General features: G+C 71.5%; 80 protein-coding genes and 3 pseudogenes (1 of these 83 only partly in view). 30 read left to right on the top strand and 53 right to left on the bottom strand.

What is annotated here, in order from left to right; all coding sequences use genetic code 11:
* Positions 1 to 357: 357 nt before the first annotated feature.
* Together ACZ62B_RS30600 and ACZ62B_RS30595 are read left to right on the top strand one after the other, a co-directional pair.
* A complete protein-coding gene (locus ACZ62B_RS30600) occupies positions 358 to 1,365 on the top strand; it encodes an SAM-dependent methyltransferase (RefSeq protein WP_344561183.1) in 1,008 nt (335 codons plus the stop codon).
* A gap of 18 nt (positions 1,366 to 1,383) precedes the next feature.
* A complete protein-coding gene (locus tag ACZ62B_RS30595; protein ID WP_469692859.1) occupies positions 1,384 to 3,039 on the top strand; it encodes a thiamine pyrophosphate-binding protein in 1,656 nt (551 codons plus the stop codon).
* 108 nt (positions 3,040 to 3,147) lie between these two features.
* On the opposite strand, the gene ACZ62B_RS30590 is transcribed toward ACZ62B_RS30595, so the two are convergent.
* A complete protein-coding gene (locus tag ACZ62B_RS30590) occupies positions 3,148 to 3,825 on the bottom strand; it encodes a DUF6461 domain-containing protein (RefSeq protein ID WP_469692857.1) in 678 nt (225 codons plus the stop codon).
* A gap of 73 nt (positions 3,826 to 3,898) precedes the next feature.
* On the opposite strand from ACZ62B_RS30590, the gene ACZ62B_RS30585 reads away from it, so the two are divergent.
* Together ACZ62B_RS30585 and ACZ62B_RS30580 are read left to right on the top strand one after the other, a co-directional pair.
* Positions 3,899 to 4,183, top strand: a complete 285-nt coding sequence (locus tag ACZ62B_RS30585) for a hypothetical protein (protein WP_469692855.1) — start codon at positions 3,899 to 3,901, stop codon at positions 4,181 to 4,183.
* 52 nt (positions 4,184 to 4,235) lie between these two features.
* Complete coding sequence (locus tag ACZ62B_RS30580) at positions 4,236 to 4,478, top strand: hypothetical protein (RefSeq protein WP_469692854.1); 243 nt, start codon at positions 4,236 to 4,238, stop codon at positions 4,476 to 4,478.
* A gap of 337 nt (positions 4,479 to 4,815) precedes the next feature.
* Here the strand turns inward: ACZ62B_RS30580 and ACZ62B_RS30575 are convergent, their stop codons facing one another.
* The 6 genes and pseudogenes from ACZ62B_RS30575 to ACZ62B_RS30550 form a co-directional block, all read right to left on the bottom strand.
* Positions 4,816 to 5,232 (bottom strand): PIN domain-containing protein, encoded by a 417-nt coding sequence (locus tag ACZ62B_RS30575; RefSeq protein ID WP_469692852.1) that lies wholly within the window; start codon positions 5,230 to 5,232, stop codon positions 4,816 to 4,818.
* Positions 5,229 to 5,480: a type II toxin-antitoxin system VapB family antitoxin gene (locus ACZ62B_RS30570; protein WP_085576340.1), complete on the bottom strand. Its 252-nt coding sequence runs from the start codon at positions 5,478 to 5,480 to the stop codon at positions 5,229 to 5,231. Before ACZ62B_RS30570 ends, ACZ62B_RS30575 begins: the two co-directional genes overlap by 4 nt.
* 203 nt (positions 5,481 to 5,683) lie before the next feature.
* A pseudogene (locus ACZ62B_RS30565) lies at positions 5,684 to 6,274 on the bottom strand (HD domain-containing protein).
* A 238-nt stretch (positions 6,275 to 6,512) separates the two neighbouring features.
* A complete protein-coding gene (locus ACZ62B_RS30560) occupies positions 6,513 to 6,992 on the bottom strand; it encodes a GNAT family N-acetyltransferase (RefSeq protein WP_469692851.1) in 480 nt (159 codons plus the stop codon).
* A gap of 140 nt (positions 6,993 to 7,132) precedes the next feature.
* Positions 7,133 to 8,047 (bottom strand): SUMF1/EgtB/PvdO family nonheme iron enzyme, encoded by a 915-nt coding sequence (locus ACZ62B_RS30555; protein WP_469692849.1) that lies wholly within the window; start codon positions 8,045 to 8,047, stop codon positions 7,133 to 7,135.
* A 10-nt stretch (positions 8,048 to 8,057) separates the two neighbouring features.
* Positions 8,058 to 8,834 carry an aminotransferase class IV family protein gene (locus ACZ62B_RS30550; RefSeq protein ID WP_344561192.1) on the bottom strand — a complete coding sequence of 259 codons (777 nt, stop codon included), beginning with the start codon at positions 8,832 to 8,834 and terminating at the stop codon, positions 8,058 to 8,060.
* A gap of 241 nt (positions 8,835 to 9,075) precedes the next feature.
* Here ACZ62B_RS30550 and ACZ62B_RS30545 point away from each other — a divergent pair, with 241 nt between their 5' ends.
* The 6 genes from ACZ62B_RS30545 (at position 9,076) to ACZ62B_RS30520 (ending at position 13,036) form a co-directional block, all read left to right on the top strand.
* Positions 9,076 to 9,546, top strand: coding sequence for an ATP-binding protein (locus tag ACZ62B_RS30545; protein WP_344561194.1), 471 nt, complete (start codon positions 9,076 to 9,078; stop codon positions 9,544 to 9,546).
* 83 nt (positions 9,547 to 9,629) lie between these two features.
* Positions 9,630 to 9,968, top strand: a complete 339-nt coding sequence (locus ACZ62B_RS30540) for a DUF6415 family natural product biosynthesis protein (RefSeq protein ID WP_344561196.1) — start codon at positions 9,630 to 9,632, stop codon at positions 9,966 to 9,968.
* Positions 9,965 to 10,675: a hypothetical protein gene (locus ACZ62B_RS30535; RefSeq protein WP_344561198.1), complete on the top strand. Its 711-nt coding sequence runs from the start codon at positions 9,965 to 9,967 to the stop codon at positions 10,673 to 10,675. Before ACZ62B_RS30540 ends, ACZ62B_RS30535 begins: the two co-directional genes overlap by 4 nt.
* A gap of 159 nt (positions 10,676 to 10,834) precedes the next feature.
* Positions 10,835 to 11,695 (top strand): radical SAM protein, encoded by an 861-nt coding sequence (locus ACZ62B_RS30530; protein WP_469692848.1) that lies wholly within the window; start codon positions 10,835 to 10,837, stop codon positions 11,693 to 11,695.
* Between the two features lie 21 nt (positions 11,696 to 11,716).
* Positions 11,717 to 12,847, top strand: a complete 1,131-nt coding sequence (locus tag ACZ62B_RS30525; protein ID WP_344561202.1) for a methyltransferase domain-containing protein — start codon at positions 11,717 to 11,719, stop codon at positions 12,845 to 12,847.
* 24 nt (positions 12,848 to 12,871) lie between these two features.
* Positions 12,872 to 13,036, top strand: coding sequence for a hypothetical protein (locus ACZ62B_RS30520; RefSeq protein ID WP_468726876.1), 165 nt, complete (start codon positions 12,872 to 12,874; stop codon positions 13,034 to 13,036).
* A gap of 74 nt (positions 13,037 to 13,110) precedes the next feature.
* Here ACZ62B_RS30520 and ACZ62B_RS30515 read toward each other — a convergent pair whose 3' ends face one another.
* Entirely contained in the window at positions 13,111 to 14,694 is a 1,584-nt protein-coding gene (locus ACZ62B_RS30515) for a 4-hydroxyphenylacetate 3-hydroxylase family protein (protein WP_344561204.1), read from the bottom strand.
* A 200-nt stretch (positions 14,695 to 14,894) separates the two neighbouring features.
* On the opposite strand from ACZ62B_RS30515, the gene ACZ62B_RS30510 reads away from it, so the two are divergent.
* The 4 genes from ACZ62B_RS30510 to ACZ62B_RS30495 all read left to right on the top strand — a co-directional run bounded on the left by ACZ62B_RS30510 (position 14,895) and on the right by ACZ62B_RS30495 (position 20,076).
* Entirely contained in the window at positions 14,895 to 16,076 is a 1,182-nt protein-coding gene (locus ACZ62B_RS30510; protein WP_344561206.1) for an acyl-CoA dehydrogenase family protein, read from the top strand.
* A 45-nt stretch (positions 16,077 to 16,121) separates the two neighbouring features.
* Entirely contained in the window at positions 16,122 to 16,553 is a 432-nt protein-coding gene (locus ACZ62B_RS30505; RefSeq protein ID WP_344561208.1) for an SgcJ/EcaC family oxidoreductase, read from the top strand.
* Positions 16,554 to 16,598: 45 nt separating this feature from the next.
* Positions 16,599 to 17,942 (top strand): FAD-dependent oxidoreductase, encoded by a 1,344-nt coding sequence (locus ACZ62B_RS30500; RefSeq protein WP_344561210.1) that lies wholly within the window; start codon positions 16,599 to 16,601, stop codon positions 17,940 to 17,942.
* A 595-nt stretch (positions 17,943 to 18,537) separates the two neighbouring features.
* The gene (locus tag ACZ62B_RS30495; RefSeq protein WP_425578065.1) at positions 18,538 to 20,076 is read left to right on the top strand and encodes an ISL3 family transposase; all 1,539 of its coding nucleotides are present in this window, start codon (positions 18,538 to 18,540) and stop codon (positions 20,074 to 20,076) included.
* 51 nt (positions 20,077 to 20,127) lie between these two features.
* Here ACZ62B_RS30495 and ACZ62B_RS30490 read toward each other — a convergent pair.
* A protein-coding gene (locus ACZ62B_RS30490; RefSeq protein ID WP_344561212.1) for an IS5 family transposase occupies positions 20,128 to 20,945 on the bottom strand; the annotation gives its coding sequence in 2 pieces (ribosomal slippage) (positions 20,128 to 20,603 and positions 20,603 to 20,945; 819 coding nt in all).
* A 309-nt stretch (positions 20,946 to 21,254) separates the two neighbouring features.
* Between ACZ62B_RS30490 and ACZ62B_RS30485 the strand changes: the two genes are divergently transcribed.
* On the top strand, positions 21,255 to 21,608 hold the full coding sequence (locus ACZ62B_RS30485) for a lactococcin 972 family bacteriocin (RefSeq protein ID WP_344561214.1): 354 nt from the start codon (positions 21,255 to 21,257) through the stop codon (positions 21,606 to 21,608).
* Positions 21,609 to 22,622: 1,014 nt separating this feature from the next.
* Here ACZ62B_RS30485 and ACZ62B_RS30480 read toward each other — a convergent pair.
* The 9 genes and pseudogenes from ACZ62B_RS30480 to ACZ62B_RS30440 form a co-directional block, all read right to left on the bottom strand.
* Positions 22,623 to 23,546: an IS3 family transposase gene (locus ACZ62B_RS30480; protein ID WP_344561219.1), complete on the bottom strand. Its 924-nt coding sequence runs from the start codon at positions 23,544 to 23,546 to the stop codon at positions 22,623 to 22,625.
* 118 nt (positions 23,547 to 23,664) lie between these two features.
* A pseudogene (locus tag ACZ62B_RS30475) lies at positions 23,665 to 23,799 on the bottom strand (transposase); the annotation flags it as partial.
* 117 nt (positions 23,800 to 23,916) lie between these two features.
* Entirely contained in the window at positions 23,917 to 24,972 is a 1,056-nt protein-coding gene (locus ACZ62B_RS30470; RefSeq protein ID WP_344561221.1) for an MFS transporter, read from the bottom strand.
* A gap of 234 nt (positions 24,973 to 25,206) precedes the next feature.
* Positions 25,207 to 25,560 (bottom strand): annotated as a pseudogene (locus tag ACZ62B_RS30465) (hypothetical protein); the annotation flags it as partial.
* The gene (locus ACZ62B_RS30460; RefSeq protein WP_344561225.1) at positions 25,509 to 26,096 is read right to left on the bottom strand and encodes a hypothetical protein; all 588 of its coding nucleotides are present in this window, start codon (positions 26,094 to 26,096) and stop codon (positions 25,509 to 25,511) included. The gene ACZ62B_RS30460 and the pseudogene ACZ62B_RS30465, both read right to left, overlap by 52 nt.
* 133 nt (positions 26,097 to 26,229) lie before the next feature.
* Complete coding sequence (locus tag ACZ62B_RS30455) at positions 26,230 to 26,970, bottom strand: alpha/beta hydrolase (protein WP_344561227.1); 741 nt, start codon at positions 26,968 to 26,970, stop codon at positions 26,230 to 26,232.
* 207 nt (positions 26,971 to 27,177) lie between these two features.
* A complete protein-coding gene (locus tag ACZ62B_RS30450) occupies positions 27,178 to 27,441 on the bottom strand; it encodes a hypothetical protein (RefSeq protein ID WP_344561229.1) in 264 nt (87 codons plus the stop codon).
* Positions 27,442 to 27,580: 139 nt separating this feature from the next.
* Positions 27,581 to 27,709, bottom strand: coding sequence for a hypothetical protein (locus tag ACZ62B_RS30445; RefSeq protein WP_344561231.1), 129 nt, complete (start codon positions 27,707 to 27,709; stop codon positions 27,581 to 27,583).
* Between the two features lie 90 nt (positions 27,710 to 27,799).
* A complete protein-coding gene (locus tag ACZ62B_RS30440) occupies positions 27,800 to 29,044 on the bottom strand; it encodes an RNA-guided endonuclease InsQ/TnpB family protein (RefSeq protein ID WP_344561233.1) in 1,245 nt (414 codons plus the stop codon).
* Between the two features lie 39 nt (positions 29,045 to 29,083).
* Here ACZ62B_RS30440 and ACZ62B_RS30435 point away from each other — a divergent pair, with 39 nt between their 5' ends.
* Positions 29,084 to 29,242, top strand: coding sequence for a toxin-antitoxin system HicB family antitoxin (locus ACZ62B_RS30435; protein WP_344561235.1), 159 nt, complete (start codon positions 29,084 to 29,086; stop codon positions 29,240 to 29,242).
* Here ACZ62B_RS30435 and ACZ62B_RS30430 read toward each other — a convergent pair.
* Positions 29,188 to 29,703 carry a GNAT family N-acetyltransferase gene (locus ACZ62B_RS30430; RefSeq protein WP_344561237.1) on the bottom strand — a complete coding sequence of 172 codons (516 nt, stop codon included), beginning with the start codon at positions 29,701 to 29,703 and terminating at the stop codon, positions 29,188 to 29,190. The two genes, ACZ62B_RS30435 and ACZ62B_RS30430, sit on opposite strands and share 55 nt — an antisense overlap.
* A 342-nt stretch (positions 29,704 to 30,045) precedes the next feature.
* Between ACZ62B_RS30430 and ACZ62B_RS30425 the strand changes: the two genes are divergently transcribed.
* The 3 genes from ACZ62B_RS30425 to ACZ62B_RS30415 all read left to right on the top strand — a co-directional run bounded on the left by ACZ62B_RS30425 (position 30,046) and on the right by ACZ62B_RS30415 (position 31,224).
* The gene (locus ACZ62B_RS30425; RefSeq protein WP_468883991.1) at positions 30,046 to 30,384 is read left to right on the top strand and encodes a hypothetical protein; all 339 of its coding nucleotides are present in this window, start codon (positions 30,046 to 30,048) and stop codon (positions 30,382 to 30,384) included.
* Between the two features lie 217 nt (positions 30,385 to 30,601).
* The gene (locus ACZ62B_RS30420) at positions 30,602 to 30,847 is read left to right on the top strand and encodes a hypothetical protein (protein WP_344561242.1); all 246 of its coding nucleotides are present in this window, start codon (positions 30,602 to 30,604) and stop codon (positions 30,845 to 30,847) included.
* Positions 30,847 to 31,224, top strand: a complete 378-nt coding sequence (locus ACZ62B_RS30415; RefSeq protein WP_344561244.1) for a fic family toxin-antitoxin system, toxin component — start codon at positions 30,847 to 30,849, stop codon at positions 31,222 to 31,224. Before ACZ62B_RS30420 ends, ACZ62B_RS30415 begins: the two co-directional genes overlap by 1 nt.
* Positions 31,225 to 31,355: 131 nt before the next feature.
* Here the strand turns inward: ACZ62B_RS30415 and ACZ62B_RS30410 are convergent, their stop codons facing one another.
* The 16 genes from ACZ62B_RS30410 to ACZ62B_RS30335 form a co-directional block, all read right to left on the bottom strand.
* Positions 31,356 to 32,891: a hypothetical protein gene (locus ACZ62B_RS30410; protein ID WP_468889692.1), complete on the bottom strand. Its 1,536-nt coding sequence runs from the start codon at positions 32,889 to 32,891 to the stop codon at positions 31,356 to 31,358.
* A gap of 213 nt (positions 32,892 to 33,104) precedes the next feature.
* The gene (locus ACZ62B_RS30405; protein WP_344561248.1) at positions 33,105 to 34,352 is read right to left on the bottom strand and encodes a cytochrome P450 family protein; all 1,248 of its coding nucleotides are present in this window, start codon (positions 34,350 to 34,352) and stop codon (positions 33,105 to 33,107) included.
* Between the two features lie 29 nt (positions 34,353 to 34,381).
* Positions 34,382 to 35,620, bottom strand: coding sequence for an acyl-CoA dehydrogenase family protein (locus ACZ62B_RS30400; protein WP_344561250.1), 1,239 nt, complete (start codon positions 35,618 to 35,620; stop codon positions 34,382 to 34,384).
* A gap of 79 nt (positions 35,621 to 35,699) precedes the next feature.
* Positions 35,700 to 37,100 (bottom strand): condensation domain-containing protein, encoded by a 1,401-nt coding sequence (locus ACZ62B_RS30395; protein WP_469692840.1) that lies wholly within the window; start codon positions 37,098 to 37,100, stop codon positions 35,700 to 35,702.
* A gap of 51 nt (positions 37,101 to 37,151) precedes the next feature.
* Complete coding sequence (locus ACZ62B_RS30390) at positions 37,152 to 38,879, bottom strand: non-ribosomal peptide synthetase (protein WP_469692839.1); 1,728 nt, start codon at positions 38,877 to 38,879, stop codon at positions 37,152 to 37,154.
* Positions 38,880 to 39,074: 195 nt separating this feature from the next.
* On the bottom strand, positions 39,075 to 40,307 hold the full coding sequence (locus tag ACZ62B_RS30385; protein WP_344561256.1) for an ATP-binding protein: 1,233 nt from the start codon (positions 40,305 to 40,307) through the stop codon (positions 39,075 to 39,077).
* A complete protein-coding gene (gene cysK, locus ACZ62B_RS30380) occupies positions 40,304 to 41,257 on the bottom strand; it encodes a cysteine synthase A (protein WP_344561258.1) in 954 nt (317 codons plus the stop codon). Before cysK ends, ACZ62B_RS30385 begins: the two co-directional genes overlap by 4 nt.
* 355 nt (positions 41,258 to 41,612) lie before the next feature.
* Positions 41,613 to 42,251: a serine O-acetyltransferase EpsC gene (gene epsC / locus ACZ62B_RS30375; protein WP_344561260.1), complete on the bottom strand. Its 639-nt coding sequence runs from the start codon at positions 42,249 to 42,251 to the stop codon at positions 41,613 to 41,615.
* A gap of 24 nt (positions 42,252 to 42,275) precedes the next feature.
* A complete protein-coding gene (locus tag ACZ62B_RS30370) occupies positions 42,276 to 43,541 on the bottom strand; it encodes an ATP-grasp domain-containing protein (protein WP_469692836.1) in 1,266 nt (421 codons plus the stop codon).
* Complete coding sequence (locus ACZ62B_RS30365) at positions 43,538 to 44,782, bottom strand: ATP-grasp domain-containing protein (RefSeq protein ID WP_344561264.1); 1,245 nt, start codon at positions 44,780 to 44,782, stop codon at positions 43,538 to 43,540. Before ACZ62B_RS30365 ends, ACZ62B_RS30370 begins: the two co-directional genes overlap by 4 nt.
* Before the next feature lie 228 nt (positions 44,783 to 45,010).
* On the bottom strand, positions 45,011 to 45,208 hold the full coding sequence (locus tag ACZ62B_RS30360; RefSeq protein WP_344561266.1) for a DUF6059 family protein: 198 nt from the start codon (positions 45,206 to 45,208) through the stop codon (positions 45,011 to 45,013).
* A 41-nt stretch (positions 45,209 to 45,249) separates the two neighbouring features.
* Complete coding sequence (locus tag ACZ62B_RS30355; protein ID WP_344561268.1) at positions 45,250 to 46,140, bottom strand: prephenate dehydrogenase/arogenate dehydrogenase family protein; 891 nt, start codon at positions 46,138 to 46,140, stop codon at positions 45,250 to 45,252.
* 250 nt (positions 46,141 to 46,390) lie between these two features.
* On the bottom strand, positions 46,391 to 47,200 hold the full coding sequence (locus ACZ62B_RS30350) for a TIGR03084 family metal-binding protein (RefSeq protein ID WP_344561270.1): 810 nt from the start codon (positions 47,198 to 47,200) through the stop codon (positions 46,391 to 46,393).
* A gap of 87 nt (positions 47,201 to 47,287) precedes the next feature.
* The gene (locus tag ACZ62B_RS30345; protein ID WP_469692833.1) at positions 47,288 to 48,346 is read right to left on the bottom strand and encodes a carboxymuconolactone decarboxylase family protein; all 1,059 of its coding nucleotides are present in this window, start codon (positions 48,344 to 48,346) and stop codon (positions 47,288 to 47,290) included.
* Positions 48,347 to 48,482: 136 nt separating this feature from the next.
* On the bottom strand, positions 48,483 to 50,156 hold the full coding sequence (locus tag ACZ62B_RS30340) for an FAD-dependent oxidoreductase (RefSeq protein WP_468724069.1): 1,674 nt from the start codon (positions 50,154 to 50,156) through the stop codon (positions 48,483 to 48,485).
* Positions 50,153 to 50,740 (bottom strand): DUF5987 family protein, encoded by a 588-nt coding sequence (locus ACZ62B_RS30335; RefSeq protein WP_469692831.1) that lies wholly within the window; start codon positions 50,738 to 50,740, stop codon positions 50,153 to 50,155. The genes ACZ62B_RS30340 and ACZ62B_RS30335 overlap by 4 nt, the downstream gene beginning before the upstream one ends.
* A 308-nt stretch (positions 50,741 to 51,048) precedes the next feature.
* Between ACZ62B_RS30335 and ACZ62B_RS30330 the strand changes: the two genes are divergently transcribed.
* From ACZ62B_RS30330 to ACZ62B_RS30320, 3 genes are all read left to right on the top strand, one after another.
* A complete protein-coding gene (locus ACZ62B_RS30330) occupies positions 51,049 to 52,116 on the top strand; it encodes a ParB/RepB/Spo0J family partition protein (RefSeq protein ID WP_469692861.1) in 1,068 nt (355 codons plus the stop codon).
* Positions 52,117 to 52,204: 88 nt separating this feature from the next.
* Entirely contained in the window at positions 52,205 to 52,927 is a 723-nt protein-coding gene (locus ACZ62B_RS30325) for a helix-turn-helix transcriptional regulator (RefSeq protein ID WP_382051927.1), read from the top strand.
* Between the two features lie 274 nt (positions 52,928 to 53,201).
* Complete coding sequence (locus ACZ62B_RS30320; protein WP_469692830.1) at positions 53,202 to 53,852, top strand: SMI1/KNR4 family protein; 651 nt, start codon at positions 53,202 to 53,204, stop codon at positions 53,850 to 53,852.
* On the opposite strand, the gene ACZ62B_RS30315 is transcribed toward ACZ62B_RS30320, so the two are convergent.
* The 11 genes from ACZ62B_RS30315 to ACZ62B_RS30265 all read right to left on the bottom strand — a co-directional run bounded on the left by ACZ62B_RS30315 (position 53,849) and on the right by ACZ62B_RS30265 (position 69,813).
* Positions 53,849 to 54,394 (bottom strand): MOSC domain-containing protein, encoded by a 546-nt coding sequence (locus ACZ62B_RS30315; protein ID WP_344561303.1) that lies wholly within the window; start codon positions 54,392 to 54,394, stop codon positions 53,849 to 53,851. The two genes, ACZ62B_RS30320 and ACZ62B_RS30315, sit on opposite strands and share 4 nt — an antisense overlap.
* 237 nt (positions 54,395 to 54,631) lie before the next feature.
* Positions 54,632 to 55,981 (bottom strand): cytochrome P450, encoded by a 1,350-nt coding sequence (locus ACZ62B_RS30310; protein WP_469692828.1) that lies wholly within the window; start codon positions 55,979 to 55,981, stop codon positions 54,632 to 54,634.
* 1 nt (position 55,982) lies between these two features.
* Positions 55,983 to 56,522 (bottom strand): flavin reductase family protein, encoded by a 540-nt coding sequence (locus ACZ62B_RS30305; RefSeq protein ID WP_344561307.1) that lies wholly within the window; start codon positions 56,520 to 56,522, stop codon positions 55,983 to 55,985.
* Positions 56,519 to 56,977, bottom strand: a complete 459-nt coding sequence (locus ACZ62B_RS30300) for an acyl-CoA thioesterase (RefSeq protein WP_344561309.1) — start codon at positions 56,975 to 56,977, stop codon at positions 56,519 to 56,521. Before ACZ62B_RS30300 ends, ACZ62B_RS30305 begins: the two co-directional genes overlap by 4 nt.
* A gap of 3 nt (positions 56,978 to 56,980) precedes the next feature.
* Complete coding sequence (locus tag ACZ62B_RS30295) at positions 56,981 to 62,926, bottom strand: SDR family NAD(P)-dependent oxidoreductase (protein ID WP_468889681.1); 5,946 nt, start codon at positions 62,924 to 62,926, stop codon at positions 56,981 to 56,983.
* Entirely contained in the window at positions 62,923 to 64,002 is a 1,080-nt protein-coding gene (locus ACZ62B_RS30290) for an enediyne biosynthesis protein (protein ID WP_344561313.1), read from the bottom strand. The genes ACZ62B_RS30295 and ACZ62B_RS30290 overlap by 4 nt, the downstream gene beginning before the upstream one ends.
* A 2-nt stretch (positions 64,003 to 64,004) precedes the next feature.
* Positions 64,005 to 65,855 (bottom strand): CRTAC1 family protein, encoded by a 1,851-nt coding sequence (locus ACZ62B_RS30285; RefSeq protein ID WP_344561480.1) that lies wholly within the window; start codon positions 65,853 to 65,855, stop codon positions 64,005 to 64,007.
* Positions 65,856 to 65,911: 56 nt separating this feature from the next.
* Positions 65,912 to 66,901: a DUF1702 family protein gene (locus ACZ62B_RS30280; protein ID WP_469692826.1), complete on the bottom strand. Its 990-nt coding sequence runs from the start codon at positions 66,899 to 66,901 to the stop codon at positions 65,912 to 65,914.
* A gap of 81 nt (positions 66,902 to 66,982) precedes the next feature.
* Positions 66,983 to 67,972, bottom strand: a complete 990-nt coding sequence (locus ACZ62B_RS30275; RefSeq protein WP_344561317.1) for a DUF1702 family protein — start codon at positions 67,970 to 67,972, stop codon at positions 66,983 to 66,985.
* Between the two features lie 101 nt (positions 67,973 to 68,073).
* Entirely contained in the window at positions 68,074 to 68,517 is a 444-nt protein-coding gene (locus ACZ62B_RS30270) for a winged helix-turn-helix transcriptional regulator (protein ID WP_344561319.1), read from the bottom strand.
* 87 nt (positions 68,518 to 68,604) lie between these two features.
* Entirely contained in the window at positions 68,605 to 69,813 is a 1,209-nt protein-coding gene (locus ACZ62B_RS30265) for an IS701 family transposase (protein WP_344561321.1), read from the bottom strand.
* 307 nt (positions 69,814 to 70,120) lie between these two features.
* On the opposite strand from ACZ62B_RS30265, the gene ACZ62B_RS30260 reads away from it, so the two are divergent.
* Complete coding sequence (locus tag ACZ62B_RS30260; protein ID WP_344561323.1) at positions 70,121 to 70,756, top strand: helix-turn-helix domain-containing protein; 636 nt, start codon at positions 70,121 to 70,123, stop codon at positions 70,754 to 70,756.
* A 183-nt stretch (positions 70,757 to 70,939) separates the two neighbouring features.
* On the opposite strand, the gene ACZ62B_RS30255 is transcribed toward ACZ62B_RS30260, so the two are convergent.
* Together ACZ62B_RS30255 and ACZ62B_RS30250 are read right to left on the bottom strand one after the other, a co-directional pair.
* A complete protein-coding gene (locus ACZ62B_RS30255; protein WP_469692822.1) occupies positions 70,940 to 71,920 on the bottom strand; it encodes an NAD-dependent epimerase/dehydratase family protein in 981 nt (326 codons plus the stop codon).
* Positions 71,917 to 72,543: a ScbR family autoregulator-binding transcription factor gene (locus ACZ62B_RS30250; protein ID WP_344561328.1), complete on the bottom strand. Its 627-nt coding sequence runs from the start codon at positions 72,541 to 72,543 to the stop codon at positions 71,917 to 71,919. Before ACZ62B_RS30250 ends, ACZ62B_RS30255 begins: the two co-directional genes overlap by 4 nt.
* 112 nt (positions 72,544 to 72,655) lie before the next feature.
* Between ACZ62B_RS30250 and ACZ62B_RS30245 the strand changes: the two genes are divergently transcribed.
* On the top strand, positions 72,656 to 73,606 hold the full coding sequence (locus tag ACZ62B_RS30245; protein WP_344561330.1) for a ScbA/BarX family gamma-butyrolactone biosynthesis protein: 951 nt from the start codon (positions 72,656 to 72,658) through the stop codon (positions 73,604 to 73,606).
* A 305-nt stretch (positions 73,607 to 73,911) separates the two neighbouring features.
* On the opposite strand, the gene ACZ62B_RS30240 is transcribed toward ACZ62B_RS30245, so the two are convergent.
* Positions 73,912 to 75,120, bottom strand: a complete 1,209-nt coding sequence (locus ACZ62B_RS30240; RefSeq protein WP_469692820.1) for an RNA-guided endonuclease InsQ/TnpB family protein — start codon at positions 75,118 to 75,120, stop codon at positions 73,912 to 73,914.
* A 324-nt stretch (positions 75,121 to 75,444) separates the two neighbouring features.
* Between ACZ62B_RS30240 and ACZ62B_RS30235 the strand changes: the two genes are divergently transcribed.
* Positions 75,445 to 76,857, top strand: a complete 1,413-nt coding sequence (locus ACZ62B_RS30235) for a hypothetical protein (RefSeq protein WP_468724102.1) — start codon at positions 75,445 to 75,447, stop codon at positions 76,855 to 76,857.
* A gap of 4 nt (positions 76,858 to 76,861) precedes the next feature.
* Here ACZ62B_RS30235 and ACZ62B_RS30230 read toward each other — a convergent pair whose 3' ends face one another.
* Both ACZ62B_RS30230 and ACZ62B_RS30225 read right to left on the bottom strand, forming a co-directional pair.
* Positions 76,862 to 77,650: a DUF6008 family protein gene (locus ACZ62B_RS30230; protein WP_468724104.1), complete on the bottom strand. Its 789-nt coding sequence runs from the start codon at positions 77,648 to 77,650 to the stop codon at positions 76,862 to 76,864.
* A gap of 218 nt (positions 77,651 to 77,868) precedes the next feature.
* Complete coding sequence (locus tag ACZ62B_RS30225; protein ID WP_468724106.1) at positions 77,869 to 78,468, bottom strand: hypothetical protein; 600 nt, start codon at positions 78,466 to 78,468, stop codon at positions 77,869 to 77,871.
* Positions 78,469 to 79,008: 540 nt separating this feature from the next.
* Between ACZ62B_RS30225 and ACZ62B_RS30220 the strand changes: the two genes are divergently transcribed.
* Positions 79,009 to 79,665, top strand: coding sequence for a hypothetical protein (locus tag ACZ62B_RS30220; protein WP_468724108.1), 657 nt, complete (start codon positions 79,009 to 79,011; stop codon positions 79,663 to 79,665).
* A 2-nt stretch (positions 79,666 to 79,667) separates the two neighbouring features.
* Positions 79,668 to 80,210, top strand: a complete 543-nt coding sequence (locus ACZ62B_RS30215; RefSeq protein ID WP_469692817.1) for a hypothetical protein — start codon at positions 79,668 to 79,670, stop codon at positions 80,208 to 80,210.
* A 194-nt stretch (positions 80,211 to 80,404) separates the two neighbouring features.
* Here the strand turns inward: ACZ62B_RS30215 and ACZ62B_RS30210 are convergent, their stop codons facing one another.
* Entirely contained in the window at positions 80,405 to 81,307 is a 903-nt protein-coding gene (locus tag ACZ62B_RS30210; protein WP_469692816.1) for an NAD(P)-dependent oxidoreductase, read from the bottom strand.
* 96 nt (positions 81,308 to 81,403) lie between these two features.
* Between ACZ62B_RS30210 and ACZ62B_RS30205 the strand changes: the two genes are divergently transcribed.
* Entirely contained in the window at positions 81,404 to 81,778 is a 375-nt protein-coding gene (locus ACZ62B_RS30205; RefSeq protein ID WP_468724112.1) for a winged helix-turn-helix transcriptional regulator, read from the top strand.
* 10 nt (positions 81,779 to 81,788) lie between these two features.
* Here ACZ62B_RS30205 and ACZ62B_RS30200 read toward each other — a convergent pair whose 3' ends face one another.
* A complete protein-coding gene (locus ACZ62B_RS30200; RefSeq protein ID WP_469692813.1) occupies positions 81,789 to 82,595 on the bottom strand; it encodes a hypothetical protein in 807 nt (268 codons plus the stop codon).
* 177 nt (positions 82,596 to 82,772) lie between these two features.
* Between ACZ62B_RS30200 and ACZ62B_RS30195 the strand changes: the two genes are divergently transcribed.
* Both ACZ62B_RS30195 and ACZ62B_RS30190 read left to right on the top strand, forming a co-directional pair.
* Entirely contained in the window at positions 82,773 to 84,272 is a 1,500-nt protein-coding gene (locus ACZ62B_RS30195; RefSeq protein ID WP_468884035.1) for a VCBS repeat-containing protein, read from the top strand.
* Positions 84,273 to 84,462: 190 nt separating this feature from the next.
* Positions 84,463 to 85,156, top strand: the 5' portion of a protein-coding gene (locus ACZ62B_RS30190; protein ID WP_344561349.1) for a ParA family protein. Its footprint extends 470 nt past the window's final position; only the first 694 of its 1,164 coding nucleotides appear in the window; the start codon lies at positions 84,463 to 84,465; its stop codon lies beyond the right edge, outside the window.

Below are 85,156 nucleotides of genomic sequence, written 5' to 3'. Positions count from 1 at the left end.
GTGCCTCCCCCAGTGCCTCAAGGGCCTGGGAGGTACCCCCAGGGCGATGGGGGTCCCCCCGCTCGAGCGAAGCCGAGAGTGGGGGAGGGTGGGCGATGGGGGCACCTCCCGCTCATGGGGGTACCTCCCGCTCGAGCGAAGCCGAGAGTGGGGGAGGCACCCCGCAAGCGCCGGGCAGCGCGAACACCCCCGGCCCACACCAACGCAGGGCACCCCACAAACAGGGCCCCGGCCCACCACCCCCGCACCCGCGCCAACGGCTGAGCAGCCTCAGAGATGCCCCCGCCCACCCCCGCCACAGAGCATGGTCGCCGCGGGCAAGGCGCCCGAACCTTCTCCCGGATGAGGTGCTGAGCAGTGACGGTGGACATCGCACAGAGCAACACGCGCGGCATTGCCTCGCTCTTCAACTCGGCCGTGGCCGCCTGGGCCATCGCCGCGGCGTGGGAGATCGGCGCACTCGACGAACTGCACCGCGCCCGCACCCTGGACACCGCGGACTTCGCGGACCGCGGCGGCCTGGACCCCGCGTCGACCACGGGCCTGTTCCGCGCACTGTCCTCGGTGGGCCTGGTACGACGCGAGGGCACGGTCGTCACCGCGCTGGACGGCTTCGACGAGATGTACCGCAACAAGTCCTTCTTCCACTGGCTGGCCCGGGGCAGCGCGGAACTCTTCCAGCAGATCCCGGCCGTGCTGCGCAACGAGAACCGCACCGGCTCCTTCTACCGGCGCGACTCCGCCGCCATCGCCTTCGCCTGCCGCGAGATCGACCAGGTCACCTACGCCCCCGCGTTCTGGGCGGCGATGGGCCGGGTGGAGTTCCCCTTCACCCGGGTCGCCGACCTCGGCTGCGGCAGCGGGGCCCGGCTGATGCAGATCCTCGACCGCCACCCCGGCACCACCGGCACGGGCATCGACATCGCCCGCCCCGCGCTGGAGGTGGCGCGCGCGGAGGCGGACGCGGCGGGCCTGGCCGACCGCACCGCGTTCCTGCACGGCGACGTCCTGAGCCTCGAACCGCGGCCCGAGTACGCCGACGTGGAGCTGCTGACGTGCTTCATGATGGGCCACGACTTCTGGCGCGACGGCCGGCGCGAGAACGCGATCGCCACCCTGCGGCGGCTGCGCGAGGCCTTCCCGTCCGCCCGCCGGCTGCTGATCGGCGACGCCACCCGCACCGACCTTCCCGACACCGAACTGCCCGTCTTCACCCTCGGTTTCGAGCTCGGCCACGACCTGATGGGCACGTTCCTGCCCACCGTCGCCGACTGGGAGTCCGTCTTCGCCGAGGGCGGCTGGGAGCTGGTGCGCACCAACCGCATCGAGATGACCGTGGGAGAGGTCATCTTCGAACTGGCCTGACCCGGAAGAGGCCCAGTGATGACGACATTCGCGACCGCGGTCGCCCAGACCCTGGCCGGCTGCGGCATCGACCACGCCTTCGGCCTGGTCGGCGGCGGCAACATCCTGGCCACCGCCGCGCTGACGCGGGCCGGTGTGCACTACACGGCGGCCCGGCACGAGGGCGGCGCGATGGCCATGGCCGACGCCTGCTTCCGGGCCACCGGGCGGGTCGCCGTGTGCACGACCACGCACGGGCCGGGGCTGGCCAACACGGCGACCGCGCTGGCCGAGGCCGCCAAGAACCGCAGCGCCGTCGTCCTGCTGTGCGGCGACGCCCCGGTGGCGGGCCCGCGCGCCCACGACATCGACCAGAGCGCGCTGGCCGCCTCCCTGGGGGTGCCCGTCGTACGTCCGACGGACCCGGACACGGCGGTGGAGGACACCGTACGGGCCGTGCGCACCGCGACCGCCGCCCAGTGCCCGGTGGCGCTGTTCCTGCCCGGCGACCTGACGAACCGTAAAGTCTCCGCCCCGTCCGCGCCCCCGTCCGTGGCGCCGGCCGCCGCACCCCGACCCGCGCGTGCCCGCGCCGAGGAGACCGACGAGATCCTCACCCTCCTGTCCGGCGCCCGCCGCCCGCTGCTCCTGGCCGGGCTGGGCGCCTGGCGTTCGGGCGCGGCGAAGATCCTCGCCGACCTCGGCGACCGGCTCGGCGCGCTGCTGGCCACCACGGTCATGGCGAACGGCATGTTCGCCGCGCACCCCGCCGCGCTCGGCCTGTGCGGGGGGTTCGCCTCCCCGCCGGCGGCCGCCCTGATGGGCGAGGCGGACGTGGTGCTGGCGTTCGGCACCAGCCTGGACGACTTCACGCTGCACGGCGGCCGGATCCTCGACCCGGCCGCCCGCGTCGTCCAGATCACCCTGGAAGGGGCCCGCGCGCCCCGCGCGGACCTCGCCGTACGCGGTGACGCGGCGGCCGTGGCCACCCGGCTGCTGGACGCGGCCGACGCGCACGGCATCGCCCGTTCCCCGTGGCGCGAGCGGGCCGCCGCCTCCGGTGCGCTCCGGCGCGCCGCCGGCGGCTGGGCCGCCCTGCCCCACACGGACGCCTCCGGCGACGGCCGGATCGACCCGCGCACCCTGACCCGGGAGCTGGCCCCGCTGCTGCCCGCCGAACGCACGGTCGTCCTGGACGGCGGCCACTTCATCGGCTGGCCGGCCATGTACTGGCCGGTGCCGGACCCGGCGGGGCTGGTGTTCACCGGCGCCGCCTTCCAGAGCATCGGGCTGGGCCTGGCGGGCGCGGTCGGCGCGGCCGTGGGCCGGCCCGACCGCACCACGGTGGCCGCCGTCGGCGACGGCGGCGCGCTGATGGGCCTGCCCGAACTGGAGACCCTGGTGCGCTCGGGCCGGTCGGCGCTGGTGGTGATCTACGACGACGCCTCCTACGGCTTCGAGGAGCACATGTACGTCCCCCAGGGGGCGGACGCGGCCACCCTGCGCTTCGGCGACACCGACTTCGCCGCCGTGGCGCGGGCGCTCGGGGCACGGGCCGTCACCGTCCGCGGCACCGGCGACCTGAGCGCCGTACCGGAGTGGACCGCCCGGGGGGCGAAGGGCACGCTGCTGCTGGACTGCAAGGTCTCCCGGGGCGTGCTGGCGCCGTTCCTGTCCGACCTGCTCGGCCGCTGACCACGAAGAAGGAGCCAGCCAAGGCGAACCGTTCCGGCCGAGCAGGCATGGACAATGACGGCTTCTGGCTGAGGGTGACCCTCTAACCAACGGGCCGCTGCCGGCTGGTCAGTCGGCCCGTACGGGAACGACGACCGTCGGCAGCGGCCCCGCCACTTCCTGCGGGTCCACCGCCAAGCCGAACTCGCTCTCCACCGCCTCCAGAGCGGCAGCCGGGTCGGAAAAGTCGTCATCCGGCTCGTCCAGGAAGAAGCCGGCCCGTTCCAGAGCCCGGTTGAGCCGGTCCGGCTCCTTCCCGGAGGCCGGGTCGAACCTCCACGAGTCGAACAGGGCGAGAATTTCCCCGTCACGGGCGTGCGCCACACGAACGGAACTGGCGAGGGTCTGCCACACGGACACCGCTTCCGCGCCCCTGGAAAGCTCCTTGAGCACCGGCTCCCTGAACGCGACACCCATCTCCGGGAGCGCATCGAACACATACGCCCAACCCGACCCCGCCGGGCAGTAGACCCGCACCACCCAGCTGTCCAGGCTGAAGTGCTCAGCCACACCGTCGATGGGATACCGGGGCAGCGGATCCGGGCCGACGGCACCCAGCCGGGCCAATACGTCCGCCTCCCCCAGACCCCGGACCGCGGTCACACAGAACCACTCGTCCCCCAGCACATCGAACAACGTGGAAGCCATTACGATCCGCGCCTTCCCAGTCAGCATCCGCCTGGCGGCCGCCAACGCTACGACATACACCTGAACCCACTGCCCCGTACGTACGAGGACGCCGGTCACCCGCTGGTCCCCCGGGACCGGGCCGAAGGACCACGACCCGACGTCCCCCACGATCGTCACCAACCAGCCGCCCGTGTGCGTCAAGCACGCCCGCGCCGCTGCCGCGCTCTGCCCTCACCTCGCGAAGAACCCCATGGTCTTCCTCGCCCGGAGCGCACCCCTGTACGGGGTGCACGGCGTGGTCTACGGCCCCGATACACGTCACGGGACGCGCGTCGTCGCGCAGCCGGACTCCCCCCTGCCCTTCGGCCACCCGAACATGCCCACAGTCCTGGCGTCGCAGCTCGTCCGCCGGCTCAGCTCCTTCCGCACCGTCGACATGGGCGAACTGCTGCGGGAGCTGTCGCCGACCGCATAGACCCCTGTTCGGCGGCCCGGATGTCCCCCGGCCGGGCCGCATTGTCGCCGGTGTGACCAGCGAGCGTGCCGAAGCCGCCGTTCGCGAGGTGTACACGGCGATCCTCGCCGATGAGGTGCCGTTGATCGTGACCAGCCCGGAGACCGCCGAGCTGATCAAGGGCGCAGCGAACACCTTCCTCGGGCTGAAGCTGTCGTACATCAACGCCGTAGCGGACATGTGCAGTGCGGCGGGTGCCGACGTGATGACGCTCTCGTGGTCGCGGTGGCGCTTCGCCTCCCGGCACCCGTGCTGATGTCGGCCTCGGATCGCGACAACTGGTCGAAACCGTGCGGTGACCGCGTACAGATCAAGGACGTCTGAAGCTGGTGTTCCGTTCGTCGCGCGTGGTGGTGATCACCTGCGGGCCAGTCCGGTTGGTCGCCAAAGGGCTGGGCATCCGGCAGATCGCCTCCCGACCGCACATCTCGCCGAGCACGGCGGCGTGCGCGTCTCTCCCGTCTTGACGAGACCGGGCGCGGCGACGCGCACCAAGACCGCGGCCATCGCCTTCCGTGAAGGACTGGCCGGGGCCCGCCACGGCGGCAGGTTTTCCCTGTATGAGAACACCGACCGCACCGGCACACGTCGGCTCAGTCGGCCGTACCGGGCTCCACGACCCACTCGGCCTTCAGCCCGCTCACCGAAGCAATCATGTCGAAGTCGCCGTCGTAGTGCAGGACCGTGGCCCGGTGCCGTTCGGCGGTTGCCGCGATGAGGACGTCGGCCAGCGACAGTGCGCGGTGAAAGCCGGCGTTCAGCGCCAGGCCCTGGATCTCGAGTGCCCGCTCGAACTCCTGATCGTTGCAGGGCAGGTAGTCGAAGCCGCGGAGCAGGGTACGCAGTCGCAGCGCTTCGGGCTTGCCGCGTGCCGAGTACAGAACCTCGTACTCCGTCGGGGCGCAGACCGCGAGAAGCCCGTCGCGGTCCAGCACATCCAGCCGCGCCCGCACCGCCGCCTTGCCCCGGCGGGCCAGCGCCGACTTGTCGATGAGATATCGCCCCTTCACGCCGCCGAGGCCCCACCCTCACGCTTGAGCGTGCCGTCCGGGTTACGTGGCCCGGTCTGCGAGCGGATCTCCGCGAACGCGTCCTCGAACTCCCCCTCGTCGATGGCGTCGAACAGCTCCCGGCGCAGCCTCAGCTTCACCCCCTCCTCCATGGCCGCCCGTACCGCGGCAGCCTTGGTCTTCACGCCGTACACCCGCATCGCCTGCTCGACGATCTCGTCGTCCAGATCGATCACAGTCCTGGCCATCAGTCATCCCTCCACAGCCTGACAACACACCAACGATATCAATTTGAGCTAATGAATGGTATCGAGGTGCCGACGCGGACGCCCCTCTCCGGTGGCAGCCGACTTCCCGCTGCTCTCGCTGTTCGACCTGCTCGGCCGCTGACCACGAAGGAGGATCCAGCCAAGGCGAACCGTTCCGGCCGAGCAGGCGTGGGCGGTGTCGATCAGTCGCGTGGCTGCTTCTCACCGAGGGCGGCGCGGAGCCAGTCGAGCGATTCCGTTCCGAGGACCGCGTCCGCCAGGGCCTGACCGCTCTCGGTGACGATCCGGCCCCGGCTGTTGTCGATCCAGCGCTGGGCGTTGGCGTAGCCCTGGTCCCGGTACTCGACGCCCTGGATCATGCACTCCAGTTTGTCGGCGTCACGTGCGCAGACGGCTTCCGGGGACCCCTTCCCCTCGTACTCGGCGATCAGGTCGCGCAGGGCACCGGCGAGGATCTCCGGCATGTCGGCGACCTGGTCCGCGGTGATGTCCCGGGCGTCGGCCTAGCCGTTGGTGTACTTCTTCCCGAGGTGGTTGATGTCACCGGTGCGGGTTTCTCCGGTGTCGTGCCAGACGGCGAGGAACGCGGCCCGTGCGGGGTCGGCGCCTTCGAGTTCGGCGATGATCGTGGCGATGAGGGCGGTGCGCCACGAGTGATCGGCGACCGACTCCGGATCCTTGACGCCGGCCATCCACCATCCGGTGCGCTTGGTGTGCTTGAGCGTTCCGGCCTCGAACAGGAAACGCGCCACAGCGGTCAGATCCTCGGACACCGTCGGACTCCTCTCACGCCTCGGCGAGGCGGATTGCGTACCGGATGCTCTCCTGCTCCCGCCGTGCGCGTGAGGAGAGCTCCCGGCTGTCCAACATCACGGGGAGCCGGTCGCGCAGGGCGCGGGTGGCGGTACCAGTCGACCCATTCAGCAGCGGCCAACTCGACCTCGGAGAGCCCGTTCCAGGGCCGACGGGACTTGATCAACTCAGTTTCGAACAGGCCGATGACTCGGCGGTCTACGGGCGCAGGATCATGGCGTCGTAGACAGGAGACTCCTCGGCATGCTTGATGCGGCCGATCACCTCGTACCCCCAGCGCGGGTAGGCGCTGCGGGCGGACTCGTTGTCGACGATGCACGTGAGCGCCGTCCAGGGCTCCGGCCGTGCCTGCACCATCAGGTCGTGCAGTCGTCGGCCGATGCCCTGGTTCTGGTAGGCGGGCAGCGTCATCAGCTCCCGCAGCCAGAACACCTCACTGGCCTCGGCGGCCTGGACGGCTTCGGCGGGCCGGGCGGCGCCGAGCGACGTCCACCAGGCCCGTTCGGGGTCGAGGTTGACGCCGTGGACGTAGCCGAGGAGGGTGCCGTCCTCGGCACGTCCGGTAAGTACTGAGAAGCCCGGCATCTCGAACGCGGCGTGCAGTCGGTTGATGTAGGTCGGCACTGAGAAGAACGGGTCGCCGTTGTAGGGCTCGACGTTGTAGACGTCGGCGTACACGGCGATCAGCTCGTCCGCGATCTCCTGCGCCTCCTCGCGACCTGTGGGCTACCCGGCCAGCGGCATCAAGGAGCTGATGAACCGGGACGACGTCCTTGGCTCCGCCCATGATCTGTCGGACTGGCTCGACGCGCACCCGATCAAGTAGCAAGGCCGACGCAGCGGAACCCGGTGTCGTTGTCGCGCATCGTGGCGTTGGCGTCGTTCGCCAGGGAAGGGGCAGCGCGGGTGAAGGGGCTCGTGAACGCGCTGCCCTTCAGCTCGTGGCGTCCGGGCTCCGGCTCGGTGGCGCACCACTCCCAGGTGTTCCCGCACATGTCGAACACGCCGTAGGGACTCACTCCGGACTGGTAGCGGGTGACGGGGGTGGTGCGCCCTATGCCGGAGTCGAGGACGTTGCACTTGGCTGCTGTCGGTGCGTCGCCCCACGGGTATGAGCGGCCTTTGGAGCCGCGGGCCGCTTTCTCCCACTGCTTGCTCGTCGGCAGTGCCTTACCGGCCCATGCCGCGTAGGCGGCTGCATCGTGCCAGGTCACCCAGACCACAGGGTGGTCGAAGATGCTGTCCGGGCACTTCCCCTCCGGCCAGTGCTGCGGGGCCCTGTGCCCCGTGGCGCGAACGAACCTTGCATAGTCCGCGTTCGTGGTCGGGTAAACGTCGATGAGGTAGGCGCCTGCCCAGGTCGGTGTGTTGTTCAGGCCGGCGAGGAAAATGCCTTCTTCCACGGACACCATGAGCTTTCCGTCGATGGGGCTCTTGGAGTACTGAGTCTCGCGGCGTAACAGTTGCTCTGCGCGGGCGTCATGCTCGGCCGCGGCCTGCTTGGTGATCAGCGCTGCGAACCGCTCCTGCACTGCGGGGCCGGCGGTAGCGAGCATGGTGTCCAGAGCGGCCTGGTTCGCAGCCCGTGGGGTGATGTCCGCTCCCTGGGTCTCCCACTTGACCAGCATCCGGTGGCTGACGCCGACTTCGGCGGCAAAGTCGCGGCCGGTCTTCCGCAGCGCGGAGCGGAAGGCTAAGACCTCCAACCCCGTCCATCGCACGACCCCCGTCACTGTGCGCCACCTACAGCCGCTCGCCCGGGATGGCGAGGTAGTTGTCTCGAAGCTGGGTGAGCAGGGGGTGCTCCGTGGCCATCGGTACGTCATCGATGCTGGACAGCGCACGCACACCGATCGTCGTGTTGGTGGCGAAAGCGGCCTGCATGCCCTGCGCCTCGGCGAGAGTGACCGGAGCCGTGAGGTGGTGCCCGGACTGCTGCAGAAGCGCCATGGTGACACCGGGCAGGACGTCGGCCTTCGGCCACACGACGCCGTCTTCGCCAATGAAGCCGACGTTCCAGGTACCGCCCTCCGACACGAGGTCCTCCGGGCCGACGAACAGGGCGTCGTCAGCGCCGTCGAGAAGCGCGGTACGCCGTGCGTGCAGGGCACCGAAGAGACCGGCGTGCTTGACCGCCGGGACGTCCCGCTCGTAGCGGACCGACTTCACGCGCAGGGGCGGCATGGGCAGATCAGCGGCCGGCCGAACGGTCACGAGGACGTGAGGGGTGTTCGCCTTGTCGGGGCGCCCCATGTTCACGGCCGGGTCGAAGATGGTGACCCGTACGACGAAGGAGCCGCTCAGGTCCCCTGCGGCCTGGCGGACGTACCTGCGGACCCTGTCCGGGTCCAGTTCCGCGCCCATCACGGTCCGGCAGTCCCTGACCAGGCGCTCCATGTGCAGGTCGAGGCCGCGAACGCGCTGGTTGTCGACGCGCATGGAGGTGAAGTGGCCGTAGTTGGTCAGCGCCAGGGTCAGCAGGGCATCGGGGGTCACGGGTCGTCCGTTCAATTCCGCCATGTTCATCAGGATGGCAGCAACCCCGTAAACGCCGAAGCTCGTCCAGGACTTGACGTCACCTAAGTTCGCCAAAAGTTCCTTCCCTTGCCGTCCCTGCACGGTGTTCTCTGGTCACCCTGCGAACACTCACTGTGACCGATAGCGGGTGTGAGGCGTGCTGGCCCCACCGGCCGCGCGCACCTCCCGGAGCCCAGTGAGTGCCCTGACCGAGCACAACGACGTGGACCGGGGAGAACCATCCATGCCACCCAGCGAAGCCGGATCGACCAGCCTGCTAGAGGCTTCCCAGGCACAAGCCGGTTCCGTTCCTCTACCGGCCTTCGGCATGGCGATGCGCGCAGCCCCGGAGAGTGTCCAGATCGCCCGCCGCGTAACCCGGGCATGGGTTCGCTGCTACAGCCGGATGACGCAGGCCAAGGTCGACGCCCTCCTGATCGTGGTGTCCGAACTGTGCTCCAACGCGGTCGTCCACGGCCATGGGCCCACCGTGGAAGTCCGCGGCTGTATGCAGACCGCGGGCCGGTTCCACCTGGAAGTGCACGACGGCTCACCATCGGCCATCCCCTCACCGCAGCACGTCGGACCCGAGTCAGAAAACGGCCGCGGTCTGCTCCTGGTCGATGTCCTCGTGTCGGAACTCGGCGGGTGCTGGGGATTCAGCCCAGACGGCTCCTACGCCTGGTTCCGCCTCCTCACCAGGGAGGAACAGTGACCGCCCCCGGCGCCGTCCAGTGCTTCACCCGCCCCGTGCCGCAGTGGACACCGCCCTTATCCAGCGGGGAACTCGCCACTGTCTTGGACAGGCTCCACGGCTGGACCGCGTTCGACGGCGGCGCCCTCCTCGACGACGCTGCCACGGTCCTGGACGACGTGCCACCGGCCGAAGAGGACACCGAGGAACTCGCCGAGCGGCTCCGCAGGCACCTCATGCGGCTGGTGCACATCGCCGTCGCCGCCGAAACCGACCAGATCCCCGCCGCGGCACGGCTCATCGAGCAGGCCCGCACGCTGCGTGCCGAAGATCTGCCCGGGGGTCGCTGGAAGGCCGTAGGGCACCTGCGCCGGATGGGCTGGACCGCCAGTGAACTCCTTGACCGGCTCGTCGCCACGCGCTGCCTGCGGGAGGTGGCATGACCCACGCCGCATGTACCGCCCTGACCTGCACGAGAGAGAAGAACGTGCGTACCTCGACCGAGCCGGGCCTGGTCCCCTTCATCACTCAGCGGAAAGGGGAGGACGCCGCCCCGGACAACCTGATCGTCTACCGGCACCCGTCCGGGGCCCGGCTGTACTACGCCGACGAGGACCCCAGGGACCGGCCGATCCGGGGCATCCTGTGGGCGCGGTGCGGGTTCAACCCAGTGGATGACCGCCATATGCCGACGGGTCAGCCGCAGTGGAAGCTCATGCACCCCTATCGGCAAATGGTCACGATGACGAAACTGCACTGCCAGGTGTGCTCAGGGCCCGCGCGGACCCCGCTGGGCTTCATCTTCCTGACCGGGCCGAAGGACCACGACCTGACGTCCCCCACGATCGTCACCAACCAGCCGCCCGTGTGCGTCAAGCACGCCCGCGCCGCTGCCGCGCTCTGCCCTCACCTCGCGAAGAACCCCATGGTCTTCCTCGCCCGGAGCGCACCCCTGTACGGGGTGCACGGCGTGGTCTACGGCCCCGATACACGTCACGGGACGCGCGTCGTCGCGCGGCCGGACTCCCCCCTGCCCTTCGGCCACCCGAACATGCCCACGGTCCTGGCGTCGCAGCTCGTCCGCCGGCTCAGCTCCTTCCGCACCGTCGACATGGGCGAACTGCTGCGGGAGCTGTCGCCGACCGCATAGACCCCTGTTCGGCGGCCCGGATGTCCCCCGGCCGGGCCGCCGAACAGGCACAGCTCCCGGCGCGGAGGACGAACTGCCCGACTTGTGTTCCCCCCACGACAGGTCACTCGCCCCGCGCCGGGCCCACACAGGTAAGTCACCGACACCGAGGAGACGCCCATGACGATCGCCCCCGAAGCTCCCGCGCGCCCGGCCGTGCCGGATTTCCTCGAACTGGAGATCACCGGCAGGTGCCAACTGACCTGCCCATCCCTGTGCTATGCCAAGGCAGGCCCCACCGAGAGCCACGGCAGCATGACCGCCGACGACTGGAAGCGCATCATCAGTGAGGCCGCTGAGATCGGCGTGAAGAAGGTGCAGTTCATCGGTGGAGAGCCGACCATGCACCCGGAGTTCGAGGCCCTGGTGCACCGCGCCTTGGCCCTCGGCCTCAGTGTGCAGGTCTACAGCAACCTCTACCGCGTGAAGCCGGAGCACTGGCGCCTGTTCACGCACCCGGAGGTGTCCCTGGCCACGTCGTACTACAGCGACGTGGCGGAGGAACACGAGCGGGTGACCGGCCGGAAGGGCTCGCACGCGGCGACCCGCGAGAACATCGTCAAGGCCGTCAGCCGGCGTATCCCGCTGCAAGTGGGCATCGTCGAGGTGTTCGAGGGACAACGCACCGCCGAGGCCCGCCAGGAGCTGTACGACCTCGGCGTCCGCACGGTGAACATCGACCGTGTCCGCAGCGTCGGCCGCGGGGAGGTGCACGTCCCCAGCACCAAGGACCTGTGCGGCCGCTGCGCGGACGGGCGGGCCGCGGTCATGACCGACGGCACGGTCACTCCGTGCGTCCTGGGACGCTTCCTGCACACGGGGAACGCGAAGGCCGACGGGCTTGCCGCAGTGTTCAACGGGCAGCAGTGGGCGGACACCGCGACGAGCATCCCCCGGCGCTCTCCGTCGATGGCCTGCACGCTGGACGACTCCAGCGACTGCGACCCCTCGAACACCGAAGCCTGCGACCCCGCCTACTAGAAACCGGAGGACAGTGAAGCGATGAAGTGGCTACCGCAGGCCCGGCGCCTGGCGCACGAGGTCGTACGGCCGGAATCCCGCTGGCACTCGGCCGTGGCCAACGTGCCCCGGCACCAGTTCGTCCCCCGCTGGTGGGAGGCGGACGGGGAGGTGTGGCACCTGCGCACCGGCCCCGACGACCCCGAAGCGTGGCTGAAGGCGGCATACAGTGACCGGACACTCGTGACCCGGGTCGACGCCTGCCACGCCGACACCGCTGACGCGGGCGACTTCCTGGACTGCGGTACGCCGACCTCCTCATCGACGCTGCCCAGCCTCGTCGTACGGATGTACCGGCACGCGATGATCGCCGACGACAACCAGGTACTTGTCACCACCGGCTCGGGTTACGGCACCGCACTCGCGTGCGCGCGGCTCGGCGACACCCAGGTGACGAGCATCGACGTCGACGAGCACTTGGTACAGGCCGCCGAGGAGCGGCTTGGCGTGCTCGGCGAGCACCCGCAGATGGGAGTCTGCGACATCACCGGGCTGCTGCCCGGCGAGTACGACCGGATCGTCTCCACGGTGTCCGTACGGCCCGTGCCCGTCTCCTGGTTGCCGGCGCTGCGGCCGGGCGGCCGGCTCGTCACGACGATCGCCGGCACGGGCCTGATCCTCACCGCGGACAAGACCGCGGACGGCGGCGCCGTGGGCCGCATCGAGTGGGACCGGGCAGGGTTCATGCGCATCCGCCACGGCGACATCTACGAACAGATCGCAGACGACCTCTGGAAGGGCGCCGCGCGGGACGACGGAGAGGAGGTTTCCCAGAGCCGGTACCCGCTGCTGTACCCGCCGGACGCATGGGACGTCATGTCGATGCTGGAGCTGAAACTCCCCGGCATCGAGTACCGGCAGAAGGAGGACGGCGAGACCCGCACGGTGTGGCTGCTGTACCCCGACGGCTCATGGGCCCGCGCCACCGCGACCGGGTTCCTCGAATCGCCCGTCGTCCACGAGAGCGGCCCCCGACGGCTGTGGGCGGAACTGGACCGCATTCGCAACCGCCTCAACCGTAGCGGCGCCCTCCCCGCCTACGGCGCCCAGGTCACCATCACCCCGGACGGCATGACCACCCTCACTCGCGGTTCCTGGGAAGCCGTGCTGTAGGTCGACGACACCGACTTCGCCGCGGTGGCGCGGGCGCTCGGGGCACGGGCCGTCACCGTCCGCGGCACCGGCGACCTGAGCGCCGTACCGGAGTGGACCGCCCGGGGGGCGAAGGGCACGCTGCTGCTCGACTGCAAGGTCTCCCGGGACGTGCTGGCGCCGTTCCTGTCCGACCTGCTCGGCCGCTGACGGCGTCCGACCACGAAGGAGCGGCCGGGACCCCTTTCCGGGGTCCCGGCCGCCCGCTCGGCGCCGCGGGGGATTCAGCCGCCGAGCAGTCCGGGGAGGGATCCGCGCAGGTGGTCGAAGGAGACGAGGTCGGGCGCGGTCCAGCCGTCCAGGTCGTACTCGGAAAGGCACTGGTCGGCGAACGCCTTGTAGTCGTCGAGCTGCCCGGAGGCGGTCTGGGCGAACAGCAGCTCGGCCCGGGTCGCCTCGTGGTTGCCGGCGTAGTTGCGCTCGTACAGCTCGTGCCGGCCGCCGAACTCGGTGCCCACCGCGTCCCACAGCAGTTTCAGCACCTTGACCCGCTCCTCGGCCCCGATGCCGCCGGAGCCGCGCAGATAGGTGTCGAGGTAGGGGCGGATCTCCGGGTTCTTGAAGTCCTCGGCGCTGGAGTTGAGGTAGATCAGCCCGCTGGCCACGTCCTGCTGGACGATCTCCTTGACGCGCGGGTAGCCGACCTGCATGAACCACCGGTACGCCATGCCGTACTGCGGATTGGGCAGCACCGCGCCGCCCCGCCACTTCACCGGGTTGCGGGCGGCCGCGTCGGACAGCCCCCAGAACAGGTTGCGCCAGGCGAGCACCTCGCCCAGCCGGGTCTGGACGCCGCGGAAGTCCTGGGTGCCGGTGATCTCCAGGGCCTTGGCGAGGAGCCCGGCGATGAACTCCAGCTTCACCGCGAGACGGACGCAGCCGTGGAAGGTGAAGCGCTCCATGAAGCCGGACTGCCCGGAGAACATCTGGACCTTGGCCGTGTCGCCGTAGACGAACACGTTCTCCCAGGGGACGAGGACCTTGTCCAGGACGAGGATGGTGTCGTTCTCGTCGAGCCGGGAGGAGAGCGGGTAGTCGAAGGGGCTGCCCATCACCGCGGACGTCGCGGTGTAGGAGGGCCGGCAGATCAGCTTCACGCCCTTGTCGCCGGTGGGCACGGTGGCGATGAGGGCGAACCTCTTCTCCTTCACCGGCAGTCCGTGGTGGGCGATGAAGTTCGCGTGGGTCAGCGCCGAACCGGTGGCGACCACCTTGGCCCCGCTGACCACCAGGCCCGCGTCGGTCTCCTTCTCCACGTGCACGAACACGTCGGAGACCTTGTCGGGCGGCAGGTTGCGGTCCACGGGCGGGTGCACGATCGCGTGGTTCCAGTACAGGACCTTCTCCTGCGACTCGCGGTACCAGCGGCGCGCGTTGTCGTCGAAGGGCGCGTAGAAGTCGGCGTTGGCGCCCAGGGTGCCGAGGAACGCCGCCTTGTAGTCCGGGCTGCGGCCCATCCAGCCGTAGCTCATCCGGGACCAGGCCGCGATGGCCCGCTGGTCGGCGACCAGGTCCTCGGCGGAGCGCGGGGTGGTGAAGAAGCGGTGCGTGTAGCCCGCCGCCGCTCCGCCGTCCGTGCGCGTGGTCAGCACGTCCCGGTGGGCGGGATCGTGCAGGGCGTCGTAGAGACGGGCCGTCATCCGTGCCGGGTTGGCGAACGCCGGGTGCGCGGTGACGTCCTTGACCCGGTCGCCGTAGAGGAAGACCTCGCGGTCGTCGCGCAGGCTCTCGAGGTACTCCTCGCCCGTCAGCGGCCGCGTCCGGGGTCCGTCCGCCGGGTGAGCGGCGGCATCCTGCTGATCGGTCATGCGTCTCATCGTGGCAGCCGGGACACCCCCCGGGCTTCTTCCCCCGTGCGGCACTGGGACCGGTCCGCGGGCGAGATGGCGAAGTCGCGGCCAGGGCGCGGCAGCGCAATCCGGAAGGTGCCCCGGCGGCCCGCCGCGGTGTGAGGTCGGGTCAGCACCGCCTGGTGGTACGACCTGTCACGTCCCGGGAGGACTACACGATGCTCACCGCCGACATCCCCACGCGTGCGCAGCTTGTCCGGCGCGCGGCCGAAGTCGCGCCGCTGCTGCGCGAGAACGCCCCGAAGGCCGAGGACGCCGGCCGGCTCCAGGACGAGACGATCGAGGCGCTGGCCGGGGCCGGCGTCTTCAGGCTGCGGGTGCCCAAGCGGTACGGCGGCTACGAGGCCGACACCCGCACCCTGGTCGACGTGGCCACCGAGCTGGCCCGCGGCGACGGGGCCGCCGCCTGGACGGCGTCGGTGTACTGGATCCCCACGTTCATGACGTGCCTGTTCCCCGACAGCGTCCAGGACGAGGTCTTCGCCACCCCCGACGTGCGCGTCTGCGGCACGCTCAGCCCGTCCGCGCGGGCCACCCCCGTGGAGGGCGGCATCGTCGTCAACGGCAGGTGGAGCTTCGTCAGCGGCGCCCCGCACGCCCACTGGCAGGAGGTCATCGCCGCGCAGGAGATGGCGCACGGCCAGCACCTGCCGCTGATGGCGCTCGTGCCGATGGACCAGCTCGAGATCGTCGACGACTGGGACACCTCCGGACTGCGCGGCACCGGCAGCGTCTCCACCGTCGCCAAGGACGTGTTCATCCCCCAGGAGCGCGTGCTGCCGCTGCCGGCCGTCCTGACCGGCCAGTACGCCTCGCAGCTCAACGCGGACTCCCCCGTCTACCGGGCCCCGCTGCTGCCGGTCGCCGCCGCCTCCTCGGTCGGCACCGCGGTGGGCCTGGCCCGCGCCGCCCAGGACGTCTTCTTCGAGCGGCTCCCGGACCGCACCCTGACCTACACCTGGTACGCCAAGCAGGCCGAGGCCCCCCTGACGCACCTCCAGGCGTCCGAGGCGGTGCTCAAGGCCGACCAGGCCGAGTTCCACGCGCACCGTCTGGCCGACCTCGTCGACTCCAAGGGCCTCTCGGGCGAGGAGTGGACGGTGCTGGAGCGGGCCCGCGCCCGCGCCGACATGGGCGCCGCGGTCCGCCTGGCCAAGGAGGCCGTCGACATCTTCGCCTCCGCCTCCGGCGGTTCGTCCGTCTACCGGGACGTGCCGATCCAGCGGATCACCCGTGACATCCAGGCCATGAGCCTGCACGCCCTGATGAACCCGAACACCAACGCCGAGCTGTACGGCCGCGTCCTGTGCGGCCAGCAGCCCAACACCCTCTACATCTGAGCCCGTTCCGCCGCCGTTCCGCGACAGAGAGCAGAGAGCAGACTCATGACCACGCAGACCGCCACCGCCCCCGCCGTCGAGATCTCCGACGAGGACAAGGCCGCCGTCGCCTCCATCCCCCAGCGCGTCGTCGAGGCGTGGGCCGCCTACGACGCCGACGCCTTCGCCGAGGTGTTCACCCCCGACGGGACCCTGATCCTGCCGGGCGTGTACGAGAAGGGCCGCGACGCCATCCGCGCCTTCGCCGCCGCCGCCTTCGCGGGCCCCTACAAGGGCACCCGCGTCACCGGCACCCCGATCGACATCCGCTTCGCCAACGAGGGCGCCGGCGTGCTGATCACGCGCGGCGGCATCCTGGCGCCGGGCGAGACCGAGCCGGCGCCCGAGCGTGCCGTCCACGCCTCCTGGGTCGTCGTCAAGCGGGACGGCAAGTGGTTCCTCGGCGCCTACCAGAACAGCCCGCGGCACGCCGCGTGAGCGCGACGGTCCCCTTCACGCGAGAGGAAGAGAGAGGTGACAGCGATGGCCGGCGCACGGGGTGACCGCGCGGTGGTGCTCGGCGGCAGCATGGCGGGGCTCCTGGCCGCACGGGTGCTCGCCGATTCCCACGGCGAGGTCCTGGTCGTCGAGCGCGACGACATCGGCGGGTCCACCACGGCGCGCAGGGGCGTGCCGCAGGGCCGGCACGTCCACGGGCTGCTCGCCCGCGGACAGCAGATCCTCGACGAGCTCTTCCCGGACTTCACCGACGAGGCCGTCGCCGCGGGCATCCCGACCGGCGACCTCGGCGAACTGCGCTGGTTCTTCGGCGGCCGGCGGCTCAGCCCCCGCGCCACCGGGCTGGTCTGCGTCTCGGCCACCCGCCCGCTGCTGGAGAGCCGGGTGCGCGCACGCGTCGCCGCTCTCGGGAACGTCACCTTCCTGGAGCGCCACGACATCACCGGCCTCGTCACCGACGAGGCCGGCGCGAACGTGACCGGCGTGCGGGTGCAGGGCCACGACGCGGACTCGACGGAGCGCACGCTCACCGCCGACCTGGTCGTCGACGCCACCGGCCGCGCCTCCCGCACCCCGGTGTGGCTGGAGGAGCTGGGCTACGGGCGCCCCGAGGAGGACCGGATCCGGATCGACCTGAGCTACACGACCCGCCTGTTCCGGCTGCGCGACGAGTCGGTCCTGGACGGCGACCTGTCGATCAACCCGGTCACCTCGCCGAGCCACCGGCGCGGGGCGTTCCTGTCCCGCATCGAGGACGGTCTGGTCGTGGTCTCACTGACCGGCGTACTGGGCGACAGCGCGCCCGCCGACCTCGACGGCTTCCTGCGGTGGACCCGGACCCTGCCGGTGACCGACATCCACGACGCGATCCACGACGCCGAGCCGGTCGGCGACGGCACGGTCTTCCGGTACCCGGCCAGTGTGCGGCGCCGGTTCGAGCGGCTGTCCCGCTTCCCGGGCCGCTACCTGGTGCTCGGCGACGCCGCGTGCAGCTTCAACCCGGTCTACGGCCAGGGCATGACGGTCTCCGCCCTGGAGGCCCTGGTCCTGCGCGACCACCTGTCCCGGGGCGAGGTGGACCCGCTCGCCTTCTTCCAGGACATCGCCGGCGTCATCGAGGTGCCGTGGCAGTTCTCCGCGGGCGCCGACCTGGGCTACCCGGAGGTGGAGGGCGTACGCACCCCCGAGTGGGAGCAGTCCGGGATGTACATGGCCAGGCTGCACACCGCCGCCGCGGTGGACGGCGAGGTGACGGCCACCTTCATGCGCGTGGCCGGCCTGGTCGACCCGCCCACCGCCCTGATGACCCCCCAGATGCAGGAACGCGTCGAACGGGGCTTCGAGCGGGCACAGCCGCTGCCCGCCTGAACCGGCCGGACACAACGAGTCCGCCGCACGGGTCATCCCCTGCGGCGGACTCGCCACGCCCCCAGGCGGTCGGCCTCCCACATCGCCGGGATTTGGTCATGCCGACCATCCTGCCGCTGGGAAGACTCAGAGCCTGTCGGAACATCGACCACCGACAGTCAGCCACGGCGATACGGGCAGCCGAGCACCCAGGCGCGCGTGTGCCTCCAGCAACCACGACCGGGCGTCAGCCACGCTTCCCGTTGCTGATCGTCCCGCGCCCCGGATCACAGTCCGATCGGAATCGAGCGGTACGACCACCCCGAGGACCGGAGCGCTTGCGCGAGGACCGCAGGGCCTCCCGCACGGCGCCGCACGCGCCCTCCGGACCCCCGCCCTTTCTTTAAAGATAGCGGCGACGCTCTGACCTGCGAAAACGTCGGCATTTTATGCACCCTGGGTGCATGACTTGAGCCTCCGGAGCCCGGGATTTATGCAGCTACACGCATAACTTGGTCGCGGCGAGGACGGCGCTCCGATCCTCGGGGTCTGTCAATCGAGCGGCTCTGTCCCGTAATCGGTGGTAACGAAGGGTGACGGTCGTCGTTGTTCTGGTGTGCGTGATGTCAACGAGCCTGTGAGCGTGGTGTTTTCGGGGCTGTCGGCCCTCGTCATCGAGGGTGTGGCGGACGAGGGCGGCCTGATCCGGGTGACGGCGCGGACCCGGGACGATCCGGTGCCGTGCCCCGAGTGCGGCACGCCGACAGGGCGGGTGCACGGGTTCCACGGGCGGAGAGTCGCGGACGTGCCCATGGACGGACGGCGGGTCGTCGTCTCGGTGAGGTTGCGGCGGCTGGTGTGCCCGGTGCTCGGCTGCTCGCGGCAGACGTTCCGCGAGCAGGTTCCCGGCGTCGTGGAGCGCTACCAGCGTCGGACCAACCGTCTGGCCGACCAACTCGGCTCTGTGGTCAAGGAGTTAGCAGGCCGGGCGGGTGAACGCCTCTCACGCGTGCTGGCCTGCTGGATCTCTCGCTCGACCGCCCTGCGCATACTCATGCGCAGGGCGGTCCCGCCGCTGCGCGTCCCGCGCGTGCTCGGCGTCGACGATTTCGCCCTCAAGCGCCGGCACCGCTACGCCACCGTGATCATTGACGCCGAGACCGGCGAGCGGATCGACGTCCTGCCCGATCGCACCGCCGAGACCCTGGCGGCGTGGCTGCGCGAGCATCCCGGGGTCGAGTACGTCTGCCGGGACGGCTCCACCACCTATGGCGAGGCGATACGCCAGGCCCTGCCCGAAGCGGTGCAGGTCAGCGACAGGTGGCATCTGTGGAGCAACCTGTGCGGCAAGGTCCTGGCCGAGGTCCGCTCCCACGCCGCGTGCTGGGCGACCGCCGTGAACCCCGCCCGGCCCGGGGGCGTCCGCGAGCAGACCACCCGCGAACGCTGGCAGCAGGTCCACGACCTGCTCGAAAAGGGTGTCGGCCTGCTCGAATGCGCCCGCCGCCTCGACGTCGCACTGAACACCGTCAAGCGGTACGCCCGCATGAAGGAGCCCACTGCCGAGCGTCACGCACCCCGGTACCGGCCCACGCTCGTCGACCCTTACCGCGACCACCTCCGCGCCCGTCGCGCTGCCGACCCGGCCGTCCCCGTCAAGCAACTGTTCCGGGAGATCAAGGAACTGGGATACACGGGCAGCCTCAACCTGCTCTACCGCTACATCACCCAGGGCCGGGCCGAGGGCGACAAGCCCGTCACCACCCCGCAGCGCTTCGCCCGCCTCCTCCTGACCCGCCCCGAGAACCTGCGCGACAAGGACGCCGCACTGCTGCGGGAACTCACCAAAGCCTGCCCCGAGATGAATGAACTCGCCTGGCTGACCGGCGAGTTCGCGCAGCTGCTGACCCCTGTCGAGGGCAACGACGCCAAGCTCACCGTCTGGATCACCGCAGTTCGCTCCACCGACCTGCCCCACCTGCACTCCTTCGCGAACGGCCTTGAGATCGACCGCACAGCCGTCGACGCCGGACTCACCACCCCGTACCACAACGGCCGCACCGAAGGCGTCAACACACGAACCAAGAAGATCATGAGGCAGATGCACGGCCGAGCCGGGTTCTCCCTGCTCCGCCACCGCATCCTCCTCCAGTGATCACCACACAGCGCTACCACCGATTACGGGACAGAGCGTTAAGGCGGTGTCCTATGTGGTGAGGCGGACGAGTCGTTTGTAGCAGCAGAGGGCGGCTGCGAGGCCGAGAAAGGCCAGGTAGTTGCGGGGGTCGCGTTCGTAGCGAGGGCTCAAGCGTCGGTAGCCGGTCAGCCAGGACATCGTGCGCTCGATGACCCAGCGGCGGCGGCCCAGTCGTTCGCTGGACTCGATGCCTTTGCGGGCGATACGCACGCCGATGCGCTTGCCTCGCAGCCATTTCCGCAGGTGGGGGATGTCGTACGCCTTGTCCGCATGCAGCCGTTGGGGCTTGAAGTGGCGGCCGCGGTGGGGATCGTGTCTCGTTTGGTGACCGGCCACCATGGCCTTCAGGCCCTCGCTGTCGTGGACGTTCGCGGCGGACACGCCGACGACCAGGGGCAGTCCGTTCGCGTCCGACAGGACGTGCATCTTGGAACCCGGCTTGCCCCGGTCCACGGGGCTCGGACCTGTGTGTTCGCCCCCTTTTTAGCCCGGACGTGGGCGGTGTCCAGCACGACGCGAGAGACGTCGATGAGGCCGGCGTCGTCGAGCCGGTGCAGCACCGCCTCGTGCAGGCGGCCCCAGACACCGGCTCTCGACCAGATCAGGAACCTGCGGTGAGCCGTCGACTTCGATATCCCGAAGCAAGGCGGCAATTGGCGCCAGGCGCAGCCGGACACCAGCACGTAGATGATCGCGGCGAACAGCGTCTCATCAGGGATATCCTGTGTTCCACCGCCCTGCGGCCGCACCTTCGACGGCGGGATCAGCGGCTTCGCGATTTCCCACAGCCCGTCCGGAACAATCCAACTCCATGTACCCCGCCCCATGTCGAGGTCAACGACGCCTCACCACGTAGGACACGGTCTAAATTGACACACCCACCAGGGGGTGCTTTTTCGGACAGTCCTTGTCAGGGCTGTTGACTGCCACCATTCCTTCAATGAAGATCACTACGCAACTCCCACTAGGGGGGTTGGGGAAGGAATACCGTGAGAATATCTGGTAGATCGTTAGCTCTTGGCTTTGCGAGCGTAGTACTCGCAGTATTTGGCTTCGCTGCCCCGGCTGCTGCAGACGGCTCCCAGTCTGCGACTGTTACGGCACACGGCACTGTCGTCGCCGCAGATGGCTCCGAGGTGGGCCAGGTCACCCTCCATAAGCGTGGTGACGGCACGAAGCCGCCCGCAGAACTGGGTAACCCCTCTGAATGGGGTGTGGCGGCGATCAAGGTGGGCGATTCGGCGGGCTCCTTCACAGCGCTGGGTTGCATCGGTGCCAGTGGCGGAACGTGGTGCTACGGCAGCGAACTGACCACGGACGGTAAGTACTGCTACTCGAACTACTACCACGCCAGTAAGAGCCACAAGTCCACGGTGAAGATTGGCGGCACGACGTTCTCCAGTGGTTGGGTGGAAGCCGGCAGGTACGCCTACGCCCAATGGACGGGGGGCGGCGCCCAGGTCTGCTACACCTACTACAGCATCGACTAGGTCCTGATCCCTGCATCAAGCGGTGACATCCCCGGTAGGTTGGTAATTTGTTGGTGCGCCACTCAGGTCTGTTCGGTCACCCGTGCAGTCTCCGAGTGGCGCCACCTCCTACTTTTGACGGAAAAGGGAATAGAAATCGCACACTTTCCGTGTAATCGCGCCGTGCCGCTCGCGGCATCCCTCGGGGCGGGTTTGTTACTTGGGCTAATAGGCCCCCTTAGTGGAAAATGGGACAATCCTGCTTGCGTCACTCTGAACGTTGTTTTTTCCGGCGGATGGTCGTGGGCCTGTTACGCATTCTTGGTAGGCTATTTCTGTCGATCAAAAATTGAGGCAGCATCACTGTCGTCTTTGGGTTTGACTCTCGGTGTGATCGCGTACTATCTATTCAAGGACTTGAGCCCCGCCATCCCGGGCGGACTGGAATCCGGTGCCGCCGGTGAGGGGATTTCCTCTAAGGCGATTTGGTGGGGAGTAGCAGCTTTCACCCTCGGCGCACCTGTCGGACTCTTCGGTAACCTGGCACGAAGTTCAAGTGTTGGCAGCCTCCCATTCCGGCTGATTATTCCACTTGTTGCCTTTTTTGAGACCTCCATGCGACTGGCTACAGAGATGGATGGGCAACGTGCGATTGTTGGAATTACTTGGAATGTGATTCAGTTTGTCGCGGTTGCTGTTGCCTTGGCTCTGGTGAGTCACACCACCCGGAATTTGTGGCATGCTCGGCGCACTCGTTCCTCGGAGTCGGATGAGTGCCGAGCCAGAGGAGACATTTCGTCCGTGTGACCGTCTGGAGTCGTTCCCTATTCGCACTGCGTGATTCACGTGGAATACCCAGGGCGCGCAGACGCCGCAGGCCCCGGCACGAACACGTCGGGGCCTGCGCTGACAACGTCTTCCGCGACGCTCAGTACGGGAGGCGTCTGAACTCCCACGCGGTAGTCGAAGCGTGGCATGGCAAGGGCGTTACCTGGCTCACCAGGTGAGGTTCCCCCGTTGCTGGGTAGGGGATGATCAGCTGGTCAGAGCAGGTTGGCGGGGTTTCAGGTTCGCTCGTTCGGTCGCTGCCTGCTCGGCGTAGTGCTGCTCTTCGAACTCGACCGGGCTGAGGTGTCCAAGGCGTCTCTGGATGCGCCGGCTGTTGTAGAACCCGTCGATGTACTCGAAGAGAGCGAGGTTCGCCTCGGCCCGGGTGGCGAAGGTGCGGCCGCGCAGGCCCTCGGTCTTGATGAGCATCCAGAGGTTCTCCGCGAGGGCGTTGTCGTACGAGTCCCCAACGGAGCCCATGGATGCCTCAATTCCTGCTCTCATCAAGCGTGTTGTCAGCTTCACGGATGTGTACTGGCAGCCGTGGTCCGCATGGTGGATCAACTGACCGGGTTCGACCTCGCGGGACGCGAGGGCGTACTCGAGTGTGGTCAGTACGAGGTCGGCGTCCGCGTGGGCGGCAGTCTCCCAGGACACCACCCGGCGGGAGAACGCGTCTCTGATCGCCGACAGCCACAAGGGTCCCTCGCCGGTGGGGATCATGGTGAGGTCGGTGACCCACAGCCGGTTCGGTCCGTCGGCGGTGAAGTCGCGCCTGACCAGGTCGGGGGCGAGTTCGGCGTCCCGGTCGCGGCAGGTGAAGCCCTTGCCTGTCCGGCGGGGGCTGATCCCGGCGAGGCCGGCTTCGCGCATGAGCCGTTCGACTCGTTTGCGGCCGACGTGGACGCCTTCGCGCTTCAGGACGGCATGCACGCGGGGTGAGCCGTAGATGCCGCCGGAGTCGGTGTGGATCCGCTGGATCTGCCCGGTCAGCCTGGTGTCCCGGCGGCGCCGTTCGCACGGCTCCTTCTCCGCCTGGCGCCAGCGGTAGTAGGTGGAGGAAGGGATGTGCAGTTCCCGGAGGGTGGGCTCGACCTCCAGGTGAGGGTGCTCGTCGAAGAGCGCCGTCACCTGGACCGGGTCGGGTCGAGCTGTGCCGCGAAAAAGCCGAGGCCGTCCGCAGGATCTCGTTCGACCGCTTGAGCTGGGTGTTCTCCTTGCGCAGCGCGGCCAGCCCGGCGCGTTCGTCGCTGGTCAGCAGATCGTCGCGTTCGCCGGCGTCGGCCTCGGCCTGGCGGATCCAGCCGCGCAGGGCCTCGTGATGGACACCGATCTCCTCGGCCATACGGCGGATCACGGGCTTCGGCTCCGCGGTGCGGTACATCCGCACCGCACGCTCACGCAACTCCAGCGGGTACTTCCTCGGCGCAGGCATCAGCAGGGCTCCTCTCGGTGAGTCCTATCTGACCCGCTGTCACCACCCCCGCATCTCGGGGGAACCTCAGACCCTGTTGAGCCGGTCCTCGGGGATCTGGGTCTGCACGGTGGTCGCCCACTGCACGCCCCAGAACGCCCAGCCGACACCGCTGACCGCGTACCCGAGGAGCAGCACCGGCAGTACGAGGTGGGGGGCGAGGCTCGCGGACAGCGGCATCATGGGGAACAGGAACATCGCCACCGCCCCGCCGAGCAGCGGCCGCGCCGGCCGGGCCCGGATGGCGACCAGGCCGCCGATGACACAGCCGGCGCCGAACGCACCCTCCGCGTAGCCGAACGCGGCGCTCCCGTGCGCCCCGGTGACCAAGGCCGCGCCGAGGGGTACGACCGGGCCCCAGACGAAGACGCCGAGCACCCACCAGATCAGGATCACCGCCCACAGCCAGGACCGGGACCGGAACTCGTGCCAGCCGACCCTCAGGTTCTGCAGGGTGGATTCCGAACGGTCGACGACGTACGCGCCGAGGCGCAGCCCGGACAGGCTCAGCCCACTGGCCGCGAAGGTGCCCGAGATCACCGCGAACGCCCAGGCCGGGGAGGCCGCCGCGACGAGGAGTCCGGCGACCGCGGGTCCCGCCATGGTGGAGATGCCCTGGGCGACCCGCAGGACGCCGTTGGCCTTCTGCACGTCGGTGGAGACCTGCGGCACCAAGCCGTTCACGCCCGGCTGGAACATCGCGGTCGCGACTCCGCCGAGCGCCGTCATGGCGACGATGAACCACAGTCCGGGCCGCCCGCCGGCGAAGGCGAAGGCCATCGCGCCGATCAGGGCGCACCGCACGGCGTCCGCCCCGATCATCAGCGGTCGCGGGTGGATCCGGTCCGCGAGGACGCCGCCGAACACCACGAACAGCGCGAACGCCGCCATCCAGGCGCCCAGGGCGTACCCGACGGCACTCACCCCGTACCCGAGCGCCAGCATCGCCACCGAGAGCGCGACCGGCAGCATCGCGTCGCCGAGCAGTGAGGCGATCCGGGCCGTGAAGTAGAGCGTGAAGTTACGGGTCCACAGCGGTGACCGCGGAGATGCCGCGAGGGCGGCGGAGGCGGGATCGGCCATCTCAGAACTCTATCCGTACGTCATATGTCCGTAGCCAGTCGTCCAGTTGCAGCGCCGTCTCCAGGACTGCCCGGCCGGCGACACCCGTGCCCACCCGGTGCTGCGCAGCCGTTCGGGCCGCGAACCGGCCGCGTTCCCCGATGAGTTGCGGGAGGGGGCGGCCGGGGCGTCGAGCCCGTCGCCACGAGGTGGACGGGGATCCCCTTCCTGGGCTTGCGGAGGGAGGGGAGAACCTCAACGGTCGGTGTCCTGGTCGCGGAGCAGTCGGCGGCCGAGGTCGTCGGCCCATTCCTGGGCCCAGGTCATCAGCTCGTCGACCAGGGCGGTATCCGCTCCGTACGCCTCGAACTCGGCGTCGTCGATCCAGGCGACGGCGGTCAGGCGGGTATGCAGGGAGTCGAGGTCGAAGCGGTCGCGAGCATGGCGCCGGCCGAATTCCTCCAGGTCGGTGGTGGTCCAGCGGCGGGAGGCGGCGAAGACGTCCAGAGCGTCACGGGCGAGGCCCCGCTCGGCCAGGGCACGGACCTTGGTGCCGATCACGTCCTCCTCGGCGAGTACGGGCCCGTACGCGCTGGAGGCGACGGGACGGCCGCGCCCTCGTGCGGGCGGCGCCGGACGGCGGGGAGGTCCGCCAGGGCCCGCAGCTCCGGGAACGCCTCCTCCCACACGCCGCGGACCGTGGTCGAGACCAGGATCCGCAGGGTGGGCCACAGCCGCAGCAGGAGGTCGCGGTTGAGGAGGGCGCACAGGTCCTCGCGCATGCCTTCGGCGAGGACGGTGCGGTACAGGCTCATGCGCTGCCGTTCGTTGCCGAGGTCAAAGGCGCGCAGTCCGGACCAAACGACGGTGGCCTGCGGCTCCACGACCCCTTCCGCGGGCCCCCGCAGCTCCAGGAGGTCCGCCGGCAGACGGCGCCGGAACTTCTCCCGGTACAGCCGCAGGTCCGTGTCGCCCGAGCCCGGGTCGGCGGGCCCGCCGACCCGGGCTCGGGCGAGAGCTGATCGCTGCGGCACGGATGACATGCCTCCATTATGTCGGCTGCGGCCCGGGGAGGGAGTCGTCAGCTCCGGTGCGGGCTTGCGGTCGACGATCTCGGTGGTCAGGTCGGGTCCGGAGACGAACACGGTGTCGGGCCGCCCCTGCCGGGAGTTCGGCAGGGGCCCGCGGTGCGGAGAGCCGCGGAGAGGGAGCTGTCCTCGATGAGCGGCATGCCGGCCGGCGCCGCTCACCGTCTGCCGCCGGTCCGACGGCCCGGTCTCACATCAGATGCCGGGTGAAGAACCGGACCACCGCGTCTCCCGCGTACTGCGGGACGCCGGTGTGTCCGCCCATGTGGGCGTGCAGGGACTTCTCCTCGGAGCCGAAGGCGTCGAACAGGTCCAGGGCCGCCTGCCTGTCGTTCCCCTCGTCGTCCCACTGCAGCAGGACGTGCAGGGGAACGGTGACCCGGCGGGCCTCCTCGAACATGACGCGAGGCACGAAACTGCCGGCGAAGAGACCGGCGGCCACGACGCGCGGCTCGACCACCGCCAGTCGGATGCCGATGGAGATCACTCCCCCCGAGTACCCGACCGGGCCGCCGATCCCGGGCAGCGCCAGGAGGACGTCCAAGGCGGCCTGCCATTCCGGGACCGCCTCGTCGACGAGCGGGAGGACGAGGGCGTCGACGATCTCGTCGCCGACCGGCTCGCCGGCCTCCAGCGCCCGGCGCAGGTCGGCGCGGGCCCGCTCGGCGGCGGGCAGGCGGGGCCGGTCGCCGCTTCCGGGAAGCTCGATGGTGGCCGTGGCGAAGCCCTCCGCCGCGGAGTGCCGGGCCCGGTCCACCAGGCGGGGGTACATCTTGCGCAGTCCGAGGGGAGGGTGGCCGAGCAGGATCAGCGGCACCGGTGCGGATGCGGACGCGGATCCGGGCGTCCACAGGATGCCGGGGATCTCGCCGAGGGTGAACTCGCGTTCGAGGACGCCGTCGTCGAAGCGCCGCTCGGAAGTGAATCGCATGGTCGTGCCTTTCGGGAGTGCACTGGAACGGCGCTCCCGGACGACCTATCGCCCGACCGCGACCCCGGAGGGGAGCACCCATGTCGATACTGCGTTCACGGGTACCACCTCCTCGATCTCTCGCACGGCCTCCGGAAACGTAGCAGTGGCCACCTCGTCCGCCCAACGGGTTTTCGCGGAGTCTCCTCGCCGGGTACGGCGGTGGGCTCAGCGCCAGTCGTCGATCACGTAGGCGTCCGGGTGGCTGTAGCCGGGTTCGTTGGGCCTGTGCATGGTGACGCCTTGCAGCCAGGTGCGGAAACCGCGGTCGGCCATGCGCCGGTAGGCGTCCTGGCGGGCCAGGTTCGTTCCGGCGTCCAGTTGCCCCAGGCCCTTCTCGGCGGCCAGTTGCTCGCACGCGTCCAGCAGTCGTTCGAACCGGTCCGCGGCGTCCGGGCTGGGGCGTACGGCGCCGAATTTGACGAAGCACACGTCCTCACCGGCCTCCGGCCCCGCTCCGCAGTGGCAGACGGCCAGACGGCCAGACCGTCGAGGCCGGAGCCGGCGCCCTCGAGGAGGACGGTGTCACCGAGCCCCTGCGCCTGTGCGGCCGTGATCTCGCGCTCCAGGCTCAGGCCCTCGTGCCGGCCCCCGTCAGTGCGCGGCCGAGGCTCAGTGCGCCGGGCCGCTCGGCGGCGGTCAGCTCGCTGTACAGCACTCGGCCGGGGACCGCGGCACTGACGGTGACCTGTTTCCTCATGACGGCGGTGAGAAAGCGAGGCCAGAAACCGTACTGGCGGTAGAGCTCGAGGTGCTTGGGACTGTGCGAGAAGTTGACATCCTCCCCGTCTCAAAGGACGGGGATTCCTGGCTCACGTTGGCTGGGGACCAGCGGTCCTCCAGCTCTTACACGATCAGCACCAGCCGGGTTGAGACCAGCCCGGACCAGCATCACGCGCGCGGAGTTCTTGTCCCGAGGGGAGACGACTCCGCACGCGGTGCAGGTGTAGGTACGTTCCGAAAGAGGAAGTGCGTGCTTGGTTCTCGCTCCGCACGACGCGCAGTCCATGGTGGTGTGCGCGGGATGCACGAGACGCACATCACGTCCGTGCTTGCGGCCCATCTCGATCAGGGCCGTCTTCGTGGCGCCGATCGCCGCATCGGCGGCCTTGCGGGCCATGGTGGTCTTGGCGAGGAACTTCGGCTTGAAGTCCTCGACGGCGATGGCGTCGTGGTCCCGGACCACGTGCTTGGCCCACTTGCGGGCGGTGTCCTGCCGCTGCCGGGCCACCTTCTTGTGTACCTTCGCGGTCTGCGCCTGGGCCTTCCGGTAGCCGTTGGATGCGGCCTGCCCGCGCGCGGGCCTGCGGCGGGCCATCATCCGCTGGTAGCGGGCGAGACGCTGCGCGGCGCGCTTGCCGTGCTCGGCGTGGGGCAGGTCGTGGGCGTCGGATGTGGTGGTGGCGGTCTCCTTGACGCCCCAGTCCACACCGAGCACACGGCCCGTGGTGGGGAGCGGCTGGGTCCCGGTCGCGACGACGAACGACGCGTACCAGTGCCCCAGGCTGTCCTGGTATACGCGCACCGAGGAGGGTGCGGCGGGCAGTTCGCGGGACCACACGACTGTCAGGGCGATGCCGCCCGCCAGGTGCAGGCGGCCGTCCTTCAGGCGGAACCCGCGCACGGTGTAATTCAGCGTGGGCAGCGCGTCCCGCTTGCGCTTGATGCGGGGCATCCCGGCGCGCTGCCGGACCGGCAGCTTCGCCTTGATGTCCTTCATCGCCTTGGCGCGGGACTTGGCGAAGTCGCGGATGGTCTGCTGCTGCGGTACCGAGGCGCCCTGACGCAGCCACGTCATGGCGTTGCGGGCCTCGGTCAGCATCGTGTCGAGCTGGGCCGGGCCGCACGTCGTCTTCTCGGCCGCGTCGCGATTCAGCGCGTGGAGCTTGCGGGACATGGCTACGCACTCGTTCCAGATCCACCGGCAGCGCGCCCACTCGGCCATCAGGCCCGTGCGGGCGGTCGACGACACCCGGAGACGGTAGGTGTACCGGGCATGCCCGGCATCCTCCGAAGCCTTCTGCTGTGTCGTCATGGTGTCATTCTACCACTCTAGATCCACTACTCTGGGGTCATGGATGAAGAGAAGCGCATCACGCTCCGTCTGCCCGCCGACCTGCATGCGTGGCTGGCCGCTCAGGCCAAGTCCGCCCGCAGGTCCCTCAACTCCGAGATCGTCTACCGGTTGGAGGTCGAGCGCGCCGCCGCCGTGACTGACGCCGAATCACCCTGACGGCGATTCGGCTCTTCCTGCCCCGCTCCACAGGGGTCCGATTCCTCCCCGGCCCGAAGGCCGGGGCATCCTCGGAGGAATCCGGTGACCAGGCCGAGGTGGCGGTTCCCCCAGGTGCCGAAGCGGTCCATGACCGGTTCCATGAGGCGCCTGCCGATGCCCTGGTCCCACAGGTCCGGACGTACGGTCAGCGGGCCGAAGAACCCGACGCTGCCCCAGTCGGCGGCGAAGTTCGATCCGACGACCTCGCCCTCGACGGTCGCCGCGAAGGCCGCGTGCGGATCCGCCGCCCAGCGGGTGCGGACGTAGTCGGCGGTCCCGAAGAACGTCTCCGGCTCGGGGATCCCGAGGAAGGTCCCGAAGGCGACCCTGAAGATCTCGTCGGCCCGGTCCAGGTCCGGCTCGGCCAGCGGGCGGACCGACACCGGGGCGGCGGCACTCGTTCGCTTCGTTGCGGACATGATCGCTCTCCTTTCCGCCCCCGGTTCCATCGCACCACGCCCGTGCGCCGCGGGCGAAGCGACAGGTCCGGCGGCACCCCGAGGACCGGACGGCAGCGGTCGAGTCATCGAGGCCGGGTGCTCAGGGCGGCAGCCCGGACGAACCGTCCCCGCGATACGGCCCGTCAGAACCTCGGACGCTTCCTGCCGACGGGCAGGGCTCGTGGTGCGGTCTGCGGCCACCACCTGATCGTCTGCCCTCGGTCACCGATGACCACCGGTGACCGCCCCGTTCCCGGGCCGGCCCCGACCAGCAAGATCAGGATCTGGACCGGAGCACCGGCTCCGGAGTTGAATCGGCTGATGGACATGTCCTCCCGAGAGATCCGCATGCCCCTCGACGAGGTCGTGGCAGTCCTGCGGGACCTGAACGAGTTCGTCGTTTCCCTCGACCGGCTCGGATCCCGCCAGGCGTCCGGAACCGCCGACGAACGCACCGTCGGCGCATTCATCGCCGACTGGGACGTCGCCCGGCGGTTGGCCCGCGCCCGACGCGTCATCAGCGTCGCGCTGGACGCGCAACTGAGCGAGGAGGACAACGCCGAGATCGACGCCCTGTGCGACCAGGGCCGCTTCTACGGCACGGACAGAGCCACCGGGCCGGACCCATCGAGACGGGGCTCAGCCCGGCTCGATACCTGATGCCCGACCGGCGGGATCGCGATCCACGGCTGGAGCACCGGGTCGACGGCCTGGCTGAGCCCGCTCGGGCTTTCCTCCGGTCGGCTGGTGGTTTCCCGGTGATCCGCCGCATGGGGTCCACGCATGTCCCCGCCGCTCCCGCGGCCGGACAGAACACCGGACAGGTCCGCTGCGGCCGCCACCCGCACACGGCGGTAACGCCTGTTACCATGCGGATATGGCAAAGACGCAACTGGGCGCGCGCGTGGACGAGGACGTCGCGGAACTCGCGAGGAAGCGCGCCGCCGACCTGGGACTGAGCATCGGGGACTACCTCTCCCGACTGGTGGAGGACGACACCAGCGGCCTGCGCGCCCGCGCGGTGGACGCCGCCGCCCGCTTCCTGGCCGAGCACCAGGCACTCTTCGACGAAGCCGAAGACGCCCAGCGGACGGAAACGGCTCGGGGAGCACGCGCCGCCTGATGAACCCGCACATCGACGTTCCCTGGATCCTGCAGGTCGCCGAGGCCGCCGGGGTGAACGACCCGGCCCCCGACGACTACGGCGTCCCCGTCTCGGCGGTCGCCCGCCACCGGGCCGAACTGTTCGAACAGCCCGTCTACGACGGCCCCTACGCCAAGGCCGCCGCCCTGGTGCACACCCTGGGCCGCTGCCGCTGGCTGGAGCGCTCCAACCTGGCCGTCGCCGCCGCCACCGGCGTGATGTACCTCGAGGCCGCCGGGATCACCGTCAAACCCGCCCGCGAGGACGCCCTCGCCCTCAAGGACCTGCTCCTGGACCCGGCCTGCACCGCCGGGAAGATCGCCGCCCTGCTGCGCGGCTGGCCCGCCACCACCTGAAGGAGTCCGTCCCGGTCGTCCCCGGTCTGCCGTGCGACGGCACAGGGACAGGGGCAGGGCTCACCGGCCCGACCGCGTGCACGGCGGCCCCGTGCGCCCGGCGATGACGGGCGGGGCGGGAAGCGGCGCGGCTAGAGAAGAGGGCAGGTGAGGGGCAGGACGCGTTCGGTCAGGCGGCCGGTGAGGCGGGTGTCGGTGAAGGTGGTGCCGGTGAGCCAGTCCGCTGTGGTCAGGCGGTCGACCAGGTGCCGCAGTTCGTCGGGGTCGGCCGGGACCCGGGTGGTGAGGGTGGTCAGGGCGACGCCCTGACCGTCGGGGCCGAGGCGGCCCGCGGGGTCGGCCTGAGTGGCCAGGGTCAGGGCGAGCAGCCGGGGGCCGGCGGGGGCCTTGGTCTTGCGGAGCTTCTTGTCCGTCACGACCCGCTGGGCCCAGCCGGAGAGCTTGGGCCGCGTCTTCCTGCCGAACGTGAACGGGCCCGCCCCGTCCTCGGGGGGCACCAGGGAGGGGACCGTGATCGGGGTGGGGTTCTCCGGCCGGGAGGCGAGCAGGTCGTCGACGGTGCCGGGGAGGGACAGCCAGCCGCAGCCGGTCAGCTTCTCCACCAGGTCCCGCGGATCGGTCAGGCCCAGCCCGTTGACGTCCTGGCCGACGAGGTTGCCGGTGCCGGTGTGCGCGGTGCGCAGGGTCAGCATCAGCACCAGCAGCCGTGCCTCCGGTCCGGGCAGCGGGGCGTGGTCGGCCACGTGCGCGAGGACGGAGCGTACGTGCTCCCACTGCGTCGGTACGGTCAGCAGCCGCGTCACGGCCGGCCCGTCGCCGTACGCGACGCCGCCGGTGCGCTGCTGGTGCTGGAGGAGGATGGTGGCGGCGGCCTGCTCGGCGCGCCGGGCCTCCTCCCGCAGGTCGTCGTCGCCGGTGACACCGGCCCAGGTGGCGAAGGCGCGGGCCTTGCGTTCCTGGAGGTCGGCGAGGAGCGCGAGGTCGGGCTGCTCGCGCCGCTGGTAGGCGCGGAAGAGGTCGCCGAGTTCGGTGAGTTCCTCCCGCAGGGCGTCGGGCAGCAGGTCGTGCGGGACGATCCGCTGGGCGATCTTCGCCTGCCGGGGGCGGCGTCGCGCGGGTACGGAGCGGGGGGCCGGGGCCGGAGCCCCCGTCCCGGCGGGGGCCTGGTGGTCGGAGAACCGCGGCGCGCCCACGCCCGTGGCCGCGGGGGCCGGGCGTCCGGTGGTCCGCGGGCCGCCGGGCGTCCGGGAGGTGCCCACGGTCTTCGCTCCGGGGGTGGCGGCCGCGCACCGCGAGCAGCACTCCATCGCCTGCCACCAGCGTCCTTCCCGGTCGGCGAGGACGGCGAGGACGACCGGGCCGCCGCACCGCCAGGGTTCGCCGCGCGCGGGGCGGCCGGTGTCGGGCAGATGGGTGCGGCAGCCCTCGGCCCGGCACGCGCAGTACGCCTCGGCCCTGGGCGCGGGGACGGCGCGCAGGTGGGCCTTGAGGTGGGCGACCGCGGCCGCGCGGCCGGCGGCCGTGGACGGCAGACGCCGTTCGGCGCAGGCGGGGCGGCTGCACGTGACGCGCACGGCCGTACCGCCCCGGCCGACGGCGTCCAGACGCACCGTCCACCAGCGCCCCGGCACCCGCTCGCCCAGCTCCCCCACCGCGGTCTGCGTCATCCCGCTCTCCCTCCCGATGTGTCCCCGGTGCCCGCCGCCGGCCCGCGAGGACCGGGCGGCGTCACCTGGTCAACGCCCGGGGAGCGGAGGCGGTTTCTCCACGGGGCGTGACAGTTCGGGTCGGCACCACGACGGGAGCGTTCCTCCGGCGGGACACCGCGCGGGCGGCGTCGTGCCCGGACGGACGCTCCCGTCACCGGACGGCCGGCGCGCTCAGGAGGCGGTGGTGACCAGCGCCGGGACCGTCAGGCGGACCGGCAGGGTGCGGTGGCCGTTCATGATGAAGGTCGGCAGGGGCTGGAGTTCCTCACGGGGGACGGCCAGGGACAGGTCGGGGAAGCGGGCGAAGAGGCGGGACAGGCCGGTGCGGGCGACCAGACGGGCCACGCCCACGCCGAGGCAGTAGTGGGGGCCGAACCCGAAGGACAGGTGCTCCTTGTCCGCCCGGGTGAGGTCGAAGGAGCCGGGGGCGTCCGGGTGCAGCCGCGGGTCGCGGCCCACGGCGCTGTAGTTGACCAGGATCGGGTCGCCCTTGGGGATGGTGACGCCGTCGAGCTCGATGTCCTCGACGGCGTAGCGCAGCGGCAGGTGGGCCAGGGGCGACTCCACGCGCAGCGTCTCGTCGATCACGTCGTCCCAGGTGGCCTGTCCGGAGCGGACCAGCTCCAGCTGCGCGGGGTCCGACAGCAGCGCGGTGATGGCGTTGTCGAAGAAGTTGATGGTGGTCTCGGAGCCGGCGCCGAGGATCGCGAAGATGGTGTCGGTCAGCTCCTCCTCGGTCAGCCGCGAACCGTCCTCGTCGCGGGCGGCCACGAGGTCGCTGGTGATGTCCTCGCCGGGCTCGCGCCGCTTGTCGGCGATCAGGTCCGCCATCGCGCCGCGCCAGCCGGCGAGCACGGCCTGGGCCTGCTCGGGGGTGATGGTGGTGTCCACCATGGCGTCGATGACCTTGGCGGTCTTGGCGCGGGCCTCCTCGGGCATGCCGATCAGGTCGGCGACCAGGCGCGCGGGCAGCGGGTAGGCGAACCGCTCGCGCAGGTCCACCACGTCGCCGGGCGCGGTCCGCGCCAGGCCGTCGAGGAGCTGGTCGGTGAGTTCCTCCACGCGCGGGCGGAACGCCTCGGTGCGGCGCGGGCTGAACGCCTTGCCGGTCAGCTTGCGCAGCCGGACGTGGTCCTTGCCGTAGGCGGTGACCATGTTGTCCATGGCCACCCAGCTGATCAGCTCCCAGTCGGGCCGTATCTCACCGTTCTGGAAGGCGGGCCAGTGGTTGCGGGCGCTCTTGGTGACGCGGGGGTCGCCGAGCACCTTCTTGATGACGTCGTGGCCGTTCAGCGACCAGGCGAGGACGCCTCCGGGCAGTTCCACCTGGACCGCGGGTCCCCGGTCCCGCAGGACGGCGGCTTCGCCGTGGATGTCCCGCCCGGTGGTGTCGAGGGCGAAGGGGCAGCCTTGCTCCATGGGTTTTTCCCTGTCTGCAGAAGGGGCGGTCACTGTCCGGTGCCGAAGTGCGCGCGGGCCAGTTCCCGGCCGGCGTGCGAGGCGAGGAAGACGCCGTTGCCGGCGTGGCTGTGCAGCATCGACAGGTCGCGCCAGACCCGTTCGACGCGCTCTCCCGCGCGTACGGAGCTGGAGCCCGCCGTCGGGAAGAGCTGGCCCTCGACGGCCCTCCAGCACAGGCGGACCACCTCACGGCTGATGGTGGCCAGCCGCAGCTCCTCCTCGCGGGTGAAGGCGGCGGCGTCCTTCAGGCAGAGCTGCTCCCACTGGCGTACGGCCTCGGTCATCGCCGCGTCCGCGGTGGCGATCATGCCGGTGGCCTCGCCGAAGCGGAACTGGAAGTCCGGGTCCTCGGTGCGCGGGACGATCGGGAAGAACGTGGTGGTACGGGTGCGCATCAGCTCCTCGTACGCGTCCAGGGCGCCCTGGGCCATGCCGACGGCCAGCGCGCCGAGTTCGAGCAGCATGAAGCTGAGCGGTCCGCCGCCGTACTCGGGGCCGTGCAGGGTGCGTCCCGGCAGTTCGCCGGTGACCGGGATCTGGCTGAGGTGGCCGGGCAGGGTGCGGTGGGCGGGGATGCGGGCGCCCTCGATGCGGATGCTGTGCGAGCCGCTGCCCTTGAGGCCGAGCTGGTCGCCCCAGTCGTCCAGGCGCTCGAACTGCGACCGTTCGGCGATGAACAGCATCGGCGCGGGCGGCCCGTCGGGGTCGTCGAAGACGAGGGTGTGGCCGATGAAGTGGGTGGCGTAGGGGGCGCCCGAGCAGTAGTTCCAGACGCCGTCCAGCAGCCAGGAGCCGTCCTCGGCGCGGGTCGCGCTGCCGGCGGGGGCGACCGTGGCCGGGCAGACGAAGTCGCCGCCGGCGAACAGTTCGGCCTGGGTGCGCTCGTCGAACAGGGTCGCGGCGACCAGGGCGTGGGCGGCGCCGAACAGGTACATCCAGCCGGTCGACGGGCAGCCGCGGGCCAGGGTCGTGGCGACCTTCATGAACGTCGCCGGGCCGAACTCGTAGCCGCCGTACCGGCGCGGAACCAGGATGCGGTAGAAGCCGGCGCGGGTGAACGCCTCGTGGGTGTCCTCGGCGTAGTGGCCGCGCCGCTCCGTCTCGGCCTGCCGGGCGGGCAGGCCGGCCGCCAGTTCCTCGGCGCGGGCGACGATCTCGTCCGGGGTGAGGTCCGGCTCCGGCACGGCCGCGCGCGGGGCGAACGTCTCGGGCAGGGTGGAAGTCATCGGGATCGGTCCTCTTGCGTCGGAGTCGAAGTCGGAGTCGGAGTCGAACTCGAAGGGGTCGCCTGCGGGGCCGTCGGGGTCACAGCTTCGCCAGCGGCGTCCGCGGGGCGCCGCTCAGGACCGTGAGCAGGTGCCGGAACTGCTCCACCAGTTCGCGGGCGGTGCGCTCGTCGAAGCGGTTGTGGTCGAACTTCAGGCTGCCCGCGAGCTCGCCGCCGGGCAGGACGTCCATGGCCCACAGGCCGCCGTCCGGGATGGCCGAGCTGACCCGCTGCGACAGGGTGCGGCGCCGGATCTCGGTGAAGCGGGGGCCGGACGTCCCCTCGCCGCCCTCGCCGCCCTCGCCGTCGAGCGGGAACGCCGACTGGAGCACCTCGAAGGCGACGACGGCGAGGAAGCCGTCGGCGAACGGCGCGAGCAGGGCCGGGCTGTCCTCGGCGATGCGGGCGAAGGGGATCTCGTTGCGGTAGGCGCCCACGCAGGCCGCGCGGGAGCGGTCCAGGACGTCGGCGAGGGTGGTGCAGTCGCCGGTGTCGATGCGGATCGGCACGAAGTTGAAGAACGGGCCGACCGAGTCCGCGAACCGCTCCTCGTAGCGGCCCGAGGAGAAGGTCGGGAAGACGACGTCGGTGGTGCCGGTGCGCCGGCGCAGCAGCACGCTGTAGGCGGCGGCCAGCACCATGAAGGGGGTGCAGCGCTCGGCGCGGGCGAACTCCACGACCTTCTTGGACAGTTCGGCGTCGAAGACGAAGCGGTGCACGCCGTACGCGCTCGGCAGGTCCGCCTGGGCCGGGCGGTCGGAGGTGATGCCGGTGATCTCGGCTCCGGCGAGGCGCTCGCGCCAGTAGGCGCGGGCCCGGTCGATGCGGCTGCTGTCGGCGTTCTCCTGCTGGTAGCGGGCGAACTCCCGGTACTGGGCCACCTCGCCCCGCTCGGCCGTGCCGCCGGCCGCGCGGGCGCGGTAGGCGGCCACCAGGTCGCGCATCAGGACCTGGAGGGACCAGGCGTCGGTGGACGTGTGGTGGGTGGCGAGCACGAGGACGGCGTCGGTGGCGTCGAAGCGCCCCAGGAAGGCCCGCAGGTGGGGCAGTTCGCGCACCGGGTACGGGGCGGCGTCGAGGTCGTTCAGGAACTCCTCGGCGCGCACGTCGCGCGGGGTGCCGTCCGCGTCGGGCAGGTCGGTGACCTCCAGGGCGACCGGCGCGGGCGGGTGGACGACCTGGTGGCCGCCCTCGTCGTCGCCGACCACGGCGGTGCGCAGCACCTCGTGCCGTTCGACCACGTCGTCGAGGGCGCGCCGCAGGGCGTCGGTGTCGACGGCGCCGGTGACGCGCCAGCCGCACACCAGGGTGTGCCGGTGGCCGAAGGCGCCGTCCGTCTCGCCCTTGTCGAAGGCGCGCAGGAACTGCTGGTTGTACGACAGCGGGATCCGCCGGGCGGTGCCGTCGTCGGTCTGCGGCGCTGCGGTGGTGATGCTCAAGGTGACCAATCCTTTTCCCGGTCGTGGACGACCGCGTCGTGCCCGGTGGGCCTAGAGGGGGGCGGGCGTCAGGTCCCGCAGCAGGGTTTCGAGTTCGGCGACGGTCGGATGGCTGAGGATGTCCGCGGCGGACACCTCGACGCCCAGTTCGGCCCCGATGCGGCCGGCCAGCCGGATCGCCTGGAGGGACTCGCCGCCCAGCTCGAAGAAGCTGTCGTGGGGGCCGACCGCGTCGAGGCCGAGCGCACGGGCGAACAGGTCGCACAGCAGCCGCCGGCCGGGCGTGAGCCCCTCGGTCTCCGGCACCGGTGCCGGTGCGGGCCGCCCGGGCGCGGGCAGCGCGGCGCGGTCCAGCTTGCCGTTGGGCGTCAGGGGCAGGGCGTCGAGCACGACGAAGGCGGCGGGCACCATGTAGCCGGGCAGCAGGGCGGCGACCGCGTCGCGCAGGCCGTCGGTGCCGGTGCCGTCGAAGCGGCCGCCGGGTACGACGTAGGCGACGAGCCGCTTGTCCTCGCCGGGGCCGTCGTCCCGGGCGACGACGGCGACGTCGGCCACGCCGTCCTGGCGGGCCAGGACGTGCTCCACCTCGCCCGGCTCCACGAGGTAACCGCGGATCTTGACCTGGTCGCCGACGCGCCCGGCGAACTCCAGCCGCCCGTCGGCGGTGCGCCGCATGAGGTCGCCGGTGCGGTACATGCGCGTACCGGCGGGGTCGGTGACGAAGCGGTCCTCCGTCAGGGCGGTGTCGTGGTGGTAGCCGCGGGCCAGCCGGTCGCCCGCGACGTACAGTTCGCCGGTCTCCCCGTCGGGCACGGGGACGAGGCCGGGCCCGAGGAGCCGGAAATCCATCCCGTCCATCGGCCGTCCCACGGGGACCGGGCCGTCCGGCGGGCAGGCGACGGTCATCGTGGCGCACGCGGCGAAGGCGGTGAGTTCGGTGGCGCCGTACATGGCCCGCACGACGGTGTCCGGGCAGGCGTCCAGCACCCGCCGTACGGCCGTCGGGGCGATGACGTCGCCGCCGGTGAGCACCTCCCGGACGGGAGCGAAGAGGTCGGGGGCCTCCTGGGCGAAGACGCGGAAGAGGCCGGCCGTCACGTGCAGGGCGGTGACACCCTCGTCGGCGAGGAGCCGGCGGACGGTGGCCACGTCGGGCTCGCCCGGCGGGGCCAGGACGACACGGCCGCCGCGCAGCAGCGGCACCCAGATCTCGTACGTGGAGACGCCGAAGGCGTAAGGAGCCAGGGAGAGGATCCGCCGGTGCGCCTCGGACCAGGAGGAGTCGGCGGTGAACGCGAGCACACCGCGGTGGGTGACCTCCACGCCCTTGGGCGCGCCGGTGGAACCCGAGGTGTGGATGACGTAGGCCACGGCGTCGGGGTCGCACGCGACGCCCGGGTCGGTGGCGGGCGCGGCGGCCACCGCCGGGTCGGTGGCGGGCTCGACGACTTCGCCGGCCCGCGGCAGTCCGCGCGAGCGCAGCGCGGCGTCGGTCAGCAGTACGGGCGCTCCGGCCCGGTCGGTGATCTGCTGCATCCTGGCGAGCGGGTAGGCGCTGTGCAGGGGCAGGTAGGCGGCGCCGGCCTTCACCACGGCCAGCAGGGCGACGACGACCTCGGGCGAGCGTTCCATCAGCACGGCGACCGGGTCTCCCGGGCGCACGCCGAGGCCGATCAGCCGGTGCGCGAGCCGGTTGGCGCGCTCGTCGAGCCGGCGGTAGGTCAGAGTGGTGCCGTCCAGGGGTGCCGAGACGGCCACGGCGTCCGGTGTCGAGCTCACCTGCGCGGCGAATCGCTGCTGAATCGATGTGCTGACCAAGGCGTTGTCCCATCCGATCGGCCCTCCGGGCGGCGGACCCCGCCGTGCCCCCGGCTCTGCCGGAACGGTCACACAGCGGTCCGGGACGCGGCATCTCCTGGATTGCCGCGCCCCGCACCGGCGCGCACGACGCGCGTACTTGGTCAGGTCGGTGGCTCAGCCGATGTCGAGTCCCGCGGTGAACCAGGCCTCGGCGGCCCGGATGCGGGCCTCGCACTCGGCCCGGTCCGCGCCCGCGATCACGAAGGCGACGAGGAAGTCCCCGGAGTGCGAGGCCTCGGGCACCCGCTCCCCGACCTGCGCGTACGTCGTGTACTTCAGGACGCCCGGCGGCAGGGTCGCCGGGTCGGGCAGGGCGCGCAGCACGCCCGGCCGCTTGGTGAACAGCAGCTGTCCGGCGATCCGCCCGGGGTCCGCCCGGCCCCCGTGGTCCACGGGCAGGCCCAGCTGGCGGCGCACCGGGTACTCCATGGGGTCGAAGCCGAACAGGGCGCGCTGGACGTCGCGCACCCCGGCCCCGCCCGCGCGCGACGCGGCCTCGCACAGGACGAGTTCGTCGTCGTCGGTCTGGAACACCTCGATGTGGAAGGCGAAGTGCTCGGGCCCGCCGAAGGCCTCCAGGATCCGCTCGCCGAACTCGGTGAGCCTGCGGGTGAGCGGATCGGCGGCGTCCAGGGCGATGTCGACCCGGCCCGCGCGGTCGCGGAAGTTCGCCAGCGCGTACAGGTAGCGGGAGGGCCACAGGGTGGCGATCCGCCCGTCCAGGACGGTGCCGTCGATGTGGCACATGGAGCCCTCGACGAACGCCTCGGCCAGCCACTGCGGCTCGCCGTCCGGGCCGGTCGGCTCGGCGGTGTCGAGCCACGCGGCCAGTTCCTCCTCCGTGCGCAGGACGGCCAGGCCGATGGATCCGGCGCCGCGGCGCGGCTTGACCACCACGGGCAGTCCGTGGCGGTCGGCGAAGCCGGTGAGGTCGGCGGGCGTGCGCAGCAGGGCGTGGTCGGCGACCTTGATGCCGGCCCGCAGGGCGGCCTGCTTCATCTCCCACTTGTCGCGGTAGACCACCGCGCTGTCCAGCCGCTGGCCCGGGAGCCCGTAGCGTTCGCGCAGGGCGGCGGCGCGCTCGATGTCGACCTCCTGGCAGGCCACCAGGTCCGTGACGCCGAACTCCTCGATGAGCTCGGCGGCCCGCTGCGCGACCCGGGGGCTGTGGTCGTAGTCGGGCAGCACCTCGGCGTGCAGGTAGGGCGCGGTGGTGGGCAGTTCCTCGCCGAACAGGGCGAGCTGCTCGGCGGAGCCGAGCAGGACGAGCTTCTCCTCCCGGTCGGCGAGCCAGCGCTCGTAGGGGTTGGCCCGCAGGGAGCCGCGGTGCAGGACCAGGGTGGTCATGAGCTGTGCCCTTCGTTGAAGATGCTGACGTAGCGCTCGCCGGTGTCGGGCAGGATCGTGACGACGGACTTGCCCGCGGACTCGGGCCGCCGTGCGAGGAGGGCCGCCGCGTACACGGCGGCGCCGGAGGAGACGCCCGCGAACAGGCCCTGTTCGCGCACCAGGGCGAGGGCGGTGCCCAGGGCGGCCTCGTCCGGGCAGGTGATCACCTCGTCGATGAGGCCGACGTCGGTGGTGGGCGACACGAAGCCGCCGTTGAGGCCGGGGATGCGGTGGGTGCCGGCGTATCCCCGGGACAGCACCGGTGAGTTCTCCGGTTCGACGGCGACGATCCGCAGGTCGGGGTTGCGTTCGCGCAGGTGGCGTCCGGCTCCGGTGAGGGTGCCGCCGGTGCCGACGCCCGCGACGAGCACGTCGACGCGGCCGCCGGTGTCGGCCCAGATCTCCGGTCCGGTGCTCTCGTAGTGGGCGCGGACGTTGTCGGGGTTCTCGTGCTGGCGCACGTACCAGGAGCGGGGGGTCGCGGCCTGGATCTCCTCCGCCTTGGCGATGGCCCCCGCGAACCGCTCGGCGCTGGGCGTCTGCACGACCTCGGCGCCCAGCGCGTTCAGCAGGCCGATCCGCTCGGGGGTGGCGCTGTCGGGCAGGACGACGATGCAGCGGTAGCCGCGCCTGGCCGCCATGGCCGCGAGCGCGATGCCGGTGTTGCCCGAGGTGGACTCCACCACGGTGCCGCCGGGGGCGAGGTCACCGCGCTCCTCGGCACCGCGCAGCATCGCCAGGGCGGCACGGTCCTTGCTGCTGGCGAAGGGGTTGGCGGACTCCAGCTTGGCGAGCACCTCGACACCGGGCGCGGCCCCGTCGACGGCGAGACGGACCAGAGGGGTGTGGCCGATGAGCTCTTCGAGCCCGGCGGCGATGTTGCGTTCGGTACGGACGGCGGTGGTCACGGCAGTCTCCAGGGGAGGACGGGGCTTGCGGAGTCGGGGCCGCTCACCGGGAACCGGCCGGGGCGGGCAGACGTACGGCGTCGAGGGCGGGTGGTGCCGCTCCGGCCGGGACGGTCACCGGTGCGGGAGCGGACGGAGTCGGGACCGCTCACCGGGAACCCGCCGGGGCGGGCAGACGTACGGCGTCGAGGGCGGGTGGTGCCGCTCCGGCCGGGACGGGCACCGGTGCGGGAGCGGACGGAGTCGGGACCGCTCACCGGGAACCCGCCGAGGTGGGCAGGGGTACGGCTTCCAGGGCCGGCGGCGGCGCACCGGGCGGGGCTGACGGAATCGGGGCGGCGCGCCCCGCGGCCGCTCACCAGGAACCCGCCGAGGCGAGCAGACGGACGGCGTCGAGGGCCGGCGGCGCCGCTCCGGGCGGGTGGGTGACGGCCGGGGCGGGCGTCGGGGCGGGGCGGACGGTCGAGCGGGCCGCGTAGACGCGGGCGCCGGGCGGGACGTCGTCCGTGACGGTGGCCATGGCGCCGATCAGGCAGTCGTCGCCGACCGTGACGGGGCCGAGCACGGTGGCGTTGGCGCCGAGGACGACCCGGTCGCCGACCACCGGGTGCCGGCGGGCGCCGGGCGGGCGCGCGTTGTCCGCCCACCAGCCGACCGCCCCCAGCGTGACCTGCTGGTAGATCGTCACGTCGTCGCCGACGACGGCCGTCTGCCCGATCACGACGGACGCGCCGTGGTCGATGAAGACCCGCCGGCCCAGCCGCGCGCCGGGATGGATCTCGACCCCGGTGCGGCGGCGCGCGACACGGGCGACGAGCCGCGCGGCCCAGCGGGTGCGCCCGCGGTGGAGCCGGTGCGCGACACGGTGGGCCCACAGGGCGGACAGACCGGTGTGGCCCAGCGCCTCCCAGCGGCCGCCGAGGGACGGGTCCCGTTCGACGACGACGCCGAGGTCCTCGCGCAGGGTGGTCAGCAGTCCTCGTCGTACGGACATGGTGGTCAACTCCTTCCTGGTCGCTCAGGCCGCCCGCAGCCCCTCCCGGACCGCCGGGGCGACGTCGATGCGGATCTCCTCGCGGACCAGGTGCTCGCACAGCCGGACCGCGCTGTCGGGGTCGGCGGCCGTCACCGCGACGCTGCCGAGCCGGTCCCAGTTGTCGCGCAGCTCCCGTACGGTGTCGCCGGGCCGGACCGAGACCTGGGCGAGCAGCACCTCGGGCCGGGCGGCGACCTCCTCGACGCCGTGGACGGCGGTGACGGTGCCGGGTTCGCGCAGCACGAAACGGGTGACGGCGGCCGCGGCGGGCTCGGGGGGCGCGGCCAGCGGCTCGGTCAGGCCCAGCGGCCAGGCGGCCCCGTAGGCGATCAGGTCGATGCCGTAGGCGGCCTGGACCAGCTCCGAGATGTGGCCGCCGCCGACCCGGTTGTGGGACTCGATGACCATCGGGCCGCGGGCGGAGAGCCGGATCTCGGTGTGGCTCGGCCCGTCGGTGACGTCCATCGCGGTGAGGAAGTCCTGGACCGCGGTGGTGAGCCGGTTCCGGTCGGTGTCGGAGAGCCGGGCGGGCACGACGTGGCCGAGTTCGGCGAAGTGGGCGTCGTCGGTGAGTTTCTCGGTGACGGCGACGACGACGTGACGGCCGGCGAAGCTGAGCGACTCGACGCTGAACTCGGGGCCGTCGATGTAGGACTCCATGAGGAAGCCGTCGACGGTGAACATGGTGGAGCCGCGGTCGGTGCGCCCGCCCCGCATCCGTTCGATCCGTGCCCACACGGCGTCGAGGTCCCGCGGGCCGTCCGCGCGCAGCAGACCGAACCCGGCGGTCGTGGAGACGGGCTTGACGATGAAGGGGTAGCCGGCCCGCTCGCCGAAGGCGGCCAGGGAGGCGCGGTCGTCGACCAGTCCGTGCTCGGGGACGGGCAGGCCCCGCTCGGCGAGTCGACGGCGCATCAGGTACTTGTCGCGCATCCGGCGGCTGGCCTCGTAGCGCCTGCCGTCGCTCAGCCCGAACAGGTCGGCCAGCCGGCCGGCGGTGGTGAGGCCGGGCTCGGTGAGGGAGACCACCGCGTCGGCGCCGTAGACGTCGCGGGCGGCCTCGGCGAAGGGCCGTACGGTCTCCCAGTCGGTGTAGTCCAGCATCAGCAGCGCGTGGGCGGTGTGGTTCTGGTACGGAGTGATCTTGTCGGGGTGCTGGATCAGGACGGTCTTCACCCCGAGCGCGTGGAAGCGCTCCAGATGGGCGTCGACGCCGCCGATCAGCAGCACGGTCGGGACGTGGTTCAACGCGGGGTTCCCTTCGGGGCGGTGGCTTCGCGCACGTCGGCGACGAGCAGGGAACGCACACGGGCGATGCGCTCCTCGGCCTCGGCCGGCGACTGGGCGTCGACGACGACGTAGCCGTGGCGGGTGGCGGAGTCGGTGGTGGGCGGGAGTTCGTCACCGGGGGCGTGGGGGAAGTGCAGGGTGTGCACGTAGGGCAGGGCCCGTACGGCGTCGAGGCCGCGGACCTCCGCCAGACGGCCGGGCGGCAGCAGGAAGAAGCCGACGGACGCGATGTGCAGGGCGGCGGGCGGCTCGGGGACGGCCCCCGCGAGGGTGCGGAAGATCTCCGCCTCGATGTCGTACCCGGTGGCGGTCTCGATGAGCTGGGGGATGCGGTCGCCGCCCAGCCGCGTCTGGGACTCCACGACGCGCGGGCCGTGCTCGGTGAGGATCACCTCCGTGTGGGCGGGCCCGAAGACCAGCCCCGCGGCGTCGAGCAGCCGGGTCACCAGGGTGCGGACGGCGGCGTCGTCGGCGGGGGCCAGGGGGGCCGGGTGGATGTGGGAGGTCTCGACGAACAGGGGTGCGCCGGTGGTGTGCTTGGCGGTGATGCCGATGACGTGGTGCGTGCCGCCGGCGGACAGGGTCTCGACGCTGAACTCCGGCCCTCGCAGGTACTCCTCCACCAGGTACGGGCCGGCGTGTCCCGCGGCGGTGACGCGGCCGGTCCACTCCTCGAGGTCGGCGGCGTCCCGGATCAGGGCGATGCCGCGGCTTCCGGACAGCCGGGTGGGTTTGACCACCACGGGCAGCGGCAGCCGCGACACGGCGGCGGCGACCGCCTCCGTGGTGAGGACGAGTTCGCTGCGCACGGGAGAGATCCCGTGCTCGCCGAGCAGGGCGCGCAGCGCCCCCTTGTCGTTGAGGCGGTGCACGGCGGCGGCGGGGTTGGGCGAGACCCCGAGCGCCTCCGCCTCGGCGACGACCGGGCCCATGCTGCTCTCCGCTCCCAGGTGCAGCACGGTGCCGATGTCGTGGGCCCGGACGGTGGAGGCGATCAGGGCGCGCAGCGCCGCCTCGTCGGAGAAGTCGGTCAGCAGCAGCTCGCGGGCGTGCTCGGCGACCGAGTCGAGGTAGGCCCGCTCGCGCAGGGCCGGGTCCCAGATCGCCCACACCTCGAATCCCGCCCGGGCGGCCTTGCGGACGAACTGGCTGTAGGGCATCACCATCAGCAACCGCTTGTTCGGCACGCCGTGTGTCATGCGGGGCTCCGTTCTCGTAGGACGTCTCTCGACGGCCCACTCATCGTTTTCCGCGCCCGGGAAAGCGGCATCTTCGCCCGTGCGACGCCCCCGACACGCGACTGTGACCTGCGTGTTCATCCGACTTCGCCAAGTCGAACGGCGCCGGGAGGGCCTTGCCGGGACATGGCGACGCCCGGCTCCCCGTGAGGGGGAGCCGGGCGCTGCGGCAGGACCGGGCCGGGGCGCTCAGCCCGTGAGCTGCCGGTCCAGGGCGTGCTCCAGGGGCGTCAGGGGGCGTTCGGGGCACAGCCGCTCGGGGTGCAGGGGCGCGGGGCCGGTCAGCGGCGGCCGCCGCTCGGCGGGCGGGACGGGGCCGATGAACAGCCAGCCGAAGGCGGACAGGGCTTCGTAGACGGGGTGCAGGAAGAAGACGGGGCGGGTCACGGGCGGGCCATCCTTCGTTCGGTGTCGGGTTCCGGTGACCGTCACATCCGGTCCGGCCCGCGGGCATCCTCGGCCGTGCGGTGCTCACCGGCCGCCTCAAGGGCGGCCCGCCCCCGCTCGCCCAGCTCCAGCAGCAGGGCGAGTTCGACGGGCACGGTGTCCTCGCCGCGGTGCAGCATCCGGGCGGCGGCGGCCAGCGCGCCGGCCGCCTTGTCGAGCCGGTCGGCGACCGGGCCCGCGTTGTGCGCCAGCAGATCGCTGCCGGCCCCGGGGAGGGCGGCGACGGCCCGTACGACGCCGGCCAGCTCGTCGCCGGCGAGCGGCAGCAGAGCGGGGTCGACGTCGAGGAGCCCGCCCGCGACGACGGCCGCCACCACGTACGGCACATGGCTGACGGCGGCCATGGCCAGGTCGTGTTCCTGCGGTGTCATGTCGCGGCGGACCGCGCCGCACAGGGCGGCGAGTTCGGCGACCGTCGCCAGCGCCCAGCGGGGGGTGGTGTCGTACGGGCACAGGATCCAGGGCCGGCCGGCGAACCGGGAGGCGGACGGGCCGGCCGCCGGGTCCCCGGCCGGCAGCGGATGGCCGGGGACGTAGCCCTTGAGGTCGCAGCCGCGCAGCTCGGCCTCGGCGGCGACGATGTCCTTGGTCCCGGCGGTGTCGGTGCAGACGTGGCCCAGGCCGCGGGCCTGGGCGTCGTGCAGGACGTCGACGACGGTGGACGGCGGGGTGGCGACGACGACGAGGTCGGCGGGCGGACGGTCGGGGGTCCACGCCGTGCCCGCCCCCGTCCGCCGCGCCCTGGCGACCGCGTCCGCGTCCTGGTCGACGAGGGCCACCTCGACCCCGGCCCCGGTGAGGGCGAGGGCGATCGAGGTACCCGTGACACCGCAGCCGATGACGACGGCGGTGCGCAGGAAGGCGGGTGTCATGTCGGCTCCTGGTGGGGTGCGGGCGGGACGGCTGGTGGGGAGCGGACGCGGGGCGCGGGGGCGGCCGGGCGGACGGTGCCCGCCGCGGTCACCGGGCGGCCGGTGACCGCGGGGCGGACCGGTCTTCGTCTCTCCGCTGGGCGAACTGACCTGGGCGGGACGGCTGGTGGGGAACGGACGCGGGGTGCGGGGGCGACCGGGCGGACGGTACCCGACCCGGTCACCGGGCGGCCGGCGCCCGCGGCGCGGATCAGTGCCCGGCTCCCCGCTCGGCGAACTGGCCCGGCCTGCGGCCCTCTCCGGACGGGCCGCGGTAGGCCTGGGCGATGTCGAGCCAGCGTTCGGCCTCCGCGCCCTCGGCCTCGAGGGCCAGGTCGGCGCGGTGGCGGCGGCGGGTGACCAGGAGGCAGAAGTCCTCGGCCGGGCCGGTGATCCGGTCGGTGGCGTCCTCGGGGCCGAAGGCCCACAGTTCGCCGGTGGGTGAGGTCACCTCGATGCGGAACGGCTCGGCGGGCGGGGTCAGACCGCGGGAGAGGTAGCCGAAGTCGCGGGTGAGGAAGGCGAAGAAGACCAGGTGGAGCAGGCGTCCGGTCGGTTCGCGGCGCACGCCGAGCGCGTCCGCGATGTCCTGCCCGTGGCCGAAGACCTCCATGATCCCCGCGGAGGCGAGCACGGCGGGCGGCAGCGGGTTGACCAGCCAGGGCACCACCTCGCCCTCCGGGACGGCGGCCAGCGCGTCGACGGAGGCCCGGCCCGACGCGCGGAAGCGGGCCAGCAGTTGGTCCGGCGGGAACTGGTTGAACTGGCGCAGCGCGGCGTCCACGGCCCCGTCGAAGTCGTGGGAGGCGCCGGCGGCGATCCGGGCGAAGGCCTCGGGGTCGGAGGCGGCGGTGCCGGCCAGGTGGAAGATGAAGGTCAGGTGGGCGATCTGGTCGGCGATGCGCCAGCCGGGGGCGGGCGTCGGTGCGTTCCAGGCGGCTTCGTCGAGGTCCTCGACGAGGCGGGCGGTCTCCTCGATGTCGGTCGCCAGGTCCTTCAGGACGTCGTTGAGGCTGCTCATGGCCGGGCTCCTTCGGGGTCGGTTCGTGCGAGGGATGCAAGGGATGCGGGGGGTGCAGGGGATGTCCTCGTGGTGTGCGTGTGCCGGTCAGCCACCGGCGGGTGCGGGGCGGGTGGGGCGGGCGTCGGGCAGGGGTACGGCGAAACGGCTTCCGGCGCGAACGGCGGCGGTCAGGGAGGCCCAGGCGGCGAGCTCGACGAGCTCGCGGTCGCCGGGCCGGCCGGCCCGGAACGCGGTCACGTCCGCGTCGGTGATCTGGTAGGGGGCGAGCGCGAGGAGCAGGGACAGCCGTGCGGCGGGCCGCTGGTCGGGGGCGAGCCGGTCGGTGAGGGGGGCGAGCCAGGCGCGGCTCGGGCCGGGCGGCGTGCCGTCGCTGACGGCGAGTTCGGCGTGCAGCAGTTCGCGTACGGGCTCGGGGACCCAGTGCTCGGCGGACGCGTCGACGCAGGCGACGGCGCGGGCCAGGGCCCCGGCGACGGCCGGCTCGGGCCGGGCCCAGGCGAGCGCGGCGGGCAGCGGTGCCGCGGGGAGCAGGCCGAGGGAGGCTCCGGCGGTGACGGTGGTGCCGGTGTCCGGGCGCATGGCCCGTGCGACGATCCGCAGCGCCGGTCCGCGTCCGGCCCTGGGGGCCGCGTCGGGCACGGGCGAGTCGGGCAGGAACAGCCGGACCATCCGGTTGAGGTAGTGGAAGGTGACGGCGGTGGCCAGCAGTTCGGGGACGTGCTCGGCGGGGAAGGGGACGGGCCGCGGCGGGCCGCCGGCGGTGGTGAGGTGGCGGGCCCAGTCGGTGACGGCCGCCAGGGGCGCGGTGTCCGGCCCGGTCAGGGTCTGCAGTTTGGCGCGGTGGACGTCGACGCAGTACGCGCACTCGTTGGCCTGTGACACCCCGGTGGCGACGGCCTCCTTGGCGGCCCGGCCGGCCCGGCCGTCGACGAGGAGGGTCTCGCGCAGCAGGACCCAGCAGGCGGCGAGCGCCTCGGGCGCCGGGGAGTGCAGCGCCAGCGGCGGCGCGAGGATGCCGAACTCCCGGCCGGCCCGGTCGTAGACGTCGGCCACCAGGCCCTTCGCCTCGTGCCGCGGGACCGCGGTGACGTGCCGGATCTGCTTGAGGGAGCCTTTCAGCATGGTTCTCACGAGTGGTCGCACCGCTGTCTCCTGGAATCGCGGGTTGGTTGCGTGAAGCAACTCACCGGGGAAGAGGAAGTCCTGTGAAGCAACTGACCGGTCGGCGGTCCTGTGAAGCGACCGACCGGTCGGCGGGGAGCGCGCCCGCCGGTGCGGGTCACACCCCGGCCGGCTGCCTGGGCTTGTTCCGCAGCAGCGGCAGGACCGCGTTCCGGCCGCTCTTGTAGCCGGTGGGCGCCGGGGCCCCGTAGCTCACGGCCACTCCCCTGCGCTGGGCCTCCGCCACGATGTGCGGGACCGCGCGTTCGGCGACGGCGGCGATGGTCATCGCCGGGTTGACGGTGAGCGCCCCGGGGATCGCGGACCCGTCGGTGACGAAGACACCGGAGTGGCCGCGCAGTTCGTTGGTGTCGTCCAGGGCCGAGGTGCGGGGGTCGTCGCCCATCCGGCAGGAGGCGAGGGGGTGCACGGTGTAGGCGCCGACCAGGTCGTTGGTCCACGGCATCACCTTGGCGAGGCCGTCCTTCTCCAGGATCTCCTTCACTTCCGCGTCGGACTGGTTCCAGCCGTGCCAGGTGTTCTTCGTGGGCCGGTAGGAGAGGTTGCCGCGGCCGAGCATCTGCTGGGAGATGCGCAGGGCGTTGCCGGTCTCCGGCGGCGGGCCGAAGACGCCCTCGTTGTCGTCCTCGATCATCGAGAAGATCGTCAGCCAGGACTTCCAGTTCTTGAGGATCTCCTTCTTCTCCCGGCCGAACCAGGTCGGCCCGGTGGCGTCGGGCACCTGGGCGAGGATGGTGCCGAGGCCCGGCGGGAAGTAGAGCTGCTCCAGCGAGTAGCGGGAGTACTCGGGCAGCGAGCCGTCCAGCTTGTCCCAGCTCGCCACGGTCGGCCCTCTGCCGATCGCGTTGGCGCCGTAGGGCAGCGCGCCGTCGCCGCGGGACAGGCCGAGGAGTTCGGCGACCTTGTCCTCGTTGAGGATGGCCGTGTTGAGCCGCTCCCCGTTGCCGGAGAAGTAGCGGCCGACCGCGTACGGCATCGAACCGAGGTGGGCCTCGCTGCGCTGCAGGATGACCGGGGTGGCCGCGGCGCCGGCCGCCATCACGACGATCTTGGCCTCGATGACGCCGGACTCGTGGTGCACCCGGTAGTCCTGGTCGTCGATGACGTTGTAGTGGATCCGGTAGTCCCCCTCCGCGGTCCGGGTCAGGTGCTGCACCTCGTGCAGGGGCCGTATCTCGGCCCCGTGGGCGATCGCGGCCGGCAGGTAGTTGACGGTGAGCGACTGCTTCGCCTCGAAGCGGCAGCCGGCCATCATGAAGTTGCAGTTGGCGCACTTGGAGTTGTCAATGGCGACGGCGAGCGGGTTGGCGGTGCGTCCGGCGTGGTTGCAGGCCGCGGCCCACAGTCCGCCGGCGTAACTGACGTCGCTCCATTCCTGCTTGCTCACCGAGAGGGACTCCTCGATCCGGTCGTACCAGGGGTCGAGGGTGTCGCGGCTGAGGGCGGCGGGCCACATCCGGCGGCCGATGCTGCCGTGGCGGTCGAAGACGAAGCGCGGGGCGCGCGGCATGGCCGCGAAGTAGACGACGCTGCCGCCGCCGACGCAGTTGCCGCCCAGCACGCTCATCCCGTCGCCGACGACGAAGTCGAAGGCCCGTGTGTAGGAGGAGCCCAGCTTGTAGTCGTGCTCGAAGTCCGTGCTGCGCAGCCACGGGCCGCGCTCCAGGACGGTGACCTTCGCACCGCCGGCGGCGAGGTGGTAGGCGGTGATGGCGCCGCCGAAGCCGCTGCCGATGACCAGGACGTCGGTCTTCTCGATCGCGTTGCTCATGCCGGGCTCCCGGTCGCAGTGGTGTCGGGGTGGAGGTCGGCCAGCTTGCGGCCGTAGCCGAAGTCCGCGAACCGCCACAGACCGTCGGCGTCGGGGGCGGTGATGCCCATCGCCGTGAGGCCGGGGTGGCCCTCCCGTACGGCCTGCGCGGTGTGCAGGTGGGCGGCGGAGTCGAAGGCCATGTTGCAGAACAGGGAGAGCAGGACCCAGAAGTCCTTCTCCGGGTGGCCCGGGGTGGTCAGGGTCTGGATCAGCCGCACCCGGTCCTCGTAGTCGAGGGCCACGAAGGGCGGCACCGTGTCGTCCAGCTCCAGGCCGGCCTCGGCGGCGTGGGTCCTGGCGTGGCCGTTGACGAGTCCGGCCAGGTCCTCCAGGCCGTCGGCGACGCCGGTCGCGTCCCAGCGCAGGAGGTCCAGGGCGCCGGCGGCGACCGCTCCTCCGCCGGTGCCGGCGCCGGCTATCGCCCGGTCGTCGGGCCCGCGCTTCTCGCCGGGAACGATGGTGTCCGCGTAGGCCTCGAGGGTGAGAGTCGCCTCGTCCCCGATTTCGACCCTGCGCTCGGGAATTCTTGCCGATGTCTGCAACTCGTCCTCCCGGTCTCGTTGGTGGGATTCGCCTGGGGTGTGAAAAGAACGTAGAGCTGCCGAGTCTTTTCAAACAACTGACCCCGGCGGCGTTCAGCGAACGGTGAGTTGCATGAATGAACTAGGCGGAGTCGAAGCATCGCCCCGGCCGACCCGGCCAAAAGGCCGTTCGATCGCTTAACGTTCTTGCCGACGTATTCCTCTTCCGTCAGCCACGGGACCACCGTCCCGGAATGAAGGGGAGCCGGAACAATTCGTACCGGTCCAGGGGGGTGTCGAGGTTGGAAAGCACGGACAAGGCTCTGGAACTGCCGACGAACTTCACCCAGCGGGTCCGTATCGCGGTGTTGCGGCCGGCCGACTCCCCCCGGCTGAACGGGGTCGACCCCATGCACGTGCAGCGCCTCGCCGACGTCCTGGCGTCGCTGCCGCCGATACTGGTCCACCGGCCGACGATGCGGATCGTCGACGGTGCGCACCGGGTGGCCGCCGCCGCCCTGAAGGGGCAGGACACCGTCGAGGTGCACTACTTCGACGGTCCCGAGAAGGACGCCTTCCTGCGTTCGGTGTCCGCGAACATCGCCCACGGGCTGCCGCTGTCGACGGCGGACCGCAAGGCCGCCGCCGAGCGCATCCTGCGCTCCCACCCGGACCTCTCCGACCGGACCGTCGCCACCTGCGCCGGCCTGGACCCCAAGACGGTCGCGGCCGTACGGCGCAGTTCAACCGTGGACTCTCCACAGTCGAACACGCGGACGGGCAGCGACGGCCGGGACCATCCGCTGGACCGCACGCTCGAGCGGCTGCGGGCCGCGGAACTCATGACCAGCCGGCCGGACCTGCCGCTGCGGGCCGTCGCCCAGCAGGCCGGCCTGTCCCTGGGCACCGCCCACGACGTGCGCAGACGTCTCCAGCGCGGGGAGACCCCGGTGCCGAGCCGACGGCGCGGCAAGGCGCCGGAGGACCGGCCGGCGGACGCCGGCTCCACCCCGGCCACCCCGGCCGCCCCCGACGCCCCCGCGGACCGGGAGCCCGCACCGGCCGCACCCGGCCGCCCGGCGGCGGGACGGCCGGCCACCGGCGGACGCAGCCGCACACCACTGGAGACACTGCGCAACCTCGCCGCCGACCCGTCGCTGCGCCAGTCCGAGTCCGGCCGCCACTTCCTGCGCTGGCTGCACACCCACTTCGTGGTGGACGAGGCATGGCGGCAGCAGGCGGGCGCCGTCCCCCCGCACTGCACGGCCACCGTGGCCGAACTGGCTCTGCAGTGTTCGCACACCTGGCGCAGGTTCGCCGAGGACCTGACCAGCCGCCGGCTGACCGACATGGGGCCGGCCGGCCCCGTCCGGCCCGCGCCGACGTCCCGGAACTGACAGGCGCGTTATCGCCATTCTCGACCACCAGGGAGAAACGGTGACCTCCACCACGATCGAGCGTGCGGTCCACAGGGTGATCGTCGATATGCAGGCCAATCTGGGCCAGGATCTCACCATCGACGACATGGCGCGCACCGCGATGTTCAGCAAGTTCCACTTCACCCGGGTGTTCCGGGATGTGACGGGAACCTCCCCGGGGCGTTTCCTCTCCGCGCTCCGGCTGCAGGAGGCGAAACGCCTCCTGCTCGACACCACATTCAGCGTGGCCGACATCAGCAGTCAGGTCGGATACAGCAGCGTGGGTACGTTCAGTTCTCGCTTCAAGGCGTGTGTGGGTGTTTCTCCGAGCGTATTCAGAGAACTCGGCGGATTCACCTCGGCCATCGACTCCGACGCGGGCCCCGAGGACGACGGCCCGCGCACCACCCTGCGCGGACAGGTCTCCCTGCCCGAGGGCCGCTCCCCCGGCCACTGCTTCGTCGGCCTCTTCCCCACCCCGGTCCCCCAGGGCCAGCCGGTGCGCTGCACCGTCCTGGACGGCCCCGGCGGCTTCGAGCTGCGCGACATACCCGCGGGCACCTGGTACGTGCTCGTGCACTCCGTCCCGTACGGCAGTGAGGACCTCCCCTCCGGCATCGGGGACGAGGACACCGTCTCCGTCGGCTGCTACGGGCCGGTCACCGTCCACACGGACACCCTGCTGCTGCCCGCCGAGATCACGCTGCGCCCGGTCGGGGAACTGGACCCGCCCGTACTGATGGCCCTGCTCGACCTGCGGGCCAACGCACTGGAACAGGCCGCCGGCTGACGCACACGGGAAGGGGGCGGGCCGTGCGGCCCGCCCCGGGGACCGAACCACCGCCCGGATGGGCCCGGCTTCCCTCCCCCTGGAGGCCGGGCCCATCGTCGTACCGGGGTCACGCGCGGCCGGTCGCCATCGCCGGCAGGTCCGCGTTCGCGGCCGGTCCGGGCCGTGACGGCCCGCTCGGCGGAGACCACGGTGACGGCCGCTCCGGCGGCCTCCGGACGGACGGCGTGAGAGCCCATGACGTCACCTGACGAAGCACCATTAGGCTCGCCCCATGACGGAGTCGCCCCTCACCGAAGCCGAGATCGCCGAGGCCGAACGGGAACTCGGAGTGTCCTTTCCGGAGGAGTACCGAGCGTATCTGCGCGAGGTGAGCGCGGGCGGGGCGCTCTTCCGGCTCGAGCGGACCGGACGTGGTTGGTGGTGGGCCGGGAACCATGAGGGACGGCGCGAGCTGCTGGCTACTCCCTTTCCGCACCCCGACTCCTACGCCGAGGCCGACGACGCACTGATGGCGCGTGAGCCACAGGCTGAGGCGTTCGACGACGACGCCGCCTACCGGGAGGCTCAGTCCGCCTGGGACGACGAGGCCGACAGGTTCGAGGACCTGAAGACAGCCGGTGCGGTCGTCGTCCAGGAGCACGGCTGCGGCTTCTCCACCTTGTTGGCCCTGACCGGCTCTCTGGCCGGCACGGTCTGGTGGGACGGCCGGGCCACCTGCGACCGGATCGTCCCGCTGTCCCTGGACCACGTCGGCGGCGCCCGGCCCGTTCGGTTCGGGGAGTGGCTGGACCACGGTTCCTGGGCGCTCCTGCCGCCGGGCTGGGGGCCGTCCGTTCCGTCGAGTCCTGTGGTCCACCGTCGGGTTTCGGCTTCGTGGTCAGCGTCGGCTCCGGACGAGGACGGCCACGGAACAAGAACCTAGACCCGTTCCAGCGGGCGGTGAGGGAGGGGCGGGAGCTCGACCCGGACGGAATCGTCGGGGCGGACGGTCCCTCCACGGCGGACCACGGCCATGACGCCGCACTTGAAGACGAACTCGCCCGACACCGGGTCCAGGGCGAAGACCTCAGCCAGCAGCCCCTTGCGGAAGTCGTTGATCTTCGAGCACGGGTTGCGCAGTCCCGTCACCTCGATCACCGCCTGCTCCCCGAGATGGAGCAGAGCGCCGGTGGGCAGGCCCAGCAGGTCCACCCCGCGCGTGGTGATGTTCTCGCCGAGCCGGCCCGCGGAGACCTCGAAGCCCTTGAGCGCGAGTTCGTCGAAGAGTTCCTCGTGCATCAGGTGGACCTGGCGCAGGTTGGGCAGGTCCGGCTCGTAGGTCATGCGGAACTGGTGGCGGATCGTCTCACCCGCGTGAACGTCTCCTTCCACGCCGAGCCCCGCGAGCAGCGTGATGGAAGCGTGGTTGGGCTTGCTGAACGAGTACGCCTCGTTGCGGCTCACCGCGGTGATCCGACCGGACATCACGCCCTCCCCACCCGTTGCCCTTGCGCGACCTGTCGATCATAGAGGTGGTGCGGCCGGCCTCGGGGAGGAAAGGCGTGCGGTGAGCGGACCTCATCGGGCGGATGCGCCAGGGTGACGGCGCGCTGGTGGCGAGTCCGGCCGTCGGTGCGCGCCCGTACCGTACCGACGGGCCCGACGGCCGCCCGACGCACGAGCGCCCCGCCGGACGGAACCCGCCGGCGGGGCGTTCGTGCGTCAGTCCGCCTCGCGGACCGTCATCGGCAGGCCGCCGCGCATCCGCAGCGACATCATCGGTTCCGGTACGCCCCGGTGCCCCGGTACGACGTCCAGGTCCAGGTCGCGGGTGACCAGCGCGGTGACGAAGACGGCCTCCATCATCCCGAGGCCGCTGCCCACGCAGAACCGGGGTCCCGCGCCGAAGGGGATGTAGGCGTACCGGGGGCGGTTGGCGGTCCGTGCCGCGTCGAAGCGGCCCGGGTCGAACCGCTCGGGGTCGTCCCACAGGTCCGGGTGGCGGTGCAGGGTGTAGGGGCAGACCAGGACGTCGGCTCCGGCCGGGACCGGGAAACCGCCCACCTCGTCGGCCCGCTGCGCGACGCGCGGCAGGATCCACACCGGCGGGTACAGGCGCATGGCCTCCTGGACCACCTGGGTGGTGTACGTCAGCTTGTGCAGGTCGTCGGCGTCCGGCGTCCGGCCGCCGGCCAGGACGGCGCGGGCCTCGTCCCGCAGCAGGTCGCGCACGTGCGGGTGGCGCGCCAGCAGGAACAGGGTCCAGCCCAGGGTGCTCGCCGTGGTCTCGTGCCCGGCCAGCAGCAGGGTGACGAGTTCCTCGCGCAGCAGCCGGCGGCCCACGGCGGGGTCGTCGTGCCGGCGCGCGGCCAGGATCATCCGGGCGAACGCGTCGTCGCCGGGATCGGACTCGTCCAGCCGGGAGGCGCGGTCGGCGACCAGTTCGTCGACGGTCCGGGCCAGGTCCCGGCGGGCCCTGCGGAACCGCCGCTGGGTGGCCAGCGGCACCCAGGTCGGCACCAGTCCCTGCGTCACCATGTCGAACATCGCCTGGTCCTGGACCGCCTCGAAGGCGTGGGCGATGCCGCCGTGGCCGTCCAGGGACGTGTCCATGAGGGTGCGGCCCAGCACTCCGAGGGTCAGCCCGGTGACCTCCTTGAGCACGTCGACGGGTCCCTGCCCGGCCCTGGTGCGCAGCAGGGCGACCAGCGCGGCCGCCTCCTCGGCGACCGCTCCCGCCTGTTCGGCGATGCGCCGGGGCCGGAACGCGGGCTGGACGTTGGTGCGCTGGGCGCGCCACAGCTCGCCCTCGCTGGTGAGCAGCCCGTCCCCGAGGATCTTGCGGGACTCCACCAGGCCGATGCCCTTGTGGTAGTTGGCGGCGTTGTCGGCCAGGACGTGCTTGGCGTAGTCGGGCCGGTTGAAGATGTACATCTTCTTCGGCCCCATGGCGACCCGCACGGCGTCGGACAGCCGGGCGGCGTCCTCCATCATGCCGAGCCGGTCCACGGCGAGTTTGCGCAGCAGCCCGGGCAGGGCCCACACCGGCGGGCCCGGGGGGTGCACGCCCATGTCACACCTCCGGTCCCCGGTCGGAGAGCTGCCGGAAGCGGCCGCCGTGGAACACCAGCGGCTCGCGCTCCGGCGCCTGGTCCAGGGCGAGCACGCGGCCCAGGAAGACCGCGTGGTCGCCACCGTCGTACGTCCGCCAGCTCGCGCATTCGAAGTGGGCCGCCGCCCCCGCGATCAGGGGGGCGGCGCTCCGGTGTCCCGGCAGCCAGCCGACTGCGTCGAACTGCCGCGCGCCGGCGGGCCGCGAGCGGCTGGCGAAGTACCGGGCCACGTCCTCCTGGTCCGCGGCCAGCACCGACACGGCGAACGTGTCGGCCTCGGCGAGGCTCCGGTACATGCCGGCGTCCCTGCCGACGCACAGCAGGACGAGCGCCGGGTCGAGGGAGACGGAGGTGAACGAGTTGGCGGTCATGCCCCGCGGGGAGGCGCCGCCGACCGTCACCACGGTCACCCCGGTGGCGAACGCCCCGAAGGCCCGCCGCAGCCGGGTGGCATCGCCCGCGGAGGCGGTCCACGGCGGCGCGGCGGTCAGGGTGCTCATGCCGTCCGTCCCGTCAGGGAGGCGGGCCGCGCGCCGTACGGCTGGAGCGCGCGGGCCAGGGCCTCCGGGATGAGGGAGGGCACCGTGTTGGTGTTCGGGCCGCGCATGCAGGCGATGCGCTGGCGGCCGCGGGCCACCAGGACCTCGGCGCCGCCGGTGACCTTGATGTAGTCGAAGCTGAACTCCAGCTGTGTCTGGCCCAGTTCGGACAGGCGCATCCGGATGGACAGCTCGTCGAACGCGGTGATCTCGGCGAAGAACTCGCAGTCCACCTTCAGCGTGAACAGCTTGAGGTCGTCCTGGAGGTCCGCCAGGATCTCCGGGGCCTTGTCCTGGAGGAACATCTCCCGGCAACGCCCCTGCCAGCGCAGGTAGTTGACGTAGTAGACGTTGCCGACGAGGTTGGTCTCCTCGAAGCCGACGGTGTGCCGGTACTCGAAGTAGTCTTCCGCCATGGTCTAGGCCCGCCCTTCGGTTCGGTCCGTGTCGTGCACGAGGAAGGCGAAGACCGCGGGTTCCAGGGCGTCGCGCAGCGCGGTGACGAAGGTGGCGATGCGGATGCCGCCGACGGCGAACTCCACCCACGCCTCCCTGCGTCCGGGCAGCACGGTCAGCGGTGCCCCCGCCATGATCCCGGCCTTCTGGAGGCACTCGACGGCGCTCCACACCCGCGTGGCGGCGGTGTCGGGCGCCTCACCGGTCTCCTTGGCGACCAGCCGCGCCACCGGGGCGTGCTCGCCGAGCAGCCCCTGCCATTCGGCCTCCGAGCGCATGCTGACCGCTTCGATGTCGCAGGCCACCTCCGAGCCGGAGACGGCGCTGAGGGTCACCCCGAGTCCGTGTGCCGCGGACATCGACAGGTGCCGGTCCGGCGGGAGTTCGGGGCGTCCGTCGGGCCGGTGGCCGACCGTCACCGGGGTGCCCAGGGCGCGGGCCGCCGCGTCCGTGGTGAAACCGCGGCGCTGGGTCACCGAGCCGGCGGGCCGTCCGCCGTGCGGTTCGACGGCGACCGCGATCCGGGCGTCCAGGACGTCCTCGAGCGTGCGCTCCAGGTACGGGCCGAGCAGGGGCGCGACCCAGGGTCCTGCCCCGTCGGTCCGGCGCACGGCGTGCAGGGTCAGTCCCTCCCAGCGCTCGACGACGGTGCCGTCCTCGTCCCGTACGGCGATGTCGTAGACGTAGGTGTTGCCGTCCCGGCTGCGTTCGACGGCCGTGTACCTCAGCCGCTCCGGCACGTGGTCGCCGGAGCCGAGCGGGTGGATCCGCTCGACGCCGGAGGGCAGCAGGGTGGCGTCGGGCACGCAGACCTGGTTGCCGTGCATGAGCGCGTCGCGCATGCCCGGGTCGGCCAGCAGCAGCTGCCCCGGCAGGAATCCGGCGAACCAGCCCTCGGGCCGGCGCCGCACGTCGACGTCGGCGTCGACGTGCCGGGCCGCGGCCCGGTGGAAGCGGCGCAGTCGCTGGAAACGCTCGCCCTGGAAGAGCAGCCCGCCGTACAGGTCGGCGGCCGGGTCGAGCGGGACCGGGGCGGTGCCCTCGGGCACCTGCTCGGGCGGTCCGTCGGGGGCCTGGGCGCCGCCGAAGACGAGCCGGGCCCGGAAGTGCTCGGCCACGAAGCCGGTGTCCTCGGCGTGCACGGCGACGTCGACGGTGTCGCGGCCGGTGACGGTGGCGGCGACGCGGATCCGGGTGCTGCCGTCCGGCGGTACGACGATGGGCCGCAGGAACTTCGCCCCCTCGATGACGGGGGTGCCGTCCCAGCCGGTCGCGGCGGTCGCGACCTGCGTCATCGCCTCCATGCCCATGACGGCGGGCAGCAGCAGGTTGCCGTCGAGCAGGTGGTCGGCCAGGTAGGGGTCGGTGCCCGCGTTCAGCTCCACCTCGGTGACGAGTTCGACGCCGTGGTAGCGCACCAGCGGGTTGCCGGTGAACCGCAGCAGCGGCAGCGGCGGCAGGTCGCGGCGTACGGTCTCGATGCCCTCGGTGCGGCCGCTGACGACCGTGACCACGGGGGCGTCCGGGTCGGAGATCAGGCGCAGCAGGATCTCCACGCCCTGGTCGGGCGAGACGGGCGTGATGCCCTCGCGGGAGAGCGACTCGACGACGGAGAGCTTCTCGCCCATGCCGACGCCCGACCACACCGACCACTCCACGCACCTCGCGCGCAGCCGCGGATGGGTACGGGCGGTCTCCTCGGTGAGGTCGGCCAGCCACTCGTTGGCGGTGGCGTAGTGGGCCTCGCCGCGCAGTCCCGCCCGGCCGATGATGCTGCCGAAGGAGACCAGCAGCTTCAGCCCGCCGGTCCCCACCGCGTCGAGGACGGTGCGCAGGCCGTCGACCTTCGGGGCGAAGGTGCGGCGGAAGTCCTCCGTGTCCAGTTCGGTCAGGGGGGCCGGTTCGTTGCGGCCGGCTCCGTGCAGTACGCCGGTGATCTTCCCCAGCGCCTTCTCCAGCTCGGCGACGGCCGCCGCGGTCCGCTCGGGGTCGGTGACGTCGGCGCGGGCGTAGTGCACGCCGACGCCGCTGTCGGCCATCCGCGCCAGGTTCTCGGCGAGTTCGGTGTCGGCGGCCGGGTCCGACCGGCCGAGCACGGCCAGCTTCGCCCCGGTCCTCCGGGCGACGGCCAGGGCGCACTCGGCGGAGATGCCCTTGCCGCCGCCGGTCACCAGCAGTACGTCCGCGGCGCCGAGCGGGAGGTCGGTGTTCTCCTGCTCGGCCGGCAGGGCCCGCAGGGTCGGCACGCGCCGCACCCCGGCCGTGTCGTAGTGGGCCTCGCTGAACCGGGCGGTCGCGCGGACCTCGGCGACGACACGTGCCACCGCGTCCCCGTCCAGCGGGGTCTGGACGATCGTGGTGCGCAGGTGCGGGGCCTCCTGGTGCAGGGTCTTGGCCAGGCCCGCCGCGCCGCGTCCGTCCTGCACCAGGACGAACCGCCGCTGCCGGTCCCCCGCCAGGGCGTTCCTGGCGGCGGCGAGCACCTCGTCCACCTGCTGCGGGGTGCAGCCCCGGGGCAGGACGGCGAGGACGCCGGCGCCGGTGCCGGCTCCTTCCAGCGCCTTCTTCAGGTCCTGGCAGAAGGTCTGCTCGGCGGTGCCGAACAGTTCCCACACGCCGTCCGCCTCGGCGGCGCCGGCCGGCGGCACGGCCACCTCCGCCAGGTCCACGGCGAACGGCCGCGCCCAGGGTGCGGCGCCCGTCACCGCGGCGGCGCCGGCGGTGTCCTCGGCCGCCGTGGCGCCGGTGCTGACCAGGGTGTCCAGGGCCTCGGCGAGTTCGGTGAGGCTGGCGGTGGCGAAGTTGGTCGAGAGCTGGGTCGGCGCGATGCCGAGCCGGGACGCCGCGAGGTTGACGATCTGGCCGACGGTGATGGAGCTCAGGTGCAGGTCGTCCAGGAGCCGGCTGTCGGGGTCGACGAGTTCGGCCGGGAGCTCGGCGCGTTCGGCGACCAGGGCGCGCAGCACGTCCAGCGCCGTCTCCCGCTCCGTGGCCGTCTCCTCGACGGCGGGGGACGCCCCGCCCGTGGAGACCGCGGGCACGGCGGCCGGAGAGGCCTGGGCGGCGGACGTACGCGCCTGGACGGCGGTCGCGTGCGCCGGTGCCGCGGTCGCGCCGGCCGTGACCTGTGCGGCCGCAGGGACCCGTGCGGTCGCCGGACGCGGCGCGCGGACGGCGGGCGGGCCGTCGTGGGGCGCCCGCTCGCACGGGCTGGCGAGGAAGGAGAACTCCTGGCCCACCTTCAGCGGCCGGATCAGCCGGTCCCGGAAGAGGACGTCGAGCGCGATGGGCGCGCCCGCGACGAACGCGGCGCCCGCGACGCCCAGGAGGCCGCGCAGCGACTCGTCGTCGGTGTCCAGCGCGACGGCCGGTACGTCCGTGGCCGACCGCGCGATGCCGCTGAGCACCCGGCCCGGCCCGACCTCGACGAACAGGTCGGCGTGCCGGGCCGCCTCGCGCACCGCCTGGGTGAAGCGGACGGGAGCGGTGATCTGGCGGCTCAGCAGCTCGGGGACGTCGGTGTCCCGGTCCAGTTCGCCGCCGGTGACGGTGGAGACGACCCTGCCGTGGACCTGTCCGAGGCCCGCCCCGGCCAGCCAGGTGCCGAAGGACTCGGCCGCCGGGGCGACCAGGGGCGAGTGGAAGGCGTGGGAGACGGCGAGCCGGGTGCAGCCCACGCCGGCCTCACCGGCCCGGCGCTCGACGTCCCGGACCGCCTCGACGGTGCCGGCGACCACGGTCTGTCCGGGGCCGTTGTATCCGGCGACGACCACGTCGAGGCCGGTGACGAGCTCCTCCGTCCGCTCGGGGGACGCCTGCAGGGAGGCCATGGTGCCCGAGGCGCTGTGCCGGGCCATGGCCCCGCCGCGTACCCGCGCCGCCTCCAGCAGCGTCCGCTCGTCGAAGGCTCCCGCCCAGTGCAGGGCCGAGAGCTCGCCGAGGCTGTGGCCGACGGCGACGGCCGCCTCCAGGCGCAGCGTGTCGAGGACGCGCAGTCCGGCGGCGGAGCCGGTGGCGATGCGCGGCTGGGCCACGTCGGTGGCGACCATGTCGCCGCCGCTCGGCAGGCCGGCCCGTTCGAAGACGTCGGCGGCCTGCGCGAAACGGCGGCGCAGCGCGCCTCCGCCGGTGCCCTTGCCCGAGCCCTGCCCCGGGAAGAGGAACCCGATCCGGGCGGGTCCGGTGACCTTGCCCAGGAAGCCGCGCGCGTCGGCGGCGGTGTGGGTGCTCTCGCCGTTCTCCAGCAGGCCGGCCAGGTGGCGCAGGCGCCGCTCGGCGTCCTCCGGGGAGGAGACGACGACGGCCGCGCGGTGCGGCCTGCCCCGCAGTTCGCGCTGGAGGGTGGCGGCCAGGTCGGCGACCTGCCCGTAGGAGACCCGGGCGACGAAGTCGGCGACCTCGGTGATCCGGGTGCGCAGGTGCCGGGGCGACTCGGCGTCGAGGACGAGCAGTTCGCAGTCCTGCGGGGCGTACGCCGGCTCGACGGGCCGGCGGCGCGCCGGCGGCCGGCGCCGGACGGCGGGTTCGTCGAGGACCACGTGCGTGTTGATGCCGCCGAAGCCCATGGCGGTGATGCCGGCCCGGCGCGGCACCCCCTCGGGCCAGGGTTCCGCCCGGCGCAGCGCCTTGAGGTTGGCCTGGTCGCCGGTGAGCACGTCGTGCGGGTCGACGGTGCCGATCGACGGCGGGACGGTGTGGTTGTCGAGGGCCAGGGCGGCCTTGATCAGGCCCGCCACGCCGGCGGCGGCCTTGGTGTGGCCGATCATGCCCTTGACCGAGGTGATGGCGGCGACGGGGACGTCCGGTCCCGCCGCGGCGCGTTCCTCGGTGAGCGCGGTGAGTTCGGTGGTGTCGCCGACGGGGGTCCCGGTGCCGTGGCCCTCGAAGAGGCGGACCGTCTCGATGCCGAAGCCGGCCCGTTCGTAGGCGCGTCGCAGGGCCAGCCGGTAGCCGCTGACCTCGGGGCGGGTGATCCCGCCCTGTCCGTCCGAGGAGACGCCCCAGCCCGCGATGGTGGCGTAGACGCGGTGGCCCGCCGCGAGGGCGTCCTCCTCGCGCATCAGGACGACGATCCCGCAGCCCTCCCCCGGCCAGAAGCCGTTGGAGCCGCGGTCGTAGAGCCTCATCTCGCCCTTGGCGAGGGCGCCCGTCTTGGCGAAGCCGATGATCTCGAACGGGTCGATCGACAGGTCCACGCCGCCGGCGACACCGACGTCGATGTCGCCGGAGAGGAGCGCGGTGCCGGCCGTGGTGACCGACAGCAGGGAGGAGGAGCACGCCCCGTCGACGGTGTATCCGCCGCCGCCCAGGTCGAAGTGGTTGCAGATGCGGCCCGCGATGGTGTTGGCGAGCCCGCCGGCGAGCGAGTCCTCGTCGACGGCGGGGAACGGCTCCTTGTACGAGGTCTCGACCTCGGCGAGGAAGTCCGCGATGCGGGCGTCGTCCCAGCCGTCCTGCCCGGCGAGGGCGGAGGCCATCACGCGCCGTACGTAGGGCCAGCGCAGCCGCATGACGTTCGCGCGGGAGAACTCGCCGGTGAGCGTGTTGCCCACCACCACTCCGGTGCGTTCGCGCGGCAGTCCCTCGCCGCCGGGGAACCCGGCGTCGGCCAGGGCCCGTCCGGCGGTGTCGAGGGCGAGCCAGTGCGTCATGTCCGTCGAGCGGAAGGTGCTGCCCGCGATGCGGTGGGCGACCCGGTCGAACGCGTAGCCCTCGATGACGGCGGCGTTGCGGGCGTAGAAGGTGTCGGGGGTGGACGGGTCGGCGTCCCAGTAGTCGTCCAGGTTCATCCGGACGTCGGGCAGCCGGCGGAAGGCACGCCGTCCGGCGACGGCGTTGTCCCACAGTTCCTGGGGGGAGTCGGCGTCGGGGTAGCGGCACGCTATGCCGACGATGGCGATTCTGCTCATGTGGTCACCGGCACCTTACGAGTCGGCTCCGAGGCCGCGGGCGGGCAGGCGCAGGCGTCCGCCGGGCAGTCGCACGCCGGGGCGGGCTCGGTGTTCGGGTCCGTGGTCCGTCCGGTCGCGCCGTCCCGGTCCACGGTCTTCTCCACGTTCTGTTCGACGGCGGCCAGTGCCAGGGCCTCCTCGGCGCGCCGCTTGGCCACGATGTCCGCGGTCCACAGGAAGGCGCCCCGGATCGCGCAGACGAGCGCGGTGGCGAAGAAGAGGCCGTAGGCCACGCTCATGGCGGTCAGGACGCCGTACATGGCGGCGACTCCGCCGCCGAAGGCGATCTGGCCCCACTTGGAGGACGGGGTCGTACCGGGGTCCGTGATCATGTAGTTGGTGAAGAGCACGAACGCGACGCCGGTCATCATCGCCAGGGCCGCCGGGATGGAGGTGCCGAACATCAGGCCGCGCACGACGGCCTGGAGGGCGAAGCCGCCGACCCAGGCGAGGATGAGCCACATGCGCTCGGTGAGCTTGGCGTTGAGCATCGTGCCGAAGGTGATGATGATCGCCGGGACGAGCCAGTCGAAGCCGCCGTCGAGGTACTCGGTGAACTGGTACGGCGGTGCGATGGAGGCCCACGGGAACAGCAGCAGGATGACGGCGATCCCGAAGTTCGACGGGTTCATGACATGCCGCATACGGCCCTTGACCGGGGCCCTGAGCACCCACTTGGTGCCGACGGCGACGATGACGCCGAAGATCATGACCCAGATGACGTCGTTGACGTAGGAGAGCATGTTCACCGCGAGCGCGGTGATGTGGGCCGGGAGCAGGAACTCCGCCAGGCCCTTGAAGCCGTTGCCCTTGAAGCGGGGGGCGCGGCCCTCGGCCCGGGCGCCGATCGCCTCCAGGGCGACGTCCAGCGCGTAGGCGACGGCCAGGGCGATGAAGGGCCAGGTCCAGGGCTGCTCGAAGCCGAGCACGGTGTAGCCGAAGACGTTGAGCACGGAGATCGAGATGGCGAATCTCCGCAGCGCCGTGACGACCTTCGTGCTGTGGCGCGGGTTGGCGGTCTGGGACGGGGACATGATCACTTCTCCTTGGCCTGGGTGCCGAGCTCGAAGCCGTGCCGGCCGGGCTCCAGCCGCAGCTTCTGCTCGTGGACGTCGCCGTTGCGGTCGCGCCAGGTCAGCACGGTGGGCAGCGGTCCCTGGACGCCCTTGCCCAGGCCGATGTGCACGTCGGTGCTGCGCTTGCCGGAGTGGCCGCCGCCGCCGTCGAGACGGGCGACGCGCATGGTGCCGTCGGGCAGTTCGACACAGACCTCGGCGCCGACCACGGGCGCGCCGTCGGGGTGGGTCAGCGTCAGTTGCAGGGAGGAACCGGCGTTCTCGCTGACGTTGCGGAAGAAGGCCGGCTCGTCCCACTGGCGGGCGACGGCCATGTCGAGGCGGCCGTCGCCGTCCACGTCGGCGGTGGCGATGCCGCGGGTCGGGACGGGCTCGCCGATGCCGAGCTCCTGGGACAGGTTGGCGTACCGGCCGCTCTCCTGGTCCTTGGCGAAGAACCGCATCCGCTGGCTGCCGGCCAGGTCGTCGCCGACCTCGACGTTGGGCCACCACTGCGGGTTGGCGACCAGGGCGTCGTTGGCGGTGGCCAGTTCCTGGAGCTGCGGCCAGCGGTTGTGCTTGCCCTTGACGAAGCCGAGGGCCTGGGTGATCTCCAGGTTCCCGTCGTTGTCGAAGTCGCCCATCTTCACGTCCCAGCCCCAGCCGGACCAGGCGAGCCCGAGGGGGGCGGACTCGTCCTCGTAGGGCGCCTCGCCCTCCAGGAAGCTGCCCCGCAGCTCGGCCTTGCTGTCGGCCCGGTTGACGAAGGCGAAGTTGGACTCCTGGATGCCGAACGACGTCGTGATGTTGCTGACGAACATGTCGTACAGGCCGTCGTGGTTCAGGTCGCCGAAGTCGACGCCCATGCCCTTGAACGAACTGCGGCCCAGTTCCTTGGACTTGGGCACGGTGCCGGAGTGCTCGGCCTTGACCTCGCGGAACCTGATCTCACCGGGGCGGGAGACGTTGTGCAGCAGGGCCGAGGTGCCGAAGTCGTGGGCGAGGTACACCTCCGGCAGCCGGTCGCCGTCGAGGTCGGCGGCCGAGGCGCCGAGCGACCAGCCCTTGTCCAGGCCCTGCGGGATGGCGTCGTCGGTCTTCTCGTACCCGTCCGGCGTCCAGCGGAAGAAGTGGCCGCCGCCGCCGTTGCGGGCCTGCGAGAGGGAGTCGTTCATGGTGACGCCGCCGTCCTTGGAGGGGTCCAGGACGGGGCTGTCGGGGAAGTAGTTGCCGATGTAGATGTCGTCGTGGCCGTCACCGTCGAAGTCGGCGACGGCGGCGGTGTTGGAGTTCCACAGCGGCCCGGTGTACTTCGCGCCGGGCTTGCCGGGCAGCAGCTCGGTGGGCCGGAAGGAGTCCGCCGTCAGCGGCGCGCCCTCGGCGCCCTCGTTCTCGAAGATGACGGGGGTGCGGCCCCAGTAGTAGACGAGGAGGTCCATCGCGCCGTCCTCGTTGTAGTCGCCGGGCACACAGCCCATCGGCGCCATGGTCGTGCTGACGCCGAGCGGCGCCGGGTCGAGCGCGAAGGCCGCGTAGGCGTCTCCCCGCGTCGGCGCGGGGGTGACCACCGCCTGGTCGATGCGCGGGTCGCTGACGCACAGGTCGTTCGGCAGCCCGTCGCGGTCGAGGTCGTTGAGGGCGATGCCCGCGCCGACCGAGGAGATCCACGCGTCGATGTGCTTGAAGGCCTTGTTGACCTTGCGGACCTCCTGCTTCTCGAATCCGGCGGGCATGGATATGGACATCGGCTCGAATGCGAAGTTCTTCGCGAGTGCGTCGACCTCGGAGGCCGACGATTCGGGAAGCCGCACCCCGTAGAAAGTTCCCACCATCAGGGCGAGGGCGACAATTCCCGGGGAATTTCTGCGCATCCAGTTCTTTGTGACCGTCACAGGTCGGCACCTTTCCGGAGCAGCGAAAGAGAGGAGAGTTCGGCGGAGACGTCACGCCGCCATGTCTCGTAGGCCGGGGAGGCGGCCCGCGGGTCTGCCGTGCGCGGCCTGAGCGCCCGGCACACGAGCGCGGCCCGCTCGGCCGTCGTACCGCACACGACGCGGGCCGCGAGGTGGGTGTGCTCGATGACGGTGTCCGCCTTGACGCGCGCCTCGACGGCGAACGCGGAGCCCTGCGCGAGCGCCCAGCGGTGCTCGCCGGCCCCCTCGGCGAAGCTCCGCAGCTCGTCCTCGTCCACCCCGCCCGCGTAGGTGCAGGCGAGTCCGGCGCCCGCGTACAGGTCGCCGTGGCGGTGCTCGGGGTAGGCGCGGATCAGGCCGGTGACGACCTCGGGGTCGGTGCCCCCGACGAACCACAGGGCGCGGCCGATGCCCTGGTCGATCGCGTTCGGCGTGTAGTGGTTGTGCCCGCCGCGCCAGCGGAAGGGGTGCTGGACCTCGGGCGTGCGGACGTAGGAGTCCGTCTTGAAGTACGCCTGGTGGAAGCCGTATCCGTCCAGGGCGAGCCAGCGCAGCAGGGGGTCGGTGGCGCTGATGTCGGGCCACAGCGGCTTGGGCAGCCGCGCCATCGCCCAGCCGATGCCGACGTGGATCATGTAGTCGTGGTGCCGCCCCTGGCCGGCCAGCAGTCCGGCCAGGCGGCCGCCGTGGCCCGGGAGCACGTCGTGGACCACGGCGCCCATGCCGGCGCCCTCGTAGGCGAAGCCCCGCACGTCCCGGGGGACGGTCTCCAGCATCGCCTCGGTCTCGTCGGCCGAGGCCGCCTCCATCGCGTAGGCGTAGCCCTGGAGGAATGTCTCGCCTATTCTCTCCAGCCGCGCCTTGGCTTCCTCGTTCTTCACGTGAAATCCACGCACCTCCATGGTCGTTTCCGAAACAGGAGGTGTGAACAGCTTGCGTCGAATAGCTCCAAACCCAGTGGCCACGGTGATGACCCGCCCCTCTCAGCTCCCTGGAATTTCGCCAGCAAATCAAATTGAGCCAGGGGGCGGGACCGCACGTCTACTTCATATGTGCTCAACGGAGGAGAGGGCGGCGAGCCGTTCACGCACCCCCGTGCGCCAGCCCTCGTAGGCGGGTGCGGTGGAGCTGCGGACGGCGGCCGGGGCGCAGTCGTCGGCGAGCAGGGCGGCGGCCTCGGCGGACAGTCCGGTGAACGCCTCGACGGCGGCCCCGGTGTGCGCGGGCACGAACCCCGCGTGGTGGCGGGCCTTGGCCGCGAACACCGACCCCTGCGCCAGGTGCCCGAGGTCGGAGCCCGCCTCCTCGCGCAGCAGGGCCAGTCCGGCCGGGGTGCTCCCGCCGGCGAAGGTCGCGGCGAGACCGACGCCGCTCCACAGGTCCGCCTGCCGGTCCCCGGCGAACGCCCGGACGGCCGCGGCGACGTGCCCGGTGTGCCCGCCGTGGATGAACCACAGGGCGCGCCCGACCCCCTGGTCGAAGGCGCGGCGCCAGTAGGAGGGGTCGCCGTCCCAGGCGTACGGGTCGTCCAGCCGCTGGCGGGTCACCCAGGTGCCGGTGTCGAAGTAGGCGCGGTCGAAGCCGTAGCCGTCGACGCACAGCCAGCTCATCTGCGGGTAGTACGCGGGCCCGGACAGATCGGGGACGAGCTTCTTCCACAGGGGGCGCGGCAGCTTGGCCATGGCGAAGCCGATGCCGATGTAGTTCAGGAAGATGTGCGGCCTGCCGCCGCCGGTGAGCAGGTCGCGGGTGCGGTGGCCGGAGCGGCCCATCGCGTCGCGTATGGCGCACGCCATGGTGGCGCCCTCGTAGGCGAAGCCCCGCTGCTCGGGGTCGACCAGGCTCAGACGGCGTTCGGTGGTCGCGAGATCGCGGTCCTCGATGCCCCATTCGAAGCCGGTGACGACGGCCTGCGGGACGGCCTCCAGCCTCCGGGCCCGCTCGTCGTCCCGCACCGGGAAACCCCGGCCGGAGAAGCTCACCTCCTCCAGTGACGGGGCCATGACCAGTCTGCGCAGGGCTCCCAGTACGGGCATGTGCGTGCCTCCTCCGACGAGCCGCCCCGTTCCGGGGCCGGGGGGCCATCGTGGGCGGTGCGGCCCGCGCCGGGCATCTTCGGCCGTGCCCAGCGCGGTGTTCAGCGGATGCGGCGCACCTGGACCTCTTCGTCGTGCACGGCACGGCCGCACTGCGCGCAGCGCAGCTCCACGTGGACGGGGCTCTCACAGCCGACGTGGTCCGCGCGGCGGGGCGGTCCCAGCTCGTGCGGCAGATTGCGGTCGCCCCACTGCATCAGGGCGAGGACGGCGCAGGTGAGGTCCTTGCCCGCGGGGGTGAGCCGGTACTCGTACCGGACGGGCTTGTCCTGGTAGGGGACGCGCTCCATGACCCCTTGCTCGACCAGCCGGGTCAGACGGTTGGTCAGGACGTTCCTGGCGATGTCGAGGTTCTCCAGGAAACCTTCGAAGCGGCTGCTGCCGAGCAGCGCCGTACGGACGATCAGGAGCGTCCAGCGCTCCCCGATCACCTCGAGCGTCCGGGCGAGGTTGCAGTCCTGCCCCTCATACGTATGTTTCAGCATCTGATCACACCGGTGGGGATGGCCTCTCGGCGGTTCCTGGGGTGGTCCGCGGTGGCGTTCCGTCACCGCGGGAGGGGGCGGTGGCGTTCACACCGCCGCCATGAGGTGGCGTTCGGGCACCGCGGGGGTCTGCCGGGTGAACCGGTCGTAGGCGTAGGCCGCCGAGACGAGGGTCATGTGGTGGTGCCAGCCCGGATACGACCGGCCCTCGAAGTCGAGCAGCCCGAAGCCGTCCTTCATCTCGCGCACGGCCTCCCCCACCCGCGGCAGCAACCGGGCGAGCGCCAGCACGGATTCCGTACGGGCGTGGATGAGGCTGGTCAGCCAGAACTGGAGCGGGCGGCGTTCGCTGTCGGACCGGACGGCCAGCAACCGGTAGGTGCGGTGGGCGTGGGCACCCGACGCACCCTGACCGGGCAGGTGGACGAAGCTGGAGACGACCGTCACGGGGCGGCCGGTGCCGTCCTGGCGGGCCACCGTCTCGACGCGGTCCGGCATGCCGCCGCCCGCTCCCAGGAGGCTGTCCGCCGTGAGGACCAGGCCGTAGCCGTCACCGCCGCGGGGACGCTGCGTCCGCAGGTGCCGGCCGACCATCACGTGCAGGTTGCCGGGCACCGGGACGACGAAGTCCCGCCCGCGCAGGGCGAGTCCGTGCAACAGGGTCCTGACGCCGAAACCGGCGGCCGGGTCCAGGCTGCAGACGACCGGCAGGGGGGTGCTCCCGGCGCTGGTGGCGAGGGAGTCGATCAGGTCGAGGGCGTGCTGTTCCGCCGTACGCAGTCCGGCGTCGGACGGGATGCGGGCACGCCGGCGGCGTTCGGGGTCCTTGGCCCAGGAACCCGGCAGCAGCAGACGCCAGTCGACCGGCGCGGCCGATTCCGCCGAGGCGAGGAAGGCGCCGACGCCGACCTGGCAGGTGACCGACCGTCCGGTGGAGGGCAGGAACCGGCGGTGCACCCCGCAGGAGTGCTCCCCCCGTTTGCGCAGTACGGCCTGGTCGACCACCCAGGCCATGGGGGGCGCCTGCCGCTCCACCCATCTGGTCAGCTCCGTGCGGACCGGATTCCAGTCCCAGGGACTCGCGTTGACGAACTGGTGGAGCGACTGGGAGGTGGCCGGCGAGGCCGAGACCGTCGCGGCGAGACGCCGGACCGACTTCTTGCCCGGGGTGGTGAGCAGCCCCCGCACATAGGCGTGGGCCCACCGGCGCTGATCGGCACGCGGCAGGCACTCGAAGATCTGCTCGGTGAAGACCGGTATCGAGGTGTTCACGTGCGTCAGCGCTCGTCCAGCCATGGCAAGTTCCCTCCCCTGGATCGGTCCGCGGCTGCCGACCGCGCTAAAATAATAGCGAACAACCTCTTTTTTTCTCGACTCCGGGGAGTTGACGAATGCACTTCGCCAAGTCGGCCGGCCCGCCGCCCTCCGAACTGCCCTCTGACCGGGCAGTTCGTCCACCGGCCCCCGTACCGCCGGGCCGCGTACCGCAGCGCCGCGGCCCGTCACGACAACCGGCTGTCACACGGAGAAGACCGCCACCGCACGCGGGACCGCCGGCCTTCCGCCCGCGCCCGATGCCCCGTCACGCGCCCGAGGAGGCGACATGGTGAGACAGGAGAGGGCCCTGCGCACCCGCGCGGCCGTGATCACGGCGGCCTCCGCGGAGTTCGCCCGCGCCGGTTACGACGGCACGTCGCTGTCCCGCATCAGCCAGCTGGCCGGCATGTCGGTCGGAGCGCTGACCTTCCACTTCCGGACCAAGCAGGAACTGGCCGACGCCGTACAGGCGGAGGGGCGGTCCGTGACCCTCGCCGCACTGGAGGGCCATGCCTACGCGGACCGCCAGGCGCTGTGCCAGGTGGTCGGCCTCACCCTCGAACTGGCCCGGCTCATGGAGGAGAAGGCCTCGGTCCGTGCCGCCATCCGGCTGAGCAGGGAACGCCCGGGGTCGGCCTCCTGGTCTCAGGCCTGGCTGCCGACCGTACGCAAGCTCCTCGACGAGGCGCACGCGGCCGGTCAGCTCCGGGAGAGCGCTCCGGCCGCCGACGTGATGACGCTGGTCGAGCACCTGACCGACGGAGCGGAGGTCTACCTGCGCGGCAGGGTCGAGGACGAGTCGGAACTCGGGAACGCCGTCGCACGCCTGCGCGCCGTCTGGAGGCTCACGCTCACGGGGGTCTCCGCCGACTTGCCCGGCCCGGAGCACCCACGACGCCCCGGGGACACCGAAACGCCGTAACCGCCGTAACCCGGACCGAAGTGACCGCCCTCAGCCGCCCTGCCCGAAGCGCCCACGGGCCCGGAGACGCCGAAGTGCCGTCGCCGAGGCGACCGTCCTCAACCGCCCGGCCCGGCACACCCGCGACGCCCCGGGGACACCGAAACGCCGTAACCGCCGTAACCCGGACCGAAGTGACCGTCCTCAGCCGCCCGGCCGGGCGGCCACGGCCGACCGGTACCACGGAGCGGCGTCCTCCACCCGCGCCAGCGGCGACGGCCCCGGGGAACACCCGGCGACCCGCCACACCGCGTCGCTCCGGTACCAGTGGTCGGTGGCGACCAGGGCGAACTGACGCTCGCTCACGGGAATCCGCGCGGCCCTCAGCCGCTCCAGGCACTCCTGCCAGGGCAGCTCCGCCGTCACGGCGGGCAGTACGTCGTGCCGCGCCAGGGTGCGCAGCAGGTCCCCCACGCGCACCGGCCGGGGATGGCTCGCGTGCCAGATGCCGCCGCGGCCGTCGGCCCGCCCGGGGGCGAGCGCGAGCCGGGCGACGAGCCGCGCCAGGTCGTCCACGGCCACGGCGGAGACCCTGCCTCGTCCGCCGTCCCACACCGCGGGAACAGCGCGCAGGCACTGGGCGAGCAACGGCACGACCCAGCGGTCCCCCCTGCCGAGCACCAGTCCCGGACGCAGCACGGCGGCGCCCGCGGCCAGGGCGTGGGTCTCCCCGGCCAACCGGGTGCGACTGGCCGGGGAGACGGGCGCGGGGACGACCTCGTTCACCCCGGGCCCCCGGTGCGGGCCGGGACCGTACACCGCCGCCGTGGACAGGTGCACGACGCGGCTCACGCCGCACCGGGCCGCCTCCCGCATCAGAGCGGCCGTCCCGTCGACGTTGACCGCGGCGCACTCGGACTCGTCCGGGCTGATGACGGCGGCCATGTGGAGGAGCACGTCGGCCCCCTCGCACACACCGCGCAGCGTCCGGGGCCGCGCCATGTCCGCCCGGACCCACTCGTCGGCCGGCCCGGCGTCCTCCGGCCGCCGTCTGCCGACCGCCCGGACGACCAGGCGTTCATCCGAGCCGGCATCTTCCCCCGTGCGGTGCCCGGCGAGTTCGCGGAGCACCGCCGAGCCGATGAACCCGGTGGCGCCGGTCAGCACCACGCGCAGAGGTCTCATGCGGCCAGCCGCTGGGGATCCACCGGGAACGAGAACTTCGCCCTGGCCTGCGGAGTGGCGACGGCGGGAAGCAGGTAACGCCACATCGACACGAGGCGTTCCGGCAGATCGACGCGTTCGCTGGAGACGTTGGAGAACACCTGGATGCCGCTGTAGGCGCCGACGAGCACGTTGGCGAACTCCGCTTCGTCGACGTCGGCCAGCAGTTCGCCCTGGTTCCGGGCCTCACGCAGCAGCGCGTGGAACTCGTTCACCCACTCCTGGTACGCCGTGTCGTCACGGGCCCCGAACTCGCCCTGCTCGACGGCGAGCCGCACGCTGGCCCGGAACAGCACGTTGTTCTGCAGCTCGCGGGCGAGGAAGAAGGTGAGGTCGATCAGTTTCTGGAGCCCGGCCGTCTCCACGGAGAAGTGCACGAACTCCTGCTGGTGGGCCAGCACGGCCTGCGCCAGGCTCCTCTTGGACTTGAAGTGGAAGTACATGCCGCCCTGGGTCACCTGGGCCCGGTTCATGATCTTGCTGATGCTGGCTCCGCTGTAACCGCACTCGTCGAAGATCTCCGCAGCCGCGTACAGGATCGTCTCCCGGGTCTTCACAGCCCGTTCCTGCTTCGGCTCAGCCATCTCAGTGCCTCGATCACTCTCGACAAAAAAAACGAACGCCCCTATTTTACAGGGCAACGCCTTCGGCCGGTAGGCAGAAGGCGCCCACTCACTCTGCTTCCGGGGGATAGTCATGCTCACCACTGCGGAGAACCCTGCTGCTGCAAGACCGCTCCTGACCACCACCGTCGCCAAGGAGTACGTGCACCGCGCAGCCCTGGCGGAAGTGTTCCTCACGGAGTGGACGAAGGCGGGAACCGCCTCGTTCACCGTGAGCGCCCAGTGGCCGCGCAGCCACAGCTTCTACGAGTGCGAGAACGGGCTCTACGACCCGCTGCTGCTCTGCGAGACCGTCCGTCAGACGTTCCCCCTGCTGGCCCACGTCGCCTACGACGTGCCCCTGGGCCACCAGTTGAGCTGGTCCCGCTTCCAGTACTCGGTCAACATGGACGCGATGGGCCTCGAGCTGAACCCGGCCGAGCTCGAACTGCACGTGACGTGCTCGGACATCCGTTTCTTCCGGTCGATCCCCGCCTCGATGTCCATGCACATCGAGGCGGTGCGCGGCGGTGCCCTCCTCGCCGTGGCGGACACGCACTTCGGCTGCCACTCCCCCGCCGTCTACCGGCGGCTGCGCGCCGGACGGGCCGGCGACTTCGGCGCCTTCCTGAACGCGCCCGCAGCGCCCCGGCCGGTCGAACGGACCACGGTGAACCGCCACCGGCTGCGGGACATCGTCCTGTCACCCACCCAGCAGCGACAACGCTGGCAACTGCGCGTCGACACCGGGCACCCGGTGCTCTTCGACCACCCCGTCGACCACGTGCCCGGAATGCTGCTCCTGGAGTCCGTACGCCAGGTGGCGCACGCCGTACGGCCGTTCCCGGCCGGCGCGGCACCGGCGTCGATGGACGCGACCTTCAAGAAGTACGTCGAGTTCGACGAACCCTGCTGGATCGAGACCGCTCCGGCCGCCGAGGCCGCACCGACGCGCGACGGACGCCAAACGGTCCGCGTCAACGCGTTCCAGGGGGAAGAACTCGCCTTCACCGCGACGACCGAGATGGTCGACACGGCGCCGTGAACGAGCCGCGGCCCGCCTTCGGGCGGGCCGTCCGCGGTTTCACCGCCACGACGCCACGACGCCGCGAGAAGATCCGCAAGGGCTGAACCCAGTGTGCCACCACTGGGCTCACAGCCATGTGCCGTGCCGTCCGTCGAGCCGTCCGCCCGACGGACGAGGGCCCGTCGGGATGCCACTCCCCAGGGCCCTCTTCGGTTCCGGACGAACCTCGAAGCCATGCGACGGCTTCGTCATGCCCCCTACCAGGAGACGCCCTCATCGTGACTCCACCCACGACTAAAATCGCGGGCTTCCTGTGTTGGTGGCTAAGCCACGTTGCAGAGGACCAGCCCGGCCCTGTTGATGACGTTCATCGCGCCGACGTGGTCCGCGTGGGCGGTGAAGCCGCACGCGGTGCACTTGAAGTCGGCTTGGGTGACGCGGTTCTCCTTCGCGACGTGCCCGCAGTCGGGGCAGGTGCGGGAGGTGTTGCGGGCGTCCACCGGGATCACGCGGCGAGCGGCACTCTCAGCCTTCTGCGCCAGGATTCCCAGGAACAACCCCCAACCCGCATCGAGGATGCTGCGGTTGAGTCCGGCCTTCGCGGCGGCCCCGTTCGGCAGGAAGCCGCCGGGAGTTTCGGGGTCGGGCCTGGCTGCCGGGCTCTTGGTCATCCCGGCGGTGTTCAGTTTCTCGTGGGCGACCACGTCGTGATCGCGGATCAGTTCGTTCGCCCGCTTGTGATGGTGGTCGAGCCGCTGCCTGCGGATCTTCGCGTGGATCGTGGCGACCTTCCGGGCCGCCGCGCGGTGGCGCTTGGTGCGCCGCCGGGTCCGCTTGGGGAACGTCGCAAGGTGCTGCTGGGCGGCGGCCAGCTCCTCCGCCATCACCTGGAGGAACCGCGGGTTCTCCACGTGCTCACCGTCGGACGTGGTGAGGAAGTACCTCACGCCCATGTCGATGCCGACGGTGCTTCCCGTCGCGGGCAGCGGCTCGGCCGGCACCTCGTCGCAGGCCAGGATCACGTACCAGCGGCGGCCCTCCCGCTTGACACTGATCGTCTTGACCCGGCCGCGCACGGGCCGGTGCCGGTGCACCCGCACGTGCCCGACACCCTGCAGCCGCACCCTGGTCTGCCGGTCGTGCGGGGTGGAGTCCCAGCGGCAGCCGTCCCCGTCCTTCGGGAAGACCACGGTGTCGAAGTGCCCGACCCCCTTGAACCTGGGGTAGCCCGGCGTGAGACCGGCCTTCACCCGGCGGAAGAACGCGGCGAACGCCCTGTCCAGGCGGCGCAGCGTGGCCTGCTGGGAGGAGAACGACCAGCGGCCCTGCCGCTCCAGGTCGAACGCCCGGATCTCCTTCAGCTGCGCGGACTGGTCGCCGTAACGAACGGTGGTCTTCGAGGTGTGCCGGTAGGCGTCCCGGCGCTCCTGGAGCGCGCCGTTGTACAGCGAGCAGTGATCTCGCAGCATCCCGGCAAGCGCCTGCTCCTGGCGGACCGTGGGCCGGAGAAGGAACTTGTAGGCACGCATCACCCTCGACCACCCCCTGTCGCCATCGCACGGTCACAGCCAGTACGGACAACCTAGCGGGCCCCACTGACAACAGTGCGGATCCATACAGAAAGCCAAGGTCAGAGCAGTGAGAGAAGCCATTCCCCACCCCGCTGAAGCGGGACGTTCCCTGGCTAGGTCCTGATGGAGCAAAGCTGCGGCATTGACCAGCCCTCTCAGCCCGCATCCGCGAGTACACCCCCTTTTGGGCAACTTTCCGCACCCCGCGAGCCCGACCGGTTCCCGACGCCCGACGGCACCCCGCCCCCTTCTCGCACGTACATACGGCAGCGGGTCAAGGTTCCGATGCGGCTGGTGGAGTCGCCCCACTACTCGGACGCCGCCCTCAGCGTCTATGTGAAGGTCAAGGCACTGGCCCAGCGCCCCGAGGGATGCACCGCCGGGATCGCCACGCTCGCCTCCTATCTGAGGCTGTCCGAGTCGACCGTGCAGCGCGGCCTGGCCCAGCTCCGTGCGGCCGGGCCCGACGGCCTCGTGGAGTTACCGGAGAGCCGGCGCAGATCCCTTCCCGGCGGATACGGGACGACGGCCCGCCGACAGGTCAGGCCCATGACGTCGACGGAACGATTCGTCTGGCTGCCGGTGACCGCCAGCGAGTGCCTCCGCCCGCGCCTGCTGCGCGCCTTCGCCGTGATCGCCCACGCCGTCGCGCAGAAGCACCCGCTGACCTTCCGCGTGCTCGCCGAAGTCCTCCGCCACCACTCGGGACCCCGGGCGGGCCTGCCCCTCACCACGGGCGCCGTCACCCGTATCGTCGAGCGGTTGAACGCGTCGGGCTGGATCACCGTCCACCGCCGGGCCGGAGCGCACGGACGGCACCTGTTCGGGATCCGCGACGGGCATCCGCCCGCCTCCTCTGGTGACCGGTCAGGTACCCGGACTGGTGAAGGATCGCTCGCGTACAAGGAAGACCGGAGAACTGACCGACCCGATGACGACGCCGACCGCGCCTCACCCGCCGTAGGCGAGAGACAGGTGGGTGGGGGGGCAGCCACCGGGGTCGCAGCGCGCGGCCGTCCCGCGCCGCGCACGGAGGACACGAGCCCATCTCCCGTACGCGCCGTACGCACCGGGCACAGGCCCTATGCGGGACCACAGTTGACCTTCAGTCCGCGGCTCCATTCCGTACTGGAACCCGTGCGTTTCCTGCTCGAGGACCTGAACACCTACGTGCAGCGGCGGCTGGGGCGGGAGATCGCCCGGCAGCTCGACGCGGGCGCGGGCGTCGAACGTCTGCGGAGCCGTCTCACGCAGCGGCTCGCCACGACCTTCGTCGAGGACATCCGCGACCCCGGACGCTGGCTGCTCGGTGTGGCCCTCCCCCGCTGGGGCTGTGCCGACCCGGACTGCGAGACCGGCACGCTCTGGTCGACCGGCCGGCGCTGCCGCACCTGCCAGGAGGTGATCGCGAACCGGTGTCTCCCGCCACGGAACGCGGAGACGGCACCCGCCCCGCCACCGTCACCGCCGGGCCGTTCCGTCGATGGCCGGACGGGACGTCCGACCCGTCCGGACGGTCCGGACGGGTCGGCATGGACGTCACCGAAGGCGTCGGCCCTCGTGGTGGTGGATCGTTGCAGGGGCCGCGACGGCGCCTGTTCCCGCAGGGCCCCCCACGGCCTGTGCTGGAGGTGCCGGGTGGAGGCCGTGGGTACCGCACCGGCAACACCGGCTCGGAAGCCGGTGCGGCTGCAGTGACCCCTCACCTCGTGCTTGCCGACACGGGCTCCCGGGACACGTCCTCGCGGACCCCCTCGTCGGGCACGTGCGGGAGGCCGTTGTCCGGCTCCAGAAGATAGGCCGCCTTGACGATGCGCCTCTCCCGCCACAGGTGGAGCAGCGCGAACCCCAGAATGGCCGTTCCGACGAGATTGGCGACGAAGTGCCACCACACCCGGTACGTCGACAGCGCGACCCCCGGTTCGATCGCACCGAACCAGGTGGACAGCCCGATGGCCCGGCTGGCGCCCAGCGCCACGGAGACGGTGAGCACCAGGTGCTCCACACCGTGGATGCCCTGCATCCACACGCCCATCCTGGCCCACTTCCGGGACTTCAGCTCACCGCTGATCCGCCGCGTGATCTGCACGATGCCGACCAGACCGGCCAGGAAGATGAGGTTGCCGATGAGGTGGAGCAGTTCCATGCCGAGAGCGGGCTTGCTCATGTCGACCTGTCCCATCCCCCGGGCGAAGCTGTTCGCCCAAGGAGTCATCCAGGCCGGGGAGTACGGGTTGGCGATCCAGTAGATCGCCTGCGCCACGTGCTCCTGGAAGTGGCCGATCTGCCCGACGACTCCCAGACCGATCAGCCCCACCGCCGTCCGGTACAGCCAGGGCCGCACCGGACCCCGGTTCGCGTAGGCGAGCACGGCGACCGCCGCCCACATCGCGACGGCCCATCCGGTGAAGAAGAGGGCACCCGCGGTGTCCACGGCGGACACGGGGTCACTCATCTCGTGCGTTCCAGGCGTTCCGGGCTTGTGATCCATGTGATCCACAGGTGCTCCTTCAGCGACTCCGGACAGGTGTGGCACGGCGAGCGATGCCGACCAGAACGCTAGAAATCCACGCCGCACGTTCACCACTCCGAACATGCGGGCTTTCCCGAAGTGGCTCTTGAGAGCGTGAGAACCGGGGCCCCACCGATACGTCGGTGGGGCCCGGTGCCTGAACAAGAGATGGCTGCCCGTACTGCGCCCGGCCGGGACTACAGCACGTCAGCGACGGGCAGCCGGGCCAGGGCCTCGGCGAGTTGGCGTACGGTCACCGAACCGGTCTCGGGCAGGCCGGCCTCCAGCCAGGCCTCCCGGGCCGACTCCTTGGCACCCTCGGCTGCGGCCAGCACGTTCTCCTTCGCGCTGTGCTCGTGCACGGGGTCGGTGTCCGGACCGTGGTCGGTCAGGTGGACGACGGTGCGGACCTGCAGCTTGGCGTTGGAGGCCATCTGCTCGTTGAGGCGGTACACACGCAGCCGGTGCCCGACCAACGCCCGAGCACGCTCGATCATCGCCCGCCCGGCGTCCGTATCACCACGGTCGGTGCGCAGGCGCTCCAGCTCCCCGGAGGTGTTGCGGACGACCAGGAGCCCGCGGGTACTCGTGGACTCGATACGGACGGAGAGCAGGGTGGCGGTGAACTGCTTCGCGGCATCCAGACGCTGGAGGTCCTGCCCGACCGTGTCGGCGAGGGTGTAGAGGTGGATGGCCCGGGCCCGGACCTGCTCGGTCCAGGCCGCCTCCTCCCCTGACGGACAGGGGCCGACCGCACGAGCGGCGGCGAGGGTCAGTTCGAGGTCACGAGGGTTCACCGCACCATTCTCCTCATGCGCCCGCAGTGCTGTCCGGGCCCTTGAAGACAGAGCAGCGTGGCTGGGACCGGAACGGGGTTGCTGGAGACATACGCGCGCCTGATCGTCCGGGTACCGGCACCGTCGTGGCTGACTTTCGGTGGTGCGGGTCCAACCGGGGCAGGGAGTGCTCCAGGTCCCCGTCAAGGCGACCGCATGGCTCTCGGCATCGGTTCAAGAAGAGCAACCAGACACGGACCCGCACCTTATAAAGAATAGAGAGCATCACGTTTCCGCAGGTCAGAGGGGGTGACATGGCCTCAGAACATGACTTCCACGTCATTTTGAGGCCTCGGAAGTTGCGCGTGAAGTCAAGTTGCCCCGTATCCATTGCGACTTATCTGCGCAATCTGGCGACGGGCTCCGGAACCGTCGCGAACATGACTCCCACGTCATGTTCGCGACGCGTAACGCGCAGATAGGTCGCGTCGTTGCTATCTATATGCGCAATCACTACTGTGCTCTGCGTCTAGGTTTCGATCTTGAGGAGCATGTAGCGCCATGTCCGCACAGCCTCAAGGGGACCCCCGCCGGGTCCCCGGCTCGTCCCCGCCCCGTGCGCCGAGCCCCAGCAGCCCGTACGCGGGCACGCTCGGTCCGAGGAAGAACCTCGTCGAGCTGCCCGTCGGCCACACGGCGGAGGTCAAGCCCCCGGTCACCGCAGGCGACTTCGTCGGCAAGTACTTCGCCCAGGACAGCCTGGAGTTCCTGCGCTGGGCCGCCAGGTACTTCAGGGACGACAACGTGACCCTGTGCGTACTGCTCTACATGATGGGAAGCCAGGAAGTAGGAGGAGCCGTCGAGCTCAAGCAGGCCGAGATCGCCGCCGAGCTGGACATGGACCCGGCCCAGGTGTCCCGGGCCCAGTCCAAGCTGAAGAGACTGGGACTGGCCTACTCGCCGAAGAAGGGGTCGATCCAGCTCCAGCCGGCGGTGACCCTGCGCGGAGGCTACCGGCTGATCGAGAAGCCCGCTCGCGGATCGGTGGCCAAGAGCGTCAAGGTCCAGGTGGAACAGCTGAGCCTGCTCAACGAGCTCATGCTCGACCCCGGCGTTCCGGAGGAGTTCAGAGACATGGCCCTGCCAGGTGCGAAACTGCCCAGACCGTCCTCGAGGACGCGCAAGCGCAAGCGCACGGGGAAGAAGCCGGAGGCGTGAGGATGAGGACTGCAGCGTCTGCGAACCCGGAGCCGCCGGAGCTGACATACGGCACCTTCAACGGCTTCGCCTACATGCCCGCGATGCCGGGCATCGCCTACCGAGTGCTGTTCCGGCTCCTGGGGACCCAGGAGCCGGGAGGGCGCTGCCTGGTCACCGAAGAGGAGCTGGCCGAAGCCCTGGACGTACACCGCTCCATGGTGGGGCGGGGCCTGCAGGCCCTGATCCTCGCCAAGCTGGTGTTCCGCCAGGCCAAGGGCATCTACCTCCTCAACCCGATGATCAGCGGCGCGCGCAGCGTCACCGAGCACCTGGAGGCCATCGGCACACTCGACCCCGCGGACCGTCTCGACGTCGACGACTACCAGGAGCGTTACGAGGCCTCCGTCGCCCAGGCCGAGCAGGAGAAGAAGGAGAAGCGCCTGGGCCGCAGGAGCTCCCCCGGCCGCTCGAAGCCGACCAAGGCGGTCCCCGAGGGAACCGCGGAGGTACTGAACCTCTCGACGGCCCGCGACCGCTCACGGCGGAGGCCGCCCTGCCCGTGACCCGACCGGCACAACATTGAGGCCCCCGCCGAAGCGGGGGCCTCAATGTGTCTAGGTTTCGGAAGACAGCCTACCTTCCCACCCGTGCCGGCACCACAGAAGACCTTGACGTCGGTGTCACCACTTATCACGGCGTGATAATCCGGCCCGTGGCGTCACCCCTGGTGCTGTCCGATCGATGCGGCACGGCCGCCTCAGGGGTGGCACATGGCCGGTCGACGCACCAGCAGGTCGATCACTCCCGTCAGGTCCTCCTCGCCGCTGCCTTCGGACAGGCGGCGGCGCATCAACGCGAAGTAAGGGGCGAGCAGTTCCGGGCTGACGCCCTGCTGCTCGGCGGTGCTCAGGAAGGTCGGTGTGCCGGCCACCTGCATCGCGAGGTTGGAGACGACACCCTTGGTGTAGTCACCGCTGCGCAGCTGGTCGGCGGTCTGGTGAACGGACGGAGCCATCGCGACGAGCCAGTCGGCGAGCAGCGGGGCGAGCGACGCGGGGTCGATGTCCTCCTTGCGGATCAGGGCGAAGGCGTGCGCGGCCCCGGCGAACATCCCGTACATGGCGCTGAGCAGGGCCACGTCGTGGAGCGCCGCGAAGCCCGCGTCCTCACCGACGTAGGTGGTGCCGGCCGGTACGCGCAGTGTCTCCGCGTACCGCTCGAACAGCTCCCGCGAGCCGCTGTAGAAGACGTAGCCGCCGGCCTCGGGGACGCCGATCATCGGAGGGACGGCCATGATCCCGCCGTCCAGGTAGCGGGCGCCGCGCTCGCGGGCCCACTCGGCGCGGGCGCGGGCCTCGGCAGGGGTGCTGGTGGTCAGGTTGACCAGGTCCCGGCCGGCCAGGTCGGTGCCGGCCAGCGTCTCCTCGACCGAGGCGTCGTCCAGCAGACAGACGACGACCAGCGTGTTCGCCGCGACGGCGGCGGCGGCGCCGTCCGCGACCCTCGCCCCCTCTGCGGCGAGCGGTGCGGAGCGGGCCGGAGTGCGGTTCCAGACGGTGACCGGGTGGCCGGCGGCGAGCCAGGTGCGGGCCAGCGCGGTGCCCATCGCGCCGAGGCCCAGCAGCGTGACGGACGTCTTCTCAACAGTGGTCTGTGCCATGCCGACTAGGCTGGGAGCAGGCCCGGAGGCGATCAAGTACGCACTTCGGAGTGGGTGGTTACCCCGGGGTGAGCGAGCACGTCAGAGGGGTGGGGCATGACGACACTGAACCGGCCGGGCGCACGGGACGGACACGTCTGCGGGATCGACACCGCGATGGAGGTGATCGGCGGCAAGTGGAAGGTGCTGATCCTCTGGGCGCTCCACGAGCACCCCCACCGCCGCTTCGGCGAACTGCGCCGGCTGCTCCCGGGGATCACCGAGAAGGTGCTCGCCTCCCACTTGCGCGAGATGGAGGCGGACGGCGTCGTGCAACGCGTCTCCTACGACGAGGTGCCGCCCCGCGTCGAGTACTCGCTGACCGAGGACGGCAAGCACCTCAACGACGCACTCCAGCCACTGGCCGCCTGGGGACGCGGGCGGTCGACCGCCCGAGGGCTGGATGATCAGCGGATGCCCAGGGGCGCTTAGTGTCCCCGAGTCAGAAGGGCGGACTCTCGGAGTAGCCGCCTGTCCCGTCGGCCGCCCACCAGGAATCACGTTCCGCCTTGAGACGGGCGTGACGCTCGCGGGCTGCGATGTCGTCCGCGTTCTCCAGGTCGCCGGTGTCGTGCCCCCATGCCTTCATCGCGTCCAGGGCACGGTCCCGGTTGTGGCGGTCGGTGCTGGTGGCCAGCAGGCGACGGGCGTGGCCGACCAGCTCAGCCCGGTGCGTGGTGAGCGCGGGATGCTCTGCGAGGGGGATCGCAGCGACGAAAGCGGCGTCGCGCACCTCCGCGTCGTCGTGGTCGAGAAGGGGACGGACAGCGGAGAAGATCGCCGGGCGCAAGTCCCGGAACGCGCGCATCGCCCTGTCCTCGCCGAGGAACCCCTCGCCGAAGTGGCGTTCGCTGATGGCGACGCACTCGTCGTCGGCGTCGTGGGCGGTGTCACCGAGCCACTTGAGCAGTCTCACGACGGTCGGGCGGTGCGGTGGCATGCCGGCATCGGTGCCGGAGTCGCCTGCCGCGATGACCGGGTGATGGAGGACGGCCGCGACGTAACACGCCACGGGCACGGTGGCCTCGTAGATGGTGTTCTGGTGGGTCACTTCCCTGAGCGCGTCATCGATGGCGGCCGTCCTGACGACCGGGTCAGGGCTGACGATGCGCGCCAGCGTCGTCGGCAGGGATCCGCCCGTCCCGCGTACGGTGGCAAGCGACGCCCAGTCCGTACCCTCCAGGAGCGCTTGACGGTGAGGCAGCTCGTGGGGCCGAGGATTCTCGATCCGACCGCGGCGGTTGCTCACAGGCGGAGGCTACAGCGTCGCCGGACCGGCGTTGCTCGCGGCCTTGTGCGCGGAGCAGGGCCGCACTCCGTGTCGCCACGGACACCGGTTCATCCGGCGGCCCGGGATCGTCACGGGCCAGTAACAGCCGATCCTGTGCTGTGGTCCGCGGTCCGTGGCGTGGGGTGGGCTGTGCACATGACACTGCGAAGATCGATCACAGCCGCTTGCTGCGTTGCCACCCTGCTGCTCGCCGGCTGCAGTTCCGATCGTGACAGCGGTGCGCAGGACCGCAAGCAGCAGCGAAGCCCCTCGCCGGCCGTTGTCGCGCCCACGGCCACTGGTCCCGTCCCCCAGGGGAAGGGCGGCAGGCTGCCCGACGACATCAACGGTGACGGATACCGGGATCTCGAGCTCGACCACCGTCGCGCACTGTTGGGAGTCCCGAGCGGACTGCGCGACAGCACCACGTTCCTCTTCGGCTCGCCGACCGGACTGCGGCCCACCGTCCGCACCGCGCTGACCCCGGACTCCCTGGGGCTGCCCGAGCCGTCAGGACAACCGGACGCCGTGGGCATCGGATCGTTGACGACCGCCGACCTGGACGGCGACGGTTTCCCCGAATTCATCACCCGGGTGCCGCTTGCCAAGGACCCGGCGGTCGAGGAGCGGTACGGGGTCGGCCCGAAGCTGGTCCTTCACATCGCCTGGGGCACGCCCGCGGGGCACCCGCGTCCGGGGACGGAGGCAACCCGCCTCCCCGTGCCGGGCATCGCGGCACAGCTGGGCGTGAACGGCCTGCCCGCGGTCGGCGACTTCGACGGCGACGGGCAGCACGACCTGGCGGTCACAAGCGGCTTGGACGGCAGCGACACAGCACCGCTCGAACTGTCCGTGCTCTACGGGCCGTTCGACCGCGGCGGCCGTGCCGCCCGGACACAGAGCCTGCCGATTCCCAACAGGCCGTACGGGCGGCCGATCGCTGCCCCGGTCGTACCCGGCCAGGTCTCGGACCTGGTGCTGAAGTTCAGCGACTCCGGTGAGCAGTCCGGTGGCCTGCTGTTCGAGGCAGGCCCCGACGGCCTGCGGGCCCCGGGCCGCGAACTGCGTGCCGGCAACGGGATGGCGTTCGGCGACTTCGACGGGGACGGGCGCCGGGACGTCGCGGTCGCCGACAACGGCAGCCGCCCCATGGAGGACGGCGAAACCGAGCCGGCAGCCCCCGAGGTGGACCAGATGGTCACGGTCTACTTCCACGGCCGTGCCCGTGTCCTCGACTTCCGGCTGCCGGGCATCTTCGGCCCATCGCTCGCCGCCGACACCGACGGCGACGGCCGCGACGAGCTCGCCGCCCAGGTCCGCGTCGACCCCGACGCCGCTTGCTGTGAGCTGCGCACCGAGTTGCTCACCCTCACCCCGTCCGGTATCGAGTCGAGGCGCACACTCAGTCGTACCGGCCCCCCGGTGCGCGGCACCACCCACGCGGACCTCTACGCGGCAGGCGACTTCTCCGCGGACGGCAGGGACGAACTCGTTTTCGCTCTGGGACTGCGGCCCACCTCCCACGAACCGACGTTCGAGGGCACCCGCTGGTGGGTCGTCGAGGGCGATGGCAGGGATCAGATCGTCTTCACCGGTGACCCCTTCGCCGATCGCCCCTCGGCGGATGATGACGGTGGGTCGGAGGACTCGGAGTGAACCTTGTGGGCGGTCTCGCCCAAGGCCACTGCTGGTGGACACGCGCCGAAGCCCGTTCCCGGGCGCGCAGCCACGCCGGGCGGCAATTATCACGGCGTGATAATTCAGTGGGGGCGCCCAACGGGTGAAACCGCGTCAGAACTTGCAAAGAGGGTGTCATTACGCCTTCAGGGGTCAGTATGCTGACGTCATGGCTTCTCCTTACCCTGATGGAGACCGGGAAAAGGTAGCGTCCAAGCTGCCCTCGGCGCTCCAACAAGCACTCAAGGTCCGCGCCGCCGAGCTCAGCCTGGACATCCAGGACGCCGTCGAGGCGGCCATCAACGACTGGCGCGGCGGCGCGAGCAGCGGCGCCGAAGTGGACACCGCCGGTGCGAAGTCGTTCTCCACATGGCTTCCGCCAGGGCTGTACGAGCAGTTCAAGGAGACCTGCACCGCCCGCGGCGTCTCCTACACCCAGGGCCTCGCCCAGTCGATCCGCGACTGGCTCGACGCGAACCCCTCCCCCCGGCACGGAGCCCGAGGCACCGACCCCGAACGGAAGATCGTCGGCAACCAGAAGGGCGGGGTCGGCAAGACCGCCATCTCCGCCGGCATCGGCGAGGCCTACGCCGAGGCGGGCAAGCGCGTCCTCGTCGTCGACTTCGACCCGCAGGGACACCTCAGCGAACAGCTCGGAGTCCCCCAGATCGAACCCAACCACGACAGCCTGGTCTCCCACATGTGCGGCGAAGGCAGTGGGGATCTGCGCGATCTCGTCGTGGAGATAGACGATCCGCGGTTCGAGAAGCGCCTGCACGTCCTGCCCGCCTGCTTCGACGGGTTCCTCCTCGACGCGAAGATCGCCGTCGTGGCGACGCAGAAGCGCGGCTTCCAGAAGGAAG

The organism is Streptomyces sp. NPDC053426 (genome assembly GCF_055585405.1).
Note: the sequence above shows the minus strand (reverse complement) of the source record. Positions and strands in the feature narration are given on the sequence as shown.

Excerpts from the sequence above, each read along its gene's own strand:
- ACZ62B_RS30250 (WP_344561328.1), bottom strand. The coding sequence starts at position 72,543 with ATGGCTGAGCCGAAGCAGGAACGGGCTGTGAAGACCCGGGAGACGATC.
- ACZ62B_RS30440 (WP_344561233.1), bottom strand. The coding sequence starts at position 29,044 with ATGACGACACAGCAGAAGGCTTCGGAGGATGCCGGGCATGCCCGGTAC.
- ACZ62B_RS30310 (WP_469692828.1), bottom strand. The coding sequence starts at position 55,981 with ATGGGCGTGCACCCCCCGGGCCCGCCGGTGTGGGCCCTGCCCGGGCTG.
- ACZ62B_RS30270 (WP_344561319.1), bottom strand. The coding sequence starts at position 68,517 with ATGCTGAAACATACGTATGAGGGGCAGGACTGCAACCTCGCCCGGACG.
- ACZ62B_RS30530 (WP_469692848.1), top strand. The coding sequence starts at position 10,835 with ATGACGATCGCCCCCGAAGCTCCCGCGCGCCCGGCCGTGCCGGATTTC.
- ACZ62B_RS30420 (WP_344561242.1), top strand. The coding sequence starts at position 30,602 with ATGGCAAAGACGCAACTGGGCGCGCGCGTGGACGAGGACGTCGCGGAA.
- ACZ62B_RS30470 (WP_344561221.1), bottom strand. The coding sequence starts at position 24,972 with ATGGCCGATCCCGCCTCCGCCGCCCTCGCGGCATCTCCGCGGTCACCG.
- ACZ62B_RS30410 (WP_468889692.1), bottom strand. The coding sequence starts at position 32,891 with ATGACGCAGACCGCGGTGGGGGAGCTGGGCGAGCGGGTGCCGGGGCGC.
- ACZ62B_RS30425 (WP_468883991.1), top strand. The coding sequence starts at position 30,046 with ATGGACATGTCCTCCCGAGAGATCCGCATGCCCCTCGACGAGGTCGTG.
- ACZ62B_RS30505 (WP_344561208.1), top strand. The coding sequence starts at position 16,122 with ATGACCACGCAGACCGCCACCGCCCCCGCCGTCGAGATCTCCGACGAG.
- ACZ62B_RS30290 (WP_344561313.1), bottom strand. The coding sequence starts at position 64,002 with ATGTCCCCGTCCCAGACCGCCAACCCGCGCCACAGCACGAAGGTCGTC.
- ACZ62B_RS30435 (WP_344561235.1), top strand. The coding sequence starts at position 29,084 with ATGGATGAAGAGAAGCGCATCACGCTCCGTCTGCCCGCCGACCTGCAT.
- ACZ62B_RS30500 (WP_344561210.1), top strand. The coding sequence starts at position 16,599 with ATGGCCGGCGCACGGGGTGACCGCGCGGTGGTGCTCGGCGGCAGCATG.
- ACZ62B_RS30445 (WP_344561231.1), bottom strand. The coding sequence starts at position 27,709 with ATGAGGAAACAGGTCACCGTCAGTGCCGCGGTCCCCGGCCGAGTGCTG.
- epsC (WP_344561260.1), bottom strand. The coding sequence starts at position 42,251 with ATGTCCGTACGACGAGGACTGCTGACCACCCTGCGCGAGGACCTCGGC.
- ACZ62B_RS30285 (WP_344561480.1), bottom strand. The coding sequence starts at position 65,855 with ATGGTGGGAACTTTCTACGGGGTGCGGCTTCCCGAATCGTCGGCCTCC.
- ACZ62B_RS30220 (WP_468724108.1), top strand. The coding sequence starts at position 79,009 with ATGTCCGCACAGCCTCAAGGGGACCCCCGCCGGGTCCCCGGCTCGTCC.
- ACZ62B_RS30230 (WP_468724104.1), bottom strand. The coding sequence starts at position 77,650 with ATGGATCACAAGCCCGGAACGCCTGGAACGCACGAGATGAGTGACCCC.
- ACZ62B_RS30295 (WP_468889681.1), bottom strand. The coding sequence starts at position 62,926 with ATGAGCAGAATCGCCATCGTCGGCATAGCGTGCCGCTACCCCGACGCC.
- ACZ62B_RS30235 (WP_468724102.1), top strand. The coding sequence starts at position 75,445 with ATGCGGCTGGTGGAGTCGCCCCACTACTCGGACGCCGCCCTCAGCGTC.
- ACZ62B_RS30325 (WP_382051927.1), top strand. The coding sequence starts at position 52,205 with ATGCAGGCCAATCTGGGCCAGGATCTCACCATCGACGACATGGCGCGC.
- ACZ62B_RS30255 (WP_469692822.1), bottom strand. The coding sequence starts at position 71,920 with ATGAGACCTCTGCGCGTGGTGCTGACCGGCGCCACCGGGTTCATCGGC.
- ACZ62B_RS30415 (WP_344561244.1), top strand. The coding sequence starts at position 30,847 with ATGAACCCGCACATCGACGTTCCCTGGATCCTGCAGGTCGCCGAGGCC.
- ACZ62B_RS30210 (WP_469692816.1), bottom strand. The coding sequence starts at position 81,307 with ATGGCACAGACCACTGTTGAGAAGACGTCCGTCACGCTGCTGGGCCTC.
- ACZ62B_RS30510 (WP_344561206.1), top strand. The coding sequence starts at position 14,895 with ATGCTCACCGCCGACATCCCCACGCGTGCGCAGCTTGTCCGGCGCGCG.
- ACZ62B_RS30365 (WP_344561264.1), bottom strand. The coding sequence starts at position 44,782 with ATGACACACGGCGTGCCGAACAAGCGGTTGCTGATGGTGATGCCCTAC.
- ACZ62B_RS30400 (WP_344561250.1), bottom strand. The coding sequence starts at position 35,620 with ATGACTTCCACCCTGCCCGAGACGTTCGCCCCGCGCGCGGCCGTGCCG.
- ACZ62B_RS30315 (WP_344561303.1), bottom strand. The coding sequence starts at position 54,394 with ATGTCCGGTCGGATCACCGCGGTGAGCCGCAACGAGGCGTACTCGTTC.
- ACZ62B_RS30300 (WP_344561309.1), bottom strand. The coding sequence starts at position 56,977 with ATGGCGGAAGACTACTTCGAGTACCGGCACACCGTCGGCTTCGAGGAG.
- ACZ62B_RS30355 (WP_344561268.1), bottom strand. The coding sequence starts at position 46,140 with ATGACACCCGCCTTCCTGCGCACCGCCGTCGTCATCGGCTGCGGTGTC.
- ACZ62B_RS30455 (WP_344561227.1), bottom strand. The coding sequence starts at position 26,970 with ATGCGATTCACTTCCGAGCGGCGCTTCGACGACGGCGTCCTCGAACGC.
- ACZ62B_RS30550 (WP_344561192.1), bottom strand. The coding sequence starts at position 8,834 with ATGGCGGAATTGAACGGACGACCCGTGACCCCCGATGCCCTGCTGACC.
- ACZ62B_RS30570 (WP_085576340.1), bottom strand. The coding sequence starts at position 5,480 with ATGGCCAGGACTGTGATCGATCTGGACGACGAGATCGTCGAGCAGGCG.
- ACZ62B_RS30265 (WP_344561321.1), bottom strand. The coding sequence starts at position 69,813 with ATGGCTGGACGAGCGCTGACGCACGTGAACACCTCGATACCGGTCTTC.
- ACZ62B_RS30535 (WP_344561198.1), top strand. The coding sequence starts at position 9,965 with ATGACCCACGCCGCATGTACCGCCCTGACCTGCACGAGAGAGAAGAAC.
- ACZ62B_RS30275 (WP_344561317.1), bottom strand. The coding sequence starts at position 67,972 with ATGCCCGTACTGGGAGCCCTGCGCAGACTGGTCATGGCCCCGTCACTG.
- ACZ62B_RS30405 (WP_344561248.1), bottom strand. The coding sequence starts at position 34,352 with ATGGAGCAAGGCTGCCCCTTCGCCCTCGACACCACCGGGCGGGACATC.
- ACZ62B_RS30545 (WP_344561194.1), top strand. The coding sequence starts at position 9,076 with ATGCCACCCAGCGAAGCCGGATCGACCAGCCTGCTAGAGGCTTCCCAG.
- ACZ62B_RS30320 (WP_469692830.1), top strand. The coding sequence starts at position 53,202 with ATGACGGAGTCGCCCCTCACCGAAGCCGAGATCGCCGAGGCCGAACGG.
- ACZ62B_RS30430 (WP_344561237.1), bottom strand. The coding sequence starts at position 29,703 with ATGTCCGCAACGAAGCGAACGAGTGCCGCCGCCCCGGTGTCGGTCCGC.
- ACZ62B_RS30245 (WP_344561330.1), top strand. The coding sequence starts at position 72,656 with ATGCTCACCACTGCGGAGAACCCTGCTGCTGCAAGACCGCTCCTGACC.
- ACZ62B_RS30260 (WP_344561323.1), top strand. The coding sequence starts at position 70,121 with ATGGTGAGACAGGAGAGGGCCCTGCGCACCCGCGCGGCCGTGATCACG.
- ACZ62B_RS30595 (WP_469692859.1), top strand. The coding sequence starts at position 1,384 with ATGACGACATTCGCGACCGCGGTCGCCCAGACCCTGGCCGGCTGCGGC.
- ACZ62B_RS30340 (WP_468724069.1), bottom strand. The coding sequence starts at position 50,156 with ATGAGCAACGCGATCGAGAAGACCGACGTCCTGGTCATCGGCAGCGGC.
- ACZ62B_RS30215 (WP_469692817.1), top strand. The coding sequence starts at position 79,668 with ATGAGGACTGCAGCGTCTGCGAACCCGGAGCCGCCGGAGCTGACATAC.
- ACZ62B_RS30525 (WP_344561202.1), top strand. The coding sequence starts at position 11,717 with ATGAAGTGGCTACCGCAGGCCCGGCGCCTGGCGCACGAGGTCGTACGG.
- ACZ62B_RS30385 (WP_344561256.1), bottom strand. The coding sequence starts at position 40,307 with ATGACCACCCTGGTCCTGCACCGCGGCTCCCTGCGGGCCAACCCCTAC.
- ACZ62B_RS30195 (WP_468884035.1), top strand. The coding sequence starts at position 82,773 with ATGACACTGCGAAGATCGATCACAGCCGCTTGCTGCGTTGCCACCCTG.
- ACZ62B_RS30350 (WP_344561270.1), bottom strand. The coding sequence starts at position 47,200 with ATGAGCAGCCTCAACGACGTCCTGAAGGACCTGGCGACCGACATCGAG.
- ACZ62B_RS30515 (WP_344561204.1), bottom strand. The coding sequence starts at position 14,694 with ATGACCGATCAGCAGGATGCCGCCGCTCACCCGGCGGACGGACCCCGG.
- ACZ62B_RS30305 (WP_344561307.1), bottom strand. The coding sequence starts at position 56,522 with ATGAGCACCCTGACCGCCGCGCCGCCGTGGACCGCCTCCGCGGGCGAT.
- ACZ62B_RS30205 (WP_468724112.1), top strand. The coding sequence starts at position 81,404 with ATGACGACACTGAACCGGCCGGGCGCACGGGACGGACACGTCTGCGGG.